The following is a 114,154-nucleotide window of genomic DNA, read 5'->3' as shown; positions in this document are numbered from 1 at the left end:
CTCGTCCGAACGTTCGGACAAGTCGACCAATTCAGGGCTGAAACCATTGCTCAACAGGCTGAAGGGGCGTTCCGGCGAGGGCGAGCGCAGCAGGTTGACGGCCACCTGTATGCCCGGCCCGCTGCTGCACAGCTCGCTCAGGCTCGCCAGGCTGAGGTGGCTTAGCCAATCGCAATGCTCGGCGTCGTCGTAATTCGCGTACCAGAGACTATCACCGTGCACGGCCAGGAAGGTTTCGCTGTCTTGCAGCAGGCTGTCGCGCCGTTCGGCCAGCCAGCGGTGATGCGGCGCGGCTTCGTCGTTCATCCAGCTTTGCATGGCGTCCAGGCGTACCCGCTCGGCCACCTGTGCGCCGCTTCTGCTGTCGCTCATGTTGCGCGCTTTGTCGGCGGTGTAGCCCATCACCACTGAGCGGATTTCATTGTGCAGGTGCGGCGGTATGAAGCGGCGAGTCGGCAGCAGCACCTGTTGCTCGTCGTAGTGCACCTGGCGCAGCAATTCATCGGCCTGAGCGTGGCTGTATTGCCGGCCACGTTCGTGGTTGATGCGGGTTTCCTCGTCGAGCAACGGCTTGAGGTCGCTGTGCGCCTTGAGCAACTGGTCGCCTTCTTCGGGCGTCAGTTGTAGCTCTTCGCCGGGCCTGTAGCGGTAGTTGATGAGGTTGCTCAGCTCCGCGCCGTCCTCGTTGATCAGGCTGTTGATGAAACCGGCAATCATGCCCTTGTTGCCGTTCTGCTGGTTCCATTGCTCATGACGGGTACTGATCAATCCCTGCTCATTGTTGAGATCGCGCAGGGCGCCCAGATCGTCATCCAGGCATGCCAGCACGGCGTGCAATGCGCCGGCCTGGCTGCGCGCCAGATCGAGCCACGCCTCACAGGCAAAGGCATCCCAGGCCACTGTGCTCCACTCACCCGGCTTGTGCTCGGCGGCATCGGGATGCCTCTCGGCTGCCGCGCTGCACTTGTTCTGCTGGGCTTTGAGCCGTAACCAGGCGTCGGCTGCCGCCGCATTTTGCTCTGCGGTGTCGAAGGTGGCGTAGACCTGATCGAGCCTTTGTTGCTGCTGCTCACCATTTTCGACATGCTCGGCGGCCAGTGCCTTGTCGTAACTTTCCGGCAGCAACTCGGCGATCAACTGTGAGGCTTCACTCAGCGGCGGGCAGTGCTCTGCCGTGAGTTCGCGGGCGACGCCTGGCAAATCGAGCTGACGCATATGCCGGCGGCGAACGCTCGGGGTTTTCAACTCGTCACAATGCTGTACCGACAAGGGCCGCTCGGTGTGCATCATCCAGGCACTCCGGGCCTTGTTCAGCTTGAGGCCCGTCAGCATGCCCTGGGTGAGTTCGCTGTGCCCGGCCTCGAGGGGTTGTTCCAGCAAGCGGCCATCCTCCGCCACGGCGAAGCGTTGCAAGGGTCCATCAGCCTGCCACAGATACAAGTAACCAGACCGCAAGCGGCGCAGCGCCATCGGGTGGCTGAACGTCTGGCGAATCGGCTGCACCGAGATGTGCTCGGCCTTCTCCTCACTCAAGGCATAACGTACCGGTACCACGAACACTTCCGCCTGCCTGGCCGGGCAGGCGCTTGCCGGGCTGCCCAGGTCTTCCGCAGGGAAATCCTGCTTGGCGGCCTTATTGGCAGACGCCAGGTTGACGGCCTGGTTTTGGTTCGAAGTGGTCATGCGGTGACTTCCTTGTCGGTCAGCAGTTGCCGTTGCAGTTCCAGAGTCATGCGCTCCAGGCGTTGTTCGGGGCGCAAGCTAGGCGTATCTAGTATCTGGCGATAGGTCAGGTGTGATGGAGCATGGGGGAATTCCGTTCCCAGTACGGCACACAGATTGGCCCATTGCACCACCTGATCGGCCCTGCTGTAACCGTGGGCGTTGGCACTGTTTCGGCAGTTAAGTACCCAGGCCTGGCGAGCGCTAGCATCCTGACCGGCCAGACAGTAGGGAAAGTAATGGTCGACGTGGGCAAGCAATTGCTCGTCAAAGGCTTCCAGATGAGCACGATTCAGTCGCTCAACGGTATCGCTACTCAGGTGGAGCCAGGGAGTGTCCTCATAACGAGCGGCTGGTGATGCGTTCTGGCGCTGCAGTCGGATCGGCTCGTCCTCCACTTGTTGAGATGCAACGCGAATACGCTGGATCGGCCCCATCAGGTAGTCGCGCTCTTCACTGGGCAGTTCGACCAGCCAATGGCGCATCACTCTTGGGTCGTAGTAGCGCAGTAAAACCGTCACGCCTTGCACGCTGACATGGGCCAGGCTGCGTAGATGCTCGACCAAATCTTGGGTGTGCGCAGTGCTTTCCAGCCAGATACCAGCCGCTGCCTGCCAGTGTTCGACAAAATGCGCCTCCAATCGGCTGTCTGGCTGAAGCTGAACCAGAACCGGTCCGGCATCGGCCAGGGCTTCGTAAAGAGTGCCCTGGTAGAGGTGGTGGAGGTTTGGGCTGTCTTCCAACTGGTAGAGCTGCGCCAGCAGATTGTCGATCTGCGCTCCGTCGAGCAGCAGGTATTGCCGGAGCTGCTCGCTCATTGTTTCTGCTCCATCTGCTGGCAAATGGCGCAGAAGGGCTGCGCCTGGCTGGCTGCACGTTGCAGCGCCTGCTTCTGGGCCTGGATCAGCAAATTACCGGCCTTGTCGGCGTCCGCTGGCTTCACTATTCCCGGCAGGATGGGTTTGGCGCCAGAACCGCTACCCGGCCCACCCCCGGAGTTCATCTTGATCGTCGCGCCGCTGATGGTCACGCCGCTGGGGTCGAGTTTGACGAAGCTGCCGCCGGCGGCGGCGGTGAGTTCCATGCCGGCGTCGATCACCACCTTGCTGCCGGCGTTGTAGTGAATCTCGCTGCCCGCTTCGATGAACTGGCCGGTGCCGATCTTGTTGTGCTGGGTGGTGGCGACGGTGAGGTGGTCGTTGGCGCGCACTTCGATCTTGCGGTCGAGGTCGGTGGTGCGGTGTTCCTCGGCCTGCATTTCCGCGTAGCTGTTGGCTTCGACGGTGTCGTGGCGTTCGTTGCCGATGCGGATCTTCTGGTCGTGCTCGACGTTCTCGTCCCAGTCGCGCTCGGCGTGGATGTAGATCTGCTCGGCGCCCTTGCGGTCTTCGATGCGGAATTCGTTGTAGCCGCCGCCACCTGGGCTGCTCAGGGTCTTGAACAGGCTGCGGGTCTTGTTCGCGGGCAGCTCGTAGGGCACCACATGCTCGGCGTGGTAGAGGCAACCGGTGACCAGGGGTTGGTCGGGGTCGCCCTCCAGGAAGGTCACCAGCACTTCCATGCCCACCCGCGGGATGGCCACGCCGCCGTAGGCATCGCCGGCCCAGTTGGAGGCCACACGCAGCCAGCAACTGGTGGTGTCATTGCCGATGCCGTCGCGGTCCCAGTGGAACTGCACTTTCACCCGGCCGTACTGGTCGCAGTGGATCTCTTCGCCGGCTGGGCCGGTGACGACGGCGGTCTGGCTGCCCAGGACCTTGGGCTTGGGATGTTCGAGCAGTGGGCGATAGGGAATGTCCCAGGGCGTGGCGACGAAGCGGTTGCGGTAGCCCTGCTGGAAGCCGTCACCCGGCTGGGTGTGGCTGGTGACCGACTCTTCCAGCACCTGCGGTTGCTTGCCTTCGTGGATGACTTCGCACAGCAGCCAGAGGTCGTTCCACTGTTCACGCGGGTGGCCGGCCAGCGCCAGGAAGTGGCCGCTGGCCAGGTAGGCGTCGCTCTTGCCCTCGGCGAGCTCGTAGTCGCTGCGCAGGCGCTCCAGGCTGCGCTTGGCCAGGTGCTTGCCGCGGGTGCGATCGGTGAAGCGTCCGGGATAGTCGTAGACCTCCAGCGCCGGGGTGAACTCGCTGCTGTAGTCCGCCTCCATCTGCAGTTTGGGCTGCTCGAAGTCGTAGTCGCGCCAGGTGGCCTGAGTGCTGCGTGTTTCCATGCGCACGCCGAAGACGCTGACCACTTCGTTGTCGGCGGAGAGGCCGCTGTCCTGCTGGTAGTTCAGCGGATCGAGCTTGGGGAAGACGCTGGCGTCATCGCCAAACACCAGCACATGGCCGTCCTCGCTGTGCTGGAAGTGGAAGCTGATCCCTTCTTCCTCGCACAGGCGCTGGATGAAACGCAGGTCGCTCTCGTCGTACTGGGTGCAGTAGATGCGCTCGGGGTAGACGTAGGGGCCGAACTGCATGCGGTAGTCGGTGCCGTCCAGCAGGCCGTGTTCTTCAAGTACGGCGGCGATGATCTGCGGGGCGGTCAGGTGCTGGAAGATGCGCTGGTCGAAGCTGTGGCCCAGGTAGGCCAGGCTGGGGCGCAGGTCGATGTGGTAGCGCGTCAGGCGCTTGCCGGAGTCGCCCTGGGTGATGCCATGAATGATGCCGTGGACACCCTTGTCGCTCGGGCCGAAGGCCAGGTAGGCGGTCTGGTTGATCAGCTCGTTGAGGTCGAGGTCGGCACGCGGGCTGACCAGCTCGATATCGAAGCGGTAGGGCTTGTTGAGCATTTCCCGGCCAGTGAACGAGAGCACTTGCAGGTCGCTTTCGACGGCGGGAATGGTGAGGGTGATATGCGCCTGGTTGGCATCCAGCATGGCGGTTTCCTTCCTTAGATCCGGGCAGGGCATAGGGTGCCCAGCTCAGGTGGCAGGATCAATACTGGCCGGGCGATAGCATGACCTGGGTCACGCTAGGCGATACGCCCTTGTGCGGACTGCACGGGCTAGCCGGCCGGATCGGGCAGGTCGGCAATTTTCCTCGCGGGCACGCACGCAAGACAGCGACCGTTCGACGCCTCTAGCCTTGGGCCATCGATTGATGACGGAGGCGAGGATGAATTCCTGGCGCAACATCAGCCTGTGGATGGATCAGCTCGACGACCCCCTGCAGGCGCGAGCCGCCTTGCAGGCGGACCTGCAGGCGGACGTGGCGATCATCGGCGCGGGCTATACCGGGCTGTGGACGGCCTACTACCTCAAGCGCCAGGCGCCACAGCTGCGCGTGGTGATCCTGGAGGCCGAGACCGCAGGCTTCGGCGCCTCCGGGCGCAACGGTGGCTGGCTGATGGGCAATCTGCTCGGCGAGGATCGCATGCTGGCCGCCTTGCCCGCGGCCGAACGCAAGGCCTCGTTCGACCTGCTGCACGGCATTCCCGATGAGGTGGCGGCAGTGGTCGGGCGCGAGGACATCGACTGCGACCTGCGCAAGGGCGGGGTGCTCTATTGCGCCGCGCGTTACCCGGAGCAGGAGGTGCGCTTGCGCGAGTATCTCGCCGAACTGCGCGCCCTGGGCCTGGGGGAGGAGGACTATCGCTGGCTGGCACCGAGCGAACTGGGCGAGCAGTTGCGTATGGCCAATGCCTACGGTGCGCTGTATAGCCCGCACTGCGCGACCATTCAGCCCGCCAGGCTGGTGCGCGGGCTGGCCCGCTGCGTCGAGGGCATGGGTGTCGAGCTGTATGAACGCAGCCCGGTGATCGACTGGCAGCCCGGTGTGGTGCGCACTGCCCAGGGTCGCGTCACGGCCGACTGGGTGGTGCCGGCCATCGAGGGCTATGCCGCGACCCTGCCGCCGCTGGGCAATCACCAGCTGCCGGTGCAGAGCCTGATCGTCGCCACCGAGCCCTTGCCTGCGGATGTATGGGCGGGAATCGGCCTGGAACGTGGCCAGGCGTTCAGCGAGTTCAGCCGGCAGGTCACCTACGGCCAGCGCAGCCTGGATGATCGGCTGATCTTCGGCGCGCGTGGCGGCTATCGCTTCGGCGGGCGCCTGCGCAGCGACTTCAGCCTGACCCGGGACGAACTGGACCTGCGTCGCTACCTGATGGGGGAAATCTTCCCGCAACTGCGTAACGTGCGCTTCACCCACTCATGGGGCGGCAACCTCGGCATGGCGCGACGCTTCCAGCCGCACATGTTGCGCGATGCGCGCAACCGGATCGCCCTGGCCGGCGGTTACGGTGGCGAGGGCGTGGGGGCCACCAACCTGGCCGGGCGAACCCTGGCCGACCTGATTCTCGGACATGACAGCGAACTGCTGCGACAGCCCTGGGTGCTGGCCGACAGCCCGGTTTCCCGTCTGCGCCGCTGGGAGCCCGAGCCATGCCGCTGGCTCGGTTACAACGCGATCATCCGCAGCTTCGTCCACGAGGACGAGGTGCTCGCCAACCCGCGCAGCCCGGCCTGGCGACGACGCCTGGCGCAAGCCGTGGCGGGGCGCATGGAAAGCCTGATGAGCTGAGCGAGTGCCTGGCTCTCACCGAACTTCAACCTGGAGCTCATATGAACATCACCCATTTCCGCAATACCCCGGACATCGTCCTGGATGAGTCCAACCCGGTGGCCGTGCCGCTGAGCGAGCCGGTGGCGGTGGCCTCGACCACCAGCGTCGAACGCAGCGATGGCGTCGAGACCGGCGTCTGGGAGTGCACGCCGGGGCGTTGGCGCCGGCAGATCGTGCAGCAGGAGTTCTGCCACTTCATCGCCGGGCGCTGCACCTTCACCCCGGATGGCGGCGAACCGATCGAGATCGCAGCAGGTGACGCACTGATGTTGCCGGCCAACACCCTGGGCATCTGGGACATACAAGAAACGCTGCGCAAGACCTATGTGCTGATCTTCTGATCCGGCGCTTTTTTCAGTGACTGCCTAGAACAACAACTCACGAGGTAACCCATGCTGAAGAAACTCCTACCGTGCCTGTTGCTGGCCGGTACCGCCCACGCCGCCGACAGCGTGCGCATCTACAACTGGACCGACTACATCGCCCCGGACACGCTCAAGCAGTTCGAGCAGAGCAGCGGCCTGGCGACGCACTACGATGTCTACGACAGCAACGAGACGCTGGACGCCAAGCTGATGGCCGGGCGTTCAGGCTATGACGTGGTGTTTCCCTCCAACCACTTCATGGCCCGGCAGATTCAGGGCGGTGCGCTGAAGCAGCTGGACCGCAGCAAGCTGTCCAACTGGAGCAACCTCAACCCGGTGCTGATGAAGGCGCTGGAGGTGAACGACCCCGGTAACACGCATGGTTTCCCCTATCTGTGGGGCAGCACCGGCATCGGCTACAACGTCGACAAGGTGCGTGAGGTGCTGGGCGACGATGCGGCGATGGACAGCTGGGACGTGTTGTTCGACCCGAGCAAGCTGGCCAGGCTCAGCCAGTGTGGCGTGGCGATTCTGGACAACGGTCCGGAGATGCTGCCCATCGCCCTGCATCACCTGGGCTTGCCCCATCACAGCAAGAACCCTGACGACTACAAGCGTGCCGAGGCACTGCTGATGGAGATGCGCAAGAACGTGCGTTATTTCCACTCGTCCAAGTACGTCGGCGACCTGGCCAATGGCGAGATCTGCATGGCCGTGGGTTTCTCCGGCGACATCATGCAGGCCGGCGCGCGAGCGGCCGAGGCAGGCAACGGGGTGAAGATCCGCTATGAGATCCCCAAGGAGGGCGCGCCGATCTGGTTCGACATGGTGGCGATGCCAGTCGACGCCAGCAACGAGGAGGGCGCCTACGCCTTCATGAACTACCTGCTACAGCCGGAAGTGATGGCGGCCATCAGCAACCACGTGAAGTATGCCAATGGCAACGCCAAGGCCGATGCGCTGGTCGAGCCCGCCCTGAAAGCCGACCCGACCGTGTACCCGCCAGAGTCGGTGATGGACAAGCTGTACACGCTGGAGGCCATGCCGCTGAAGATCGACCGGGTGCGCACGCGCATCTGGAGCAAGGTCAAGAGCGGCGTCTGATCACCCCCAACCCTGGATAGCACAAACGCCGCGAGCCTCTGCAGGCTCGCGGCGTTTTCCTGTGCTTCGCTGGCAGCCAGGCGCTGCCTGCCCAGACATCAGACCTTGAAGCGCCCCAGCAGGCTGTCCTGCTGGCCAACCTGTTCCACCATCGAGGCGCACTGACGCACCTGTTGCTCGGCGCCGCCAGCCAGCTCATGACTGATGTCGCGGATGTTGGTGGTGTTGCGGTTGATTTCCTCGGTGGTCGCGCTCTGTTCCTCGGCCGCCGTGGCGATCTGCAGGTTCATGTCGTTGATGCGGGTGATCGCCTCGCGGATGCGGCCGAGCATGTCGTTGGCCGCGCCGGCTTCTTCGGCGGTCTTGCTGGCCGTATCACGGCTCTGCTGCATGCGGCTTTCCGCCTGGCGTACGCCGCCCTGCAGCTGGTCGATCATCTGGCGGATTTCCTGGGTCGCCTGCTGCGTGCGCGAAGCCAGCGAACGAACCTCGTCGGCGACCACGGCGAAGCCGCGACCGGACTCGCCGGCACGCGCGGCCTCGATGGCGGCGTTGAGGGCCAGCAGGTTGGTCTGCTCGGCGATGCTGGTGATCACCTGCAGGATCGACTCGATGTTGTGGCTGAGCTTGGCCAGCTCGTTGATCGCGTGGCTGGTCTGGTCCATCTCGTCGGCCAGGTGGCGAATCGCCGAACTCGACTGCGAGACTACGCGCACGCCGCTTTCGGTCTCCTCGTTGGCCGCGACGGCCGCCTGGGCTGCTGCCTGGGCGTTGCGTGCCACCTCCTCGGCGGTGGAGGCCATCTCCTGCATGGCGGTGGCCAGCTGATCGAGTTCCTGCAGCTGCTCCTGCAGGCGGCGGGCGGCCTGTTCCGACTCCTGCGATGTCAGCGCGGTGCTTTCGCGCACCTGGTGCGAGCTGCCCATCACGTCGCCGATCAACGTCTGCAGGGTTTGCAGGAAGCGGTTGAACTCCAGCGACAGCTCGCCGATCTCGTCATTGCTGGTGATCGCCAGACGCCGGGTCAGGTCGCCTTCGCCGCTGTTGATCTCGCGCAGCGAGGTGCTGAGCAGGCCGAGCGGCTTGAGCAGGCTGTTCATCAGCAGGCCGAGCACCACCAGGCTGATGGCCACGCCTACCACGGTGCCACCCACGGCCAGCCAGGTCAGGCGATCGGCCTCGGCCATCACCACGCTCTCGTCGAGCACCACGCCGATGTACCAGTCCATGCCACGCAGGTTGGGCAGGGGGGTGAAGGACACCAGCAGGCTCTTGCCGTCGGCATCGACCTCGTGCAGTTCCTTGCCCAGGGCCGGGCTCTGGCCATCGAACAGCTCGCTGTAGGCCTTGCCGTTGTAGCTGGCGTCCGGGTGGGAAATGATGTTGCCCGAGCGGCTGAGCAGGAAGGCGTAGCCGGCGCCGTTGAAGTCCAGGGTGTTGACCGCGTCGGCGACCGACTGCAGGCGGATGTCGCCGCCGAATACGCCGAGGAACTTGCCTGCGTCGCTGATCCGGGCGACGGCGGAGATGAGAATTTCGTTGGTGGTGGAGTCGACGTAGGGTTCGGTCAGCACGGCCTGGCTGCCGGCCTTGCCGGTGGCGTACCACGGGCGTTTGCGGCCATCCCAGTCGGCGCTGGGCTTCCACTCGTCACTGTTCTTGATCGGCTTGCCGTCCGCTTCCAGTGCGCCGAACACCAGAATGAACTCGTTCTTCAGCAGCGGGGCATCGAATACCCGCTGGTTTTCTTCCGGGCTGTAGCTGCTGTCGATGGTCTGTGCCATCAGGTCGATCAGGCGCAACTTGGCGTTGAGCCAGTTCTCGATCTGCCTGGCGAGCGCGTTGCTCGACTCGGTGATACTGGATTCGACCTGACTGCGCAGGGTGTCGCGCACCTGGCTGACCTGGGACAGCGACAGCAGGCTGGTAGTAAGGAACAGCACGGTAGCGGCGGCGATACCGACCTTGTGGGCAATCTTCATGAATGGGCTCCTGAGCGCCAAAACGACGGGGCTGCATCCATGCAATGCGGCTTGTGGCAAACCTATTACAGTGCCGGTATTTCACCGACAGGACGTGTGGTCTCTCTGTAGAGGGGCTATCGGCTGGCGGATGCCATTCTTGAGCGTCAGGCGCGACTTCTGTGCAGGCGACTGGTGTTGACCACGTCCACCGCGCGGGCACGCAGCTGGCCACAGCCGCCGTCGACATCCTGGCCGGCCGAGTTGCGCACCTTGGTCAGCACGCCCCGGCTGTGCAGGTAGCGGACGATCTCGACGATACGCTCGCCATCGGGGCGCTGGTACTCGTCGGCTTCCAGGCTGTTGTACGGGATCAGGTTGAGCACCGCGAACTTGCCCTTGAACAGACGCAGGATGTTGTCCAGCTCCGCCTGGCTGTCGTTGATGCCCCTGAGCAGCGTCCACTGGTACTGGATCGGATAATCGATGGTGCGGGCGTAGGCCTCGCCCAGCTCCATCAGCCGTTCGGGGTCGATGCGTGGCGCTCTCGGCAGCAGGCGCTGACGCAGCTCGGCATCGGTGGTGTGCAGCGACAGCGCCAGGGCAGGGCGCACGCGTTGCTGCGGCAGGCGCTCGAACACACGCGGGTCACCGACGGTGGAGAACACCAGGTTGCGGTGGCCGATTCCTCCTTCGGTGCCGAGCAGGTCGATGGCTTCGAGCACGTTGTCGAGGTTGTGCGCGGGCTCGCCCATGCCCATGAACACGACTTTCTTCACGGCGCGGCGGCGCCGGCCCAGCACCACCTGGGCGACCATTTCGGCACTGCTGAGCTGACGCAGCAGGCCGCTCTTGCCGGTCATGCAGAAGGTGCAACCCACGGCGCAGCCCACCTGGCTGGAGATGCACAGGCCGTCACGCGGCAGCAGCACACTCTCGACCATCTGCCGGTCGGCCAGCTCCACCAGCAGGCGTGACGAACCGTCGGCCCCGGGGTGCTCGGTGCTGACCCTGGCCAGTTGCTCGAGGCTGGCGGCGATTGCCGGCAAGCCTTCGCGTACCGTCAGCGGCAGGAAGTTCTCGGTCTTCTGGTGCTTGGTCCCGGCATCCAGCGGCTTGCCCTGCAGCCAGGCACGGGTGATGCGCCCGATATGCTGGGGTTTGGCGCCAAGGTCGGCGAGACGGCGAGAAAGTTCGGTGAGCTGCATGGGGCGCGCATGCTACCACCGCCGCGCGCCCATGCGTAGGGCGTTTCAGCGCGCCGCGAGGAACTGGCCGTAGCCCCGCGCGTGGCCCAGCTCGATGGCGATGCGTTCGTCGTCCACGGCCAGGCGGCCATTGATCAGCACATGGCTGACGCAGCCGGGATTGCGGCAGACCATGCGCGGGATGCCGAAGCCCTGCATCTCGTCCCAGTTCTCCTGCTCCAGGTTCTGCCGCAGTCCCTCGGGGTCGAGCAGCACCAGGTCGGCGCGGTCACCCAGGCGTATGTAGCCGGCGTCGATACCGAGCCAGTCGGCTTGTTCGCCGGTCAGGCGATGGACCGCCTGTTCCAGGCTCATCACCGGCTGGCTCTCGTCATGGCTGTCCTTGACCAGTTTGAGAAAACGCAGCGGCAGGTTGTAGAAGGCCATGTTGCGGATGTGCGCCCCGGCGTCGGAGAAGGTGATCAGGGTGTTGGGGCTGCGCACCATCTCGCGCAGCTTGTCGCGGCGGTGATTGCCGATCACGGTGAACCAGCGCAGCTGGCGGCCGTGCTGCACCACCATGTCGAGAAACAGGTCGACGACATGCAGGCCACGTTCGCGGGCCACGTCGGCGAAGTTCCTGCCCACCAACGAGGTATCCGGGCAGCCGAGGATCACCGCGTCGCCGAAGTCGCGCTGCCAGACCCGTGGCGACAGCTTGTCGGCGTAGTATTTGCGGAAGGTGCGGCGGTACTGCTCGTCCTGCAGCAGCTTGTTGCGCTCCAGCTGGTCCTTGACGTCCAGGGCCATCTCGCCCGCGCCGAATTCCTCGAACAGCACGATATCCATGCCGTCGGCGTAGATGGCGAAGGGCGTGGGCAGCAGTTGCCAGCGGAAGTCGCCGCCCAGGCGATTGGTCAGCCAGGCGGAAACACGGGCAAGCAGCGCCAGGCTGCGGTTGCCCTTGAGGTCGAGCAGGGAAATCAGCGTGGTCTTCAGCGGCTTGCGCAACAGGCCGATGGCCTCGCTGATGTACTGGGTGATCTGCAACGGGTTGGCGGCGTTGGGCGCGCCCTGGTGCACCCGGCCGCGCTGGCGCAGCAGGCGGTTCAGGCGGCGTATCTCGCGCCAGCGTGCATAGGTGCTGGGCAGGCTTTTCGACCATTCGCGGTCGCCATCGATCTTGTCCCATTTCAGGCACATGGTGGACAGGCCGAGAAAGCCGCAATCCAGCGCCTCTTCGAGTACGGCTTCCATGCGCTGCTGTTCCGCTGCGCTGGGCACGACCTGGCGGTCGGTGGCGCGGTGCAGGCCCATCACCGCCACGCGCAGGTCGCTGTGGCCAAGGAAACTGATCAGGTTTGGCCCCAGGGGGTGCTGGTCGATGAACTCGCGCCACTGCCGTGGGCCGCTCCAGGTCTTGCGTGTCTGCAGGATCGGCAGCACCTTCTCGCGCGGTACGGTTTCCACGCGGGTGAAAATGTCGGATGCATCCTCGGCCTGGCTGCAGACCATGCTCAGCGAGCAGCTGCCGACCAGTACCGTGGTCACCCCGTGACGCACCGACTCCGACAGACCGGGGGCGACGATCAGCTCGGCATCGTAATGGGTGTGGGTGTCGAGGAAGCCGGGGGTGATCCACTTGCCACGGGCATCGATGACGCGCTCGGCCAGGTGCTCGTCCAGCGGCTCGGCGCTGATCAGGGCGACGCGGCCATCTTTGATGGCCAGGCTGCGAATGGAAGAGGGGGCTGCGCTACCGTCGAAGTAGCGGCCGCTTTGCACAATCAGGTCGTACTGAGCCACGGATCACCTCGGATTTTTTGTTGTTGTGGGGTGAGACTAAGCCGCTGGCGAGCGTGCGACTTGTCATGACACGACAAACACCGCATCTTCGTCGGGCAAGCCCTTCACGGAGTGGCCATGAGCATTCGCTACGAGGTACGCAGCGCCGCACTGACCGGGTTGCCGGCCGAGGTGACGGCACTGGGCGGCAACCTGGATGACCTGCTGGCGACGGTTGGGCTGAACCGCACGGCGCTGGCCGACGGTGATCGGCTGATCCGTATCGAGCAGGTGATCCGCCTGCTCTGCGAAGCGGCGCGGCAGCTCGCCTGCCCTGATCTCGGCCTGCGCGTGGCTGGCCACCAGGGGTTGCAGATGCTCGGGCCGCTCGGTCGCCTGCTGGCGCGTGAGGCCGACCTGCACGGCGCCTTTTCTGCTGCGCAGCGCTACCTGGCGTTGCACAACAAGGCCGAGCACTGGCGCCTGTCGGCCGTCGGCGACCAGGTTGAGGTGCGCCGTATCGAACATTTCTTCGCCGAGGAGGGCGGTCAGCAGTACCGGGAAATGGCCATCGCCGCCTGTGCCCGCATGGTGCGTGCCATGGGCGGGGCCAACCTGCATCCGTTGCGGATCGCATTCAGCCACAGTCCCGTCGCGTCGCTCGCCTGTTACCGGCGGCACCTGGGCTGCGAGGTGCTGTTCGATCAGGAGCACGACTGCCTGATCTACGCCGCCAGCGTGCTGCAGCGTCCGGTGCTGGCCATGGCCAGGCGCGATGAGCAGCATCTCGACGACTACCTGCGTACGCTGCTCGACGGCCTGCAGGACAGCCTCGAGCTGCAGGTGCGCAGCCTGATCACGCAAACCCTCGGCATGCGTCAGCATTCGCTCGGCCACATCGCGCAGCTGTTATGCCTGCATCCACGCACTTTGCAGCGCCGGCTGCAGGCGGAGGGGTTGCACTTCAAGCAGCTGGTGCACCGGGTGAAGATGGATACCGCGAGCTGGCACGTACAGGCATCGAACATGCCCCTGACCCTGCTCGCCGACGTACTCGGCTATGCCGATCTGGCCGCCTTCTCCAAGGCCTTTCGCAACGAGTTCGGGCAGTCGCCGTCGGCGTGGCGACAGCTGCATGGCAACCTGCCGGACAGATAGCCTCGCTCAGCGCGACGCGGCCGCGACCACCTCGAAGCGCAGCACGCCGATCATCTGCCCGGCCTCGGTGACGACCCGCACCTGCCAGCGACCTTCGGGCGCGTCGGGGAAGTTGAGCTTGTGCGTCCAGGCACGATAGCCCTCCTTGCGACCACCGTGGATATCCAGGGCGATGCGCTCGACTTCTCGGCCGTCGTGCTGCCAGACGTGATAGATGCGCTCGTTCAGTCCGCGAGGCGCGTTGATCGAGGTGTAGGCATAGATGCCGTTGGCGCGCAGCTGCTCGGCGGTGATGCGTTGCAGGCTCTCGCCCGGGGTGCGCTGCGTACCGTCGAAACGGTCGCTGATCGCCACTTCGGTCAGCCACAGGGTGGCAGGCGGCACCCACACCCGCGCCATCCAGCCCGCGCCGGCCATCACCAGCGGCAGTGCGGCCAGCAGGACGATGCGCCGCCAGCCGGCGAAACCGATCAGCCCCGGCAGGCTGGGCAGTGCCAGCACCGTGGCGACCAGCAGGGCGATGCGGTAGCTCTCCGGTGTGCTGAGGTGAAAGATGATCGGCAGCGCCGTGAGCATGACCGCGAACAGCGCCAGGCTGTGCAACATCAGCAGCAGCCAGCGCCGTGGCGCCAGCCAGCGGTAATAGATGGGGTCGGTGATCGAGGCCAGTGCCGCGACGCCGAGCAGGCCGCTGAACAGCAGTTGCCCGCTGTTCCAGGTGGTGGTGATGAAGAAGAACGGCAGGACGAAGAACAGGCTTTCCTGGTGGATCATCTGCGTCGCATAGCGCAGCAGCGGCAGGGGCAGCTCGAAGCCGAAACGCCGGGCGATGCGCTCACGCAGCAGGCTCTCCATCATCAGCCACAGCCAGCTGACCAGCAGTACTACACCGAGGACCTTGGCCAGATGGGCCTGGCGGTCGACCAGCACGAAACTGGCCAGGCCGGAGCAGAAGCCGAACAGGGCGACGAGGCCGGGATAACGCTGGATCCAGGCAATCAGCGTGGGCACGCGATCGAGTAGGGCTTTCATGGGAGCGACGCGCTATTGTGATGGGCGGGCATCCTAGGTAGTGCGGGCCCCGGGCGCAAGCGAATCGTCGGCGCTGCTGGCGATCAGGCGCGGCTTGCGGCACTATTGCGCCCCCGTTTCACCACCGAGTCCGATCACGATGAAATTCATCCATCAACGCGAGCAACTGGAAGAGGGCGATCTGGTGGTCATCCAGTGTTCGCAACCCTGCAACATCCGCCTGATGAACGACGCCAACTTCCGCGCCTTCAAGAACCGTGGCCGGCACAGCTATCACGGCGGCGCCTTCATCAAGTTTCCGGCGAAGATCAGCGTGCCTTCCAGCGGCTTCTGGAACATCACCATCGACACCGTCAGCCGCAAGGCCGTCAGCGTGACGCGCAAGCCGCAGCTCGAATACAGCATCACCATCAAGCGCCAGCGCCGCGCCGGCATCTAGTTGCCGCCCCGAGAGGCGCTGCGCAGTACCGGCAAGGCACCCGGCGGCTGCGCCGCTCGGGTACCCGCTAAACCCGCGCCGTTGCCTCAGTCGTCGTAGCCGAGGTTGGGCATCAGCCAGCGTTCGCTGACGCCGATGTCCTGCCCCTTGCGCTTGCTGTACTGCTCGATCTGATCCTTGTCCACCTTGCCGACGGCGAAGTACTGCGCCTCGGGATGCGCGAAGTACCAGCCGGATACCGCCGCCGCCGGGAACATGGCGTAGTGCTCGGTGAGGAACACGCCGCTGCGACCGGCCTTGTGGTAGTCGGCCTCGGGGTCGAGCAGCTTGAACAGCGTGGCTTTCTCGGTGTGATCCGGGCACGCAGGGTAGCCGGGCGCCGGACGAATGCCGTTGTACTGCTCGCGAATCAGCGCTTCGTTGTCCAGTTGCTCGCCTGCGGCGTAGCCCCAGTACTCCTTGCGCACACGTTCGTGCAGCCACTCGGCGCAGGCTTCGGCCAGACGGTCGGCCAGCGCCTTGACCATGATCGAGTTGTAGTCGTCGCCCTTGGCCTCGTAGGCCTTGGCCACTTCCTCGGCGCCGATGCCGGCGGTGGTGATGAAGCCGCCGACATAATCGGTCTTGCCGCTTTCCTTCGGCGCGACGAAGTCGGCGAGGGACAGGTTCGGCTTGCCGTCCGGCTTGATGGTCTGCTGGCGCAGGTGATGCAGGGTAGCCAGTTTCTCGCCGCTGTCGCCGTAGACCTCGATGTCGTCGTGGGCGACCTGGTTGGCCGGCCAGAAACCGAACACGGCGCGTGCCTTGATCAGTTTCTCGTCGATCAGCTTCTTCAGCAGCGCCTGGGCGTCGTTGAACAGGCTGGTGGCCGCTTCGCCGACGACCTCGTCGGTGAGAATGCGCGGGTACTTGCCGGCCAGGTCCCAGGAGATGAAGAACGGCGTCCAGTCGATGTACTCGACCAGGGTCGCCAGATCGATGTCGTCCAGCACGCGGGCACCGGTGAAGCCTGGCTTCGGTGCTACGTAGCTGGCCCAGTCGAAGGCCGGCTTGTTGGCGATGGCGTCGGCATAGCCCAGGCGCTCGGTGCGTGAGGCGCGGGCCGAGGTGCGCTCACGCACCACCACGTATTCGTCGCGGGTCTTCTGCACGAAGTCGCTCTTCAGCTCCTTCGACAGCAGCTGGGTCGCCACGCCCACGGCACGCGAGGCGTCGGTGACATAGACCACGGCATCGTTGCTGTACTGCGGGTCGATCTTCACCGCAGTGTGGGCCTTGGAGGTGGTGGCGCCGCCGATCATCAGCGGCAGGTTGAAGCCCTGGCGCTGCATCTCCTTGGCCACGTGCACCATCTCGTCCAGCGACGGGGTGATCAGGCCGGAGAGGCCGATGATGTCGCATTTCTCATCCCTGGCGGTCTGCAGGATCTTCTCCGCCGGCACCATCACGCCGAGGTCGACGATGTCGTAGCCGTTGCAGCCGAGTACCACGCCGACGATGTTCTTGCCGATGTCGTGCACGTCGCCCTTGACCGTGGCCATGAGGATCTTGCCCTTGGCCTCCGGCTTGTCGCCTTTTTCCGCTTCGATGAAGGGGATCAGGTGCGCCACCGCCTGCTTCATCACGCGGGCGGACTTGACCACCTGCGGCAGGAACATCTTGCCCGAGCCGAACAGGTCGCCGACCACGTTCATGCCGCTCATCAGCGGACCTTCGATGACTTCGATGGGGCGCGCGCACTGCTGGCGGCATTCCTCGGTGTCCTCGACGATGAAGGCCGTGATGCCCTTGACCAGTGCGTGCTCCAGGCGCTTGCCGACCGGCAGCGAGCGCCATTCCTCGTTCTCCACTTCCTTGGCCGCGCCGTCGCCCTTGAACTTGTCGGCGATGGCCAGCAGCGCCTCGGTGGCGCCGTCGTTGCGGTTGAGCACCACGTCCTCGACCGCGTCACGCAGCTCTTTCGGAATCTCGTCGTAGATTTCCAGCTGGCCGGCGTTGACGATGCCCATGGTCAGGCCGTTCTGGATCGCGTAGTAGAGGAACACCGAGTGGATCGCTTCGCGCACCGGGTTGTTGCCGCGGAAGGAGAACGACACGTTGGACACACCGCCGGAGCTGAGCGCGTAGGGCAGTTCGTCACGGATATAGGCACAGGCCTCGATGAAGTCCACCGCGTAGTTGTTGTGCTCCTCGATGCCGGTGGCGACGGCGAAGATGTTCGGGTCGAAGATGATGTCTTCCGGCGGGAAGCCCACTTCATTGACCAGGATGTCGTAGCTGCGCTGGCAGATTTCCTTCTTGCGCGCAGCGGTATCGGCCTGGCCGACCTCGTCGAAGGCCATGACCACTACGGCGGCGCCGTAGCGCTTGCACAGTCGGGCGTGGTGCTTGAACGCCTCGACACCTTCCTTCATGGAGATGGAGTTGACGATGCCCTTGCCCTGGATGCACTTGAGGCCCGCTTCGATCACTTCCCACTTGGAGGAGTCGATCATGATCGGTACGCGCGAGATGTCCGGCTCACCGGCGATCAGGTTGAGGAAACGGACCATGGCCGCCTGGGAATCGAGCATCCCTTCGTCCATGTTGATGTCGATCACCTGGGCGCCGGCTTCCACCTGCTGCAGGGCGACTTCCAGGGCTTCGGTGTAGTTCTCCTCGCGGATCAGCCGGGCGAACTTGGCCGAACCGGTGATGTTGGTACGCTCGCCGACGTTGACGAACAGCGAGCTGCGATCGATGGTGAAGGGCTCCAGGCCGGACAGGCGGCAGGCCTTGGGAATCTCCGGGATGACGCGCGGGGCATGCTTGGCCACCGCCTCGGCGATCGCCTTGATGTGCGGCGGGGTGGTACCGCAGCAGCCGCCGATGATGTTGAGCAGGCCGCTGGCGGCGAACTCTTCGACCACCGCTGCCATCTGCTCCGGGGTCTCGTCGTACTCACCGAAGGCATTGGGCAGGCCGGCGTTGGGGTGAGCGGAAACCTGGGTGTCGGCCTTGGCGGCCAGTTCGGCCAGGTACGGCCGTAGCTCCTTGGCGCCGAGGGCGCAGTTCAGGCCGACGGAGATCGGCTTGGCGTGGCGCACCGAGTTCCAGAAGGCTTCAGTGGTCTGCCCGGACAGGGTCCGGCCTGACGCGTCGGTGATGGTGCCGGAGATCATGATCGGCAATTCGACGCCATCTTCCTCGAACACCTGCTGCACGGCGAAGATCGCCGCCTTGGCGTTCAGGGTGTCGAAGATGGTCTCGATCAGGATCAGGTCGGCGCCGCCCTCGATCAGGCCGCGCGTGGCTTCGGTGTAGTTGTCCACCAGCTCGTCGAAGGTGACGTTGCGGTAGCCGGGGTCATTGACGTCCGGGGAGATCGAACAGGTGCGGCTGGTCGGGCCGAGCACGCCGGCCACGAAGCGCGGGCGATCCGGCGTTTCCAGGGTCTTGGCATCGCAGACCTCGCGGGCCACGCGGGCGCCGGCCACGTTCAGCTCGTAGACCAGCGACTCCATGCCGTAGTCGGCCTGCGACACCTGGGTGGCGTTGAAGGTGTTGGTTTCCAGGATGTCGGCGCCGGCATCCAGGTAGGCCTTCTCGATCTCGGCGATGACCTTCGGCTGGGTCAGCAGCAGCAGGTCGTTGTTGCCCTTGACGTCGCTCGGCCAGTCGGCGAAGCGCTCGCCACGGTAATCGGCTTCTTCCAGCTTGTAGCTCTGGATCATGGTGCCCATGCCACCATCGAGGATCAGGATGCGCTCCTTCAGTGCTTGCTGGAGGGCTTGTAGGCGGGCGCTGCGATCGGACATGGGTAGCTACCTGAGCAAAGCGGAAACAAAGGTGCGCGATGATAGCAAAGCTGCAGGGTTCTGGAGCGCCGGCGCCATGTCCATGAATTTCATTCATGTTGCCGGTGGCGAGCTGTCGTTAGAATCGCGTCACCGCCATCAAGGATGTTGTCATGCTCAAGCCCGCTGTTCTGTTGTTCCTGTCACTGGCAGCCGGCCTGGCCCGCGCTGAGCCGATCTCCTACAGCGATGACGTCGAGCCGATCCTCACCCACAAATGCGTGGCCTGCCATACCTGCTACGACGCCCCCTGCCAGCTCAACCTCGGCAGTGGCGAGGGCATCCTGCGCGGTGCCAGCAAGCAACTGGTGTACGACGGCACGCGTACCAAGGCGCAGGCGACCACGCGGCTGTACCTGGATGCCCAGGGCGAGGAAGCCTGGCGCAAGCGTGACTTCCACTCGGTGCTCGATGCGCAGAATGGTCAGGCAGCGCTGATCAAGCGCATGCTCGAACTCGGTCGCAGCCAGCCGCTGGAGCCCAATGCCAAGCTGCCTGACAACCTGGATATCGCCATCACGCGCAGCAACACCTGCCCGACACCGGGCGAGTTCGCGGACTACGCACAGAAGAATCCTCACGGCGGTATGCCATTCGCGGTGACCGGGCTGGAAGACGCCGAGTACGCGACGCTGGAACAGTGGCTGGAGCAGGGCGCGCAGGTTTCCGAACGGGCCGTGCAGCCCAGCGCCGAAGAGCTGCGTCAGGTCGAGACCTGGGAGGCGTTCCTGAACGCACCGGGCGCCCGGCAGAACCTGGTCTCGCGCTGGCTGTACGAGCACCTGTTCCTGGCCCATCTGCACTTTGACGGCAGCGAGCCGGGGCATTTCTTCCAGATGGTGCGCTCGCGAACGCCCAGCGGCCAGGCCATCGACCCGATCGCCACGCGGCGCCCCAATGACGATCCCGGTACCGAGTTCTACTACCGCCTGTGGCCGATCCAGGGTGTGATCGTGCACAAGACCCACATCACCTATCCGCTGGGCGAGGAAAAGCTGGCGCGGGTCAAGGCGCTGTTCTTCGCCGACGACTGGACGCTCGACGCAGTGCCCGGCTATGGCGCGCAGCGGCGTGCCAACCCCTTCGAGACCTTCGCCGCGATTCCGGCACGGGCGCGCTATCAGTTCATGCTGGATAACGCCGAGTATTTCGTGCGCACCTTCATCCGTGGCCCGGTGTGCCGCGGGCAGATCGCCACCGACGTGATTCGCGACAACTTCTGGGCGCTGTTCCAGGACCCCGAGCATGATCTCTATGTCACCGATGCCGATTACCGGCGCGAGGCCACGCCACTGCTGGCGATGCCGGGCCAGTTCGACGACATCGGCGATCTGCTCGGGCTGTGGCGCAACTACCGCGACAAGCGCAACGAGTACGAAGACCTGCGCCAGGACGCCTACGCCGATGCGCCGCCAGCGGACTGGGCGCACATCTGGAGCGGCAATGACAATGCGCTGCTGTCGATCTTCCGTCAGCATGACAGCGCTTCGGTGCGCAAAGGCCTGCTCGGAGAAGTTCCACAGACCCTCTGGTGGATGGACTACCCGCTGCTGGAACGCACCTATTACCAGCTGGTGGTCAATTTCGATGTGTTCGGCAACGTCTCGCACCAGGCGCAGACGCGCCTGTACTTCGACCTGATTCGCAATGGCGCCGAGGTGAACTTCCTGCGCCTGCTGCCGGCGGATTCACGCGAGGGTTACCTGGACGACTGGTACCAGAACAGCGGCAAGCTGAAGATGCTGCTGGACTACACCACCGTCGATCACCGCAGCCCGAGTGCGCTGAACCTGGCCGGGCGGGACCCCAAGCAGCAGTTCGCCGAACAGCTGCTGGCGCGTTACGCCACGCTCAATGCGCGGCCCGACCCGATCAATCGCTGCAAGGGCGCGCGCTGCTACCGCGAAGGCCTGTCGAAAGACCTGCAGCACGTCGAGCAGACGCTGGCGCGCCTGACCAGTCGCCCGGCGGGTGGCTTGAAGGTCATCGACCAGTTGCCCGAGGCGACGATGCTGCGCGTGGAACTCGACGATGGCTCGCGCGAGATCTACAGCGTGCTGCGCAATCGCGCGCACAGCAACGTGGCCTTCATGCTGGGCGAGGAGCTGCGTTACCAGCCGCGCCTGGACACCCTGACCATCTACCCGGAGGTGCTGAGCAGCTACCCGAACTTCCTGTTCAGGCTGCCAGCCAGCGAGGTCGATGAGTTCGTCAGGCAGATGGAGAGTGTGACCGACCAGGCATCGTTCGAGCGCATCGTCGAGCGCTGGGGCATACGCCGCAGTCACCCCGAGTTCTGGCGCTACTTCCATGACCTGAGCGAGCACATCCGTGCAACCCAGCCCCTGGAGGCGGGGGTGCTCGACATGAATCGCTACGAGAACCTCTGACGCCCTGCCGACCTCTCGCCGCTCGCTGGGATGCGGGCGGGCGAGGGGGCAGTCTTTATCCTGAGTAAATTAGTAGGACTATATTCAGGGCGTCAGTTGGCGTACACTTCGCTCCATGACCGTGAGGAGTTGCCATGAGCACTATTACCATTACCGATGCCGCGCATGACTACCTGGCCGAGTTGCTGAGCAAGCAGGACACTCCGGGTATCGGCATTCGTATCTTCATCACCCAGCCGGGTACGCCTTACGCGGAAACCTGCATTGCCTACTGCAAGCCGGGTGAGCAGAAACCGGAAGACAACGCCGTTGGCCTGGCCAGTTTCACCGCCTGGATCGATGGCGTCAGTGAGCCGTTCCTGGAAGACGCGGTGGTGGATTATGCCACTGACCGCATGGGCGGCCAGCTGACCATCAAGGCGCCGAACGCCAAGGTGCCGATGGTCAATGAGGACAGCCCGCTCAACGAGCGCATCAACTACTACCTGCAGACCGAGATCAACCCAGGGCTGGCCAGCCATGGCGGTCAGGTAAGCCTGGTCGACGTGGTCGACGAAGGCATTGCGGTGCTGCAGTTCGGTGGTGGTTGCCAGGGCTGTGGTCAGGCCGACTACACCCTCAAGGAAGGCATCGAGAAAACCTTGCTGGAACGCATTCCCGAACTCAAGGGCGTGCGCGACGTGACCGACCACAGCAATCGGGAGAACGCGTACTACTGAGTCCGCGTCAGGCGTGGCGAAGGGGCGACCAGGGTCGCCCCTTCGTCGTTTCAGGCCTTGTGAACGCGCTGGGTGGAAGCGGGGAAGCGCTCGAGCTTCTCGGCGGGACGAATCGGCCGCCTGACCAGCTCGCCGCCGCAGTTGGGGCAGCGCAGCGCCAGCGCCTGCTCGGCGCACGCGCGGCAGAAGGTGCATTCGAAGGAGCAGATCAGGGCGTCGACACTGGCGGCGGGTAGATCGCAGTCGCAGCGTTCGCAGTTGGGGCGCAGCTCAAGCATGGCGATGGACTCGGCAGAGGATCGATTCTGCCAGTCTGCAATCGTCGGTGGCTGCGCGCAAGATGGTCAATCCAGGCAGGGGCGCCAGGGCGCCCCGAGCGCGGACGACTTACTCCGGCATGCTCCACGGCGCCAGGTCGAAGCCCTGGCTGCGCAGCTCGTCACGAGAGCGCTGCAGGGCATCTTCCAGCTGCTGCGGGTCGCTGTAGGTCGCGCTGGAAAGCTGGCGGCCAAGCAGGCGAGTGCTGGTGCGGTCGATGACGCTGATGCTGACGACGCCGGTGCCATCCTGCGGAGCCCAGGCCACGCACTGGAACGGGCGGAAGGCACGATCGGCAATCAGCAGGGCTTCGTTGAAACGCAGCGGTGTGTTCATGGGGTCGGTTTCTCCGAGTTGATCCCAACAGTTAATTGCGGCCAGTCCATTATCGACTTGGCCTTTCGTTACTGTTGATGAACTCAGCGCACCCATAAGTCACAGGTTGGTGAAAAAAGTTTTTATTGCCTGCGCGGCGTGTCCTGGCGAGAACTTTGTGCGTCTCGCCATTACAACTTTCTACTGCGAAAGTTCCGTGCCCGTTTCTTCTTCATCGACCTGAGGCGCACTGTTTTCGGGGCCTGCAGCGGCCGGCGCAGCGTTGCGTTGATGGCGATAGGCGCTCACCGCTTCATATACCGACTTGCGCAAACGGTTGATGCCGCCAATAGGGCGGTGCGCTGCAAGTGCATGCCAGGGGTTGAAGGACAAATTGTCGCAGAAGAGATTCTGTTCGCGGCTGTCGAAGTCCTGAGGCGGGACGGTAATACGGGCCACACTTTCAAACGGCGACAGTTTTTCATCCCATTCGACGGAGGGGTCCTCGATGGGCATGTAGTACTGCGCATCCTGTTTTTGCACCTGCAGTTCGAAACAGGCAGGCGCGCGGTCCAGTGACAGTTGCTGGTACAGCGCGTTGCGCAGGAAGTTGGGCAGTGCGGTGTTCTGTCCCGGCAACTGATAGGGCGGGCAGTTCTGCGGCGCAGGCACTACACGGTACTTGATGTTCAGGTCGCCAAGCTTAAACGGCGCGATCGAGTTGTAGGTGGTATCAACCGGGCTCTCCGGCGCCGGTGAGAGCGTCTTCAGGGCGATGACCAGATGGCGCACTTCCCAGGTGCGAGGATCCCAGCTGGGGAAGAAGGCCTGTACTTTCTGGCCGTCGGCCTGGGCCGCGAAGTTGCTGCGGTATTCGGCCACGTCGCGAACGAAGAAAGCGGGGTGGTTGAACATCACGAAGTCCTGCTCGCCGGCATGCTGCGGGCTCTTCATGAGTTTCTCGCCGGGCACGTCGAGCAGCTTGATCGCCATGCCGCGCGCATCGCGGGCGCGGTCGAACTGCGGGTAGGCATTGCCATTGGACAGGCGCATCCAGGCCTGCCAGACATGCCCGGGCTCGCTGAACACGCCCTGGCGCAGCGACGCGTCCAGGTCTGCCAGGACCTGCACGTCCGCCCTGACGCAACCGTGAGCCTTGGCATGGGCGTCGCGCAGCACGCGGGTATTGTCACGGTGCTGCTCGACGATGCGCACGGCATCCTCGATGATCAGGCGGGTCAGCGCCGCCTCGTCCGCAGGGATCTGCTCCTGCGTCGACACCGGGCCGGAGAACTTCCAGGCGTAGTAGAGCTCACCGACTCCCCAGCCAACGAGGCCGATCAGCGCGACGGTGAGCAACAGTTTACCCAGCAGACGACCCAGCCAGAGCCAGAGACCTTTCAACATCGTTGCAATCCTTGTTCTAGAACGTATCGGTTGAAATCAGCCTTCGCAGCTTGGGCCCGGTGTCCAGGGGCGCACGGCGACATCGCTGAGCTGGTTTTCCAGCGCGCTGTTGCCGAGCACCTTGAGGTACTCGATCAGCGCGAGACGCTCGTCCGGCGACAGGGCGCGGCCAATCACACCTTCCTGGCGGCAGCCATCGCGGAACTCGTGGCCGCCATTGCCATTGCCGGTTACCCGGGTGTCGAGCAGGAAACCGCCGGTGAAGGCCTCGCTGCGATAGCCCACGCGTACCGGGTCGAATTCGAAGTTACCGACCCAAAACTGGCTTTGCCGCTCGTAGACCGGTGAGAGCAACTCGAACAGGTTGGGCACCGAGCCATTGTGCAGGAACGGCGGGGTCGCCCAGATGCCATCGAGTGGCCGGGCCTTGTAGCCGCGTTTTTCCTGCACGCCGATGGCCAGACCATAGCCATCCATGTCGTAGCGCTGGCGCGGGCCGATACCGGCATCCTGGTAGGCGCGGTTCTCCACGTAGGCGGTGATGTAGGCCAGGCCCTTGGCGCTGGAGATGCTCTTGAAGTCGACGTCTTCCAGGCTGGCGCCGAACAGCTTGACGTCCAGGCGCGACAGCTCGGCCTTGGTCCAGCCCAGGCGACTGATGTCGAAGCGGTGATCGGCGATGTTGTCGGCGGTGGTCGGGTCGGTGCCGACGATGCTGGTCGGGACGATGCGCATCCGCCATTCGGGATCACGCGAGGGCGCCAGGCGCTGGTCGCGTGGCTTGGGATCGGGAGCATGGCAATAGGCGCAGTTTTCCAGATACAGCGCCTTGCCACGGCTGGCCAGCGGCAGGTCCACCTTGCCGAATACTGCCTCCGGCCACTTCGGCGGCTGCAGCTGTTTCAGCGTTTCCTCCAGGGTGTGGAGGTCATGCACGCGCACGCTGGAGGCATAACGATCGGCCTCGGCAACGCCCTTGCCGTGCTCGTCGAGCAGGTCCAGGCTGGCGCCGACGCCAAGGGCCTCTCCGACATTGCGCGCCATGGGCTGCATGGCCGAGCCGTTCCATTGCACCCAGTCGAACTTCCAGATGTCCCAGAGTTGCGGGTAGCTCACGGGGGCGTTGGCGACGCGATAGTTGGCTTCATCCAGCACGTCGCCGAACACGGTATTGGCGATGCGGCCGAACGCGTCGGTGCGCCCAAAGCCTTCTTCGGTCGGATACAGGCCGCGATGCCAGTCGTTCATCGCCGTGGCCAGCAGGCGGTCGAGCACCTGCTTGAAATCCTCCCGCAGCTGATCCCGGCCCTGCGGATACTGCTCGCCCAGCACTTGCTGGGCGAAGCGGCGAAACTTCAGCGGGTTGTAGTAGGTGAAGGCCATGCTCATGCCCAGTGCCTGGCCGAAGCCGCCACCACGCAGCGTGGGTACGGTGGACGCCAGGGAGTGCAGGGCGGCGCCGCCATCGATGCGCACTGCCTGGCCCTTGTAGCGCAGCTCGCCGGTATGGCAGGCCGCGCAGCTGATATCGAGGAAGCGCTCGCCGCTCTCCTCGTCCTGATGACGGGTGAAGCCGACGGGCAGGTTGCCGGGGTTGAGGTCGCTGGCCTGCTGGTTCGGATCGGTCAGGAAGCCAAAACGGGCGAGGTAGTCGAGGCGGGCGAACTTCTCCTTGCCGAAGGGCATCTCCAGCGCTGTAAACCAGTCGTAGCGCAGGCCCTTAACCGTGGTGCCCTGGGGGGTGTAGTAGTAGGTCTGGCGCTGCTCGTCGTTCCACTGCTGCAGATAGTGCAGTTCCTTCGGCGGATCGAAGCTCGGCAAGTTGGGGTTGGCCACGTAGTACAGCGCGACCGCCAGCCCGATCAGCGCCAGCAACACAATGAGCTTCAGGGTATGACGGAGCAGACGCATCCAGGACTTCCTTGTGGCGTTCTTATTGATCGGCTTGTTATGCCAATACTGCAGGCCATTGGCAAGTTGCCATCGTGGCAATTATGAAAACTCTGCAATAACCAGCGGGAACAACCCATATAGAGAAATGATCCATGGAGCGTCAAAGTTCTTGCTAGCGTTACAGTTGTGAGCGCCAAATCGTTGTTTTTTATGGGATTACAAAATAATGGCGCCAAGGATGGAGTATGTTGGAGGCTGTTTCCGGCACATCCCGGCAATTACTGGTGCTTGAGCCGATCGGTGCATGCGAAGCACTGCTTCCGCTGTTGCAGGATGCTGGTTGGTCGTTGCGCCGCTGCACAGCGGAAACGCTCGTCACCGCGACTAGCCATGTGCTGCTGCTCGATCTGCATGAACAGCCGTTACCCAGCTTGCTCGCCCACCTGCGGCGAACGGGGCTCTGCTGCGTGGCGCTCGCGGCGAGCCAGGCGGCAGCTTCCAGCGAGCTGGATGAACTGGCCCATGAATGGCTGTTCGCGGTGCTGTCGTTGCCGGTGGACGTGCCAGGCCTGCTCGAGACCCTGCAGCAGGCCCAGGCAGGCGCTCGCTTGCTGCGCTCGAAAAGCAAGAAACCACGGCAGTTCCTGGGCAACAGCGGCCAGGCCCGTAGCCTGCGCAAGCAGCTGGATGAACAGGGCAGGAGAGACGGGCCGCTGCTGATTCGAGGTCCGCGTGGCAGTGGCAAGCACCTTCTGGCGCAACTGCTGCATGAGCGCACCGCCTCTGCGCAGCGGCGGATGCTGCAGGTCGATGTCACGCAGTTGCCTGGAGGGCTGTTCGATCAGGACGGACACTCAGCGATTTTGGCTGCGGCAGCCAGCACGACGATTCTGCTCGAAGGCATCACGACTCTTTCGAGCGCTGACCAGCAGTACCTGCTGCACCACCTGCAGGGCCACCCCGGCCTGCGTTTGCTGGTCATCAGTGGCGATGAACTGGAGGTGGCGCTGCAGGCGAAGCACTTTCGCGAGGACCTCTATCGGCTGCTGAGCGCCCGGCAACTGCATACGCCGGCCCTGAGCGAACATCCCGGCGATCTGCTGATGCTCGCAGAGCACTTCGCCAGGCGTCACGGCGTGGCTATCGGGCGCCACCATCGGCGTTTCAGCGAGGAGGCGATCGAAGCCATGATGGCGCATGCCTGGCCGGGTAACGTGCGCGAACTGCGCAACCGCCTGCTGCGCGCCCTGGTCCTGTCACAAGGGCGCCAGATACTCGCCTCGGACCTTGGCTTGGAGGCACCGCAGGCAACGGATGATGACCCGGTGACCCTGGAGGACTACATCCTGCGCGCCGAGCGTCAGGCGTTGAACGACGTGCTGGGACGCTACACCCACAACATGAGCCAGGCAGCCCGCACGCTCGGGGTTTCCCGGCCAACCTTCTATCGGTTGCTGCACAAACATCGACTGCGCTGAAGGGGCGTTACTGTTTCGCCGGGGAAACACTGCTAAGGTGCACGGCAAACGTATCGCGGGAGATCTTCATGCATCCGTTCGACGCCGAAAAGCCGCCGCAACTGGCCGTCCTGCTGGGCTATGCCGGGCTGCTGCCCTTCGTCAGCGGCGCCGCCGGGATCTGGGTGATTCCTCTGGGCTGGCGGCCTTACGTACTGGACGCGCTGCTGGATTTCGCTGCGGTGATCCTGGCCTTCATGGGCGCGATCCACTGGGGCCTGGCGATGCGAGCCGAGGAGACCGACGAGAACGCCAAGCTGCAACTGGGCCTGTCGGTGGTTCCACCGCTGCTCGGCTGGGCGGCATTGGCCAGCGGCCTGCCCATCGCGCTGACGCTGCCGATCTTCCTGTTGGCGTTCATCGGGCTGTACCTGGCCGACATGCATGCGGTACGCGTCGGCCTCGCACCGCAGTGGTATCCCGCATTGCGCACCCCCCTGACCCTGGTGGTGTGCACCAGCCTGCTACTGGCCTGGGCCAGCGTGCTGATTCGCTGACCCAAGTAGTGTCGCCACCTGGGTCATTGCGGCTTCGCGGCGTTCGGCCCAGTCGCCGGACAGGGCGACGTAGTGCTGCCCGTTGTCCAGCAGCCAGTCGTGGCAGGCGCGGTGGAATGCCTGACGCTCGGCCAGCAATGGCTGGCAGCGTTGCCCGTCTTCGATCCAGGGCACGCCTGCGGGGTCGAGCAGCAGGTGCAGGTCGTAGTGACGGGCCAGCAGCTCCGTTTCCAGCCAGCTCGGGCAATCAGCGAACAGACAGCGACTCCAGAGCAGGTTGCTCAGCAGGTGCGTGTCGAGAATCAGCAGTGCAGGTCGCGCGGCACGCGCAGCATCTTCCCAGGCCAGCTGGCCACGGGCGATATCGCCGATGTCGGCATAGCAGGTGTCGCGTTGATGCAGGTCGATGAAATGACGCACGTACTCGCCCACCACCACGCCGCCGAAGCGCGCCTGAATTTCCGCCGCCAGCCAGCTCTTGCCGCTGGACTCCGGCCCGGTCAGCACCAGGACCTTCATGGCGCGCAGCGCAGCGCGGGGTCACGCCGCCAGCTCAGCCAGCCGCTGATGGCCAGCGCGGTGAAGGCAGCGTAGAGCCCGGCAGTGAGGTACAGCTGGCTATGGACGAAGAACGCGACGTAGCAGAGGTCGACGACCACCCAGAGGGTCCAGCATTGCAGGCGCTTCTGGGCCATCCACAGCTGGGCGACCAGGCTGAATGATGTCAGCGCGGCGTCGAGCCAGGGGGCGCTAGCATCCGTGTAATTGGCCATGAGATAGCCGAGCAGCCAGGCACCGAGCGCCCCCATCGACAGGCCTGTCGCCAGGCTGGCGAGGCTCAGTCGACTGACCTTGCGCCCGTCGTGCCGGTCTCCGCCGCGTGTCCACTGCCACCAGCCGTAGAGCTGCGAACCTGCGAACAGCAGCTGCAGAAGCAGGTTGGAATACAGCCGCCAGTCATAGAACAGCCACGCGTACAGCAGCACCATCAGCAGGCCGATGGGCCAGCACCAGGGGTTCTGCCTGACCGTCAGCCATACCGCGACGATGCCGAGCCCGGCAGCAATGAGTTCGAGCCAGGACATCCGGCATCCTCGGAACGATGAAAGGGCAGCGATTGTACTGGTCTGGCCGGCCTCAGCACACCAGGCTGTCGGCCTGCCGATAGAGCGTCAGCAGTTTGCGGGTGATGGTCTGCTGGATGTCGTCGCGCTCGAAGCTCGACAGGCGCTCCAGACGCGCCAGTTGCAGGCGATGCAGGTGAATGTAGGGCATCTGCTGGTCGAACTCGCGCAAGTCGCCCTTCATCAATACCGGCAGGAACAGGTCACCCACCTTCTTCTGGTTGCTGATGATCTGTGCCAGCGCCGGTTTGAAGGCCATGGTCTTAGGCGCCGGGCCACCGTCGACTATCTGCGTGCTGAGCAGCAGCCCCGGCTTGCCGAGGACCTTGCCGGGCAGCACGCAGAGCCCGGTCTTGCGGATGGCGTGGCTGTCGATGCCATGCAGGGTGTCATGAAAGGCGTAGGGGTTGGGCAGCACCACCATCTTGCGCCCGAGGTCGGTGGGGAAGTGCAGGCTGTAGTTGGTATACAGCTGCCCCACCGATTCGGAGTACACGCACAGGCGATTCTCGAACAGCTTGATGAAGCGCTCGGCCAGCTCGCGCCGGGCCATGCTGTCCAGGTCCCAGATCAGGTCCTGGTTCTGTGGCCGACTGAAGTCGACCTCCTGATGTTGCATGTTGCTCATGAACGTCTCATACGCGGAACTGCCCCAGCAGGCGATTGAGCTGGTCAGCCAGTTGTTTCAGGTGCTGGCTGGCAGCACTCGACTGTTCGGCGGCCTCGGCCGTGTTGTGGGCCAGTGCCGCCGTCTGGGTGACGTTCTGGTTGATGTCTTCAACCACATGCGATTGTTGCAAGGTGGCGCTGGCGATGGAAGCGTTGAGCCCGGCCAGATTGCGCAGCGACTGCGCAATCTGGGCAAGGCTTTCGCCGGCCTGGCTGGCCTGTTCCACGGTCAGCTGAGAGGCACGGCTGCTGTCGTTGATCACCTTGACGGCAGCTTCCGAGTTGCCCTGCAGGCGCTCGATCATGCCCTGGATCTCGGCGGTGGACTGCTGGGTGCGCTGCGCGAGCAGACGGACTTCGTCCGCGACCACGGCGAAGCCACGCCCCTGCTCGCCGGCACGGGCCGCCTCGATGGCGGCATTGAGGGCGAGCAGGTTGGTCTGCTCGGCAATCGAGCGGATCACTTCCAGGACGCTGCCGATCTGCGTGCTTTCGCTGGCCAGCGACTGGATCACCTCGACGGCCTTGTCGATGGTGCCGGACAGCTGGTCGATCTGGCGCAGGCTGGCGTCGATGTTCTGCTGGCCCTGGCCGGCCTGGTCCTCGGCGTTCTGCATCTCGCTGGAGGCATGCTCGGCGTTCTTCGCCACGTCCTGCACGCCGTAGGTCACCTGGTTCACGGCGGTTGCCACCAGTTCCATCTGCTGCGCCTGCTGCTGGCTATGGCGCTGCGCCTCGCTGGAAATGTCGCCAAGCGAGGCAGCGGCGCGGTCCAGCGAACCCGCCGAATCGAGCATCTGCCGGATGACCTGGCGCAGCTTTTCGGTGAAGGCGTTGAAATAGGTGGCCAGCGCGGTCAGTTCGTCGCGTCCGTGGCTGTCGAGGTTACGCGTCAGGTCGCCTTCGCCGCTGGCGATGCTGGCCATCGCGTCCACGGCGGCCTGCAGTGGCTGGACGATGCTGCGGGTGATGAGCACGACCAGCACCACCAGCAGCACGGCGATCAGCAGGCCGATGCTCATCGCGCTCAGCGCCTGGGTCCTGAACTCGGCCTGCACGTCGTCGACGTAGACGCCGGAGCCGATGATCCAGCCCCAGGGTTCGAACAGCTCGACGTAGGAAATCTTCGGCACCGGGTCGCTGGCGCCCGGCTTGGGCCAGCGGTAGTCGACCTGGCCGGCCCCCTTGCTGCGGCTGATGGCGACCATTTCGTTAAACAGTTCCTTGCCATCCGGGTCCTTGAACGCGGAGAGGTTCTGGCCTTCGAGCTTGGGGTTGGTCGGGTGCATGATCATGACCGGGGTCTGGTCATTGATCCAGAAGTACTCCTGGCCGTCGTATCGCAGGCCGCGCACGACTTCCATGGCCTGCTTCTGCGCGTCCTCGCGACTCAGGGTGCCGGCGCTCTCCAGGCCATGGAAGTACTTGAGGATGCCGGCGGCGCTCTGTACCACGTGCTGGGTCTTTTCCGACTTGCCGAGATACAGATCGGTATGGATCTGTCGCAGCATGTAGGCGCCCTGCAGGATCAGCGTCAGGATGGCCAGCACCAGGATCAGCCATAGACGCCGGCTGATGGGAAGACTACGTAAGCTGTTCATGGACGTATTCCTGATTGTTGTAATTGTCGGGATCAGGGCCACCTCGATGGAGGGCAAGGCAATACTGTCACATCAAGGCATTATTCACTCTAGTTGTCTGATAGCATTTCGGCCGCCCGGCGCCAAACCTGAGTGCTGGCCGGGCCAAGCCGTGTCAGGGAACCTTCGCGATCGATTTGTGTCCCAGGGCCGGGGCCGTGCTCCACGTTTTAGTCTTACGCATAAGGCACCTGCCGCGTTTTGGGGGAATCAATGGATATCTGGATAGCCTTTCAGGCCCTGCTGCTGGGCGTTGTCGAGGGGCTGACCGAATTTTTGCCCATCTCCAGCACGGGGCACCTGATCGTGGTCGGTGACCTGCTGGGTTTCAACGGCGAAAAGGCCACCGCGTTCAAGATCATCATCCAGCTGGGCGCCATTCTGGCGGTGATGTGGGAGTTTCGCGCGAAGGTCATCGGCGTCCTCGTCGGCTTGCCCAGCGATCCGAAAGCCAGGCGTTTCAGCTTCAACCTGTTTCTCGCATTCATTCCGGCGGTGATCTTCGGGCTGGCCTTCGCGGACCTGATCGAACACTGGCTGTTCAACCCCATCACCGTGGCCACGGCGCTCATCCTCGGTGGCATCGTCATGCTCTGGGCCGAGCGCCGGGAACACCCGATTCAGGCGGAGTCGGTGGACGACATGACCTGGCAGCTCGCGCTCAAGGTCGGATTTGCGCAGTGCCTGGCGCTGATCCCGGGGACCTCCCGTTCCGGGGCCACGATCATCGGGGGCCTGGTCTGCGGCCTGTCGCGCAAGGCCGCGACCGAGTTTTCCTTCTTCCTGGCCATGCCGACCATGGTGGCGGCCACGGTCTACTCCCTGGTCAAGTACCGCGACATCCTGCAAACGAGTGACCTGCCGATCTTCGCCATTGGCTTCGTCAGTACCTTCATCGTCGCCATGATCACCGTGCGTGCGCTGCTCAGGTTCATCACCAACCACAGCTATGCGGTGTTCGCCTGGTACCGGATCGCCTTTGGCCTGCTCATTCTCGCGACCTGGCAACTGCACCTGATCGACTGGAGCACGGCGCAGCTGTGAGCGGTACCGAGCGCAGGGGGCGACTGAGAAGCTGGAACGACGACAAGGGCTTCGGTTTCATCCAGCCCGAGAGCGGCGGGGCGGACGTCTTCGCCCATATATCGGCGATGCGCGGTGACCGTCGTCCGCAGAGCGGTGACCAGGTGCTGTATGTCGAGGGGCGAGACGAGCGCGGGCGCCTACGCGCCGAACATCTGCGCCTGGCTGGGGAGCTGAGCCTCGATCGCCAGGCGATCCGGCGCAAACCTAAGAAACCCGATGCGAAAGGATCAGCGCCGCGTACGGCGCGCAAGAGCACGGGGTCGGGCCCCATCCGCCATCTTCCCGCCAAGGCCACGGTCTTCCTTCTGCTCTGTGCCTTGCCCCTGATCGCCGCGCTGAGGCTCTTCGACCAGGGCCTGTGGTGGCTGTTGCCGCTCTACCTGTCAGCCAGCCTGCTGAGTGTCCTGCAGTATTGGCTGGACAAGCGCAGCGCACAGGACGGCAGCCGGCGCATCGCCGAGAAGACCCTGCATCTGGTCGAGCTGCTGGGCGGCTGGCCTGGGGCGCTGATCGCCCAGCAACTGCTGCGCCACAAGACGCGCAAAGTCTCCTATCAGATAGTGTTCTGGATGATCGTCGCTGCGCATCAGGTGCTCTGGATCGACCTGCTCTGGCTCGACGGCACTCATATTGCCCGCTATGTCCCGTTACTCGTCCAGTAACAAACCGGGTTGCAGCCGCTTGGGTAGCCGGCGTACCACCAGCTGATGCGAGCGCGTGAGCAGCTGGGTCAGCTCCTGACCGGCAAGCGGCAATTGCCTGGCGCTCATGCTGATCCAGTGAGCACGGGCCAGGTACGGGGCAGGGCGGATGCCCGGCCGGTCGACGTAACCGAGGAACAGGTCGCTGTCGACCTTGAACGCCAGGTCTTCGCCGAGAAAGTCGAGAATGGCGAACATCTTGTTGCCGGCAACGGAGAACACCCGGTTGCTGCCCCACTTGAAGTCCTCGCGGGCACCGGGCAGGTTCAGGCAGAAGGTGGCGATCTGTTCGGGTGTCATAGGGTCTTCCGTGAATGCGGGACGGTTTACGAGCAAGGCTTCAAGGAGCGCTCATGGGCCTGAGTCATGATTCGCCAGGTCTGTGCATCGGCAGGAATCAGGTGCTCGATGCGCAGCGCCGCGACGGTGATATCGAGCGGCATGCCGAACGTGGTGAAGGTGGACAGGAAGCTCAGCTCTCCCTCCGCTGAGGCGATGCGTGTCATCACCAGAGGCGCAGACTCATCCGCCATCGGCGGCGGACAGGCTGGCGCTGGCAGCTCGGCCAGCAGGCGTGCCAGGTCCGGGTTGGCCAGTGCCTCGCGGGACGCACGTTGCCAGGCTACGGTGCGAATTTCCTCGGCGTTGAGCAACTGGTCGCCCAGCCCGCCGGGTTGCAGCAGCGTGACCAGCAGATTCAGGCCCTCGAGGGCATTCACCGGCAACTCCAGCAGCCCGTACAGTGCCACCGTACTGGCGTTGGCCGCCAGTACCTGCCATTGGCTGTCCAGGGCGATGGCGGGCGCCGGGTTGTTGGCATGCAATACGTGACCGATCGCATCACGAACAGCTGCCAGTGACGGCGATGCGAGTGGAGCGCAGCCATAGCGGGGCGCATAGCCAGCTGCGAGGAAGACACTGTTACAGTGCTCCAGCGGTGCCTCCAGCGCCATCAGCAGTGCGTGCAAGGTCGATGGGCTCGGTCTGGCGCGTCCGGTTTCGATGTAGCTCAGGTGCCGCTGGGAGATGCCGGTGATCAGCGCCAGGTCGAGTTGACTCAGGCTGGCCTGACGGCGCAACTGGCGCAGCTGTGCTCCAGCCGCGGAAGCAGAGGGTGATGTAAGTGGCTGTGGGGCATTCATGGCGAGACTCTGGCACCGCCTGTCATGCCTTGTCTATGACCTGACAGGTCATTGAGTGAAGTGCGAACAGGTCGCTAGGTTGTTCCTGGTCAGTCATCGATCAGGAACCGCGCATGAACAGACCTCACCTGGCTCTGGCAGCCTTGCTGTTGTTTTCCTCTTACACCGCCTGGACGATGGCCATCGCCGACCAGTCCTTGCTCGCTTTCGGCCTGGAGCTTCTATCTCGCCCTGACACGGCTCAAGTGGTCATCGATCTCTATTTGCTGGGGGCGATGGCCGGTACCTGGATCTACCGGGATGCACGGGCGAGAGGGTATTCGTGGGTATCGATGCTGCCGTATCTGGCGCTGACGATGGTGTTTCTCTCCATCGGTCCACTGCTGTACATCGTGACGGTCGGGTATCGGGGGCAACGGAGAAAAGCGCTGAAGGCACGAGCGTCCGATAGCGCTCCGTTGTGATGGATGCAGGGCGGCCGACTTGTCTTGTAGACTCCAGAACCCTTCGGCTCATCCGTGAGCGGGTATGCGCGTCCCGGTCGATACCGCCCCATGAACATTCATCACCACGCTCGGCTGTTTTCCTGGCTGCTCTTGAGCCTGTTATTGCATGCGCTGCCAACCTGGGCCGGGGCGCGTGTCGTGGATGCCGTCGAGATGGCGCAGGAGCCGTTGTCGCTCACGGCGCAGGTTGGCGTGCTGCAAGACCCTTCGCGGGCCTTGACGGTGCAGGCGGTTAGCACCGCCGAAATGGCGCGGCAGTTCCAGCACGGCCTGGCCAGTGGTGCATCCTTCGCGCTGGGGTTTACCCGCTCGGCCTACTGGTTTCGTCTCGATATCGGCAATAGCGGCGATGAGGCCGTGCAGCGACTGCTGGTGGTCAGCAATCCGCGCATTTCCCTGGTGGATGCCTATGTACCGGACGGGCAGGGTGGCTATGCCGTCTGGCGCACCGGGGCCGATCGTCCGCAGACCAGCAAGGCCTATGACAACCGCAACTTCGTCTTCCCGCTGCAACTGGCGGCGCATTCGCAGCAGGCGGTCTATCTGCGGGTCGAGTCGAGCATCGGCTTGCTGGTGCCGTTGCAGCTCTGGTCGGTCGAGGCATTCCACGCTCACGAGCGCAACGACTACATGGCGCGCAGCGGCTACGTGGGCATCGCGGCGGCGATGATCCTGTTCAACCTCATGCTGTTCATCGCGCTGCGGGAGCGGATCTACCTGCTCTACGTCTGCTTCGTGCTCGGTACGGTGGGCTGCGTGACCATCAAGAACGGCATGGCGCCGGACTGGCTGCTGTTCGGCCTGCCGCTCAACTCCAACGTGGCCTATTACGCCAGTGCGTCCCTGGCCCTGAGTGCGCTGATGCTGTTCATGCGGCGCATGTTGCAGACCGAGGTGACGCTGCCCAGGGGCGACCGCCTGTTGCGCGGCATGATCCTGTTCTTTCTGGCCAGTCCCGTCGTGTTCGCCCTGGCGCTGCCCCAGGTGTCGCGCTATGCCATCCTGCTGTTCCTGCTCGCCGCCGTGGTGATGATCGGCGTGGGAGTGGCCTGTGCGTTGCAGCGTCAGCGCAGCGCCTATTTCTTTCTGGCCGCCTTCGGCCTGCTGATTCTCGGTGGTGCGAGTACCACTCTGCGTGCCCTTGGCGTGTTGCCGACCAATGTGTTCACCGAGGATGGCCTGCAGCTCGGTTCATCGCTGGAGATGTTGCTGCTGGCATTCGCCCTGGCCGATCGCATCAACGTGATGCGTCAGGAGAAGCTCCAGGCCCAGGCGCAGCTGTTGCAGGCGCAGAACCAGCTGGTGGAGAGCCTGCAGCGCTCCGAGCGCGAGCTGGAGCGACGTGTCGCCCAGCGTACCGAGGAGCTGCAGGTACTCAATCAGCGCCTGGAAACCCTGAGCATGACCGATGCCCTGACCGGCATCGCCAACCGTCGCCAGTTCGACGAGCTGCTGGCGCTGGAGTGCAAGCGTGCCGCGCGCCATGCAGCGCCTCTGGGCCTGGCAATCATGGACGTGGACTGGTTCAAACCCTACAACGACCGCTACGGCCACCCGGCAGGCGATGCCTGCCTGCGGCAGATCGCCCAGGCGCTCGCCACGGCCCTGGGCAGGCCCACCGATGTCATCGCCCGCTACGGTGGCGAGGAATTCGTCCTGCTTGCACCGATGAGCGATCTGGATGGCACCAGCGCGATTGCGCAGCGCCTGCTCGAAGCCGTCAGGTCATTGCAGCTGGCGCATGCCGACTCACCCTTCGGCGAGGTCACGCTCAGCATCGGGGTCGCCGCGCTGCTCGCAGGCGAGCAACAGGCGCAGGCGCTCATGCAGCGCGCGGATGCGGCGCTCTACCGGGCCAAGCAGTCGGGGCGCAACCGCGTCGAGGGATAAAAAAAGCCCCAGGGCATCATCCCTGGGGCTGAGGAGGATCGGCAGGGCAGCCGATCCGGGGGAGAGCGGGTTCAGGCCTGGGGTTGCCAGCCGCCACCGAGCGCCTTGTAGATCGCGACGATGCCGCTGTACAGCTCGACCTCGGCCGAAGCCTGGGCGTCTTCGGCAGCCAGGCGTTCACGCTCGGCATCCAGTAACACCAGGAAGTCCACCGTACCTTCGCGGTAACGGATCGCCGCCTGCTCGGCGGCTGCACGGCTGGCTTCCGCCTGACGCACCAACGAGATCAGGCGCTGCTGACGCTTGGCGTAGTCACTGAAGGCGTTCTCCGATTCTTCCAGCGCCAGCAGCACCTGTTGCTCGTACTGCGACAGCGCGCCGTCCGCTTCGGCCTCGGCGCCGCGCAGGCGGGCACGCACGCTGCCAAGGTCGAACGCCGCCCAGGTGATGCTGGGCGCCACGCCCCAGGCGCGTGCTGCAGATGCACCGAGTTGCGAGCCACGGCCAGCGGTGAAGCCGAGGAAGCCCGACAGGCTGACCCGTGGGAACAGGTCCGCAGTGGCCACGCCGACCTCTGCGGTAGCCGCCGCCAACTGGCGCTCGGCCGCACGGATGTCCGGGCGTCGACGCAGCAGATCGGCCGGGTTGCCAATCGGCAGGGCCTTGGCGATCACCGGCAGGGGTTTCGCCGTCAGGTCGATCTCCAGCTGCTCCGGCCGCTGGCCGAGCAGGGTGGCGATACGGTTCTGCGCACGCACCTGCTGGGCCTGCAACTGCGGCAGGCTGGCCTCGGTCGCGGCCAGTCGTGCATCGGCGCGCAGCACGTCCAGTTCGTTGCCGACGCCGGCGTCGCGCAGCTGCTCGGTGATGGCGCGCGAGTCCTGCTGGTTCTTCAGGTTCTTGCGGGCGATGCTCTCGCGCAGCTGCGCGCCGCGCAGCGTGCCGTAGGCATCGACCAGTTCGGCGATCAGGCTGACCTGCAACTGGTAGTAGTCGGCCTCGGCCAGCTCGATACGCGCTTCACTGGCTTCCAGCTGACGCTGGATACGTCCGAACAGGTCCACTTCCCAAGCCATGTCCAGGCCCAGGTCGTAGCGTTCCTGACGGATACGGTCTTCACTGGTCGGTGGCTGCTGCGCCTTGCCGAACTCACCGCTGGCGCGGCTGGTGACCGTCGGGAAACGGTCATTGGCCACATCGTCGCGGATCGCCCTGGCTGCGCGCAGGCGGCTGAAGGCCACGCGCAGCTCGCGGTTGTCCTGCAGCGAACGCTGCACCAGCTGATTCAGCGTCGGGTCGTCGAACTGCTGCCACCAGGTCGCTTCGAAGCGCGAACGGTCGTAGTCGGCGCTCTCCAGCGCGTCGATGCGCGCCGGGTCGGTAGCGGGTGCCCGGTAGTCCGGGCCTACGGCACAGGCCGACAGCGCCAGGGTCAGGAGGGCGGGGGCAAAGGCTTTCATGCATGCGACTCCTGCAGGCGAACGGCTTTCTTGGCTTCGCGCTTTTCCACGAACCCACGGATCAGGACATAGAACACCGGAGTGAGCAGCAGACCGAAGAAGGTCACGCCGATCATGCCGGAGAACACGGCCACACCCATGGCATGGCGCATCTCGGCACCGGCACCGCTCGACAGCACCAGCGGTACCACACCCATGATGAAGGCGATGGAGGTCATCAGGATCGGGCGCAGACGCAGGCGGCAGGCTTCCAGCACGGCGGCGATGCGATCGAGGCCTTCTTCCTGTTTCTCCTTGGCGAACTCGACGATCAGAATCGCGTTCTTGCACGCCAGGCCCACCAGTACGATCAAGCCGATCTGGGTGAAGATGTTGTTGTCGATGCCCGCGATGATCACCCCGGTGATGGCGGCGAACAGCACGGTCGGCACGATCAGGATCACCGCCAGCGGCAGGCTCCAGCTTTCGTACTGGGCAGCCAGCACGAGGAAGGCCAGCAGCACGCAGAGCGGGAAGATGAAGATCGCCGTATTGCCCGCGAGGATCTGCTGATAGGTCAGGTCCGTCCATTCGAAGGTCATGCCGATGGGCAGTTCTTCGTTGAGCAGCTTGGCGATCGCCGCTTCGGCCTGACCCGAGCTGTAGCCCGGCGCCGCAGCACCGTTGATCTCAGCGGTGAGGAAGCCGTTGTAGTGCATCACGCGGTCGGGACCGGCACTGTCGTCAACCTTGACGAAGGTCGACAGCGGCACCATTTCCCCACGGTTGTTGCGCACCTTGAGCTGGCCGATCTGCTCCGGCTCCAGGCGGAACTGCTGGTCGGCCTGGACGTTGACCTGATAGGTCCGACCGAAGCGGTTGAAGTCGTTGGCATACAGCGAGCCCAGGTACACCTGCAGGGTGTCGAAGATATCGCTGATGGCGACGCCGTGGGTCTTGGCCTTCTCGCGGTCGATGGCAGCATCCACCTGCGGCACGTTGACCTGGTAGCTGGTGAACACCGACATGGGGTTCAGCTCGGGCAACTGGCGCGCCTTGTTGAGGATGTTCTGGGTCTGCAGGTACAGCTCTTCGTAGCCCAGGTTGCCGCGATCCTGGATCTGCAGGCGGAAGCCACCGATTGTGCCTAGCCCCTGTACCGGCGGCGGCGGGAAGATCGCGATGTAGGCGTCCTGGATATCGGCGAACTGGGCGTTGAGCTCGGCCGCGATGGCGTTTGCGCTCATCGACGGGTCCTTGCGCTCATCGAATGGCTTGAGCGGGGTGAACACGATGCCGCTGTTCGGGCTGTTGGTGAAGCCGTTGATCGACAACCCCGGGAACGCCACGGTGTTCTCGATGCCCGGATGCTTGGCCGCGATCTCGGACATGCGCTTGATCACTGCCTCGGTGCGGTCCAGCGTGGCCGCGTCAGGCAACTGGGCGAACGCCACCAGGTACTGCTTGTCCTGCTGCGGCACGAAACCGGTCGGGGTGCTGGAGAAACCCATGTAGCCGAGTACCAGCAGGCCACCATAGACCAGCAGGGCGATGCTGCTGCCACGCAGTACGCGCCGCACGGTGCCGACATAACGGTTGCTGGCGCGGTCGAACAGGCGGTTGAACGGGCCGAACAGCCAGCCACCGAAGAGCTTGTCGAGGATGCGCGAGAAGCGGTCTTTCGGCGCGTGGTGATCCTTCAGCAGAATGGCGGCGAGGGCCGGCGACAGCGTCAGCGAGTTGACGGCCGAGATCACGGTGGAAATGGCGATGGTCAGCGCGAACTGCTGGTAGAACTGCCCGGTGAGACCGGAGATGAACGCGGTCGGAATGAACACCGCGCACAGCACCAGGGCCGTGGCGACGATCGGGCCGGTCACTTCCTTCATCGCCTGGCGCGTGGCCTCGACGGGCGACTTGCCCAGGGCGATGTTGCGTTCGACGTTCTCCACCACAACGATGGCGTCGTCCACCACGATGCCGATGGCCAGCACCAGGCCGAACAGCGACAGGGCGTTGAGCGAGAAACCGAACAGGTGCATCACCGCGAAGGTGCCGATCAGCGAGACCGGCACGGCGGCCAGCGGGATGATCGAGGCGCGCCAGGTCTGCAGGAACAGGATGACCACCAGTACCACCAGCACGATGGCCTCGAGCAGGGTGTGCACCACCGCTTCGATGGAGCCACGGACGAAGATGGTCGGGTCATAGACGATCTCGTAGTCCATGCCCTGCGGGAAGCTCTGCTTCAGCTCGGCCATGCGCTCACGCACCGCATCGGAGATGGCGATGGCGTTGGAGCCAGGACGCTGGAACACCGGGATGGCCACGGCCGGCTGGTTGTTCAGCAGCGAGCGCAGGGCGTACTGGTTGGAGCCGAGTTCGACGCGGGCGATGTCACGCAGACGGGTGATCTCACCGTTCTCTCCGACACGGATGATGATGTCTTCGAACTCTTCCTCGGTGACCAGACGGCCTTGCGTGTTGATCGACAGCTGGAAACTGTTGCCGGCGTCCGATGGCGGCGCGCCCAGCGCACCGGCAGCGACCTGACGGTTCTGCTCGCGGATCGCGGTGACCACGTCGGTGGCGGTCAGGCCGCGCGAGGCGACCTTGTTCGGGTCGAGCCAGACACGCAGCGAGTAGTTGCCCATGCCGAACAGCTGCACGTCACCCACACCGTCCAGGCGTGCCAGTTCGTCCTTGACGTTGAGCGCGGCGTAGTTGGACAGGTAGAGCATGTCGTAGCGCTGATCCGGCGAGGTCAGGTGCACCACCATGGTCAGGTCAGGCGAGGCCTTGTCCACGGTCACGCCGAGACGCTGTACCTCGGTGGGCAGCGTCGGCATGGTGCGGGTGACTCGGTTCTGCACCTGCACCTGGGCGTTGTCCAGGTCGGTACCCAGGGCGAAGGTGACGGTGAGGGTCAGCTTGCCGTCGTTGGTCGATTGCGACGACATGTAGAGCATGCCCTCGACACCGACGATGGCCTGCTCCAGTGGCGAGGCCACGGTTTCGCCGATCACCTTGGGGTTGGCGCCGGGGAAGTTGGCGCGAACCACGACGGTGGGCGGCACCACTTCCGGGTATTCGCTGATCGGTAGCTGGAACAGCGAGATGGCACCGCCGATCAGGATCAGCAGTGACAGCACGGCGGCGAAGATCGGCCGCTGAATGAAGAATTGCGAGAAATTCATGGATCTTTCCTCAAGTCACGCTGGCGTGATCAGCCGCGCGGAGAGTGAGCATCGATTTTTTCGGCGGCGACACGCGGAGCCTGGCTGCCATCGACAGCCTGGCGCATGCGAGCCAGTTGCTCGAGCGTGCCTTCATCGGCCATCGACACCGGCTGCGGGTCGACGGTGGCGCCCGGCATGGCACGTTGCAGGCCGTTGACGACGATCTTCTCGCCCTTGCTCAGACCGCTGCGCACGATACGCAGGCCTTCCAGCTTCGGCCCCAGCTCGATGGCGCGATAGGCCACGGCATTGTCGGCGCCCAGCACCAGGACATACTTCTTGCCCAGGTCGGTGCCGACGGCCTCGTCCTTGATCAGTGTCGCTGCATAGGGCTTGCTGCCGACCAGCTTCAGACGCGCATACAGGCCGGGGGTGAAGCGGCCATCCTCGTTGTCGAAGACGGCGCGGCCACGGATGGTGCCGGTGCGCGGGTTGACCTGGTTGTCGAGGAAGTCCAGCTGGCCCAGGTGCGGGTGGTCGGCTTCATCGGACAGGCCGAGGTAGACCGGGCTGGCGCCACGGGCATCGGAACCGGATTCACGAGCCAGTTCCACATACTTGAGGAAGGCGCGCTCGTCCGCATCGAAGTAGGCGTAGACCTTGTCAGTGGACACCACCGAGGTCAGCAGGCTTTCGCCTGCACCAACCAGGTTGCCTTCGGTGATCTCGGCGCGGCTGACGCGACCGTCGATGGGCGAAGTGATGCGGGTGAAACCGAGGTTGAGGCGAGCGTTCTCCAGTTCGGCGGCGATGGCGGCGACCTCGGCCTTGGCTTCGGTCGCGGCGCTGGCGCGGGCATCGGCCAGTTCAGCGGAGATGGCGTTGCTCTGGCGCAGGCGCTCGCCACGGCGGGCCTCGCTGGCTGCGCGTGCCTGGTTGGCGCGTGCCTGTTGCAATTGGGCCTCGAGGCGTTTGACTTCGGCCTGGAACGGGCGCGGGTCGATCTGGAACAACAGATCGCCTTTCTTCACCAGCGAACCTTCGTCGAAGGCCACGCGATCAATGTAGCCCGAAACGCGCGGGCGAATCTCGACCGACTGCGGTGCCTCCAGGCGGCCGGTGAACTCATCCCACTCGTTGATCGGTTGTTCGATGACTTCGGCGACGCTGACCTTGGGGGCCGGCATCTGCGCCTGAGTCTGAGGCGCCTGATCGCAGCCGCTCAGGGCGATGACGCTGGCGAGCGCCAGGGGGAATATCCAGATGTTCTTGTGATGCTGTTCCATAGATGACTCCGCCAGTCGGATTTGTGGATGGGCGGAGTCTGCGGCGAGTCAGAGGGTGCTACGAATCGAACACCATGAAGTTGAATATCATCAGGAATGATGAAAGACAGAGTTATATCAATTTGGAACCATGGCAGTGCGCGAAAGTTCCTGCCGGCACCTGCATGGTGCGTTTTCAGAGGCTGTCGGGGTCACCGCAGAACATCTGGATGCGCGAACGCAGCCAGCGTTCTGCCGGGTCGTTGTCCTGCGCGCCGCGCCAGGCCATGTGCAGCTCGAATGTCTGCGCCGGCAGCGGCAGGTCCTCGGCGCGCAGCCCGCCGGCTGCGGTCAGGGCCGCGGCGGTGTAGTCCGGCACGCTGGCGACGATGTCGGTTTCCGCCAGCAGGGTGGCCAGGCCGTTGAACTGCGGCACGGCCAGTACCACGTGGCGTTCGCGCCCGACCTTGGCCAGCTCGTCATCGATGAAACCGGTGAGGTCTCCGGCGAAGGACACCAGGGCATGCGGGCGCGCGCAGTAGTCATCGAGGCTCAGCGCGCCGGGCACGGTGTCTGCACGCAACAGCTTGGCCTTGCTGCGCCGCAGGACCTTGCGCTTGGCGTTGGCCGGCAACTCCTCGGTGTAGGCCACGCCCACGGAGATCTCCCCGGAGGCCAGCAGCCCCGGCATCATCAGGTAGTTGGTACGGCGAATCACCAGCACCACGCCTGGTGCCTCGGCGCGCAGGCGGCGGAGCAGGGCGGGGAGCAGGGCGAACTCGACGTCATCGGAGAGGCCGATGCGAAACACCGCCTTGCTGGTAGCCGGATCGAAGTCGGCAGCGCGGCTGACTGCGGTGGAGATGGAGTCCAGCGCGGGCGAGAGCAGGGCGAAGATTTCCTGTGCCCGTGGCGTCGGCTCCATGCTGCGCCCGGTGCGTACGAACAGCGGGTCATCGAACAGCGTGCGCAAGCGTGCCAGCGCCGCGCTGATGGCTGGCTGGCCGAGAAACAGCTTCTCAGCAGCCCGGGTCACACTGCGTTCGTGCATCAGCGTCTCGAAGACGATCAGCAAGTTCAGATCGAGGCGACGCAGGTCGTTGCGGTTCATCCAGGTACCATCCGAGGGGACACGGGCCTTGTCAGCACCGCGTTGCAAATGAGAGCCTTGCCAGCACAAATAGTACGGGCAGTGCGCAGCGGATTGAAAGTCGCTGAATCACTGACAGGCATGAAGACTATCGATAGAGTCTGATAGTGTCGCCGTCGCACAGCGGATAGAGTCCACAATCATTGAAGTGTTAATCCGCGATCAAGCTCGAGGTAAGCGATGTCCCGCATGATCCGTTTTCATAAGTTCGGCGATGCCGATGTGCTCCAGTACGAAGAGGTTCCGACGCCTGTGCCCGGCCCTGGTGAGGTGCTGGTGCGCGTTCAGGCGGTCGGCCTGGGCTGGAAAGACGTATTGTGGCGTCAGAACCTGGCGGCCGAGCAGGCCAAGCTTCCGGCCGGCACCGGCTTCGAACTGGCCGGCACCATCGCCGCCCTGGGCGAAGGCGTCAGCGATTTCGAGATCGGCACCGCCGTCGCCGGCTTCCCGGCCAGCACGCCGAACCGCTATCCGACCTGGGGCGATCTGGTGCTGGTGCCCAGCCATGCCCTGACCCGCTATCCCGAGGTGCTCAGTCCGCTGGAAGCCAGCGTGCACTACACCAGCCTGTTGTTCGGCTACCTGGCGCTGGTCGACCTGGCGCACCTGAAGCCGGGGCAGCATGTGCTGATCACCGAAGCCAGCCACTGCATGGCGCCGCAGACCGTGCAGTTGGCCAAGGCGCTGGGTGCGAAGGTGATCGTTTCCACCAGCTCGGCGGATGATCGCGAGTTCCTGCGTGGTCTCGGTGCCGACAAGGTGATCGCGACCGAGGAGCAGGACCTGGTGCTCGAAGTCGAACGCTACACCGAGGGCAAGGGCGTCGAGGTGATTCTCGACCAGTGCGCCGGGCCGCAGATGAAGCTGCTGGGTGACATCGCCGCGCCGCGTGGCAAGTTGATCCTGTACGGCATCAACGGCGGCAACGATACCGCGTTCCCGGCCTGCGCCGCCTTCAAGAAGCACCTGCAGTTCTTCCGCCACTGCGTGCTGGACTTCACCGGCTGCCCGGAACTGGGCATCGAGCCCAACAACGAGGCGGTGCAGCGCGCGCTCACCCACATCAACCAGATGACGGCCGACCGCCTGCTGACGCCGGTGATCGACAAGGTGTTCGACTTCGAGGACTTCGTCGAGGCGCATCGCTACATGGAAACCTGCCCCAACCGCGGGCGAGTCGCCTTGAAACTGGCTGCGGATTAAAGTCCGCAGCCAGCTGGTCGCTATACCCGGTAGGCCTACCGTTCGTTCAAGGATCGTTTCATGAGTCTCATCACCGGCGACGCGCTGTCTCTGCTGTTGTTTCGTTTGCATAGCGGCCGACTGCTGGGAATCAACCTGCTCAAGGTCAACGAGATCATTCCCTGTCCGCCGCTGACCAAGCTGCCCAACCGTGGGCCGAACGTGCGCGGCATCGCCACGTTGCGTGGCTCCGCGCTGACAGTCATCGACCTGTCGCGTGCCACGGGCGAGGCCGGGGCCGCCGACGAGGACGACGGCTGCCTGATCGTCACCGAGCTGAGCCGCTCGCGCCAGGGGCTGCACGTGAAGAGCGTCGAGCGCATCGTGCAGTGCTCCACGCGCGACGTGCGCCCGCCACCCGCAGGCTCAGGCAACCGGGCCTTCATCACCGGGGTGACCCAGATCGACGGCGCCATCGTGCAGATTCTCGATATCGAGAAGGTGTTGCACGACATCACGCCTGCCCTGGAAGAGGCGCCGGTCGGGCAATTGCTCGATGGCCAGGACGGACAGATCCTGCAGGGACGACGTGTGCTGCTGGTCGACGATTCGCAGGTCGCGCTGCAGCAGACGCTCAACGTCCTGCGCCAGCTGGGCCTGGACTGCACGGCGGTACGCAGTGCCCAGGCGGCGCTGCAGCAACTGCATGAATATCGCCAGGCGGGCATGCCCTTCGAGCTGCTGGTGTCCGACATCGAGATGCCCGAGATGGACGGCTACAGCCTGGTGAGGGAAATCCGCCGCAGCGCCGACATCGCCGATACCTACGTGTTGCTGCACACCTCACTGGACAGCACCATGAATACCGAAAAGGCCCGCTCGGTCGGTGCCAACGCGATGCTGACCAAGTTCTCCTCGGTCGACCTCACCCGGGCACTGCTGGACGCCTTCCGGCAGATCAGCGACTCGCACTGACTCTCGTTGCCACCTTGCCGCCCAGCGGCAAGGTCTTGCCTCCCATTGCCGCTGCTGGAAACGAACAAGCCCTGTGTTTTCAGTGGTTTGCGTCATTCTTTCATGTTGGCACGCGCCTTGATTCCAAGCCCCTGGCAACTGCAACTCAGTCAAGGAGCGAGGCATGAGTATCATTGGAGGCGTTGGCAACTACAGCGGCGTGTCGCTGAGCGGTTTCCGCGGCAAGCAGAACGAGCAGCAGGATGAGCAAGTGCTCGTTACACGCGAGGTCGGGAAAACCGTGCGCACGGCGAATGCCGAGTCGGAGCGCGAATTCCAGGCCAGACAAGCCACGGAAGAGGGGTTTGCCCGCCTGCGGGTAGCCCTGCAGAACAGCGCCGATGAGCAGACCGAAACCAGCGTCGGCTCGGGACAGGTGGAGAAGAAGGAGGAAGACGACGGCAAGGCCGCGCTCGAGGCGTTCAAGGCCTACATGGCAATGACGCCGGCGGAAAAGATGCGCGACCGCATACTCAAGGAAATGGGCCTGACCGAGGAAGATATCGAGTCCATGCCGCCTGAGCAGCAGAAGGCCGTGGAGGAGACGATTGCCCAGCGCATGCAGGAACGCGCCGAGATTCAGGCTGCTTCGGACGAGGATAGCCACTCGTACGGGCTGGTCTGAGGGCAGTCAGTCCTCGCGCTGAACGATGAGATCGGTCAGTCGCCGGACATAGGGTGCAGCCAGCAGTACCACCGGGATCATGCTCAGCCAGGTCAGTAACCAGGTCGTGCTCCAGCTGAGCATGAACGGACCCAGTGCCATCCCCTTGGGGTTGGCGATCAACGCCGCGATGGCGCTGGTGATGGCGGATTGCAGCAGCCCGAATACCTGCGGCCGGTACTGGCGATTGATGCGTGGCACGCGAACTCTCCTGCAGTCAAAGACCCGCGACAAGGCACTTCGACCCGGATTCGCCAGAGGGTGGCGGTGTGGCAGGGCCTTGCCCGTATGACCAGGCGACTGTCGCCAGGGGCTGCAGTCAGGTCTGGTCTCGAGCATATACCGCTTGGGGGGGCGTGATGTCAGGTGGTTGCGCTGTCGAGCGACACGCTTCGCCGTGGCCGTGCGCAACTCGCAACGGCGCAGCCCCGGACGCACAGGGCGTCCGGGGCTGGCAGCGGGTCAGGCAACGACGGGGATCAGCGGGTCGGCCGCCGCCAGCGCGACGTCGCGCTTGGCCTCCGGCGGGTAGATCCACTTGGTGTTGATCTCGGTCTTGATGGCCTTGCCTTCCTGGCCGGTCAGCAGCACCTTGCGCTCCCAGCCTTCGGTGAAGACCGCTCCCCAGACGCCGAGGTCGAGGCAGGTCACGTACTTGGGCTGACTGTAGGGGATCGCTTCGACACCCAGCAGATCGGCCGCCGCGTTGTTCCCCGAAGAGCGCCCCAGGGCGATGGCGTGCTGGCAGGTCATCAGCGCATGATTGCCCTGCTCATCCACGGCGGCATAGGCCGTATCGCCGGTGGCATAGATGCTGTCCTGGCCCAGTACCTTCAGGTTGCGGTCGACATGCAGGCGTCCGAAGGCGTCGCGCTCGCCATCGATCTGCTGTGTCAGCGGCGAGGCTTTCACCCCCACGGTCCAGACCACGGTGCTGGCCTCGATGCGCTCGCCATCGTCGAGTTGCACGCCCTGTTCGTCGACCATCGATACCGGGCTGCCGAGCTTCCAGGTGACCCCCAGCGCATCGCTGGCTTCGGCGATCACCGAGGCGATCTGCTTGCCCATCGCGCTCCCCACCTGCTTGCCCATATCGACGACGATCACCCGCACATCCGCCTCGTCGCCGAGGATGGCGCGCAAGCGCGCCGGCATTTCTGTTGCCGTTTCGATACCGGTGAAGCCGCCTCCGACCACTACCACGGTGTTTCGCGCCTGGCTGGCCGGCTTGTCACGCAGGCTCTGCAGATGAGCCTCGAGCTTTTGCGCCGACTCGAAGCTGTCGACATCGAAGGCGAAGCGGTCGATGCCGGCCAGAGGAGGGCGGGCGACCTGGCTGCCCGAGGCCAGGATCAGCCGGTCGTAGCTCAGTTCGGCCTGGGCGCCGCCCGTTTCGCGGTAGATGACGCGCTTGCCGGCGGCATCGATGCGCGTCGCACAGCCTTGCACGAAATTCACGCCGACCGCATCGAACAGTGGGCCGAGCGGGGCTACGGTGGTAGCCAGGTCGGTTTCGTAGAAGCGCGGACGCACGCGGAGTTCGGCTTGCGGGGCGAGGAGGGTGACGCTCACATCCAGACGCTGGTGCTGGTCCAGCAGGCGAATGGCGCTCAGCGCGCTCCACATGCCGGCAAAACCGGCGCCGATGATCAGGATTCGTTGTTTCATGTCGTTGTTCCCGTAGCGAAGAAGAAAGGTGCTGGCTGACTACGGGATGAATTGTGCGGTTGCATTGGATCAGTGTATTGATCCAATCTTTGCAAGACTTACTGATCCACTTCGGAGTGCACATGGCCGCCGACAAAACACCGCCAGAGGTGGTCTTTCTGCCGCTGGGAACGCCGGAAGAGGGTGTCAGCCTGCAGAGCTGGCTGTATGAGTCGCTGCGCGCCGCGATTCTCCTCGGGCGTCTTCCCGCAGGCAGCAAACTGCCCAGCACGCGCGCCATGGCCGAGTACTACAAGCTGGCCCGTGGCACGGTACAGGCGGCCTATCAGCAGCTGCTTTCCGAGGGCTACCTGCAAGCTCGAACCGGCAGCGGGACACGCGTCAGCAAGGTATTGCCGGACCCGACGCTGAACGCGGGATACGTCCGGCGCAAGGTGGTGGCCGAGGTGAAGGAAAGCCGCAGCGCCCCCGATACGCCCTGGTTGAATCGCCTGGCGGAGATCGATCCGATCTTCTCCCGACGCACGCTGCCCAGTGGGTTGCGTCCTTTCTTTCCTCATCGCGGCGACATCAAGGCCTTTCCCATCGACCTGTGGCGCAAACTGCATACCCAGCAGTTGCGCAGCTCGCGCCTGTCCATGTTGCTGGACTCCGATCCGGCGGGCTTGCCCGCGTTGCGCGAGGCGGTCGCTGGCTACCTGGCCATTGCCCGTGGGGTGCAGGTGTCAGCGTCGCGCATTCTCCTGCTCAGCACCGTGCAGCAAGGGTTGGACCTGTGCCTGCGGCTGCTGGCGCCGGGCGAATCGCAGGTGTGGATGGAAGACCCGGGATACCCGGGCGCACGCCAGCTGATGGAGGTATCTGGTGTGAGGCGTGTGGACGTGCCGGTGGATCAGGCCGGTCTCAGGGTCGACGAAGGCGTGCGCCTGGCGCGTGATGCGCGGCTGGCGTACGTCACGCCTTCGCGCCAGGCGCCTCTGGGTGGCGAGCTGTCGCCCGCGCGGCGTCTGGCCCTGCTGCAATGGGCGCAGGAGCAGGGCAGTCATATCTTCGAGGATGACTATGACAGCGAGTACCGCTTCATCGCCAAACCCATCCCGGCACTGCGCTCCATGCCGGGCGCCGAGCACTCGGTGATCATGGCCGGCACGTTCAGCAAGCTGCTGTTTCCTGCGATCCGCCTGGCCTACCTGGTGCTGCCCGAGCATCTGGTCGAACCGTTCACCCGCGCTTCGGCGCTGTTGTCACGGCATGCCAACGGCCTGGCGCAGGCGGTGCTGGCCGATTTCATTCACGAAGGGCATTTCGACCGCCATGTGCGGCGCATGCGCAAGATCTACGCTTCCCGGGCTGATGCCTTTGCCGAAGCCGCGCACAGGCATTGGCGCGGATTGATCGATGTGCCGGAGATTCGCGCGGGGATGGACATCGCCTGCCGTTTGCACGTCGAGGATGAACAGCTGGCGTTCGAGTGTTTGCAGGAGGCCGGCATCGGCTCGATACCGCTGTCGCGCTACTGGGTCGCCAATACGCAGGCACCCGGCCTGATGATGGGGTTCGCCGCCTACGACGAAGCGGCGATCGAGGATTCGGCCAAGGCTCTCGTACAGGCCTTGCGGGCATGAAGGGCTGCCCCGACCAGGGTCGGGGCAGGGGGCATCACAGGATGCTCAGCGGGTACTCGACGAAAGCACGAATCTCGTTGAGGTCCGGACCGACATCGGTGCTCGAACGATAGATCGAGTTGCGCAGGCGTAGGTGCAGATCCTTGGCCGCGCCACTCTGGACGGTGTAGCTGACCTGGTTGAAAATTTCGCGCTCGGTACCCTCGTTGTCGTTACCGGTGTCGATGTTGTCGCCACGGACGTAGGCGAACTTGTAGCGCAGGCCCGGCACGCCGTACTCGGCGAAGTCCAGCTCGTAGCTGGCCTGCCAGGAACGCTCGTCCTTCAGGTTGAAGTCCGAGTAGTAGGAGTTGGCCAGGTAGATGCTGCTGCCGCCATCACCGTAGTCGTAGGCGAAGCCGGCGTCGCCGCTGTTGCGCTGATGCGCGAGGATGAACGCGTGGGCGCCGACGCTGTACTTGGCGGCCAGGCTCCAGATGGTGTTGCGGTCGCCTTCGCCATCGCCGCCAAGGTCCAGCGCTGCGCTGGAGCCGGTGTCGTACTTGGTGCGGTAGATATTGAAGTCGAAGTTCAGCGCCTGATCGGCCGCCAGTGCCAGGTTGTAATTGACGTTGGCGTAGTAGCGCTTGTACATGTCCTCGAGGTCGGCGTGGTAGACCGCCAGGCTCAGGTCATCGCTGACGGCGTAGCTGCCGCCGAGTACATCGATGCTCTTCAGGCGGTTGGGGTCGCGCGCCGAGTCGCCCATCGGGCTGTCGGCGGTGAAGCGCCCGGCATTCAGCTCCAGGCCTTCGATCTCGTTGCTGGTCACCAGCGTACCGGTGAAGGACTGCGGCAGCAGGCGGCTGTCGTCATGCGCCAGAACGGGCAGGGAAGGGAACTGGTTGCCGTACTTGATCACGGTATTGGAGACGCGCAGTTTCACTGCACCGCCGGCCTGGGAAAGCTCATCGACCGGACGACCGTCGCCATCGGTGTCGAAGAAGGCGCGGTAGTTGCGTCCACGACCGCTGTCGAGCTTGATGCCCAGCAGGCCGAAAGCGTCGACGCCGAAGCCGACCGTGCCCTGGGTGAAGCCGGACTCGAAGGTGGTGATGAAACCCTGGCCCCAGGTCTTGGCATCGTTGGTGCGGTCTTTGTAGTCGCGGTTGAAATAGGCGTTGCGCAGCAACAGGTTGAGGCTGGCATCCTCGACGAAACCGTTGGCTTCGGACTGGCTGCTGGCGTGCGCCAACTGGCCACCAAGCGCGAGGCTGCAGGCCAGCGCGAGACCGTGTTTTCTGTACATGAGTGCTCCCGGTGTTTGTGTGCTGTTCTAAACGTGCCCCACATCGAGGTAAGGCCCGGCCCAGAGGGCGCGCTTAGAGTTATCACCATGCTGCCGGCGGCACTATTTGAGCTGATTGATGATCACTATCGATGACTTCGATGGGGTGTTTGCGGACGCACCCGGTAGGCTTCGTCCCGATGAAGATTCCTGGGCAGCGACAGTTGACTCCGTGACAAGGTCGTTGCTCTGGCTCCACTTCATCTCCTTTGGTTAAGACGACTTGTGACCGCCTGGGTCTTCCAGTGCGGTCTTTTTTTGTCCGGGAGACAGGGACCAGGCCACCGCCAGCTTCAGCAACCGGCGATGGCCAAGGCCGCGAATGACTACTCGCGTTACGGTCGCTTAGCGAACAGCGCGGTATTCGCTGCCAGAACCTCATCGGCGCACTGTGCGTCCAGGTGACCACCCGGAGCACCTGCCACACCGATGGCCCCGATGACGGTGTCGCCGGCCTTGACCGGAACCCCGCCACCCAGCAACAGGAAACCCGGAATATCGGTGAGGTTGGCTGCGCCAGGGTTCTTCTGCGCGTTCTCCATGATTGCCAGCGTAGGGGCCTTGGCCGACGCCGAGGTGAAGGCCTTGGCCCTGCTGGCCTCGATCGTGTGTGGGCCGGCGTTGTCCGCGCGGGCAAAGGCCTTCAGCAGGCCGGCACGATCCACCACCGAAGCGCTGACGTTGTAGCCTTTGGCGGAGCAGGCCGCGACGGTCGCACTGGCGAGCTTCTGCGCGTCGGCCGTCGACAGATTGCCTTCATTGAGAACCGCGCCGTTGGCGACGTTGACGAGGGCGAACGAGCAGAGCAGGGCAGCTAGGGATGAACGAGTCATGGGACTTTCCTTTCAGTCAGTTCAGGAGTCGCCAGTCTGGTCGCATGCCCCTCGCCGCGGTATTCGCCCGACTACTCGTCGTTCTCCGTAGCGCTACGGAGATGGTTCATCCAGCAGGCTGGCGTACTGGCGGATCAGCTGTGCCAGCGAGTCGGCTTCGAGCTTGTCGAAGACGTTGGCCCGGTAGGTTTCCACGGTTCGCGGCGAGAGCTCCAGCTCCCGCGCGATCTCCTTGTTGCTCATGCCTGTGACGATGCGCACCAGCACGTCATGCTCGCGCCCGGACAAGCGCGCCAGGCGCTCGCTGGCCGCCAGGGTGACGGCCTGACGCTCCCGGCTGGCGATATGCAGACGTACAGCGGCTTGCACCGCATCCAGGAACACGTCGTCATCCACGGGCTTCTGCAGGAACTCCATGGCGCCGCCCTTGAAGGCACGGCGACACAGATCGACGTTGCCATGCCCGGTCAGCATCACCACCGGCAGATCGGAGCATTCGGCGAGCCGTTCCAGTAGCTCCAGCCCACCCATGCCCGGCATGCGAATGTCCAGCACGACGCAGCCGATCGACTGCGCCGACAGCGTGGCGAGAAATGCCTGCGGATCGCCATGGCTCTCGCTGCGCAAGCCGACGCTGCGCAGCAGCAGGGCCAGAGCATCACGCACGGCGTCATCATCGTCGACCAGGTAAACCAGAGGGGAATGGGAGAGGGCGTTCATGCATCGGCTCCGGCAAGCGGCAGGCGCAGGGTGAAGCAGGCGCCACCCGTGTCCAGGTTGCGCGCGCTGAGGCGGCCGTCCATAGCGCCGGCCAGCGTCTCGCACAATGTCAGGCCCAGCCCCATGCCGTGCTGGCGTGACGTATAGAACGGCTCGAACAGGCGTGGTAACGCTTCGTCTGTGATGCCCGGACCATCGTCGCTGACATGGAACACATATGCATTGTCCTCGACGCCGCCACTGACCAGGATGTTGCGGGTGCCACTCATGTCAGCTGCGTTCTGCACCAGGTTGTGCACTATCTGCTCGAGCGCGACCCGATCGCCCAGCGGGCATTCGCCCGGGCTGGCATTGGACCAGCTCAGGCGAATGCCCTGGCGGGCCAGCTCCTCGGCGCGTAGAAACAGTAGCGAGGCCATCAGCTGTTCGGCATCCACCGGTGCACGCGTCGACGGCGAGCTGGACTGCACCAGATCGCGCAATCGGCTGATGATGTCCGCCGCACGGCGTGCCTGGGCAGCGCTGGCAAGCAGCGCCTGGCGTACGGCAGGGCGCTCGTCCTCGTCGTCGAGCAGGCGCTCGGCTGCACGCACCTGGGCGAGAATCGCCGTCAGTGGCTGGTTCAGCTCATGGGCGATGCCTGCGGCCATTTCTCCCAGCGAACCCAGACGGGCCATCTGCGCCAGACGGGCTTGCTCCTGCTGTCGCCGAGCCTCGGCGCGCGTGCGCTGCCAGGCCGTGCCGGCAACGGCCAGCAGAGCGCTGGCGAACGCCCATGTCAGCCATGCCGGCCAGGGCCAGTCAGCTGGCGTCAGGGTCCGCCAGCTGTGCAAGGCAAAGGGCTGGCTGACGGCTCCCAGCGGTTTGCGCAGGTCGAACGTCCAACCCACGGAAGGGTCCCCGGGCTGACGGGCCAACAGCGTGAGCGGCCCGTTGCCCAGGTCCAGGGTCAAAACGCCCAATGATGGCGGGAATTCATCGGCGGAGAGCAATTGCCGTGCATCCAGCAACAGGCTCCAGCCTGACGGCGCGACCAGCCAGTAGCGCGACTGTTCCTGAGGCAAGGTGACAGGCCGCTGCAGTTGGCGCGCTCGTTCGAGCATCATCGCCAGGTCAGCAGGCGCTGCCTGAGTTGCCATCCAGGTGCCGTTGCGAAACAGCCCGAGACCCTGCAACTGCGGCATGCTTGGTTGCAGGCTGGGCAACAGGCGTTCGGGCGCCGGCGGATTCGCCAACGCCGCCAGCGTTGCCAGGACGGCCTCATGCTGCACGGTCTTCTGACTGAGCATGCGCTGGGCGATGCTGGTGTCCTGGAAGAAGCGTTCGTAGTTGGCAACGCCGTCCTGCCAGCCAATCCAGGCTGCACCGGGGCAGAACAGGATCAGCCAGAGCACGGGAACGCTGAATCTGGGCGATGATTTCATGCGTCTCATCATGCCTGTCGCATTGGCCGTTCACCATCCGTAGTGCTGCGGAGGCTTCAGGTCGGTAGAGGTGCCTGTTCTCATGTGTTGGTTGCATGCGTGCGCAGAGTGTTTTGTCTGGCGCCCCTGAGTGGTCTCTCCAACCCAATACTTCGCATAATGTATATTATGTTAAATTACATATATCGATGACCACCTCCCGGCTTGCCACATCGTCCAGCTGGAAAACTCCAACCTGCCTAATCGTTGCTCGTCGACGCCCAACCGTCTTCCAAATCTATCCGAGTCTTTCAGCGCTGCTTTGCGCCGGCCCAGAGCGCTGTCGTGCTTTACTCGAAGGTCACTTGAGAACGCCGAGCAGCTTCCATAGGCGCCGGGATTCGGCATCGGCGCTGATCAACTCATCCAGTAGTTCACCGAGCGGCTGGTTGCCCCACTCCACTGCCCTGCGGATGACATAAGGCACCGGGCTGTGCGGTTCGGTCTTGGCCAGATAATCGGCAATCTGTGCCAGTTGCCGATAGGCCTGCTCACGACTGCTTGGCACACCCGCGACAGGCGACGCTGGGACAGTCGGTTCAGTAGTCGGCTCGTCCATGACGGCATCGCTCTCAGGATTGGATGAAGGAGACTCGGCTGGCGGGATGAATTCCTCGAGCTGCGCACGCAGCTCGATCAATGTCTGGCGTAATGAACCGACGCTGGGCGCTAACTCGGCCAGCCATTCATCGCTCCAGTGGTCCAGACGCTCAAGGGCGGCAAGAGCGGCCTGCAGTTCGGCGTCAGCGGTTTGGAAGTCCGTTACCGGGGTTTGTCTGAGCTTTTCCTGCAGCTTGCGATACTCCAGCCGCGCAGCTTCGGCGGCGATCTTGTCCTGCTTGCTGTCGCTCATCTGCACCTGGCGCTGCTGTAGCTGCAGCCAGTCGTGCAGGGTGACGCCGACATCCAGGCCAAAGAGCGCAACCTGGGTCTGCACGGTGTCGCTGTACTGGCGGATCATCCACTCCAGGGGGAAGACCCGCCAGGAACGATCACCCTCCTCTGGCTGCGGATGCAGCGTATCGGGATAGCGTTCGCACAACTCGCACAGCAGCTCCAGGGCTGCAGCCAACCCAGCCAGTGCATGGCGTCTGATCCAGGCTTCGCCTAGCCACACGGCGATCATCAGATCCTTGCTGCGTTCACGCAGCAGGTCACCGGCCAACTGCTCCAATGCCGCCCAGTCGCCACGCTTGAGTTCACTTTGCCAGACGCCGGTGGGCAGGCTCGCGTCGTCCTCGCGGCGCAGTTCCCGCAGGCGATCCCAGGCGCCCTCGTAACGCAGGCTCGGTCCGCAGACCGCATCACCTGGAAGGGGCTGGAGATAAGGTTCGATGGACAAATGGCTCATAGCGGTGGTGCCTCATCGTACGAGGCCTGCAGCTGAAAACTGGCAAACGGCGATGCGGGTGCAACCACCGGCAGCGGCTGGATCGACAAAGGCAGCTTGCTTCCCTGGCTGAGCAGCGACAGGCGCATGAACATTTGCGCCTGCGGGCTGGCATCCAGCATGCCGCGTACCGGCACCTGCAGGGTCAGGGGGAAGTCCGTGTAGTCCGTATTCGGCAGATGCTGCGGCACCACATGCACGCGCATCATGCGCAGCAGCGCCCACGGCCCACGGTATTCCCAGCCAGCCTCCAGGCCGCTGACGGCCATGCTCGCCTGCAGCGGGTCGATCACCGGTCGCTGGTTGCTGTCACGCGCCCAGCGCAGCACGAGCTGCAGCGGATCGCCGACATTCCAGCGCAGGCGCTGGCCAGTCTCGCCAGGATGCGCGATCTGATGGCCCGCGCCGTTGAGTGTCCAGGCGATCACCTGGTCGGCGCCCTCCTCGTCTTCTCGATCCGTCCGCCAACGTACCTCCAGCTCGACCCCGATTACACCTGACTGATCGCGAATGAACAGCGGCCCGAGCCAGCTTCTGGCCTGTTTCATCCGTGCCAGGAAGTCCTCTGCGGCCAGTCGGTTACCCGCCGGCGCCAGTGCCAGCCCTTTCTCGGCCGCCTCCAGATGGGTGTCGATCAGTTCCAGCAGGTGCTTGACGCGGGCCGGGTCGGCATCGCTGCTATCGAGGTTGTAGGAGAACGGAAAACGGCCGGCCAGATACTGATTGAAGTAGCTCGCCAGCGCGCTCCAGGCTTGTGCCGCGCCCTGTGTCTGCAACTCGTTGCAGCGCTGCCGGGCCTGCTCCGATATACCCTGGGTATAACGCGCCAGATCGCCATCGCCTGGCGGCAGGCTCGCGGTCGAGAGCACCTGGCGGCAATTGCCGATGTCCATTTCTACCAGGTCCCGGCTCACCAGCTGCTCGAACAACGCGGGAGCACTTGTCGGGTTCTGCGCCTTGTACTTCTTCATGTCATCGTTTATCGAACCCAGGCGGGATACCTTCTCCTGCAGCGGAAGTGGCAGATCATTCTGTGCTCTCAGCCACGTCAGCTCGGGCAATACCTTGTCGGTACTGGTGCTGATATCGATAAACTGTCGGGCCAGAGAGGCTTTCAGATCCTGAATGTCGGTGGCCCGGAACAGCTTCAGCCCCAGGTTGGGTTTGCCGTCCCACTCGGCAATCGGATAACGCAGGGTGAACAGCGGCAAGGTGTCGATATCCGCCAGTACCTCGGCGACGTCCGCCATGGCGCGCAAGGTCAACTGCGATTGCAGGGTACTGGCCAGATCGGCGCGGCCCAGCCCCTTGAGTGCCTGGATCACTTGCATGGCCTGTTCGACGGAGACATTGAACTGGTTCTGCGTAGCGTCGTCGCTGTAGGAACCGCCCGACGAGGTCAACGCCGACCACATGGCCAGCGCAGCGGCCTGCTCGGCGGCCTTGAGCATGCCCGCACGATAATCCGGCGCTATCTGAGCCAGCTCCTGCGCCACGAAGTCCTGGTAACTCTGCTGGTAGACCAGCGCCTGAGCTATCTGCTGCTCGCTCACATCGCCAAGGGCCCGGGTGTCGAGGCTGCCATCCGGGCGGCGCATCGCGCTCACGGCGAAGTCGCGCTGGAGCAGGTCATCGATGCTTCTGGCCAGCTTGCTGATGTTCTTCTGCAAGACCAGCGTTCCACCCGCCTGGCGCTGCAAAAGGTTGTTGCGGCTCGCGGACTCTTCGATCCACTGGCTGTGGAAGGTCTTGCGCAACTGTTCGGCCTCCTGCGTGACGGAGGCTTCGATGGTCGGCCCCAGCAGACGGCTCTGCTTCACGTCGTTCATCAGGTCACGAAAGCCAGGCACGAGCTCTTCCCCGCTGCCATGGCTCCAGGCGGAGTTGGTGAGGACGATGAGGTCGTCCAGATGGCCGATCAGTGCGTTGATTTCCTCGAGTTTCTTCAGCGAGGTATCGCGGCCATATTCCAGATCGCTCAGGTGCCTCTTGAGATAGCCGGCGGGCGTGACGAAATTGCCGGCCAGGAAGTATTGCTCCAGCCAGAACTTCATCAAGCCCTGGAAATGCGCGGAAAGCTGCTTGCCGTTGGGTTCCAGATCCACGGGGCGCAGGCCTGGTGCGGACAGATGGCGCAGGGTCCGGTCGTAGAATGCACGTCTGGACAGGCTGGAGGGGTCGAGGCTGAGCCCCAGCGCGTCGTTGCCCAGCTGGGCAAGCGATTCGGTGACGCCTTCCTGGCCGGTCAGCGCGTTGTTGAGCAGGTTATTGTGCCGTTCGAGGCTGACCACGCCCTCCGCCAGGGTGCGTGCCTTGACGTAGTTCGGCCATTGATCCGGCTGGGCGCTCTGCACGTCCGGGCGGCGCTGTTCATTGCGGATCACCAGCAAGCTTTGCAGTTGGTAGTCCTGCAGTTGTTGCAACGGCACCAGGGCTTCGCGGCGCGCCATGCCGCGCAACAGTTGATCCATCTGCTGATCCAGGGACGTGCCCCAGGACGAGGGATAGATCAGCGATGAAAAATGCCAGCGCGGCGCCTGCTGCAGCAGCTCCCAGAACGCCTGCACATTGAGCCGTGCCTGCTCCTGACGACGTTCCGGCGCGCGCAGACTGACGTGTCCGGCATGGGTTTCCTGCAGCAGGCTGCTCAGTACGCGGGCATCCTCCTGTCGCTCCTGCCACACCCATAGCATGCCCAGCAGCCAGCACAGCGCGAATACGACGGCAATGCCGCCGACGGTCATCTGCCAGCGTTGGCGCAGACGCAGTATGCGCGGTAACGCCTGCGCCAGGCCCTGTTCCGCGATCAGCCGCTGCCGCCAGAGCGCTTGGGTGAAGACGCCTTGTGCCGCTGGCACCTCTCCGGGGTAGAGCTGCGTCGACTCGGCGAGCGCTTGCGCCGCGCCGAGGTAGAGGCCACGGAATCTGGGCGCCTCTCCCTGCGTATTGCCCTGAAAGACCGGCTCCAGCAGGGTACGGAGATTGCCCTTCAATTCCAGCAACAGGTCCGGCAGACGGTACAGGTCCTCGGCCAGCTCGCCCTTCAAGGCGCCGACCTCGATGATCGCGGCCTGCATGTTCTGCACCACGGCTTCCAGCGCATCATCGAGCCAGTAGCTCTGCCAGCCGGCATCCAGCCCATAGGGCGATGACCAGCCCAGCAGACGCTCGCGTCCCTCTTCGGGGAGTGCGGCGACCAGCTCCTGAAAGCCTGGCATTTCCTCGAAACCGCTGATCAGGACATAGACCGGCACGCTCAGTCCCAGGCGTTGCAGCAGTTCCGCAAAGCGCCGGCGCAGCACGATCACATCGGCAGCACCTTGCGCACCGTCCTGCAACTGATTGAGGGGAATGTTCCAGATCACGCCATCCAGTGGGCGCTGGCCACGCAGCCTGAGTAACATGCTGAGCAGGCGCCGCCAGACGAAGGTGGACGCATTGCCGCCATCGCTGGGCAGGAAGATGCTCTGAGGTACCACCAGCAAGGCACCGTCCTGATCCGCCCACCAGCGCCCGAACCACGCCGGGCGGCCTGCAGGCGTGAGTTGCCAATCGAGGCAAAGCTGGCTGCCCTCGCGCGGATCACCGAGCAGCATCAGCCAGGGCACCTGATAGCGCGACTCGATTCCCTGTTCGTGCTCCATCTTGCGCACTGCGGCATAGAAGCTGCGGATCGCCATGCCCGATTGCGTCCGCAGCCACCAGAACAGTGCGGCCAATGCCAGCAGCAGCAGGAGCACGCCTAGCAGACTGAGGATGATCGCCAGCGTACTCATTGCGCCTCATCCAGGCTGACCAGATGCAGCAGTGGCGTCAGTTCCGACTGGATGTCACGCCACATCCAGTGTCCGGCCAGGCTCAGCAACAGCAGCAATCCGCAGATCGCCAGGCTCAGGCGCACGCCGTCGGGCAGCGCACGGCGCAACGGCAGGCGCAAGGGGGACGCCCGGGTCGGCCGGGCCAGGCTGGATATCACCTCTGTTGCCGCAGGTTCGCGCTGCCAGGCGAAGGTGAACAGCGCATGGCGCCAGCGTGTGTGCAGCGCACGTCCACGATCACTGCGCAAACCGCCATAGAAACCCAGGATCAGGCATTGCAGATAGACGTTGGCCAGATCACGCGAAGCCGGCGCACGTTCCTTGAGCAGCTTGTGAATGGCGCGGGGCAGGCGCTCGCCCGCGGTACGCGAGCCATACAAGCGTGCTTCCAGGGGGCGTGGCTGCCAAGCCGTACGCCCTGGCCATTCATCGAACAGCAGGCGTTCGTCGACCAGGGCCACGAACGCATACACCATCGCCTTGACCTGGCTCGAGGACGATGCCCCCACGCTGGCGAATGCCGCGCGCCACAGACGGCGGACAACCAGAATCGTGGCTTCCGCCATGCGCTCGACCTGCTCATTGCCCGCATTGCTGAGCCCGGCAATGCCCTCCCAGGTTTCCCGCCATTCGATCCACGCCTCACGAAATGCCAGACTCAGGGGGGCTTCACCGAATTCGGGTGGGTACAGCGCAACGCTCCTTTCCGACATCTAGACTTCCTTGGCTTGGCTGGCGGATCTCAGGGGGTATCGGCGGTGAACAGCAGAACCTGCCAGGGGCTTGCCGCCGCTCTCTGCGAGGTCGTGGCCAGACATAGCGACTGTTCGGGATCGAACCAGTCACCGGCTGCCTGGATCAGGAAGAGATGGGTCTCCTCACCCACTCCATAGGCCGTTCGCTCATTGCGACTCATCGGCTGGTGCGGCAGGCCACTCATGCGCTGCTGGCGGAGCGTGGCAACATGCTGCTGCGACGCGATCACGGCCTGGGCCAGCCAGGCCTGTGCGGCCTGCTGCCCTGTACCGGCGGGCATGCGCAGCCCAACGATCAGGCGTTGTCGACGCGTCTGGTTATCCGGCAAGTCGATGGCAAAGCCCTGTTCGGACTGCTCGAAAACCAGGCAGCGGTAACCGACGCGGATACTGTCCAGGCTCCGATGAAGCCATGCGATGACCTCGTCGAAGCCGTGCTTGAGATCGAGAAAATCAAGCGGCGCGAACGCCGGCACGCCATTGAGCGGGTCGAGCGCACACCAGGCGCCCGCCAAGCCGGCCAACAGACCATGCAGGTGCGCCGGCGTCGCCACTCGTCCATTCAGGGCCACTTCGACCTCGGGGAGCCGGGACCACAGAGCCGTCAGCTGGCGCCTGAGCTCCTGCACGTCATCGCGATTGCCCGCCTGCTCGGCCTGGCGTAAGCGCCCGGCCAGGAACATACACTTCTCTCGCCCTCGCGCGCACAATGCCGCGACCATCTGCCCCAACTGCGATTCCGGCAGGATCAGCGACATCGGCGGCACGTAGGCCTGCCTGACGAAACCGCCCCCCTCCCTGGCGATACGCAACAGCGGCAGGCAGACCGAATCGGCCCTCTCGCTGTCGGTCACCAGGCGCAGATTGGGGCGCCAGATCAGCACCGGCTCGGGATGCTCGCCACTGGCCAGGTCGGGCACCGCGTCTCCGCAGAGGGATCGCAGACGCCCGTTGAGTGGCAACACCTGCCCGCTGCGGCCAAGCGGATTGACTGCCAGGTAGAGGGTCACGCAGGCATTGGCCGAAGCCGCCACGGCAGGCCCCACATCGAGCTCGAGCACCCTGTCACCAGCTGGCTGCACGCTGACGGGCAGACCATCGGGCAGGATCGCCTCGAGCGACTGGATACGGACCAGACCGGTACTGAGCGCCGCCGGGTCCACTTCCAGTTCGCTCACCCCCCAGAACCAGGGGTTTGCAGCATTGGCGCACAACGCCGTGACGACTTCTGCGCGCAGTCCCTGCAACTGGAAATGCTGAGGCAATAGCTGCATGCCCTCGTGCCAGCAGACTGCATCCGGCAACACCCTCATAGCACTCCCCTTCGACATCCGCTGTTTGGCATGCGCACGTGCAACGCTGGGCTAACGGTCTTGACCGGTCAGCAGGCGCATTTCCCTGCTGTCGAAACGCAGCCACACCCGGCCTGATTCGTTCAGGCGCAAACGATGCACGCCAGGGGTGTTATAGCCGGCGAACACCAAAAGTCCAGCGGCCCCATCACCGGCGAAGGGGAAGTCGCGCACATCGCGAAATTGCCCCGGCACGAGTTCCAGCCCCCACACCGAAAACAGATTCCGGTAGTCGCGCTCGTACTGCCCCCGCTCGGCGAACCATTGCCTGGCGGGAATCTCGGAAAGCAGCTTGAGCAGATCCGGGTCATGCACGGCGACGAAGTCAACGGCAATCGGCGTGTCGTCATTGGCCTGCTCCGCCACATCCAGCGTCAGGCTGTCCAACTGGATTCTTTCGCCGCGAAAGGAACAGCCGCACAGGGCCATCAGGAGGCTCAGCAACACGGCAAAGCGATAGGAGGTCGCACGTCCCTGCGTCATGAGAATTTCACCTTGAACTTCACGTTTGCAAATTTATAGACCTGATCTAGCGTCTATGAAAGTTCGTCTTCGTGGCGAATGAGGATGGATCGCCAAGGATGGGCTCGCTGTTCAGCCAACCCGTCATCGTCGTGATCCAGCAACGGAGTGCGAGCACGGGTTCGTCCGCTGCAATGCGCTCCCGGTATCACCCCGGAGCCCAACCGACATGGCTGAAAGCACTCAACACAAGTTGGATCGAATCCGCCCTCCCCGCGTCCAGATCACCTATGACGTCGAGATTGGCAACGCCATCGAGAAAAAGGAATTGCCCCTGGTGGTCGGCATCCTCGCCGATCTTTCCGGCAAGCCGGACACCCCCCTGCCCAAGCTGATCGACCGTCGGTTCACCGAGATCGACCGCGACAACTTCAACGAAGTGCTCGCTTCCATCGAGCCGCGCAGCACCCTGCAGGTGGAGAACACCATCAGCGGCGACGGCAGCAAGATCAACGTCGAGCTGCGTTTTCGTCATTTCGACGACTTCGATCCGGTCAACATCGTCAAGCAGATCACCCCGCTGCGTCGTCTCTACGAAGCACGCCAACGCTTGCGTGACCTGCTCACCAAACTCGATGGCAACGACGACCTCGACAAGTTGCTGCAGGACGTGGTGAGCAACACCGAAGGGCTACAGGAAATCAAGTCCTCGCGGCCTGAAGACGAAGCCCCGGCGGCCGACGCCGCTGCCGATGGTGAAGCACCGGCCGACCCGGCCTGACCGACCCTCGACTTTCCGGAGACAACGCAATGGCAACAGAAGCCGGTGCATCCAGCGAGAGCACGACCGAGACCTTGACCCTGCTCGACCGCATCATCGCCGAGGGCCGCATGGCTCACGACGAGAGCCAGCAGGACTACGCCCGCGACATGCTCGCGGAGTTCGCTACCCAAGTCCTCGATGAAGGTATGTCCATCGACAAGGACACGGTGGCCATGATCAACGACCGCATCAGCCAGATCGACAAGCTGATCAGCGACCAGCTCAACGAGGTGCTGCACCACCCCGACCTGCAGAAGCTGGAAGCCTCCTGGCGTGGCCTGCACATGCTGGTGGATCAGACCGAAACCAGCACCCGCCTGAAGCTGCGCCTGCTAAACGTCACGCAGAAAGAGCTGCAGAACGATCTTGAAAAAGCGGTCGAATTCGACCAGAGCGCGCTCTTCAAGAAGATCTACGAAGAAGAATACGGCACGTTCGGCGGGCACCCCTTCAGCCTGCTGGTCGGCGACTACGCCTTCGGCCGCCACCCGCAGGACGTGGCCCTGCTGGAGAAACTCTCCAACGTCGCCGCCGCGGCTCATGCGCCCTTCATCGCGGCTGCCAATCCCAAGCTGTTCGACATGAACAGCTTCACCGAGCTGGCTGTCCCGCGCGATCTCAGCAAGATCTTCGAGAGCCTGGAGCTGATCAAGTGGCGCAGCTTCCGCGAGAGCGAAGACTCGCGCTACGTCTCCCTGGTGCTGCCGAACTTCCTCCTGCGCCTGCCCTACGGCCCGGACACCAAGCCGGTGGAAGGCATTGGCTATGTCGAAGACGTCAACGGCACCGATCACTCCAAGTACCTCTGGGGCAACGCGGCCTGGCTGATGGCCGTACGCATCACCACGGCCTTCGCCAAGTACGGCTGGTGCGCGGCGATCAGGGGAGCCGAAGGGGGTGGCGCGGTGGAGGACCTGCCGGCTCATACGTTCCGCACCCTGTCCGGCGATCTGTCGCTGAAATGCCCGACCGAAGTGGCGATCACCGACCGCCGCGAGAAGGAACTCAACGACCTCGGGTTCATCACCCTGTGCCACAAGAAGAACACCGACATGGCCGTGTTCTTCGGCGGTCAGACCACCAACAAGGCCAAGGTCTACAACACCAACGAAGCCAATGCCAACGCGCGCATCTCGGCCATGCTGCCGTACGTGCTGGCGGCCTCGCGCTTCGCCCACTACCTCAAGGTGATCATGCGCGACAAGGTGGGCAGCTTCATGACCCGCGACAACGTGCAGACCTACCTCAACAACTGGATCGCGGACTACGTGCTGATCAACGACAACGCGCCTCAGGAAATCAAGGCTCAGTACCCGCTGCGCGAAGCACGCGTGGACGTCTCGGAAGTCGCCGGCAAGCCGGGCGTCTACCGCGCCACGGTATTCCTGCGCCCGCACTTCCAGTTGGAGGAGCTGACCGCCTCGATTCGCCTGGTAGCCAGCCTGCCGCCACCAGCCGCAGCTTGATTCGGACGCCCCGCTGGCACACCCGGCGGGGACGCGCTCCACGCATGATCCACCCCGTTCCCAGACCCAGGAGTTATCCGCAATGGATGCCATCATTCTCGACCTCGGCGACGACATCAAAGGCGACAGTCTGCTCGAGGGATACACCGACAAGATCGAACTGATGTCCTACAGCCACAACGTGGCGATGCAGGTCACCAACGACGTCAGCAACTCGGAACGTACCTCCGGCAAACCGCATATCGGCGAGTTCACCGTCACCAAATTCGTCGACACCTCCACGCCTTCGCTCAACGAATACTGCTGCGCCGGCAAGCCCATCACCAAGGCCACCATCACCATCGGCCGCAACGCCTCAGAAAGCGACGGCAAGCTGCTCTCCTTCATCGTCTACACCCTCGACAACGTCGTGCTTTCCAACGTCAGCGTCAGCGGCGGAGCCGGCGGCAAACCGGTGGAAACCCTGTCGATGAACTTCACCAAGATCAAGTGGGAACTCACCGCACAGAAGGACGATGGCACCAAGGAGGGCACCGCCGCCTCCACCTGGGATCTGGCGGCCAACAAGCTCGTCAAGTAAGCAGGCCGAGGCGTGCGTGCGCCCCTGTTCGAGCGTCTGTCCGCCGAGGCGGACGAGGCGCCGGCCTTCGACCGCGAGGCATTGGCCGAATCCGTTCGCCAGGAGTTGATGCGCTTGCTCAATACCCGGCGCCCGCAGCGCGTTGCAGGGCAACCACTGACGCTGCTCGATTACGGCATTGCCGATTGGGCAGGCCTGCAAGCCTTGCGCGCCGACGATCGCCGTCTGCTGTTGCGCGAGGTGCGTGCCGCCGTGCAGCACTTCGAGCCACGCTTGCAACTCAGCGACATCGACGTCGAGCCCTCACCTGGACAGCCTCAGCGATTGAGCATCCGGCTTGCCGGGCGTCTGCGTGAGGGGCAACACACCTGGCCGGCTACATTTCTGCTCGCGTCCGGCGACGAGGGGATAGAGGTACGCCATGAGTGACTCGATCGACGCTGAACTGCTCGATTATTACCAGCGCGAGCTGACGTGGTTGCGCCATGCCGGCGCTGGCTTCGCCCAGCGCCATCCCAAGGTGGCCCGGCGCCTGGAACTGGCGCCCGGAGAATGTCCTGATCCGCACGTCGAGCGCTTGCTGGAGGGGTTCGCCCTGTTGACCGCTCGCCTGCACCGCCGCCTCGATGATGACTACGCCGAATTCAGCGACGCCCTGCTCGAACAGCTCTACCCTTTGGCCCTGCGTCCCCTGCCCTCCTGCGCCATCGTGCAGTTCGAGCCCGATCCGACCCAGGGCAATCTTGCCGAGGGTTACAGCCTGCCACGCGATACCCCCCTGTTCGTCACCACGCGCGATCAGGCCAGCGTGCACTGGCGCACCAGTGCACAGGTCGAGCTCTGGCCGCTGCGCATCAGTGAAGCCACGCTGCTCGATGGCGATGCGGCGGTGGCGTTCAGCGGCCACCCGCTGGCCCGCTCGGCCTTGCGCCTGAGCCTGGAATGCCTCGGCGAGTTCGACTGGGCGCAATTGCCGGTGCGCAGCCTGCGCGTGCACCTGGCAGCGTCCCCGATGACCAACGCCATCCTCTACGACCTGCTCGCGGCCCACTGTCTCGGGCTATGGAGTGGCACACCCGGCAAGCCACTGTGCCGCGTATCCGGCACTGCCACACCCGTGGGCTTCGCCGACGACCAGGCCTTGCTGCCTGATGAAGATGGGCAGCACCCTGGCTTGCGTTTGCTCGCCGAATACTTCGCCTTCCCCGACAAGTTCGCCTTCTTCGATCTGCCAGTGCTGCCACCGGCAGAAGGCGGCCAGGCGTGCCAACTGGTGATCGCTTTCGACCATGCCCCGGCAGGCCGCCCTCACCTGCAAGCCAGTGAACTGCGCCTGGGCTGCACCCCGGCCATCAACCTGTTCCCGCGCACCTCCGAGCCCTTGCGCCCGGATGGCACTCGCAGCGAATACCGTCTGGTGGCCGACGCTCACCGCGAAAAAAGCGTGGAGATCCACAGCATTCGCAGCATGCGTGCCGCGACGCCCAGGGGCGTGCGCCGGGTGCCGGCCTATTACGGGCATAACCATGGCGGTGAAGGCTTCTACTGGTACGCTCGCCGGGTGCAGGGTCTGAACCCCGCGCAGCCTGGCAGTGATCTGCTGCTGAGCCTGGTGGACACGGCCTTCGACCCGCTGCAGGACGCCCCCGAATACAGCCTCACCGCCGAACTGCTATGCACCAGTCGGCACCTGGCCGAAAACCTGCCTGCCGGCACCCGCCTGGGATTCGAACGTCCCGGCCCCGTCGCGCAGGCCAGCCTGCTGAACACACCCACTGTGCAAAGCCTGCCACGGCTGTCCGGCCCGTCGCGTTGGCGCCTGGTTTCACAACTGAGCCTCAACCACCTCTCGCTGGTCGAGGGCCCCGAAGCCCTCGATGCACTGCGCGAGCTGTTGCATCTGCACAATCTGCGCGACGAAGCCGGGCCCCGGCGCCAGGTGGAAGGCCTGCTGGAGTTGACCTGCGAGCGCGTGGTGGCGCGGGTCGGTGACGATGCCTGGCGCGGCTGGCGCAATGGCCTGGAGGTACGCATCCGCCTGGATGCGGAGCATTTCGCCGGCAGCAGCGCCGTCCTGTTTTCCGCCGTGCTGGCGCAATTTCTGTCCCTCTACGCCACGCCCAATCGCTTCGTGCGTACGGTGCTGGTGGATCACGACAAGGAGGTACGGACATGGCAGCCCCAGGCCGGCAAGCCCCTGAACCTCTGAGCAAACGCCTGCGCGAGGTCCCACAGGATTTCGAGTTTCTCCAGGCCCTGCTGCTGCTGGAACGCGAGCAACCCGACGCCACGCCTCTCGGCCAAGGCAGCAGCCCCGAGCAGGAAGCGGTGCGCTTGCGCGGGCCATTGACGCCCACCTTCGCCCCCAGTCAGGTCGCGCGTCTGCAGGACGTACCCGGCCAACCGCCGATCCTGAGCACCGCCGTCTTTGGCCTCGGCGGCCCCGACGGCCCACTGCCTTATGCCTATCAGGAGTGGCTGCAACAGCGGGCGCGCCTCAAGGATCATGCTCCCGCGGACTTTCTCGACCTGTTCCACAACCGCCTGCTCGCACAGCTCTACCGGGTGCTCGGCCGCCACCGTCTGGCGCTGGGTTTTCAGCACCCGCAACAGGCACCTGCACAACGACTGCTACTGGCTCTCAGCGGCCTGTTGCCACGCAGCTTGCAAAATCGCATGGCACTGCCAGATGCCGCCATAACCGCCCGCGCCGCCTCATTCAACGGCCCGCGCCGGTCTCTGGCTGGTTTCGCCGTATTGGTGCGTCAGCAGTTCGGCGTGGCCGTGGACTACGACGCCTACCAGGGGGCCTGGCGCAAGATTCCCTCGGCCAGCCGCAGCCGCCTGCAACGCGGTGGGCGCAACCTCGGCCTGGGGCGCGATGCAATCGCCGGAACCTGGGTGTGGGACGAGCACGCCGGCATTCGCCTCACCCTAGGGCCGCTCACAGCCGAGCAGGCACCGGCCTATCTGCCTGGCGGGGAACGCCATGTCCGTCTCGCGGATATGGCCAGCCTCTATCTCGGCCCGGATACCGAATGCCACCTGCGCCTGCTGGTACGCCCTGGCAATCCCTTGCGCCTGGACCGGCAACAACCGCCGCGCCTGCGCTGGAGTAGCAACCTGCAGTGCGCCGGGGCGACCACCCTGCAGCGTATCGACACCCGCCTGCGGCACAAGGAGACGGCCTGATGGAACTCGCCGCGCTGATCGGCCGCCTCAATGCAGACAGCCGCCGTGCCCTGGAACGCGCCGCTCAGCGTTGCCTGCAGCGCACGCATCATTACGTGGAAATCGAGCACCTGCTGCTGGAACTACTGGACATAGAAGGCGGCGATCTCGCCTGGTTGCTACCGCGCTTCGGCCTGGAGCGCGACAGCGTGGCCACCGAGATCAATCGCGCCCTGGAGCTGTTCAAGGCCGGCAGTACACGCACCCCCGCCCTCTCCGGCCAGACCATCGGCCTGCTCGAAGATGCGGTGGTTCAGGCCAGCGTGACGGGGCAGCAGAGCATCCGCTCGGGTCTGCTGCTGCTTGCGCTGCTCGATCGCGACGAGCGCCGCAGCCTGCTGCTCAACAGCGCCGCCTCGCTGCTGCGCATCCCGCGTGAAGCCCTGCGCGCCAATCTGTTGGAGTGGACGCAGGCGTCCCGCGAGCACAGCGGCGGCGGCCCTGCAGGCAAAGCCCGCCCCGCCCCGGAAAACGCTCAGGACAGCGTGCTCGACCAGTACACCCAGGACCTCACTGCCGACGCCTGCGCCGGGCGCATCGACCCCATCGTCGGGCGTGACGGCGAGATCCGCCAGAGCATCGACATCCTCCTGCGCCGTCGGCAGAACAACCCGATCCTGGTCGGCGCCCCCGGTGTCGGCAAGACCGCCGTGGTCGAAGGCCTGGCCCTGCGCATCGCTGCCGGCGACGTGCCGCCGCCCTTACAGAACGTCATCCTGCGCGTGCTTGATCTCGGCCTGCTGCAGGCCGGTGCCGGGGTCAAGGGCGAGTTCGAGCAGCGCCTCAAGGGCGTGATCGACGCCGTGCGCGGCAGCGAACAGCCGATCATCCTGTTCATCGACGAGGCCCACACCCTGATCGGCGCAGGTGGCAGCGAGGGTGGCAGCGATGCCGCCAACCTGCTCAAGCCGGCCCTGGCGCGGGGTGAGCTGCGCACCCTGGCCGCCACCACCTGGCTGGAATACAAGAAGTACTTCGAGAAGGACCCGGCCCTGGCCCGCCGCTTCCAGCTGGTGCAAGTGGAGGAACCCGACGAGGCCACCGCCGTGGAGATGCTGCGCGGCGTCGCTGCCAAACTGGAGCAACATCACGGTGTGCAGGTGCTCGACAGCGCCATCCAGGACGCGGTCAAGCTCTCCCACCGCTACATCTCCGGTCGCCAGCTGCCGGACAAGGCCATCAGCGTGCTCGACACCGCCTGCGCCCGGGTCTCCCTCGGCCAGCACGACGTGCCGCCACCGCTGGAAAGCCTGCGCCATCGTGAGGTGGCGGTGAGCGAAGAACTGCAACGCCTGCGCCGCGAGCAGGCCACCGGCCTCGATCACCGCGAACGCATCACCAGCCTGGAGCAGGAGTCCGCCAGCAACCAGGCTGCCATCCGCGAGCTGGACACCCGCTGGGGCGAAGAACGCGAAGCCGTGCGCGAACTGCTGGACGCCCGCCGCGAACTGCTGGCTCTGAGCGAAAGTGTCGATGCCAGCCAAGCCGATGAAACCCTGGACGAGCGCATCGACCACCTCGCCGCCGAACTCACCCGCCTGGAAGCCGGCCTCGACGCCATCCGCCAGGACGACCCGCTGGTGCCCGAACAGGTGGATTCGCGCACCGTGGCCGCCGTGATCGCCGGCTGGACCGGCATCCCCATCGGCAAGATGCTCGCCGACGAAGCCTATGCCGTGCGAACCCTCGGCCAACGCCTGGGCCAGCGGGTCATGGGCCAGGACAGCGCCCTGGGCACCATCGCCCAGCGCATCCAGGCCTACCGCGCCGGCCTCACCGACCCGGCCAAGCCGGTGGGTGTGTTCCTGCTAGTCGGCCCCACCGGCGTCGGCAAGACCGAGACCGCCTATGCCCTGGCCGACGCCCTCTACGGCGGCGAACGCAACCTCATCAGCATCAACCTCTCCGAGTACCAGGAGGCCCACACCGTCAGCCAGCTCAAGGGCGCCCCGCCCGGCTACGTCGGCTACGGCACCGGTGGCGTGCTCACCGAAGCGGTGCGCCGCCGCCCCTACTCCGTGGTGCTGTTGGACGAGATCGAAAAGGCCCATCCCGACGTGCTGGAAGCCTTCTACAACGTCTTCGACAAAGGCGTGATGGAAGATGGCACCGGCCTGGTGGTGGACTTCAAGAACACTGTGATGCTCGCCACCAGCAACGTCGGCGCCGAACTGGTGCTGGACACCCCTACGCACCAGCTCGGCAGCGACGCCTTCAACGAACGCCTGCGCAAGGTGCTGCTACAGGCCTTCCGCCCCGCCTTCCTCGCCCGCATGACCGTGGTGCCCTACCGCCCGCTGCTTGAGGCCACGCTGGAAGGCATCGTCCTGGCCAAGCTGGAGAAACTGCGCGAGCGCTACAAGGCCGCCACCGGCAAACAGTTCGACTTCGACCCCGCCATCGTCAAGGCCGTACTCGCCAAGTGCAGCGCGGTAGGTGCACGGGATATCGAGAATGTGTTGATGGCACAGGTGACGGGGAAGTTGGCGGAGTGGGTGTTGGAGTGATGAGTTCATAGTTATTACATACCACAACTAAGAGATAAAATGAAAATCAAACTACAATGGAATCCCGTAATAATTAATGAATTCCGGACAGGCTTCGATGATGAAGATGAAATAAGCATTACCCAAGGCGGATTACGCATTAGCGATGCAAAGATTTTACTGACAGATATCGCTCCGTCAGATCAGGTGGCAAACTTGCGTTTTGGCTTCATTCAAAATGCAATGCCTTCTTATATCCAATGGTACTATCAAGGAAATACTAGAAGAACAGTAAAGGCAATGCTGAGTCAGCGCTTGGACGGCCCTCCAAACTCACTTTTTTTCTCTGGCTGCAAAAAGATTGCAAACCCCAATGTAACGCAGGCGTCGATTACGCTTCCAGTTTTCGAAGACTACCCATGCACCACCGGGCTGACTAGTTTTAGCTCGTTATCTGGCACGCGTCATCTCAGGCTGTGGGCTGTGATAGTTAACGCCGTCACGCGTAGCACCGAATTGGTAGGTCAATGTGACTGGTGTATCACCTACGATGTTGTACCTCAAGATAATGAAGATGAGCCTGCCCGCGTAGGGCCAGAGGCTCGTGTTGAGTACATGTTAAAAACGAGAGCGGAGCTACTGCACTCTACTCCATGGGTCGTTTACTCTGGACCACGGGCAAATGACGAGATTGCTCAGAATATCACCAATCAAAAGCTAGAAGGAAACAACTGGGTGATCGATGATGAACCCGAGCCCGAACAAGATAGCGATGATGAAATCGAGATAATACATGATGATATGTCTGGCTTCATTCCTCCTTTCACGCCGAACATGTAATCCTAAAGCGCGATGCATGAAGGAAAAAGAAAGGAAAAAGAAAGGAAAAAAGGGGCGGATTTATTTTGGAGAAGCGGGAGCGCCAATGAATAAATCCGCCCCCTTTTTGCGGTCCCCTTTTTGCGAACATCCGTAGCACGCCGATGAATTATCGACTTGCTCTTCAGCTCGGCGCCGGAACTTTGAAAACAAAAGAGCGGTAAACCTTTGATCATCCAGCCATCGGCATCTAGGGGAATAAGAAATGACTGTGGGTTACCTGATCATTCATGGCACCAGCCAGGACTCCGCCTCGAAAAAAGAAACGACCGTTCAGTTAGAGGATCATCTGCGGCAATCCGGTGAGATCGTCTTCGGCATTGGTGGGCCCGGCAGTTCCGAGCAGGCTATCAAGTTGACCGACAAGCACAATATCTATGCCCTGGAAAGCTACACCCCTATCCATGAAATGGGCCTGCCACTCGACTACGCGATGAAGCTGGCTTCCGGCGTCACGCATGGCTCGGGCATGTCGGATATTGTCGAAGAGGCGGTGGACGCCATCAACCAGATGGTCAGCCTGGGCGTCACCACCATCAGGATCATTTCATTCAGTCGTGGTGCGGTTGCCGCCACCATGACCCTGAATGAGCTGGACCGCCTGGGCCACAGGATCCTGCACACGGTGAAGTTCGAAGTGACGCTGCTCGACCCGGTACCCGGCCCGATCCTGGTGCCCAAAACCTTGAAGATTCCGCGCTGGGTGAACAAGGTTTTCCTGCAGGTTTCCGAGCATGAGTCGCGGTTTGGCTTCCGCCATCTCAACCTGATCCGCGAGAGCAGCTCCACCCAGTTGCTGGCCGATCTTTCCATCGGCGTGCACGGGCATGTCGGTGGGAGCCAGGAAGGCCCGTTACCCAGACTCATTAAAGACAACTTCGTCAATTACATGGACATCCCCTATCCACGTCTGGCTCCCGATGAATATCTGGGACTGTTCCTCGACTTGCTGGAAGATGACGAGATTGCCGCCCCCCCCAGGTTTCTGCGCTCGCTACCCAGCGGGCAAGGCATGATCAGCCGCAACTTCGAATCGCTGCCGCCTGAGCCGCGAGCCCTGACCATGCCTTCCAGCCTCATTACACAGCAAGCCAAGCTGTACAGCCCGAGCATACGTAAGACCCTGGAGTTCAGTAGTTTTCAAAGCGGCTACGGATTCGATCGGCATGGGGATCGGTTCAACAACATCCTGCAGCGCCATAGCTACTGGGGGCGCACACCGATCATCAGCAGGCCCTCGTCCATTGTCGCCCCGACTGGAGTGGTCACGCACCCGCCGCAGTTTCGAAGCACGATCACCCGTGTTCCAAACGTTGGCGGCAAGGCTAAAGCCGTGATCGCGCTGATGGGTATCGGTGCTGCCGCCGGCTCGTACATAGCAAACAAGAAAGGCTTCGGCGGCCCGCCTCAGAGTGGCTCAGGCCAGTAGTTCGATGACGAATATCGAAACAACCGAAAAGGGGACAGCTTTATTTATCAGCGCGGCCATGTCCCAGCCTACTAGAGGTTCTTGATGCCCCGCCCCACCGACACCAATACCAGCCTCTCCCTCAGCGCCTCGGCCCTGACGGATATTTACCCCCAGACGCTTTCCGGGGAGGAGACGTTGAACGCCCTGGGCAGTCTGACGCTCCACGGCGACAGTGCCACCGCGCTGACGTTGAGCAGTGCCGTGGCCACGCATCTCACCGCCACCCTGCACAACGACGCCAACCAGCGCCCCCTCGATGCCCTGGTCGCGGAGATCCGCCAGCTCCCCGCCGATGCCACGGCCGACCGCTATCAGGTGGTGCTGCGTCCCTGGCTCTGGTGGCTGACGCTGGCCAGCAACAACCGAGTGTTCCAGAACCTCGCCACCAGCGACATCGTCACCACCATCTTCAAAGCCCATGGCTTTACCGACTTCAAGCTGTCGCTCTCCGGCAGCTATGAGCCGCGCGAGTATTGCGTGCAGTACGGCGAAACGGATTTCGCCTTCGTTTCACGGCTGCTGGAGGAGGAAGGCATCTTCTGGTTCTTCACCCACGAGGCCGGCAAGCACACGCTGGTGCTGGGCGACAGCAGCGATGCCTTCGTGCAGATACCCAATGGGCCGAAGGTGCCCTATCTGGGCCAGGGCATCGGCGCGCGCGAGCTGCATGGCATCCGCGCGGCGCAGTACAGCGTGCAGGCGGTGAGCGGGGTGTACAGCGCCACGGACTACGCCTTCACCACCCCCACCACCTCGCTGTACAGCAATGCCGAAGCGGTGGCCGGGCCACTGTCGATGTACGAGCACCCAGGTGGCTATATCGCCAAGGCGCGGGGCGATGCGCTGACCAAGCAGCGCATCGATGGGCTGCGCAGCCAGGAAAGGCGCCTGATCGGCGAGAGCGACTGCCGCTGGCTGGTGCCCGGCCACTGGTTCACCCTCACCGGGCATGACGACAGCAGCCTCAATATCGATTGGGTGGTGACCGCCGTCACCCATGACGCCAGCCACGAGCACTACCGCAACCGTTTCGAGGCCATCCCCAAGGCCACCGCCTACCGCCCGCCGCGGCTCACGCCCAAGCCGCGCATGCACACCCAGACTGCGCAGGTGGTGGGCAAGGCCGGCGAGGAGATCTGGACCGACCAGTACGGCCGTATCAAGATCCAGTTCCCCTGGGACCGCGACGGCAAGAATGACGAAACCGCGTCCTGCTGGGTGCGCGTGGTGCTGCCCTGGAGCGGCAAGGGCTTCGGCATGCAGTTCATCCCGCGCATCGGCCAGGAGGTGATCGTCACCTTCATCGACGGCGACCCGGATCGCCCGCTGGTCACCGGCTGCGTCTACAACGGCGACAACACCCTGCCCTACGCCCTGCCGGACAACCAGACCCAGTCCGGTATCAAGACCAACTCCTCCAAGGGCGGTGGCGGCTTCAACGAGCTGCGCTTCGAGGACAAGAAAGACGCCGAGGAAGTCTTCCTCCAGGCGCAGAAGGACATGACCGTCAACGTGCTCAACGACAGCACCGCCACCATCGGCCATGACGAAACCCTCACGGTGCAGAACGCCCGCACCCGCACGGTGAAGGAAGGCGACGAGAGCATCACCCTGGAGAAGGGCAAGCGCACGGTGACCATCCAGACCGGCAGCGACAGCCTCGACGTGAAGGACAGCCGCACCGTCAGCGTTGGCGCCAACCAGACCCACAGCACCGGCGGCAACTACAGCCACAAGGTGAGCGGCGACTACGAGCTGACCGTGGACGGCAACCTCACCATCAAGGTGACCGGCACCCTTACCTTGCAGAGCAGCGGCGACTTCACCGCCAAGAGCGACAAGAACCTCACCACCCAGGCCGGCATGGCCCTTACCGACAAGGCCGGCACCTCGCTCACCAACCAGGCGGGCACCTCCCTGGACAACAAGGCCGGCACCACCCTGACCAACGACGCCGGCGTCAGCCTCACCAACAAGGCCGCCGCGGAACAGACCGTGGATGGCGGCGGCATGCTGACCATCAAGGGCGGCATGGTGAAGGTCAACTGAGGCGCTCATGGCCAACGGCAACCTCGATCTCACCCGTGGCGACAGCCGCCTGCAGGGCAAGCTGCAGGACGGCGCCCTCGATGGCCCGGTATCCATCCAGGAAGCCGGCCGCCCGCAGGCCCGGCTTGGCTATGCCAACGGCGTACTGCACGGTCCCAGCGTCCTCTACCACCCCAACGGCCAGGTATCGGCACACCTGCCCTACACCGCCGGGCGCCTGCATGGTGTGGCTCAGTACTTCGCCGCCGAAGGCTGGCTGCAGCGCAAGGTCGCCTACCGTCAGGGCTTGATGCATGGCGAAGCCAGCAGCTACTACCCGGACGGCAGCCTGGCCGAGCTGGAGCTGTATCGCGATGGCGTGCGTGACGGCCTCTATCAACGCTTCCATAGCAACGGCCAGGTGTCACACCGCAGCCGCTACCTCAACGGCAAGCCACTGGAAGATGGCCAGGGCTTCGCCGAAGACGGCCGCCCACTGGACGCCGAGGGCAAACCCATCTCACGGCTGCGCTGGTGGTGGAGAAGGTGGAACGAATCGGCCGAGGCCTAGCAGACTATTGAAAAGCGCAGGCGCGGCAGCCAGAGCAATACCGATGGCGGCCCCACAAGCTCACGAGCTGCAAACGAGCATTTTGAGTCTGTTCTCAACGCTGCAATGGCATCGCAGGTCGTTTTTACAACGGCCTGTCAGGGAATCAGCATCTGCACCTGGCCCGGCACTACTACCTTGATCACCCCCGCCCAGGTGCACATCAACGTGCAGTTGGAATCCAGTGAAGGCATATTGCCCAGCAGCATGGTCGGTGCACCGGGAATCCAGGGCGAGGCCGTGGCGGGTATGCAAGGCATGGGCGTCAACACCCCCAGTGCCGCGGCAGTGGCGGCCGCCACCGTCGGGTTGGCCATGCTCATGCACATGCCGAAGGGCATGATATTCACCAGCGGGATGTAATCCATGATATTCGCCGCCGGCATGCCCCCTGTCAGCGTGCGGTTCGTCGGCAATACGTTCAATGCGCTCGGCGCGGCGCCAAAACTGCATTGCAACGTCGCACCACTGCATACCTGCGGACAACCCATCACGTTCTCCAAGCCGGTCCCTGATGGAGGGGAAGCTTAGTAGAAAGTCGTTGAGTGGTACTTTCGGCGAGCGACACTTCATGGCACGAGCGGAAGGCTCATCACGGCCTCGAGCCCTTCAGCGGAATTGCGCAACTTCAACTCACCGTTGAACCTGGCAACGATCGCCTCGACAATCGCCAGGCCAAGCCCCGTTCCACCTGCGCGACCCTGATGCCAGAAGCGCCGTGTCACATCATTCAGTTGCAGCTCAGGAATTCCCCCGCCTTTGTCCTGCACGCAGAAAAGAACCATCGAACCTTCGACAGAGACTGAAAGCCCGACCTCGGTGCCGGGTGCGGTATGCCGGAGCGCATTGTCGATGAGATTGCGCAGCGCAGCCGTTGCAAGCGCTGACGGCACCGCCAGTGGATAGCGGTCTGCATCCTGGTGGAGCTTGATCTTCACGATATTGCTCCGTTCGGAGTCCTCCAGCGCCTGCATGATGATTTCGGACGGGAACGCCTGAACGCCATCGTCGAACGACAAGCGCCCCTCCACTCTGGCAAGCAGGAGAAGCTGTTCCAGAATGCAGTGCAAGCGGTCGGCGCCTTTTTCAGCCTTGCCGAGCGCGACTCGGGAGACGTCCCCATCCGTTAACCGTGCGACCTGGATATGGGTCTTTATGGCCGTGAGCGGGCTACGCAGTTCATGCGCGGCATCTCCGGTGAATCGGCGCTCTCTCTCTATCGCGCGTGAGAGTCGAAGCAGCAATTCATTCTGCGATGCAGCAAGCGGACGCAGCTCCACGGGAAGCTCGTCGACGTTGAGTGGATCCAGGTGTTCTGCATTCCTTGAAAGGAGCGCTCTGGACATCCTTGCGAGGGGGCCCAGCCCCTTACCCACGCAGATCCAGAGAACGACAAGGCCGCCAATCAGCGCAACGAGAACAGGCACTGCTGCAGCCTCCAGAATGGCGTACTTCAGGCGTGCGCGTTGTTCGATTCGATCTGCCGTGCTGATTCTCACGCCATCGGCCTCCAGCGTGAAGGTTCGCCACTCGACGCCATCTGCAACCTGGGTGTGATATCCCTCGCCCATGCGCCCTATTCGCTCGCTTGGCGAGTTGTGACTCCTCACGAGAATCTCGCCTTTCAGGGACGACACCTGGCAGGCCATACCTGCCATCAGGTTGACATCCTCGTCAGGCAAAATGCCCGACGACCTCATTCCATCGTCCACAGCTGACAGTGATGACGCGCCAAGCATGCTCACGACTAGCTTTGCAGAGGCGGCCAGTCGTTCATCCAGCGTTCTGTCGATGTTCTTCTGCAAGTCGCTGAACATCCACGCCGCTGACACCAGCCAGAGAACGAGAAAACTGCCCCCGAGGCGGTACATCAAGCCACGCCGAATACTCACGACTCGCGCTCCCCAAGATGGCCGAGTCGGTAGCCGATGCCCCGTACCGTCTGAACAATGCTCGCGCCCAGTTTCTTGCGCAGGTTGTGAATATGGACATTGAGTGCATTGCTCTCCACGTCAACGGAAAAGCCATATACCGCATCCTTGAGTGCGTCGACGCTGACGATCCCTTTGGTATTCAGAAGCGCACAAAGCACCGCCTGCTCTTTCTTCGACAGGTCGACGGGATCGCCACTCACGAGAAACTCGCGGGTGGACGGATTGACTGAAAGTTCGCCATGCTGGATCACGTTGCTACTGCGCCCCAGAAAACGTCGATGCAGGGTGTGCAACCGGGCCACCAACTCACGGAGGTCGAAGGGTTTGAGCAAATAGTCATCCGCGCCCGACTGCAAGCCAGCGACCCGATCGTTGATCGAGTCTCTTGCCGTCAACACCAGTACCGGTATGTGGAAGTTGCGACTTCTCAACCGCCGCAACAGCATGAGTCCGTCCTGGTCAGGCAACCCCAGGTCCAGAATCAACAGATCGAACTCTGCAGCCGCTAATGCAGACTCGGTAGCGGATGCGGTGGTGACATGACTGACAGTGAAACCTTGAACGGACAAGCCGGCAGACACGCCTTCGGCGATAAGACTGTCGTCTTCGGTTAACAGTATGCGCATGATCCCTCCCCCCGTTGTCACGGCGAAGCATACATTGCCAACATTAAGATCGAATTAAGATTTCGAGCGTTATCTCGCCGCTTATTGTCAATGTCTTAATCGTGGATTAACTCGCTGGCGCGATGATGATTCCACCCTGAATCAACATGGACATTACCAATGAAACTCCTCTTCCTCGCTGCAATATCGGCACTGTTGTCTGCCTGTGCGACCCAGATACCGTCGGCCAATGACTCCACGGCAATCATCACGTTTCAGAACAGCGCCGGTGATCTTCTGATGGCAAACAAAGTCAATGGGGTCAGCGTCGACAATGGGCGCTACTTCAGTGTTTCACCGGGAAACAACAAGCTGGAGGTATTGATTACATCGGGAACGGGGCAAGAAAGCAGTTACGCTATGTTCGCAACTCTCGAGTATTCTGATTTTGCTGCGGACAATACATACGAAATGAGGATAATGGACAAAGGCTTTCAAAAGAGCCTGCAACTGATCGACCGTACCGGTTCGCTATTGAGTGAACGCGCGCTGTAAGAAATAGCGGCATCGTTTTAGACATTGACCGCCATAAGGCGGTCAATGTGTCTCTTGCATTCATACCCGGCAAAAACGCTGCGTAATACTGCCACGCAGCGACGCGTCAAGAACCGCTCAAGTCGGCAATACACCGCGCTGACGTGACAGCGTCAGCGCCAGGTCTTCGATCATGTCTTCCTGTCCACCGACAGTGCCACGCTTGCCCAGCTCGACCAGCAGCTCACGGGCCTGGATGCCGTACTTCTGCTCGGCGCGCTTGGCGAACAGCAGGAAGGAGCTGTAGACACCCGCATAACCCAGTGTCAGCGCATCGCGGTCGACACGGATCGGCTGGTCCATCATCGGCACCACCAGGTCCTCGGCCACGTCCATGATCCGGTACAGGTCGATGCCGCTGTTGACGCCCATGCGCTCGAGTACCGCAACGAAAACTTCCAGCGGTGTGTTGCCGGCGCCAGCACCGAGCCCGGCCACCGACCCATCGATGCGCCCTGCCCCGGCTTCGATGGCGGCCAGTGAGTTGGCAATGGCCATGCCCATGTTGTGGTGGCCGTGAAAACCGATCTCCACGTCGGCATCCAGGCCCGCACGCAGCACCGAGATCTTCTCCGTCACTTCATCCGGCAGCATGTAGCCGGCCGAGTCGGTGCAGTAGATGCAGTTGGCACCGTAACCCTGCATCAGCCTGGCCTGCTCGAGCAGTTTTTCCGCGCTGAGCATGTGCGCCATCATCAGGAAACCGACGGTATCCAGGCCCATGCTGGCGGCCATGCCAATATGCTGCTCGGACACATCAGCCTCGGTACAGTGGGTGGCGACGCGGATGGTGGAAACGCCACAGCCGTGCGCCATCTTCAGGTGGTCGACGGTGCCGATACCCGGCAGCAACAGCGCCGAAACCCTGGCTTGCCTGAGCTTGGGAATCACCGCGTCGAAATACTGCTCGTCACTGTGTGCCGGGAAACCGTAGTTCAGCGAGCTGCCGCCCAGGCCGTCGCCGTGAGTGATTTCGATCAGCGGCACGCCCGCAGCATCCAGGCCGGTGGCCACCGCCACCATCTGTTCCAGGCTGATCTGGTGGCGCTTGGCATGCATGCCGTCACGCAGGCTCATGTCGTGCAGGCGCACGCTCTTACCTTGCAGGTTCATGTCGTTTCTCCACTCAGCGGGCTGGCAATTGCAGGGCGCCCCTATGGGCTTCTTCAGCGAACATCTCGGCGGTGCGCAGGCCTGCAGCTGTCATGATGTCCAGGTTGCCGGCGGACCTCGGCAGGAAGTCGCCGAGCCCTTCCACCTCGACGAAGATCGACACCTTGCGGCCGTCGAACACCGGCCCGTTGATCAGCTTGTAGCCAGGCACGTAGCGTTGCACTTCCCTGACCATGTGCAGCACCGAGGAACGTATCTCGGCCTGGTTCGGCTCGGACTCCGTCAGGCAGTGGATGGTGTCGCGCATCATCAGCGGCGGCTCGGCCGGGTTGATGACGATGATCGCCTTGCCGCGTTGTGCTCCGCCGATCTTCTCCACCGCGCCAGCCGTGGTGCGGGTGAACTCGTCGATGTTCTGCCGGGTGCCAGGGCCAACCGAACGCGATGAAACCGTCGCGACGATTTCACCGTACGTCACCGTTTGTACGCGTGAGACCGCCGCAACCATGGGGATGGTGGCCTGGCCGCCGCAGGTGACCATGTTGACGTTCATCGCCAGACTCTCGGCGTGTTGCTTGAGGTTGACCGGGGGCACGCAATAAGGGCCGATGGCCGCCGGGGTGAGGTCGATCATGATCACCCCGAGCTCATTGAGTTTGCGGCTGTTCTCCGCGTGCACGTAGGCCGAGGTGGCGTCGAAGGCGATGCGGATGTCGTCGTCCAGGACGTGTGGCAGCAGGCCATCGACACCTTCGGCAGTGGTCTTGATGCCGAATTCGGCGGCGCGCTTGAGGCCCTCCGAAGTGGGATCGACGCCGACCATCCATACCGGTTCGATCCATTCCGAGCGACGCATCTTGATCAGCAAGTCCGTGCCGATGTTGCCGGGGCCGATGATGGCCGCCCTGAGTTTCTTGCTCATGGGAGCTCCTATGCGCAGAAGGACACCTGGGCACTGCCCAGGCCATCGATGGTCAGTTCGAAACGGTCGCCGACATGCGCCGGCTCCAGTGGAACCAGGGACCCGGAGAGAATGATTTCGCCGGCCTTGAAGGGAATGCCGAAGCCACCCAGGGTGTTGGCCAGCCAGGCCACCGCTGTCAGCGGGTTGCCCTGCACCGCCGAACCCAGACCCTCGCTGATCAAGCTACCGTTCTTGAACACGCGCATGCGCAGATTGGGCAGATCCAACTGGCGTGGGTCGACCTGCTCGGTACCGAGCACGAATACGCCGCAGGAGGCGTTGTCGGCGACCGTATCCTGGATGCGGATGTTCCAGTTCTGGATACGCGAGTCGACGATTTCGAAGCAGGCCATCACGCATTCGGTGGCCTCCAGCACATCCTGCTCGGTGACACCTGGGCCAATCAGGTCGCGCTTGAGCTTGAAGGCGATCTCGCCTTCGGCGCGCGGCTGGATCAGGCGGCTATCGCGCAGGGAAATCACCTCGCCGTTGGCGAACCACATGTCCTGCGTGAGAAAACCGAAATCGGGCTGGTGCACGCCGAGCATTTGCTGCACCACATCTGAGGTGACACCGATCTTCTTGCCAACGATGGCCTGGCCGTCGGCGACACGTCGTTCCACGAGGCGTCGCGAGATATGGTAGGCGTCCTCGATGGAAATGGCCGGCCAGCGCCTGGTCAGCGGCGTCAGGGTGTATCCCTCGCGACGCGCGTGATAGAGCGCCTCGGCGTGCAGGTCGCGCAGTTGCTCGTTCATGTGCGGCCCTCCGCAATGAAGGCCAGGCATTCGCGGTTGAACAACTCGGCGTATTCGACCATGGCCCAGTGCCCGCACTCGCTGAGCAGCACGAAGCGGATACGACTGCAGGCATGCATCAGGGTCTGTACGCCGGCCACCGGGCAGAACTTGTCGTTCATGCCCCAGAAGCCGAGGATCGGGCACTGCAGCTCACCCAGGCGTGCGCTCATGTTCGGTACCTGCATGGTCGACAGCACGCACAGCGGCTGCTGATTGACCACGGCCACACGCTCTTCGACCGTTTCGGCACTGAGCAGGCTGGCGTCGAACAGCTGCAGGCCGAGCAGTTTGCGCATGCCGTCGGCGTCCTTCAGCTGGCCGGCGGCAAAGGCCGCCCCCATCTTCTGGATGCCTTCCATCTGCAGGTAGTACTGTTCCTTTTCCATCAGCCCACCGGGGGCCATCAACACCAGTCGACTGACGCGCTGCGGTTCGTCCAGGGCCAGCTTGAGGGCGATGGCACCGCCCAGGGAGTTGCCGACCAGCACGCAGCGCTCGATGTCGAGCTGGTCGAGCAGGCCGCTCAGGGCGGCAACGAAGAAATCCAGGGTGTATTGAGTCTCGGGCTTGTCCGAAGCACCGTACCCGGGCAGGTCGGGCACGATCACGCGGTGGCCGGCTGCGGCGAGCTGTGGGTAGTTCTGCTTGAAGTTGCTATGCCCGCTGGCACCCGGCCCGCTGCCGTGGATGAATACCACCGGCTGCCCTGCTCCCTGGTCCAGGTAATGCAGGCGCAGGCCATCCTGCAGAGTGATGTACTGTCCATTCGACGCGACCATCGGCGACTTCCTCGGCTCGTGGTAGTGCCGGGATTATTTCGATGCTGCGGCGCAGCAACATCGTCCGAGAGGACTACTCGGCATGAGTCGAGTGTGGTTGCCTCCTGCCCCTCACCCTCATCGGAAAAACGCATCGTCCGCTCGGACGTAGTCCGCCTGCTTACGCTCCCCTAGTCTCGCCAGCAAGCAATTGTCTGACGACGCGACGTTGAAGGGGCGCAATGAACATCCGCAGCCTGGACCCGATGGGGGCGAAGCATGCCTGTAGGCGCGCTTCCTCGACGTCGCGCACAGCGTCATAAGTTGAAGGAGCCCTTCATGTCCACCCATGCCAGTCATACCATTCACCTCAACCTCTCGCTGGAAAGCGCCTGGAAGTTCCTCAGCGATCTCAGCCTGGCGCCCTACTACGTACCCGGATTGACCGGTTGCTGGTTCCACCCTGGCCCGCAGAGTGGTCGCGGCGCCAGTCGCCGGGTGCAACGCCGCTATGGTCAATGGCTGGATGAAACGGTAGTCGACTGGCAGGAGGGTTCGGGTTTCGTCCTGCATCTGCACAAGGCCAACCGGGGAGCGCCCTTCCCCTTTCGCGAGGCCCGCTTCAGCTATGCCCTGGAAGCGCACGGCAGCGGCAGCCGCATGACCTTGTGCCTGGACTATCGCCTGCGTGGCGGCCGTCTTGTGGAGCGCCTGCTGGCCAATACCTTCGACAGGACGGTGCGGCAGATCGGCGAAAATCTCACGGTCTACTACGAGACGGGCGAGACACAGAATCGAGACTTCATTGACTGAACGCGGAGGAGCTGGCCGGCGAATGCTGTGCTGTACCGCCGTTGGCTCATCGCTCTGGAACGCGTTCAGCGAAGCTCCAGATTGTCCACGCCCCAATACGCCTTCATCGACTGGAAACGGCCGTCCTCGTTGAACTCCATCACGTCGATCACCATGATGGTGCAGGGCTGACCACCCCACTCCAGCTCGATACGAAACGGCATCGCTGCACAGTTGCCAGCCACCCGCACCGGCCCGGTGAGACGTGCATGGACTTTGTTGCGGCCCAGTCCCTTGTGGTAGAAGCGTTCGATCGCTGTGCGTCCGATCAGGGGCGGCGTACCCACCGGGTCCTCGACGCGCGCATCGTCGGCATAGAGCGCAAGGATGCCTTCGACGTCGCCAGCATCCACCAGTTCGACATAACGTTGCATCGCCGTCCGCATTGCTTCGGTCGTGGTCGTCATTTCCGCTCACCTACGATCAGGCGACAGCCCCCGGACCGTCGCCGATAGACATGATCACCGTCAGCCAGAAAATGGCTGCGGCGCCTCACGCTGAATGCTCGCCCGCGAGCCTGTGATGGACCCGAGGGCCCACCGCCATGCCCAGCTCAGTGGTCCTGCTGTTGCCTGCTGCGGAAATACGGAATGACTTTCTCGCCAATGTTCTTCAGCGTTTCCAGCTGCGCCCAGTTCGGTACCGTGCCCATCTGGCAAATGAACAGGATCTCGTCGGCCCCCGCATCGATCAGGCGCTGCACGTAACCGATGCAGTCCTCGGCCGTGCCATAGGCGTGGTTCGGGTTGAGCATGCTCATGGCCGGATCGGAGAAATCGACCGTGACGGTCTCCGAGGCGAAGTTGGATTTGATGATGTCCTGGCCGCTGCCGTCGTGTACGACGTCTTCCGTCCATTGCGCCGGGTCCGGACGGGCGCCGCCGCCATACCAGTAGCCGAGCGACTCCATGAAGTAGCGCTGCCCGCGGATGCCGATCTTGCGCGCCGTCGCGTTGTCGTCGAGAACGATGGCCGGGCACAGTGCGGCGATATGGCGATTGGGGCGAAAGCCCACCTGGTCCTTCTCTTCCCGCTGGTCCCAGGCCTCGTGATACACGGCGACCTTCTTGGCGATCTCCTCGGGGCCGCCGAAACCCAGCACCAGCGCTCCCATGCCCCGGCCACCCGCACGCTTCAGGCTCTCGGTATTGGTGCAGGCCAGGTACATCAGTGGGTGCGGATCCTGATAGGGCTTGGGATGAATCGGCCGCCTGGGTATCTGCACGAAGTCACCGTGATGCTCGATTTCGTCGCGCACGAACATCTTCGGAATCAGGTACATCGCCTCGTCGATCTGTGGCTGCAGGCTGGCCAGGTCGTAGCCGAAGGTGCCCGCCTCCTGCTCTGTCCCCCCCTTGCCCACGCCGAAGTGCACGCGGCCCTTGGACAGCAGGTCGAGGGTGGCGATGCGCTCGGCGACCTTCACCGGGTGATTCATGGCCGGAGGCAGGCACACCACACCGTGACCGATGCCGATACGCTCGGTCTTGCCTGCGACGAACGCCAGCACGGTTTCAGGGGCGGACATGTGCGAGTAGTTGGTCAGCGCGGTGTGCTCCACGCACCAGAAGGTATCGAAACCGAGCTTGTCAGCCAGCACGGCATGCTCGACGGTTTCGTCGAATATGCGGCGATCACCTTCGCGGCTGGCGTCAACCGTCTGGGCCTCATAGATCAGGGAGAATTTCATGGCGGTTCCTTGTACTTGTAGGTCTCAGGGAGCTGTCGGCGACCGCTTCGCGTGCCGTGTGCGCATGGTCGGAGATCACCCGCGCAGCTGAATCCCACAAACGGACTATTGGCGCCCATCGCTGCCGCCGGAGAGAGAAAAAGGAGCACATAGCCGCCATGTGCCTGGCGACGGAGCGTGGCCCCCGCGAGAGGCGCCAGCAGGCTGCAAGGCGACACCTAGTCCCCTCGGACGATGCTGCCGCTGAGGCCCTGGGCAAGAATCGATCGCACTGCCAAGTACCCGGAGGCCCGTGCGATGAACGACACCCCACTGAAGGACGACATGCTCCAGGCCATGCGCCGCCTGGCCAAGTCAGTGACCATCATCACCACCAGCAACGGCCAGCAGCGCTTCGCGATGTCGGCCACTGCAGTGGATTCGCTGTCCACCGAGCCGCCATCGCTGCTGATTTGCGTAAACAAGACCGCCTCGCTGCACGCGGTCCTGGATGCCGGCGCGGACTTCTGCGTGAACATCCTTGGCCTGCAGCAGGAGGAGCTGTCGCACCTGTGCAGTGGCCCGATCAAGGGTGAGGCCCGCTTTCAGCGCGGCAACTGGCGGCAGGACGAGGACGGCATCCCGTACCTGGCCGACGCCCAGTCGGCGATTCTCTGCCAGCAGGACGGCAAGTTCAGCTATGGCACTCACAGCATCTTCATCGGGCGTATCCGCCAGATTCGCAACAGCGAGGAGATCACCCCGCTGGTCTACCTGAACGGCGCCTATACCACGACCGCAGCAACGCCGCTGGCGGCGGCCAGCTGAAGCACGGTATGGAGAATGTCCAGGCTTCGTCGGCACTGCGCGTGAGCAGTGCCGCCCAAATCGACTGGAGCGAACGCTGTGGGCTGCTGGTGGTCGGTTTTGGTGCGGCAGGCGCCAGCGCGGCCATCGAGGCAGCCGAGCGCGGCCTGCGGGTTCTGGCCCTCGACCGCTACGCAGGGGGCGGCGCCAGCGCACTGAGTGGCGGTGTGGTGTACGCCGGGGGTGGTACGCCCTACCAGCAGCAAGCGGGCTATCAGGACAGTCCCGAGGCGATGTTCGCCTACCTGCGCCAGGAAGTCGGCAACGCGGTGAGCGAGGCGACCCTGCGCGACTTCTGTCAGCACAGCTGCGAACAGTTGGCCTGGCTGGAACGCCAGGGCGTAGCCTTCGAGGCCAGCGTGCCACCACACAAGACCTCCTACCCCAGCGACCAGTACTACCTCTATTACTCGGGCAACGAAACCGTGGCCGACTATGCTCGCCATGCCTCACCAGCACCGCGCGGGCATCGGGCCAAGGGCAGGGGCATGTCTGGCGTCGTGCTCTATGCCGCGCTGGCAGCCAGCGCACAGCGCGCCGGTGTACGCCTGTACAGCCAGTGCCAGGCACGCCGCCTGATACTGGATGCGAACGACCGGGTCATTGGTGTCGAGGCCTGGCAGCTTGCCGCCGGCAGCGCGGCGGCGCATCGCCACGCGCGGCTGTCTCGCTGGGCCCAGGCCCTGCACATGTATGCCCCGGCGTTGGCCGAACGCTTGCGCACGCGGGCGAGGAAGATCGAACAGGCACACGCCGAACGCCGTCTGATCCGTGCGGAACGCGGGGTCCTGCTCAGTGCGGGTGGTTTCGTGCTCAATCGCGAGATGGTCCAGCGACACGCACCCGCCTACCTGGCCGGGTTGCCGCTGGGCAGCGCAGGCTGCGACGGCGGTGGCATCTGCCTGGGGCTTAGCGCTGGTGGCTCGACCGCGCGCATGGACAGGATCAGCGCCTGGCGTTTCATCAATCCGCCGCAGGCCTGGGCGCGGGGCCTGGTCGTCAACGCGTTTGGCCAGCGCTGCTGCAACGAAGAGGTGTATGGCGCCAAGCTCGGGCATGCCATGGTCGAGGAGCACGGCGGACGCGCCTTTCTCATCCTCAACCGCGACCTTGTCTGTAAAGCCCTACGCCAGGTTGGCCCAGGGCGTGTCTGGCAGTTCCAGCGCCTGCCAGTGCTGCTCAACCTGCTGTGCAACAGCAAGCGTGCCGGCACGCTCGAACGCCTGGCGGCGCGCTGTGGCCTCCCCGAGCGCGAACTCAGGGCCAGCCTGGAGGCTTACAACGCCGCTGCCCGGGGTGAATGTGTCGATGCGTTCGGCAAGTCGCCAGCCATGCTCTCTGACCTGAGCAAAGGCCCATGGTACGCACTGGATCTTTCCTTCGCCTGCCGTCTGTTCCCCTGCCCAACCATCAGCCTGGGTGGCTTGCGGGTATGCGAGACCAGTGGCCATGTCCTGGACGACAACGGGGTGGCCATTGCCGGCCTGTATAGCGCCGGCCGCAATGCGGTTGGCGTCGCCTCCAATCTTTATGTCTCCGGCCTCTCGTTGGCCGACTGCATCTATTCCGGGCGTCGCGCCGCCGTACACATGGCGACCACGACTACCCGTCCAGCGCAGCAAACCAAAAGGAGAACAACATGAGTCGAGTCCAAGGCAAAGTCTGCCTGATCACGGGTGCCGCCAGCGGGGTGGGTCGTGAAGATGCCCTGCTGCTGGCCAGCCAGGGTGCCAGGGTGGTGCTCACCGACCTCAATGAGGAGGCCGGGCGCTCGGTTGCCGCCGAGATCGGCGACAACGCGCTGTTCGTGCGCCAGGACATCGCCAGCGAGGCCGACTGGCAGCACGTCATCAAGTGCACCCTGGAGCGCTTCGGGCGCCTCGACGTATTGGTCAACAATGCCGCCATCCTCCTGCTGGGCAACATCGAGGAGACCAGCCTGGAACAATGGCAGCGGGTGCAGAAGATCAACAGCGATGGCTACTTCCTCGGCTGCAAGTACGCGATCTCCGCAATGAAGGAGACCGGGGGTGGTTCCATCGTCAACATGTCCTCGGTCGCGGCGCTGGGTGCCCTGCCCATGTTCTGTGCCTACTCGGCGTCGAAGGGCGCAGTGGCGGCGATGACCCGTGCCATTGCCCTGCACTGCAAGCAGCAGGGCTATCGCATCCGCGTCAACAGCGTGCATCCGGACGGGATCAATACACCGATGACCCAGGCTCTCACGGGTGGCCAGCCGATTCCTCAGGATGTGTTGGACGCAGACCCGATGAACCGCATGGCCGCGCCGCGCGATATCGCCAACGTGGTGCTGTTCCTCGCCAGCGACGAATCGCGCTTCATCAACGGCGCCGAGATCCGTGTCGACAACGGGCAACTGATCAGCGGCCTGTAACGGACGCCAGGACGACCCGCCTGCACTGGCCCGAGCCACTGCAGGCAGTCCTCAGCAACGCAACCGCCGGTTGCCTGCTCAGTTGCCGGACGGCGGCTCGATCTTCATCGCCGCACGGTGCAACCATCGCGGCCGGCCAAGCAATCTGTATCTCAAATCCGTCCGGCGAGGCCAGGTCGTGCTTTCTGAAGACCCGGCCAACCTGCGCGACACCCTGTTGCAGCCGCTGCCGCAGTGTCCGGGTGTGAACCTCCGTCATTCACGTGCTGAAGCGCGTTGCCAACCCTGTGATGGCTGCCGGCAGCGGCCGTAGGCCGCGCATTCAGGTTAGTCTGCTTGGACGATGTTGCCGTCACCGCGCGATTTCATAGTGGCACCTGGCTGTATCCCCTTCACCCGAGATGCTGGTCGGGGTCAACCGACCGCCAACGAGGACAAGATGATAAAAATAACAAACGCCTTGCGACCACTACATCTATCCATCCATGTGGCCACCCTGGCACTGGCGGGTCAGGCTCATGCCCTGACGTTCCAGCCCAGCGAAGACCTGAGTATTGATCTGGACACCACCCTGTCCTACAGCCTGGCCTGGCGTGTCGAGGACCGCGACGACAAACTGCTGGCGGATGCCAACGGTAATGACGGCAACAACGCCTTCGACAAAGGCAGCCTGATCAACAACCGGATCAGCTTTGTCACCGACGCCAACTTCAACTGGCGCCAGGACTACGGCGTGTTCCTGCGAGCGACGGGCTTCTACGACAACGTCTACGACCAGAGCAACGACAACGGCACGGGCACCTCCAACTGTTTCGCGGGTGGCCGCTGCTCCCGCCCGAACCGTTTCTCCGACGATACCGTCGACCAGCATCGTGAAGATCTGCGCATGCTCGATGCCTACGTCTACGGCAACTGGCGCGTCGCCGGCCACAACCTCAACCTGCGCGTCGGCGATCAGGTCGTGAGCTGGGGCGAGAGCATGTTCTACCCAGGAATTTCCGGTGCTCAGAGCCCGGTCGATGCGACCAAGGCCACCACCCCCGGGGTGGAGGTCAAGGAGATTCTCCTGCCGGTAGGCCAGGTGTTCGGCCAGATCAGCCTGACCGATTCGCTCAGCCTGCAGGCGTACTACCAGTACAAGTGGGAAAAGACCGAACTGTTCGGCGTCGGCAGCTACTTCTCCACTACCGACTACATCGACGAAGGCGGATTCAACGACGCCACGGGCTTCCTCACTCGCCTCGACGACGAGGAGCCGAGCGACAGCGGTCAGTACGGCGTGGCGTTGACCTATACCGCCGAGTCGCTGAACAACACCGAGTTCGGCCTTTACTACGTGCGCTTCCACGACAAGCAACCATCGCTGGACTTCCGTCCCTCGCTCAGCGGCCACTACCAGATGCGCTACTTCGACGACATCGACCTGTACGGCGTGAGCTTCGCCACCAATATCGGCGACGCCAGCATTGCGGGAGAGATCAGCTATCGCGATGGCCAGGCGGTGATGGTCGACGATCTGTTCTCCACGCCGGTAAGGGGCAAGACGCTGCAGAGCCAGCTGTCGACCGTGTATGTGTTCGGGCCGACCCGCTTCGCCGACAACCTCACCCTGGCAGGTGAAGTGGTGCATATCCATGTGCTGGATAACGACACCTCGGAACCGATCGAACTGTTTCCGGGCTTCATCCTGCCCGGCTCCAGCTCCGACAGCCTGGCCCTGGACCGAGACGCCTGGGGTTATACCGTGCAGGTGACGCTCGACTACAACAACGTCTTCAACGGCTGGGACATGTCCGTGCCGATCATCTTCAGCAGCGCCGCCGATGGCGACAGCGCAATCACCGGCGCTATCAACAGTGGTGCCCACGACAACCGTTTCAGTATCGGCTCCTCCTGGCGCTACCTCGACAACTTCACCGTAGAAGCGCGCTACAACGCCTATCTGGGCAACCCCAACAACACCGGCCTGGCCGACCGCGACAACGTCGCCCTGAACTTCAAGTACCGCTTCTGAGCCGGACGGAGGAGAACCCCATGAATACCCCAAGCATGATCAACGCGGCCCTGACCGCTACCCTACTGTGCAGCTGTCTGAGCGTCCAGGCCAAGGTCAGCGAGGCCGAAGCCGCACGCCTCGGCCAGGATCTCACCCCTACCGGTGCGGAGAAGGCCGGCAATGCCGACGGCAGCATCCCGGCCTGGACCGGAAAGTGGCTGGGAGTCCCGCCGCACGTGAAATTTGCCGGACCAGGTACCCCCTACCCCGATCCCTACGCGGGTGAGAAACCACTGTTCGTCATTACCTCGGCCAACATGGCGCGGTACGCCGAGCACCTCAGTGACGGCCAGAAGGCCCTGTTCCAGCGTTATCCGCAAAGCTTCCGCATGCCGATTTACCCTAGCCACCGCGACTTTCGCACTGACTCCCTCCTAGAGAAGCTCATCAAGACAAATGCGTTGAACGCCGAAGTGGCAGACAACGGCAACGAAACCGTCAATGCCTGGGGAGCATCACCGTTTCCCATCCCTCAGAGCGGCGTCGAATTGCTGTTCAACCACACCATGCGCGGTGGCGCCTCCACCGAGGAAGCCAACTACCTTCAGGTAGTGCGTTATTCCGACGGTAACCGCGTTACGGACAAGCTCACCTACAAGATCCAGTCAATATGGTCAGACCCCAACTACTCGCTGGAAAATGCCAATGGCGCATTCGTCAATTTCTTTACGGAAAGCCTGGCTCCGGTGCGCAAGAAAGGTGAGATCATCGTCGGCCACGAGTTCATCGACAGCTACAGTCAACAGCGTCAGGCCTGGCAATACACGCCCGGCCAGCGCCGCGTACGTCGGGCACCTACGGTCGGCTACGACACTCCGAACGGGGCTGGCGGTTTTCGCACTTTCGACGAGGATCGTCTGTTCAACGGCTCGCCGGATCGCTACGAATGGAAGATAGTCGGCAAGCGAGAGCTGTTCATCCCCTACCATAACTACCGCATCGACGCACCCGAGGTGACTATCGATCAGATTCTCTCCGTCAACGGTCATGTCGATCCCGACCTCATGCGCTACGAGAAGCACCGCGTCTGGGTGCTGGAGGGTACCCTCAAGGCCGGGGCACGGCATATCTATGCCAAGCGCGTGATGTACCTCGACGAGGATAGCTGGGCCGCCATCATGGCCGACAACTACGATGGCCGCGGCCTGCTCTGGCGCACCAACATGCAGGCCACAATCTACGCCTACGATATCCAGCGGCTTCATGCACGTCTGGGCATCTATCATGATCTGATTGCGGGCTCTTACCTGGTTGATCGCCTGCTCGATGAGCAGAAGCCAGCCTTGCTCAACGTTAGCCAGTTCCCCGCAGAAGAATTTACCCCCTCCTACCTGCGCAAGCTGGGTACCCGCTGAGACACCTCCTCATACCGTGCTGACAGGGCATGGTTTGTCCTTCAAAGGCCTGGCCGCAGTGCGTCCGGGCCTTGCTCGTCAGAACGGCTCGTACCACTCGGGCGCCCCTTCAATCGCTCGGTAAGGCCTTGCCATCTCTCCTGGATGGTTTCTCTCAGCCATCGGATGCGGTCGACCTCGACGCCCTGCCCATACACATCTCCCTGACCTGCTGGTATTCCACAGCGACCAGCATCGCCACTCAAGGTCGTGGGGCACATGCAGCCGATCACAGGGTGGAACAGAGCGCTGTAGCGGCCCTTCGACGAGACCTCGGTCGCCTTCGCCAGCTGGATGATCGACAAACGCCTACCCAGGCATCGCCATGCGCGAGTCGCCCACAGAGAACGGACATCACGGAAACAGGTGCAATGCGGCATGTGCTCGGTCTGCCGGTCAGCAACGGGGTCAACAGCAACGATTCGATGCGGGAAAGAACGCAATGAAATCAGCGCAGCGCCACGCCTCTACTGGGCTCGACGTGGTGACACCCCCATCGTCCTCTACCGATGCTCGATGCCGACAATCCGTACGCACCGCTGCCCATGGAGCGGTACGGCCTGGCGCCCCACTCGCTGAGCCAGGGACTGCGCAGGAAGCGATACGACCGCATCGGTTGGCTTGGGTTGCGTCAGGCGGGCGCCTGGACTAGCAAGTGAACGGTACGAACTCGACCACTTCCAGCTCGAAGCCTGAAACGGCCTTGTAGGGCACCTCAGTGCTCATCAATTGCATGCGCCGCACACCGACATCGCGGAGGATCTGCGCGCCTATGCCCAGGGTGCGCTGCGGAAACTGCGGCGCACGTGCCTGGCCGGCGCCGTACAGCCGCAACTGTTCGAGAGTGGCCTCGGGACTCTCGTGCTGGGCCAACAGCACCAGCACGCCGGTGCCAACGGCGGCGATATGGGCCAGCGAGCGCTCGAGGTTCCATTGCAGTGGCGTGCCCTCGCTGTCACAGCCAAGGGCATCTCGCAATGTCTCGATTGCTTGCACCCTGACCAGGGTCGGTCGCTCGCGGTCGATCTCACCACGCACGAGTGCCAGGTGCAGTTGCCCCTGGTACGTATCCTGGAAGCTCATCACGCGGAACTCGCCGTGCCGGGTAGTCAGTGAGTACTGTCCGCTGCGGCGGATCGTCCCCTCATGGAGAATTCGGTAATGGATCAGTTCGGCGATGCTGCAGATCGGCAGCCGATGGCGTTGGGCAAAGGTCTGTAGCTCGTCGCCACGGGCCAGCTCGCCGTTTTCGTCGAGGATAGCGACCAGCGTCGCGGCTGGCTGAAAACCAGCCAGCCGCGCAAGGTCGCACGCCGCTTCGGCATGGCCGGCGCGCTGCATCACCCCGCCGGACAGCGCCTGTACGGGGAACACATGCCCAGGCTGGACGATATCGGCTGCGACGCTGCCCGGGTCAACCGCTACCTGGATAGAGTGCGCGCGGTCGGCGACCGAGATACCAGTGGTCACACCTTCACGCGCTTCGATCGAGCAGGTAAAACCTACGCCATGCGTGGCCCGCGAATGGGGCACCATCAGGCTCAGCCCCAGACGCTTGCAATGCGCCTCGCTCAGCCCCAGGCAGATCAGCCCACGGGCATGCATGGCCATGAAGTTGACTGCTTCAGCGTCGGTGCGTTCGGCGGCCATCAACAGAGAGCCTTCGCTATCCTGCTCGTCATCGGTGATGACCACCATACCGCCGCTGCGCAGCATCTTCAGCAGGTGCTGCACACTGTCGAACCGCATCGGCGGGTGCCTCAGCTCAGGGCCTGACGCAGTTCTGCAGCAAACTCCTCCAGCTCGGCAGCTGCGCGGTCCGAGAGGGGGGCCATGCTGGCGAATCCATGGATCATGCCCTCGCAGCATTTACTGCGTATCTTTACCCCGGCCTCGCTCAATCGCACGGCAAAGGCTTCTTCTTCATCGCGCAGAAGATCGTACTCTGCAATCCACAACGTGGTTGGCGGCAGCCGATGCAGGTCCTCGGCCAACAACGGAGAAGCCAGCGGATCGGTTGCCTGTGCGGGTGTCTGCAGGTAGTGCTGCCAGAACCAGACCAGGTGCTCACCTGAAAGGAAGTAGCCCTCGGGCAGATCCGGGCCAGAAGCGTTGACCCAGTGGCCATCAGTCGCCGGATACAGCAGGCCTATGGCGGCAATCTGCGGGTGGCCGGCGGCAGCGGCCTGGCGTGCGACTGCAATGGACATGTTCCCGCCAGCACTGTCGCCAGCCAACGCGAGGCGCGAAGCATCCACGCCCAGCTCAGTGGCGCGCTTACACAGATCGCAGGTGGCGTGATAGCAGTCCAGTGGAGCGGCCGGGAACTTGTTCTCCGGAGCCAACCGGTAGGCTACCGAGACCACTACCGCCCCCGTCAGCAGGGCGAGGCTGCGGCACAGATAGTCATGGGTGTCCAGGCTGCCGATAACGAAGCCACCGCCATGGAAGTACACCAGCAGCGGCAGACCATCCTCTGCCTTCGGTCGATACAGCCGCGCATCCAGCGGACCGGCCGCACCCGCCACGTGCATATCGCGCACCTCGGGCAGCTCGGGAGCGGGGAATGGCGGTATCAAACAGTTGGCGGCCTCGCGATAGGAGACCACATCGGTTAGTGCAGGCAGGCTGCTGAACTGAGAAAGAATGGCTTCAATCTGGGGATCAAGGGGCATCGTATTACTCCTGTGCTTTCTGCAAGACCGGATTGGTCTCGTCGAGAATGCTTTGCAGGCGTCGCTGCAGAGCGGGCTTGAAGAACTTGTGTGGAAAGATCCAGAAGCGCTGCTCGTCGATGGCAGCGAATACCTGTTGCGCCAGCTGCAAGGGCCTCATGCCTTTGCGGACACGGCTACCCAGCAGCGTGTCGAGCTGTGCATCCGCATCACCGATGCGACTGTTGGATTCCATGATCGAGCTGGCTACCGGCCCCGGGCAGAGCACCGAAACGATGATCGGCGCATCGAGCATCGCCAGCTCGTAATGCAGGGTCTCGGAGATCGCGACCACCGCCTGCTTGGTGACGTTGTAAGGCCCCAGCAGTGGGCTGTTGATCAGGCCCGCCAGAGACGCGGTATTGATCACATGGGCCGGGCGCTTCTGCTGCAGCAGCAGCGGCATGAAGCTGCGAATACCGTTGAGCACACCATTCAGATTGACGTCGAGCATGCGCTGCCACATGGCCGCATCGACCTCCCAGCACAGCCCGGTCTGCATGATCCCGGCATTGTTGAACAGCAGGTCGACGCCGCCGAAACGCTGTACGGCGAGATCGCGCAGAGTCTCCAGGTGCTGCGGCTGGCTGACGTCTGTCAGTTGCCAGGCGACTTCAGCCCCGCGCTCACTCAGCATCTCGGCTACGGTGGCCAGACAGGCCGCATCTATATCTCCCAGAACCAGCCTGAGGCCCTGGCTGGCTGCGTATTCGGCCAGCCCGCGGCCGATGCCGCTGGCAGCCCCGGTGATGACGGCTACGCGAGCGCCAGTGTCGCTCATCCGGACCTCCACTCCTTGCTCTCATGGTGTCAGTAGAGCCGGGGCGGCGACCGCAGGCATCGTCCATTCAGACGATGCCTTGCGCAATTCAGGCCGCAGAATCCAGAGCGTGCACAACCTTCCCATGCGCAGCGTGCCCATGCACGCCAACGGAGAACACAAGATGCCTGCACTGCACCGAATCGAAGTGAAACAGCTCCCCGAGCGTTACGCCCGTGGCTGGCACTGCCTGGGCCTGGCCAACGACTACCGCGACGGCCGGGCGCATCGTATCGATGCCTTTGGTACCCGCCTGGTCGCATTCCAGGGTGAGGACGGCCAGCTGCATATCCTCGACGGGTATTGCCCGCATATGGGGGCGGATCTCAGCGAAGGTTGCGTCGAGGGTAACTCGCTACGTTGCCCCTTCCACGAATGGCGCTGGGGTGCCGACGGCGTATGCGACGACATCCCGTACGCCAAGCGCATCCCACCACGGGCCAGGATCAAGGCCTGGCCCGTTCTGGAGCAGAACCACCTGCTGTTCGTCTGGCACGACCCGGAGGGCAATCCCCCACGTGCCGAGCAAGCCATCCCACGTATCGATGCCTGTTACGACGAAGCCTGGGCAAGCTGGGCCATCGCCGAGATGACCATCGCGACCAATTGCCGCGAGCTGGTGGACAACGTGGCAGACATGGCGCACTTCGGCAGCGTGCATGGCGCGCCACTGCACTACTTCAGCAACACCTTCGAGGGGCATGTCGCCGAGCAGAGCATGCGCGGCACCAGCGCGCGCCTGTCCGGCGATGCCGAACTGGTCACGGTGGCCACCTACTATGGCCCTGCCTACCAGATCACCAACATGACCGGTTCGATGGCCGGGCAGGCCATCCATTCGATCCTGCTCAACTGCCATGTGCCGATCGACCAGCACAGCTTCACCCTGCGCTACGGTGTGCTGGTGAAGAAAATCTCCGGCCTCAGCGAGGAGCAGAACCGCGCCATGGCAATGGCCTACGTCGAGCAGGCGCGCGCCGCCTTCTACGAGGATGTGGCGATCTGGCAGAGCAAGACCCGAGTCGACAATCCGCTGCTGTGTGACGGCGACGGCCCGGTCTACCAGCTACGCAAGTGGTACGAGCAGTTCTATGTCGATGCCGCCGAAGTCCCGCGCGAGAACGCCGAACGCCATGAATATGTGGTGAAAGGCTGAAGACGGCGCCCGTTGCGCACGGGTTGCTCGAGAAGCTCCGAAAGCTCGGCTGCGCGAGACGGCCAGGCTTCTCGGAGCTTCTGGCCCCCTCCCTCGTACTCGCAACCTTGTTACGGGCCGAGCGCTGGAGCACCGCTGCATTCGCGCGCCGCAAGCGGCAAGTGCCTGCGCGGATCTAGTTCACTCGGACGAGGACGGTATTTTCGACACACCCTAAGGTGAAGGCACAACAACAACCGCGCCGACCTGCCCCGCAGGTGAAGCGCTCAGCCTGAGGTGCGCCATGAAGACCTCCACCTGCTGCACGCTGCTCGCCGTTACCGTGATTGTCGGCCTGGCCGGCACATTGATCATGTCGCGTCCACAACCCCAGATGACCCTGCTCGTCTGTCCTGCGCCCCAGGGCGGATGCTACCTGCCACCGCCAAGCATCGGGCGCCTGATCCCATGACTGGCAGCGCGCCGAGCAGCACGACGCGCTTTCGTCCGAGGGAGACGCAACCGCTCACTTAGGCCGATACGGCTTTCAGGCGCGCGTTCGACGCACTCACCGGGTGTGTCCTGTGGCGGTTCTCGAAGCAGAAGTTGGTCGCCTGCACATAGCCCTCTGCCGAACCGCAGTCGAAACGCTGGCCCTTGAACTTGTATGCCAGCACGCAGCCTTGTTGCGCCTGCTTCATCAAGGCGTCGGTGATCTGGATCTCGCCGCTCTTGCCGGGCTCGGTCTGCTCGATCAGCGAGAAGATATCCGGCGTCAGGATGTAGCGCCCGATGATCGCCAGGTTCGACGGCGCGTCTTCCGGCCGAGGCTTCTCCACCATGCGCTCGATGCGGAAGATATCGTCACGCAGCGCCTCGCCGGCGATCACACCGTAGCGCGACACGTCCTCCATCGGCACTTCCTGGATGGCCACGATCGAGCAGCGGAACTGTTCGTAGAGCTTGACCATCTGGGTCAGTACGCCGTCGCCTTCCAGGTTCAGGCACAGGTCATCGGCCAGTACCACGGCGAACGCTTCGTCACCGATCAGCGGGCGGCCAGTGAGGATGGCATGCCCCAGGCCTTTCATCTCTACCTGGCGGGTGTAGGAAAAAGTGCATTCATCGATCAGCTGGCGAACACCGCTCAAGGACTTTTCCTTGCCGGTGTTGGAGATTTCGTGTTCCAGCTCGTAGCTGATGTCGAAGTGATCTTCCAGCGCGCGCTTGCCACGGCCCGTGACGATGGCGATTTCCGACAGGCCGGCCTCGAGCGCTTCTTCGACGCCGTACTGGATCAGCGGCGTGTCGACCACCGGCAGCATTTCCTTGGGCATCGACTTGGTCGCGGGAAGAAAGCGTGTGCCGTAGCCGGCCGCGGGAAACAGACATTTCTTGATCATGGATTCCATACCAAATTAACAGACTAGGTACAGAACCTGACCAGCCTGGCAGCCGATCGGTTCAAGAAATTTCATCAGCGCCTGCGAAGGTGGCGTCGGTTTCAGCCGTTGTCGGGATAGCGACTGACTTCGATCAGGTTGCTGTCCGGATCGCGGAAATACACCGACTCGATAGGCCCGACGGCGCCCGTGCGCGCAACGGGGCCCTCCTCCACGGACACCCCCTGCCCGGCCAGGTGTTCCAGCACCTGCGCCATCGACCACTGGGTGATCAGGCAAAGGTCGATGGCACCCGGCGTCGGCCTGGCCGCCTTGGGCTCGAACTCGCGCCCTGCCTGGTGCAGGTTGAATTTCTGCCGGCCGAAGACCAGTGCGCTGCGCCCGGCGCCGAAACGCTCGTGGCGCATGCCCAGGACGCGCTCGTAGAAGTCGACGGTGACGTCGATATCCGCCACCGTCAGTACCAGGTGATCCAGTCGTTCGATCATGCTCAATGCCTGTCCAGTAGATGAAAACGCGGCAACCCGAGGTGCCAGTGAATTGCAGCCAGACGCGAGGCCAGCACGACCAACATCGCTGCGGCCGTGTCCACCCAGTGCGGCGTACCCAGCATGCGCAGGGCGATGAAGGTCAGCGCGCCGGCGATGCAGGCGGTCGCGTAGATTTCCTTCTGGAAAATCAGCGGAATCTCGTTGCACAGGACGTCACGAATGACGCCTCCGACCACCCCGGTCATCACGCCCATGATCACCGCCGTGCTGATTGGCGTGCCGTGCTGCAACGCCAGCTCGGTACCGTACACGGTAAACACGGCGAGGCCGAAGGCGTCGGCGATCAGCAGGCCCTTCTCGTGAATCGGTCGCGTCATGCGTACCCAGGCGACCGTACCCAGGGCCGCCAGCGATGCGACCAGGATGTAGGTGTCGTCACGAATCCAGCTGACCGGATGGTTGTCCAGGATCAGGTCACGCAAGGTGCCACCGCCCAGTGCGGTGACGATGGCCATCACCAGCACGCCGAACAGGTCCATGGACTTGCGCCCGGCCATCAGCGCGCCGGTGATGGCAAATACCGCTACACCGAACAGGTCGGCGATGTAGAAAAGTCGCTCCATGCTGCGCTCAGCGGCTGACCGGCGTGCGCAGGGTGACGAACTCCTCGGCCGAGCTCGGGTGCACCCCGATGGTCTCGTCGAAGATCTGCTTGGTCGCACCGGCCTTCAACGCGATGGCCAGCCCCTGGACGATCTCGCCCGCCTCCGGGCCGACCATGTGGCAGCCGAGCACGCGATCGCTGTCGGCGTCGACCACCAGTTTCATCAGCGTGCGCTCCGGGTTGTCGGTCAGGGTCAGCTTCATCGGCCGGAAGCGGCTCTCGAAGATCTTCACCTTGTGCCCGTCCTCGATGGCCTGTTCCTCGCTGAGCCCGACGGTGCCGATATTCGGCAGGCTGAACACGGCAGTCGGAATCATGCGGTAATCCAGCGGGCGGTATTCCTCGGGCTTGAACAGGCGACGGGCCACCGCCATGCCCTCGGCCAGCGCCACGGGGGTCAGCTGGACGCGACCGATGACGTCGCCGAGGGCGAGGATCGAGGGCGTGGATGTCTGGAACTGCTCGTCCACGGCGATGTAGCCACGCTCGTCCAGCTTCACCTCGACATTCTCCAGGCCGAGGTTGTCCAGCATCGGCCGGCGACCAGTGGCGTAGAACACACAGTCGGTGTCCAGTACGCGACCATCCTTGAGCGTCGCCGCCAGGCTGCCATCGGCCTTGCGTTCGATGCTGGCGATATCGGCGTTGAACTGCAGGTCCAGCCCCTTCTTGCTCAGCTCCTCTTTCAGGTGCTCACGTACTGCACCGTCGAAGCCGCGCAGGAACAGGTCACCGCGATACAGCAGCGAGGTCTGTGCGCCGAGGCCGTGGAAGATGGAGGCGAACTCGACCGCGATATAACCACCGCCCACCACCAGCACACGCTTGGGCAGCGTTTTCAGGAAGAAGGCTTCGTTGGAACTGATGGCGTGCTCGCGGCCGGGAATGTCCGGAATCTTCGGCCAGCCACCGGTGGCAATGAGAATGCGCTCGGCGCTGTGGCGCTCGCCGTCGACTTCGACGGTGTGGGCGTCGATGATGCGCGCATGGCCCTCGAACAGGCTGACCCCGCTGTTGACCAGCAGGTTGCGGTAAATCCCGTTGAGGCGCTCGATCTCGCGGTTCTTGTTGGCGATCAGCGTTGCCCAGTCGAAGTTCGCGGCGCCCAGCGACCAGCCGAAGCCCTCGGCCTGCTCGAAGTCCTCGGCGAAGTGCGCGCCGAAGACCAGCAACTTCTTCGGCACGCAGCCGACGTTCACGCAGGTGCCGCCCAGGTAGCGGCTTTCGGCAACGGCCACGCGCGCCCCGAAGCCAGCGGCGAAACGCGCCGCACGTACACCGCCGGACCCGGCACCGATAACGAAGAGATCGAAGTCGTAACTCATTGCGGCCTCCTTGAACAGGTCGCCAGCATACCCGAAAGCCAGCGGCTAAGCTGAGTCCAGGAGGTTTACGCCATGCGCCCTGCCCTGACCCACATCGCCCTCCATGTACCGGACCTGGACGCCTGCATCGATTTCTATCGCCGCTACTGCGGTATGCAGGTGATCCACCAGCGTCCGGGCAAGGGCACGCGCATCGTCTGGATGGCCGAGCCCGGCAAGGAACACCAGTTCATCTTCGTCATCATGCCCGGTGGCCAGGACAGGCATCTGGCCGCAGACGACTACAGCCACTTCGGTTTCGCGCTGGAAAGCCGCGCCGACGTCGAGCGCATTGCCGCCATGGCCGCCGCCGACGGCTGCCTGATCTGGCCGCCGCGCGACGAGCCCTATCCGGTCGGCTACTACTGTGGCCTGCGCGATCCCGCAGGCAACTACGTGGAGTTCAGCTACGGCCAGCCTCTGGGGCCGGGTTCGGAGCAGATGCCGATCCCCTGAAAAGCACGACGCCACCCGAAGGTGGCGTCGTGGCGATCAGCCTGCGTATCAGAACGCCTTGCCGGTCTTGTACAGATTCTCGAAGCAGAAGTTGGTCGCCTCGATGTAGCCCTCGGCACTGCCGCAATCGAAACGCTGGCCCTTGAACTTGTAGGCCATCACGCAGCCCTGCTGGGCCTGGCGCATCAGTGCATCGGTAATCTGGATTTCACCGCCCTTGCCAGGCGGGGTGCTGCGAATCAGGTCGAAGATATCCGGCGTGAGGATGTAGCGGCCGATGATCGCCAGGTTCGACGGCGCGTCTTCCGGCTTGGGCTTCTCCACCATGTTGCTGACGCGGTAGATGTCGTCACGGATCATCTCGCCGTCGATCACACCGTACTTGTAGGTTTCGTCACGCGGGACTTCCTGGATCGCGACGATGGAGCAGCGGAACTGGTTGTACAGCTTGACCATCTGCGCCAGCACGCTGTCGCCTTCCAGGTTCAGGCACAGGTCGTCGGCCAGGACCACGGCGAAGGGCTCGTCGCCGATCAGCGGCTGGCCGCACAGAATGGCGTGCCCCAGGCCTTTCATCTCGACCTGGCGGGTGTAGGAAAAGCTGCACTCATCGATCAGGCGGCGAATGCCGACCAGGTATTTTTCCTTGTCGGTGCCCTTGATCTGGTGCTCGAGCTCGTAGCTGACGTCGAAATGGTCTTCCAGAGCGCGCTTGCCGCGACCGGTAACGATGGAGATCTGGCTGAGGCCAGCCTCGAGTGCCTCTTCGACCCCATATTGAATCAGTGGCTTGTTCACCACCGGCAACATTTCTTTCGGCATGGCCTTGGTGGCGGGCAGAAAGCGGGTACCGTAACCGGCGGCGGGGAACAGGCATTTCTTGATCATGGGACTCCCTGATGGAGGATGAATGGCGCACCCAGTCTATCAAGCCGCGCTGGCCTTACAACTGCCGACTGCGGGCCGACCAATGCCGCGGTACAAAAATCCCTGCTCGGCCAGCTGAGCCGCGTCGTAGATGTTGCGCCCATCGAACAGCACCGGCATGCGCATCGCCCCGCGTATGCGTGGAAAGTCCGGCTGACGGAACTGCTTCCACTCGGTCACCAGCACCAGCGCGTCGGCGCCCTGGGTCGCCGCATAGGGCGAATCGCTCAGCAGCAACTGCCCCGATTCGACCGCGGCAGCGTAGCGCGCAGCCACGCCGGCAGTGGCTACCGGGTCGCAGGCCTGAACCCGCGCACCCGCCGTGAGCAACGCCTCCAGCAGTACCAGGCTCGGCGCTTCGCGCAGGTCGTCGGTGCCAGGCTTGAACGCCAGGCCCCAGAGCGCGATGACCCGCCCCTGGAAATGACCGTTGAAGTGCTCGCGCAAGGCCTGGAACAACAGGGTCTTCTGCAGCGCATTGCGCGCTTCGACCGCGCGCAGGATGCCCGGCTCGATGCCTTCATGCTCGGCGGTGCGGATCAGCGCCTTCACGTCCTTGGGAAAGCACGAACCGCCGTAACCGCAGCCGGCGTAGATGAAGTGCGTGCCGATGCGTCGGTCGCTGCCGATACCACGGCGGACCTCCTCGACGTCCACGCCCAGGCGCGCACAGATGCCGGCCATCTCGTTGATGAAGGAGATCTTGGTGGCGAGAAAGGCATTGGCCGCGTACTTGCTGAACTCGGCGGCACGCACGCCCATGCAGAACAGGCGGTCGTGGTTGCGCAGGAACGGCGCGTACAGCCGGCGCAACAGCTCGCGGCCACGCTCGTCGTCACAGCCCACGATGACCCGGTCCGGGCGCATGAAGTCCTCGACGGCAGAGCCCTCCTTGAGGAACTCGGGATTGCTTGCCACCACCACGCGTGCACGCAGCCCACGCCGCACCAGCCCCGCGTTGACACGCTGCTCCACCCGGCCAGCGGTGCCGACCGGCACGGTGGACTTGTCCACGACCAGGCAGTTGTGATCGAGCTGTTCCCCCAGTTCGTCGGCAACCGCCAGCACATGCGTCAGGTCCGCCGAGCCATCCTCGCCGCTCGGCGTGCCCACGGCGATGAACACCACCTCGGCCCGCCGGATCCCGGCGCGCAGCTGGGAGGTGAAGCTGAGCTGGCCGCTGGCGAGCTGCGCCTTGAGCATCGCCTCAAGCCCCGGTTCGTAGATCGGCACCTCACCTCGGGAGAGCATCGCGACCCGCTGCGGATCACGCTCGACGCAGATCACCCGGTTGCCCATCTCGGCAAAGCAGGTCGCCGTCACCAAGCCCACGTAGCCTGCTCCAATCACGCCTATCTGCATCGCAGCATCCTCCAGAGGTTTGCTGCAATTGCAACCAATCGCGGTGGCAGCGATGTGACGGAGCGGAGAAGGAAAGATGACAATGGCCGCACTCGGGCAACGCTCTCAAGCGTGATGCCTGACGGTCACGGGGCTTGGCGCAGGTCAGACGCCTACGACGGGTTCCGGGATGAAGCCTTCGTCCCGTAGTGCCTTGACGACGCCACGGATCAGGTAATTGTTGGAGAAACCGATCGTGTACTGCCTGGAGCCCTCGGCGACCGGGCGAAGCATGCCCTGGTCGACCAGCTTCTTCAGCTGGTAGGTCCGCTGATTGGCGGTCAATCCAGGCAGCGCGGGCGCAAGGTCCGCAGACTTCACCACGCCTTTCCTGATGGCAAGCTTGAGCACGCCCTCCTCGGTCGCCGTGATCAGGCTGCGATTGCGCGCGATATCCACGGCGGGATTGAGGATATGCCGGGTCAGGTACTCGAAATCCGTCAGGCGATCCACCTTGTCCAGCTCTTCGCGCACACCCTCCAGAACATAGATACACCAGTTTTCCAGGCCCTCCGCTGTGCCACTGTCCGCGCCGGAAAGCATGGCGTAGTAACGCTCACGGTCATTGCAGAAGACCGCCGTAGGATTCAGTAACCGGCCACCGACGTTCACGTTGAAACCGTACTTGATCAGCAACGCGTAGGTCAGAAGCCTCACCACGCGCCCGTTGCCGTTACCGAACGGGTGGATCCAGCCAAAGCGGTGATGAGCCAGCGCCACCTTCATCAGGTCGTACTTGGATGGATCAGGCCGGTTCACGAAATCGACCAGTTCACTCATGTAACCGGGGACGGAAACCGCATCCGGTGGAACATGGGGCGACTGGGAAATACGGACGCCCCCCGACCGATAGGCTCCGGGTGTGCGGTCACCCTCTCTTTCCAGATCGTCGACAGCAAGCTGATGCAGCTCGCGGATGAAATGCTCGGACAGCGCATCTCCGGGGCTCATCGAGCTCTCGATGTACTCCATCGCCCGTTCGATGTTCGCGACCTCCCGCAACTGGTCGCTTTCCTGCTGCCGCCCCTCGACCTTGCTTTCGACGTAATCCGCCAGTGTCGTGTGGTTACCCTCGATCCGAGCCGAGCCCAGGCTCTCCAGCATATGGAAGATGCCTTTCAACTGGTAGAACACCGGCAACGGCGTACTGCCCTGTAGCTGCAAGCGCCGCAGGTGCTCGAGCTCGTTGAGCACATCCACCAGAGGCGAAGCAAAGGAAGGGTTCAGAAGCTGGAGTTCATGATGAGCAAATGGCGACATACGCAGGATTATCTCAAAAAACAATCTCGACTATCTTGAAAAAATACCATGAAAGCCTTGATTACAGAGGGCTCCATAACTAATCACTCATGAAACTATCTTGAATCAGTGGCCATATCAAATGAAAAGTGACCCTGCGCGGAACTGGAAAGGCAGCCAGTGCGGCATCTGACACGAACCTGCCGAGCCTCGTGCCGTGCAGCACCTGAGCAGGCATGGAACGTCACCTGTCTGTGATGGCGCAAGGACTGTGAGACCGCTGGTGCGTGAGCGCGGAGGCCAGGTCAAAGCCATGGAGATTCGAGAGGCTGGCGCGTCACTCGCTATCCTGAGCGAGGCACAAGATAGCTGTGTGGATAGTCGGCTGCCCGCCTCTGCGGCGATGGCGGGAGAAGAGACTCCAGGAGAGCCTTGGGGATCGCCAGAGATCGTGTTTCGCTAGATGGTGCCCGAAGCCGGACTCGAACCGGCACGCCATTACTGGCGAGAGATTTTAAGTCTCCTGCGTCTACCGATTTCGCCATTCGGGCGGTAGCGCTGTGCGAAGGGCTGGACTATATACAGCCCTCCACGTCCTCGCAAGGCACGCAAAAGGTGCCATGGAGAATGAAAAAGGCCTCGTAAATCGTTGATCTACGAGGCCTTTGGATTGGAGGCTGAGGTCGGAATCGAACCGGCGTTCACGGATTTGCAATCCGGTGCATAACCACTCTGCAACTCAGCCTTAAATCAAACGAGCCGCCTTGGCGACTCGTGTAAAACTGGAGCGGGAAACGAGACTCGAACTCGCGACCCCGACCTTGGCAAGGTCGTGCTCTACCAACTGAGCTATTCCCGCTTGTCTTGTCGACGGGCGCCATTCTATAGAATCGAATCACGACGTCAACCCTTTGATTCAAAAAAACTTATTTCTTTTCCGAGGTGGTGCTGAGGTGCGGCCAGGCGGCCAACAGATACTGCAGCATCGACCACAGAGTCAGCACGGCAGCAATGACCAGCAGCACGTAACCGACGATGACCCAGAAGGTGAACTGTGGCGGGTTACCGAGCAGGATGACCAACGCCAGCATCTGCGCCGCCGTCTTCCACTTGCCCAGGTTGGACACCGCCACCTGGGCACGGGCGCCCAGCTCGGCCATCCATTCACGCAAGGCGGAGACCACGATCTCGCGGCCGATGATGATCGCCGCAGCGAGCGTCAGCCAGAGATTGGAGTGCTCGGCCGCAAGCAGCACCAGCGCGACAGCCACCATCAGCTTGTCCGCGACCGGATCGAGGAAGGCACCGAATGGCGTGCCCTGCTCCCAGCGCCGTGCCAGGTAGCCATCGAGCCAGTCGGTCGCTGCGGCAATCGCGAAAACGCCGCTGGCGGCCCAGTAGCTCCAGGAGAACGGCAAATAGAACAGCAGGATGAAAACCGGGATCAGCGCGACCCGGAGCACGGTAAGCAAGTTGGGGATGTTCATCGGCACAACTAGGCTGCGAGGTGAGCGAGCATTCTACTCGCTGTGCAGGGTCGCATAAATCAACTCAGCGAGCTTTTTACTGATTCCGGGTGCTTTGGCGATTTCTTCGGCGCTGGCACGCGAGAGCTCCTGCAGACCGCCGAAATGATTGAGCAACTCACGCCGCCGCTTGGGCCCGATACCCGCAACCTCCTCGAGGGTGGAGGTACGCCGGGCCTTGCCGCGGCGCGCACGATGCCCGGTGATGGCAAAGCGGTGGGATTCGTCGCGGATCTGCTGGATCAGGTGCAACGCCGGCGAATTGCCGGGCAAGGTGAACTCATGTGCCGCGTCGTTCAGATACAGCACTTCGAGGCCTGGCTTGCGCGTGGTGCCCTTGGCCACGCCCAGCAGGATCAGGTCGGGCACGGCCAGTTCCTGCAACACCTCGCGGGCCATGGCCAGCTGGCCCTTGCCGCCGTCCACCAGCAGCACGTCGGGCAGCTTGCCTTCGCCATCCTTGATCTTGCTGAAGCGCCGGGTCAGCGCCTGGTGCATCGCCGCGTAGTCGTCGCCTGCGGTGACGCCTTCGATATTGAAACGCCGATAGTCGGACTTCAGCGGGCCCTCGGGGCCGAACACCACACAGGAGGCGACCGTCGCCTCACCGCTGGAGTGGCTGATGTCGAAGCACTCCATGCGCTGCGGCGGCTCATCCATCTCCAGCACCGTCGCCAGGGCCTCGAAACGCTCGGTCATGTGCTCGCGATTGGCCAGGCGTGCAGCCAGCGCCTGCTCGGCATTGGTAACGGCCAGCTGCTGCCAGCGTGCCCGGGTCGCCCGCACCCGGTGACTGATCGTCAGGCTGCGTCCCCGCAGCGACTCTATCGCCTCGACGAGCGTGGCGAAATCCTCATGCTGCACGTTGACGATCAGCTCGCTCGGCAGGTCGCGTTCCGCATTGCCCAGGTAGTACTGGGCGAGGAAGGCCATCAGCACATCGCCCCCCTCCTCCTCGATGGCTACCTGAGGGAAGAAGTTCTTGCTGCCCAGCACCCGGCCACCGCGAACGCTGATCAGGTGCACGCATGCGCCGCCCGGATTGAGCATGACCGCGACCACGTCGACATCCCCGGTGCCGCCCTCCATGCTCTGCTGATCCTGCACGCGCCGGAGCATGGCGATCTGGTCACGCAGTTCGGCCGCGCGCTCGAACTCCAGGGCCATGGAGGCTTTTTCCATGCTGACGGACAACTCCTCGCTCAGGGCATTGCTGCGCCCATCGAGAAACATCACCGAGTGGCGCACGTCCTCTGCATATTCCTCAGGGCTTACCAGGCCCACGCAGGGCCCCTTGCAGCGCTTGATCTGGTACTGCAGGCAGGGCCGCGTGCGGTTCTTGTAGTAGCTGTCCTCGCATTGGCGGACGAGAAAGGTCTTCTGCAGCAGGCTGAGACTTTCACGGATGGCCAGCGCACTGGGATAGGGGCCGAAGTAGCGCCCCTTGGCCTTCTTCGCACCGCGATGGATCCCCAGCCGCGGGAAGTCGCCATCGGACAGGAATACGTAGGGATAGGACTTATCGTCGCGCAGCAGGATGTTGTAGGGCGGCCGCCATTCCTTGATCAGCGTCTGCTCGAGCAGCAGCGCCTCGGTTTCGTTGGCGGTGATGGTGGTTTCGATCTGCGCGATGCGCGCGACCAGCGCGGCGGTCTTCGGTGCCTGGCCGGTCTTGCGAAAGTAGCTGGCGAGGCGTTTCTTGAGATTCTTCGCCTTGCCCACGTACAACAGGCGCGCCTCGCCATCGAACATGCGATAGACGCCAGGGCGACCGCTACAGGTCGCGAGGAAGGCACTCGAATCGAACGGAGCGGACATCGGCTAGTTGGCGGCGTCGACCATGCCGTGGCGCACCGCCAGCAGTGCCAACTCGACATCGCTGGTGATGGAGAGCTTCTCGAAGATGCGATACCGGTAGGTATTGACGGTCTTCGGCGACAGGCAGAGCTTGTCCGAGATGTTCTGCACCTTGTGGCAATTGGCGATCATCAGGGCGATCTGGATTTCGCGCTCGGACAACAGGTCGAACGGCGAGCCATTGCTCTGCGGCTGGAAGGACTTCAGCGCCATTTGCTGGGCGATCTGCGGGTCGATGTAGCGCTGCCCGGCGAACACCAGACGGATGGCCTGAACCATCTCGTCGAGCGCTGCACCCTTGGTCAGGTAGCCGGCGGCGCCAGCCTGCAGCAGGCGGGTCGGGAACGGATCGTCTTCGCAGACGGTGACGGCGACCACCTTGATATCGGGGTGGCTGCGCATCAGTTTGCGTGTGGCTTCCAGGCCGCCGATGCCAGGCATCTTGACGTCCATCAGCACCACGTCCGGCTTGAGTTCACGAACCTTGAGCAAGGCTTCCTCACCGGTGCAGGCCTCACCGACGACCTGCAAGCCGTCGATGTCAGCAAGCATGCGCGTGATACCCGTGCGAACCAGATCGTGATCGTCGACCACCAGCACCTTAATCAATCGCCACCTCGTTGCACCTTGTCAGCCACCGTGCAGCGACGGTGAGGTTGAACTTGCCGGCCACCTTAGCAAAAAAGCCAGGGACTGACCTAGCTTGACGTACGGGAGTCAAAAAGCAAGCGTCAGACTAAGATCGGGAATTGCTCAGGGCAATACAGGGAAATGGCGGAAGCGGTGAGATTCGAACTCACGGATAGTTGCCCATCGACGGTTTTCAAGACCGTTGCCTTAAACCACTCGGCCACGCTTCCAGATTCTTTCTACGGAGGGTTCGAGACCGCTGTCTCGAAGCTCCGCCTCAGTGCGGGCGGCAATCTTACCGGAACGCAACACACTGTCAAACTCTCTGTCTTGGCACAGGGATCGGCTCTGCTATGATCCGGGCATTCGAGTAACGGAATCCTTGTGCCACAGGAGCGTCGCCATGCAAGAGCAAGACTACGTCATCAATCATTCGCAGGCTGAGCAACAGGAAGTCAGCAAGGTGTTGCGCAACACCTACGGCCTGCTGGCCATCACCCTGGCGTTCAGTGGCCTGGTGGCGTTCTTCAGCCAGCGCGCCAACCTGCCCTACCCGAGCTTCTTCGTGGTGCTGATCGGCTTCTACGGCCTGTTCTTCCTCACCTACAAGCTGCGTGATTCCGCCTGGGGCCTGGTTTCCACCCTCGCCCTGACCGGCTTCATGGGCTACACCCTCGGCCCGATCCTCAACCGCTACCTGGGCATGGCCAACGGCGCGGAACTGATCAGTTCGGCGTTCTCCATGACTGCCCTGGTGTTCTGCGGCCTGTCCGCCTACGTGCTGACCACCCGCAAGGACATGAGCTTCCTCAGCGGCTTCATCACCGCTGGCGTGTTCGTCCTGCTCGGCGCCATGGTGGCCGGCTTCTTCTTCCAGATCAGCGGCCTGCAGCTGGCGATCAGCGCCGGTTTCGTGCTGTTCTCTTCGGCCTGCATCCTGTACCAGACCAGCGCCATCATCCACGGTGGCGAGCGTAACTACATCATGGCCACCATCAGCCTGTACGTATCGATCTACAACCTGTTCGTCAGCCTGCTGCAGATCTTCGGCATCATGGGCGGCGACGACTGATAGGCTTTCGTCCCCCTTCAAGCCCGCTTCGGCGGGCTTTTCTTTTTTATCCACTCGACTTTGTGCGCCGCAGGCCCCTGGCCTTATCATTGCGACTGTTTTTCGCTTCGCCGGACGCCCCATGAAGTTTGCCATCGCCCTGTTCGCCGCTCCTCACCTGCCTGCCTCACGGCGCGCGCTGCGCTTTGCCCAGGCTGCGCTGGCTGGCAGCCATGAAATCGTCCGCCTGTTCTTCTATCAGGACGGCGTACACAGCGCCGCCAGCAATGTCGTCACCCCGCAGGATGAGCTGGACCTGCCCGGGGAATGGCGTGAGTTCGTCACCGGCAACGGCCTGGACGCTGTGGTGTGCATCGCCGCAGCACTGCGCCGTGGTGTGCTCAACGACGAGGAAGCGCAGCGCTATTCGCGCCCTGCGGCCAACCTGGAGGCACCGTGGGAGCTGTCCGGACTCGGCCAGTTGCATGAAGCCGCACAACAGGCCGATCGACTGATCTGTTTCGGAGGCCAGTGAATGAGCAAGTCGCTGCTGATCATCAGCCGCCAGGCGCCTTGGAGCGGCCCAAGTGCCCGTGAGGCGCTGGACATCGCCCTGGCCGGCGGCGCGTTCGACCTGCCGATTGGCATGCTGTTTCTCGACGATGGCGTGTTTCAGCTGAGCCAGGGCCAGCAACCCGGCGCGCTGCAACAGAAAGACCTCGGCGCCAACCTGCAGGCGCTGCCGATGTTTGGCGTAGAGGACCTGTACGCCAGCGAGCGCAGCCTCGCTGAACGCGGCCTCGCCGGCAACGAACTGAATCTGGCGGTGCAGCGGCTCGACGACAGCGCGCTGACCGCCCTCCTCGACCGTTACGACCAGGTGATCACAGTCTGATGGCCACCCTGCACATTCTTTCTCATTCGCCATTCGCCGACAGCCGCCTGGCCAGTTGCCTGCGCCTGCTCGGCGCCCAGGACGCCCTGCTGCTCTGTGGCGATGCGGTCTACGCCTTGCAGCCCGCAACCGCCAACCTGCAGGCGCTGCAGTTGATGCCCGCCAGCGTCGCGCTCTACGCCCTGGACGAAGACCTCGCCGCGCGCCACCTGCAAGCCCCCGAACGCGTACAGGCCGTGGACTATCCGGGATTCGTCGAACTCTGCACCCGCTACGCCAAGGTCAACAGCTGGCTATGAACACGCTGAACGTCGCTGGACAGCATATCGCCCTGGACAAGGACGGCTACCTGGCCGACCTGCAGGATTGGTCGGGCCCGGTCGCCGAGGCCCTGGCGGAGGCCGAGGAGCTGCAACTGAGTGCCGAGCACTGGGAAATCCTCCAGCTGCTGCGCGCCTTCTACAACGAATTCCAACTGTCGCCGGCCAATCGCCCGCTGATAAAGTACGTGGCCCTGAAGCTGGGCCCGGAGAAAGGCAACAGCCTGCACCTCAATCGCCTGTTCAAGGGCAAGCCTGCCAAGCTGGCGGCCAAGCTGGCCGGCCTGCCCAAACCGACCAATTGCCTATGAACCTGATCACTCCCGCCGAACACCCTTTCGCCCAGTTCGTGCGCATCCTCGGCAAGGGCAAGCGTGGCGCTCGCGGTCTGACCCGCGAGGAAGCACGCGAGGCCATGGGCCTGCTGCTCGATGGCAAGGTCGAGGACACCCAGCTTGGCGCCTTCCTGATGCTGTTGCGGCACAAGGAAGAAAGCGCCGAGGAACTCGCCGGCTTCACCGAGGCGATTCGTCCGCGACTGGCTGCCCCGGCTATCCAGGTCGATCTGGACTGGCCCAGCTACGCCGGCAAGAAACGCCACCTGCCCTGGTATCTGCTGGCAGCCAAGGCCCTGGCGAACAGCGGCGTGCGCATCTTCATGCACGGCGGCGGCGCCCACACCGCCGGACGCCTGTATACCGAGCAGCTCCTAGCCCTCCTGGAGATACCCCGCTGCCGTGACTGGCCGTCGGTGCAGCACGCGCTGGACCAGCAACACCTGGCCTACAGCTACCTGGGCGACTGGATGCCAGCGCTGCAGCGCATGATTGACCTGCGCAACACGCTCGGCCTGCGCTCGCCGATCCACTCCCTGGCCCGCGTGATCAACCCGCTCGGCGCGCGCTGCGGCCTGCAAAGCATCTTCCATCCCGGCTACCAGGCCGTGCATCGCGAAGCCAGTCGCCTGCTGGGGGATTGCGCCATCGTGATCAAGGGCGAAGGGGGCGAGATCGAGGCCAACCCGGATTCGGCCTGTCACCTCTATGGCACCGCCAATGGCGAGAACTGGGATGAGGAATGGCCAGCGCTCTCGGCGCAGCGCCACGTCAAGCCGGACAGCCTCGACCCGGCACGGCTGAAGGCCTTCTGGCACGGCGAGCAGGAGGATGCCTATGGCTATCTGGCGGTCATCGCCACCATGGCCACCGCGCTGCGCGGCCTTGGTCTGGCGCGCGAGGACGCCTTCGCCCAGGCGAAGATGCGCTGGGACGCTCGCCTTCAATCAATCTCTTCGATGGATTGAGCCAGCTTTTTCAACGCTTCAATCGAGCCGCTGACGATAGACTCCAGTTTCATTCAAAACGGAGGCAGGCGTCATGGGCTTGTTGATCGATGGGCGCTGGCACGACCAGTGGTATGACACCGGCAGCGGCGGACGCTTCCAGCGCGAAAGCGCGCAGCGGCGCAACTGGGTGACCGCCGACGGCGGCGCGGGGCCAAGTGGCGATGCCGGTTTCAAGGCCGAGGCCGACCGCTACCACCTGTACGTTTCGCTGGCCTGCCCCTGGGCGCACCGCACCCTGATCCTGCGCAAGCTCAAAGGGCTCGAATCGCTGATCGATGTGTCGGTGGTCAGCTGGCTGATGCGCGAACAGGGCTGGACCTTCGATCGCGACTTCGGCTCCAGCGGCGATCACCTCGACAACCTCACCTACATGCATCAGCGCTACACGGCGGACGACCGTCATTACAGTGGGCGCGTCACCGTGCCGGTGCTGTGGGACAAGCAAACCGGCGGCATCGTCAGCAACGAGTCGTCGGAAATCATCCGCATGTTCAACGACGCATTCGACGGTCTGACCGGCAACGGCCTGGATTTCTACCCCGAGCCACTGCGCGAGCGCATCGATCAGCTCAACGAGCGCATCTACCCGGCGGTGAACAACGGCGTCTATCGCGCAGGCTTCGCCACTACCCAGGAGGCCTACGAAGAGGCCTTCGACGAGCTGTTCGACATGCTCGATGAGCTTGAAACACTGCTAGACGAGCAACGCTATCTGGCCGGGCACTACCTGAGCGAAGCCGACATCCGCCTGTTCACCACGCTGATCCGCTTCGACGCCGTCTACCACGGCCACTTCAAGTGCAACCTGAAGCGCATCGAAGACTACCCGAACCTGTCCAACTGGCTGCGCGAGCTCTACCAGTGGCCCGGCGTCAGCGAGACGGTGGACTTCACCCATATCAAGTCGCACTACTACGCCAGCCACGCCACCATCAACCCGACGGGCGTGGTGCCCAAGGGGCCGCAGCAGGACTTCATGCGCACGCACGATCGTCAGCGCCTGCCGGGCAAGGGCGTGTGGCAAAAAAACGAGCGCTAGGTGTGATCTCTCAGTAGGTTGTTCATCCGGGGCATTCCCGGAATTCTGGAAGTGCGACCAACACAGCCTTCCAGGAGCCCCGGATGAACCTGCATAAACATGCCCGTCTTACCCCGCGAGGTCGAGCCCTTCTCGTGCAGCGCATGCTCAACGGCCTACGAGTCGAAGATGCGGCACAAGCCGCTGGCGTCAGTGTACGTACAGCCTACAAGTGGCTCAGACGCTTTCGTGAAGAGGGTGAGATCGGCCTGATGGATCGTTCATCACGTCCGCACTCATGCCCCCATGCCACGGCAATCGCTCTGGTCGAGCAACTGATCGAGCTACGTCGCTCTCGCAAGACTTACCGGCAGATCGCCCAGATACTCGGCCTGGCCGTCAGTACCGTGGCCCGCCGCCTCAAGCAGGCCGGCTTTCATCGGCTGGCTGAGCTGGAACCCGCGCCTGTGGTGGTGCGTTATGAATACGCCAATCCTGGCGATCTCCTGCACCTGGACATCAAGAAGCTTGGCCGCTTCTGGAAACCCGGACATCGAGTCACTGGCGACCGTCAGCAGTGCTCCGACGGCGCCGGCTGGGAGTTCATGCACGTGGCTATCGACGATGCGTCCCGACTGGCGTTCACCAGCCTGCATCCGGATGAGCGTGGCAGCAGCGCCTGCCGGGCCTTGCTGCAAGCACTGCGCTACTACCGCGGGCTGAACATTTGCTTTCGGCGCGTCATGACAGACAACGGCGCCTGCTATCGGTCCCGGGCGTTTCAACGGTTGTGTGCTCGGCTCGGGCTGAAACACATCCGTACCAAGCCCTATACGCCACGCACCAACGGCAAGGCCGAGCGCTTCATCCAAACGAGCCTGCGTGAATGGGCCTATGCCCGTAGCTACGACACTTCACAGCAGCGAGCAGCGCACCTGCTGCCCTGGCTGCATCACTACAACTGGCACCGACTGCACGCCAGCCTCGGATACCTGCCCCCAATCAGCAGAGCGCCGCTTCCACTGAACAACGTGCTGGGTTTACACAGCTAGGCCGCAGGGTGGATGAGG

99 protein-coding genes, 4 tRNA genes and 4 pseudogenes (1 of these 107 running past the window's edge) are annotated in these 114,154 nt (G+C 63.5%); 46 read left to right on the top strand and 61 right to left on the bottom strand.

Annotated features, from left to right (window positions below):
- The 3 genes in view from FIV02_RS12150 to FIV02_RS12140 are tightly spaced (each overlapping or abutting the next) and all read right to left on the bottom strand, a layout consistent with a single transcriptional unit that may run on beyond the window.
- On the bottom strand, positions 1–1,683 hold the 5' portion of the coding sequence (locus FIV02_RS12150; RefSeq protein WP_152488747.1) for a toxin VasX. It extends 1,572 nt beyond the left edge of the window; only the first 1,683 of its 3,255 coding nucleotides appear in the window; its start codon is at positions 1,681–1,683; its stop codon lies off the left edge, out of view.
- A complete protein-coding gene (locus FIV02_RS12145) occupies positions 1,680–2,540 on the bottom strand; it encodes a DUF4123 domain-containing protein (RefSeq protein ID WP_152488746.1) in 861 nt (286 codons plus the stop codon). The genes FIV02_RS12150 and FIV02_RS12145 overlap by 4 nt, the downstream gene beginning before the upstream one ends.
- Positions 2,537–4,579 (bottom strand): type VI secretion system tip protein VgrG, encoded by a 2,043-nt coding sequence (locus FIV02_RS12140; protein ID WP_152488745.1) that lies wholly within the window; start codon positions 4,577–4,579, stop codon positions 2,537–2,539. The genes FIV02_RS12145 and FIV02_RS12140 overlap by 4 nt, the downstream gene beginning before the upstream one ends.
- 238 nt (positions 4,580–4,817) lie before the next feature.
- On the opposite strand from FIV02_RS12140, the gene FIV02_RS12135 reads away from it, so the two are divergent.
- The 3 genes from FIV02_RS12135 to FIV02_RS12125 are packed head-to-tail and all read left to right on the top strand — an operon-like array spanning position 4,818 to position 7,735.
- Positions 4,818–6,224 (top strand): FAD-binding oxidoreductase, encoded by a 1,407-nt coding sequence (locus FIV02_RS12135; protein WP_152488744.1) that lies wholly within the window; start codon positions 4,818–4,820, stop codon positions 6,222–6,224.
- Between the two features lie 41 nt (positions 6,225–6,265).
- Positions 6,266–6,607, top strand: coding sequence for a cupin domain-containing protein (locus tag FIV02_RS12130; protein ID WP_152488743.1), 342 nt, complete (start codon positions 6,266–6,268; stop codon positions 6,605–6,607).
- A gap of 51 nt (positions 6,608–6,658) precedes the next feature.
- Positions 6,659–7,735: a polyamine ABC transporter substrate-binding protein gene (locus tag FIV02_RS12125; protein ID WP_152488742.1), complete on the top strand. Its 1,077-nt coding sequence runs from the start codon at positions 6,659–6,661 to the stop codon at positions 7,733–7,735.
- Between the two features lie 98 nt (positions 7,736–7,833).
- Here the strand turns inward: FIV02_RS12125 and FIV02_RS25285 are convergent, their stop codons facing one another.
- The 4 genes and pseudogenes from FIV02_RS25285 to FIV02_RS12110 all read right to left on the bottom strand — a co-directional run bounded on the left by FIV02_RS25285 (position 7,834) and on the right by FIV02_RS12110 (position 12,689).
- Positions 7,834–8,538, bottom strand: a complete 705-nt coding sequence (locus FIV02_RS25285; RefSeq protein WP_371923281.1) for a methyl-accepting chemotaxis protein — start codon at positions 8,536–8,538, stop codon at positions 7,834–7,836.
- 201 nt (positions 8,539–8,739) lie between these two features.
- A pseudogene (locus FIV02_RS25280) lies at positions 8,740–9,717 on the bottom strand (cache domain-containing protein); the annotation flags it as partial.
- A gap of 146 nt (positions 9,718–9,863) precedes the next feature.
- Positions 9,864–10,904, bottom strand: a complete 1,041-nt coding sequence (locus tag FIV02_RS12115; RefSeq protein ID WP_037047532.1) for an RNA methyltransferase — start codon at positions 10,902–10,904, stop codon at positions 9,864–9,866.
- Between the two features lie 45 nt (positions 10,905–10,949).
- Positions 10,950–12,689, bottom strand: a complete 1,740-nt coding sequence (locus FIV02_RS12110) for an amidohydrolase family protein (protein WP_152488741.1) — start codon at positions 12,687–12,689, stop codon at positions 10,950–10,952.
- A 117-nt stretch (positions 12,690–12,806) separates the two neighbouring features.
- On the opposite strand from FIV02_RS12110, the gene FIV02_RS12105 reads away from it, so the two are divergent.
- Positions 12,807–13,826, top strand: coding sequence for an AraC family transcriptional regulator (locus tag FIV02_RS12105; RefSeq protein WP_152488740.1), 1,020 nt, complete (start codon positions 12,807–12,809; stop codon positions 13,824–13,826).
- Between the two features lie 6 nt (positions 13,827–13,832).
- Here FIV02_RS12105 and FIV02_RS12100 read toward each other — a convergent pair whose 3' ends face one another.
- Positions 13,833–14,858, bottom strand: a complete 1,026-nt coding sequence (locus FIV02_RS12100) for a DUF5924 family protein (protein WP_152488739.1) — start codon at positions 14,856–14,858, stop codon at positions 13,833–13,835.
- 139 nt (positions 14,859–14,997) lie between these two features.
- Between FIV02_RS12100 and FIV02_RS12095 the strand changes: the two genes are divergently transcribed.
- A complete protein-coding gene (locus FIV02_RS12095) occupies positions 14,998–15,297 on the top strand; it encodes a DUF1883 domain-containing protein (protein ID WP_152488738.1) in 300 nt (99 codons plus the stop codon).
- 86 nt (positions 15,298–15,383) lie between these two features.
- Here the strand turns inward: FIV02_RS12095 and metH are convergent, their stop codons facing one another.
- Entirely contained in the window at positions 15,384–19,094 is a 3,711-nt protein-coding gene (gene metH / locus FIV02_RS12090) for a methionine synthase (protein WP_152488737.1), read from the bottom strand.
- A gap of 152 nt (positions 19,095–19,246) precedes the next feature.
- Here metH and FIV02_RS12085 point away from each other — a divergent pair, with 152 nt between their 5' ends.
- Complete coding sequence (locus FIV02_RS12085; RefSeq protein ID WP_152488736.1) at positions 19,247–21,523, top strand: fatty acid cis/trans isomerase; 2,277 nt, start codon at positions 19,247–19,249, stop codon at positions 21,521–21,523.
- A 134-nt stretch (positions 21,524–21,657) separates the two neighbouring features.
- Positions 21,658–22,242, top strand: a complete 585-nt coding sequence (gene nfuA / locus FIV02_RS12080; protein WP_037047521.1) for a Fe-S biogenesis protein NfuA — start codon at positions 21,658–21,660, stop codon at positions 22,240–22,242.
- A 50-nt stretch (positions 22,243–22,292) separates the two neighbouring features.
- Here nfuA and FIV02_RS12075 read toward each other — a convergent pair whose 3' ends face one another.
- The 4 genes from FIV02_RS12075 to FIV02_RS12060 all read right to left on the bottom strand — a co-directional run bounded on the left by FIV02_RS12075 (position 22,293) and on the right by FIV02_RS12060 (position 26,193).
- The gene (locus tag FIV02_RS12075; RefSeq protein WP_152488735.1) at positions 22,293–22,520 is read right to left on the bottom strand and encodes a DUF1272 domain-containing protein; all 228 of its coding nucleotides are present in this window, start codon (positions 22,518–22,520) and stop codon (positions 22,293–22,295) included.
- Between the two features lie 109 nt (positions 22,521–22,629).
- On the bottom strand, positions 22,630–22,896 hold the full coding sequence (locus FIV02_RS12070; protein WP_037047516.1) for a hypothetical protein: 267 nt from the start codon (positions 22,894–22,896) through the stop codon (positions 22,630–22,632).
- Positions 22,897–23,076: 180 nt separating this feature from the next.
- Positions 23,077–24,282, bottom strand: a complete 1,206-nt coding sequence (locus tag FIV02_RS12065) for a catalase family protein (protein WP_152488734.1) — start codon at positions 24,280–24,282, stop codon at positions 23,077–23,079.
- Between the two features lie 36 nt (positions 24,283–24,318).
- Positions 24,319–26,193 carry a di-heme-cytochrome C peroxidase gene (locus FIV02_RS12060; RefSeq protein WP_152488733.1) on the bottom strand — a complete coding sequence of 625 codons (1,875 nt, stop codon included), beginning with the start codon at positions 26,191–26,193 and terminating at the stop codon, positions 24,319–24,321.
- Positions 26,194–26,522: 329 nt separating this feature from the next.
- Here FIV02_RS12060 and FIV02_RS12055 point away from each other — a divergent pair, with 329 nt between their 5' ends.
- Together FIV02_RS12055 and FIV02_RS12050 are read left to right on the top strand one after the other, a co-directional pair.
- Positions 26,523–27,653, top strand: coding sequence for a sigma-54 dependent transcriptional regulator (locus FIV02_RS12055; protein ID WP_256663119.1), 1,131 nt, complete (start codon positions 26,523–26,525; stop codon positions 27,651–27,653).
- A gap of 68 nt (positions 27,654–27,721) precedes the next feature.
- Positions 27,722–28,189, top strand: a complete 468-nt coding sequence (locus tag FIV02_RS12050; protein ID WP_047591030.1) for a DUF3429 domain-containing protein — start codon at positions 27,722–27,724, stop codon at positions 28,187–28,189.
- On the opposite strand, the gene FIV02_RS12045 is transcribed toward FIV02_RS12050, so the two are convergent.
- The 5 genes and pseudogenes from FIV02_RS12045 to FIV02_RS25270 all read right to left on the bottom strand — a co-directional run.
- Positions 28,157–28,708, bottom strand: coding sequence for an AAA family ATPase (locus FIV02_RS12045; RefSeq protein ID WP_152488731.1), 552 nt, complete (start codon positions 28,706–28,708; stop codon positions 28,157–28,159). The two genes, FIV02_RS12050 and FIV02_RS12045, sit on opposite strands and share 33 nt — an antisense overlap.
- On the bottom strand, positions 28,705–29,274 hold the full coding sequence (gene pnuC, locus FIV02_RS12040) for a nicotinamide riboside transporter PnuC (protein WP_152488730.1): 570 nt from the start codon (positions 29,272–29,274) through the stop codon (positions 28,705–28,707). The genes FIV02_RS12045 and pnuC overlap by 4 nt, the downstream gene beginning before the upstream one ends.
- A gap of 52 nt (positions 29,275–29,326) precedes the next feature.
- Positions 29,327–29,941 carry a hypothetical protein gene (locus tag FIV02_RS12035; protein WP_047591021.1) on the bottom strand — a complete coding sequence of 205 codons (615 nt, stop codon included), beginning with the start codon at positions 29,939–29,941 and terminating at the stop codon, positions 29,327–29,329.
- A gap of 7 nt (positions 29,942–29,948) precedes the next feature.
- Positions 29,949–30,716 (bottom strand): annotated as a pseudogene (locus FIV02_RS25275) (methyl-accepting chemotaxis protein); the annotation flags it as partial.
- A gap of 135 nt (positions 30,717–30,851) precedes the next feature.
- Positions 30,852–31,493: pseudogene (locus FIV02_RS25270) on the bottom strand (cache domain-containing protein); the annotation flags it as partial.
- A gap of 342 nt (positions 31,494–31,835) precedes the next feature.
- On the opposite strand from FIV02_RS25270, the gene FIV02_RS12025 reads away from it, so the two are divergent.
- Positions 31,836–32,666, top strand: a complete 831-nt coding sequence (locus FIV02_RS12025) for an undecaprenyl-diphosphate phosphatase (protein WP_047591014.1) — start codon at positions 31,836–31,838, stop codon at positions 32,664–32,666.
- A complete protein-coding gene (locus FIV02_RS12020; protein ID WP_152488728.1) occupies positions 32,663–33,370 on the top strand; it encodes a DUF1294 domain-containing protein in 708 nt (235 codons plus the stop codon). Before FIV02_RS12025 ends, FIV02_RS12020 begins: the two co-directional genes overlap by 4 nt.
- On the opposite strand, the gene FIV02_RS12015 is transcribed toward FIV02_RS12020, so the two are convergent.
- On the bottom strand, positions 33,356–33,709 hold the full coding sequence (locus FIV02_RS12015) for an MmcQ/YjbR family DNA-binding protein (protein ID WP_134675831.1): 354 nt from the start codon (positions 33,707–33,709) through the stop codon (positions 33,356–33,358). The two genes, FIV02_RS12020 and FIV02_RS12015, sit on opposite strands and share 15 nt — an antisense overlap.
- A 26-nt stretch (positions 33,710–33,735) precedes the next feature.
- Complete coding sequence (locus tag FIV02_RS12010) at positions 33,736–34,551, bottom strand: helix-turn-helix domain-containing protein (protein WP_152488727.1); 816 nt, start codon at positions 34,549–34,551, stop codon at positions 33,736–33,738.
- Positions 34,552–34,664: 113 nt separating this feature from the next.
- Between FIV02_RS12010 and FIV02_RS12005 the strand changes: the two genes are divergently transcribed.
- Both FIV02_RS12005 and FIV02_RS12000 read left to right on the top strand, forming a co-directional pair.
- Positions 34,665–35,015, top strand: coding sequence for a DUF2834 domain-containing protein (locus FIV02_RS12005; RefSeq protein ID WP_152488726.1), 351 nt, complete (start codon positions 34,665–34,667; stop codon positions 35,013–35,015).
- A gap of 90 nt (positions 35,016–35,105) precedes the next feature.
- Positions 35,106–36,947, top strand: a complete 1,842-nt coding sequence (locus FIV02_RS12000; protein ID WP_152488725.1) for a diguanylate cyclase — start codon at positions 35,106–35,108, stop codon at positions 36,945–36,947.
- 71 nt (positions 36,948–37,018) lie between these two features.
- On the opposite strand, the gene FIV02_RS11995 is transcribed toward FIV02_RS12000, so the two are convergent.
- The 4 genes and pseudogenes from FIV02_RS11995 to FIV02_RS11980 all read right to left on the bottom strand — a co-directional run.
- The gene (locus FIV02_RS11995; protein WP_152488724.1) at positions 37,019–38,407 is read right to left on the bottom strand and encodes an efflux transporter outer membrane subunit; all 1,389 of its coding nucleotides are present in this window, start codon (positions 38,405–38,407) and stop codon (positions 37,019–37,021) included.
- Positions 38,404–41,583 (bottom strand): efflux RND transporter permease subunit, encoded by a 3,180-nt coding sequence (locus FIV02_RS11990; protein ID WP_037047484.1) that lies wholly within the window; start codon positions 41,581–41,583, stop codon positions 38,404–38,406. Before FIV02_RS11990 ends, FIV02_RS11995 begins: the two co-directional genes overlap by 4 nt.
- A 29-nt stretch (positions 41,584–41,612) precedes the next feature.
- The gene (gene mexE / locus FIV02_RS11985; RefSeq protein ID WP_037047482.1) at positions 41,613–42,851 is read right to left on the bottom strand and encodes a multidrug efflux RND transporter periplasmic adaptor subunit MexE; all 1,239 of its coding nucleotides are present in this window, start codon (positions 42,849–42,851) and stop codon (positions 41,613–41,615) included.
- 175 nt (positions 42,852–43,026) lie between these two features.
- A pseudogene (locus FIV02_RS11980) lies at positions 43,027–43,939 on the bottom strand (LysR substrate-binding domain-containing protein); the annotation flags it as partial.
- A gap of 221 nt (positions 43,940–44,160) precedes the next feature.
- Here FIV02_RS11980 and FIV02_RS11975 point away from each other — a divergent pair.
- The 3 genes from FIV02_RS11975 to FIV02_RS11965 all read left to right on the top strand — a co-directional run bounded on the left by FIV02_RS11975 (position 44,161) and on the right by FIV02_RS11965 (position 46,801).
- The gene (locus FIV02_RS11975) at positions 44,161–45,183 is read left to right on the top strand and encodes a zinc-dependent alcohol dehydrogenase family protein (RefSeq protein ID WP_152488723.1); all 1,023 of its coding nucleotides are present in this window, start codon (positions 44,161–44,163) and stop codon (positions 45,181–45,183) included.
- 60 nt (positions 45,184–45,243) lie between these two features.
- Positions 45,244–46,137, top strand: coding sequence for a chemotaxis protein CheV (locus FIV02_RS11970; protein ID WP_037047478.1), 894 nt, complete (start codon positions 45,244–45,246; stop codon positions 46,135–46,137).
- A 163-nt stretch (positions 46,138–46,300) separates the two neighbouring features.
- Complete coding sequence (locus tag FIV02_RS11965; RefSeq protein ID WP_152488722.1) at positions 46,301–46,801, top strand: hypothetical protein; 501 nt, start codon at positions 46,301–46,303, stop codon at positions 46,799–46,801.
- A gap of 6 nt (positions 46,802–46,807) precedes the next feature.
- Here FIV02_RS11965 and FIV02_RS24970 read toward each other — a convergent pair whose 3' ends face one another.
- Together FIV02_RS24970 and FIV02_RS11955 are read right to left on the bottom strand one after the other, a co-directional pair.
- Positions 46,808–47,041 (bottom strand): DUF2798 domain-containing protein, encoded by a 234-nt coding sequence (locus tag FIV02_RS24970; protein ID WP_037047473.1) that lies wholly within the window; start codon positions 47,039–47,041, stop codon positions 46,808–46,810.
- A 261-nt stretch (positions 47,042–47,302) separates the two neighbouring features.
- Positions 47,303–48,508 carry an NAD(P)/FAD-dependent oxidoreductase gene (locus tag FIV02_RS11955; protein ID WP_152488721.1) on the bottom strand — a complete coding sequence of 402 codons (1,206 nt, stop codon included), beginning with the start codon at positions 48,506–48,508 and terminating at the stop codon, positions 47,303–47,305.
- A gap of 122 nt (positions 48,509–48,630) precedes the next feature.
- Between FIV02_RS11955 and FIV02_RS11950 the strand changes: the two genes are divergently transcribed.
- Positions 48,631–50,133 (top strand): PLP-dependent aminotransferase family protein, encoded by a 1,503-nt coding sequence (locus FIV02_RS11950; RefSeq protein ID WP_152488720.1) that lies wholly within the window; start codon positions 48,631–48,633, stop codon positions 50,131–50,133.
- A gap of 34 nt (positions 50,134–50,167) precedes the next feature.
- Here the strand turns inward: FIV02_RS11950 and FIV02_RS11945 are convergent, their stop codons facing one another.
- The 9 genes from FIV02_RS11945 to FIV02_RS11905 form a co-directional block, all read right to left on the bottom strand.
- Positions 50,168–51,421, bottom strand: coding sequence for an OprD family porin (locus FIV02_RS11945; RefSeq protein WP_047592052.1), 1,254 nt, complete (start codon positions 51,419–51,421; stop codon positions 50,168–50,170).
- Positions 51,422–51,795: 374 nt separating this feature from the next.
- Complete coding sequence (locus FIV02_RS11940) at positions 51,796–52,293, bottom strand: heme-binding protein (RefSeq protein WP_152488719.1); 498 nt, start codon at positions 52,291–52,293, stop codon at positions 51,796–51,798.
- A 93-nt stretch (positions 52,294–52,386) separates the two neighbouring features.
- Positions 52,387–53,013: a response regulator transcription factor gene (locus tag FIV02_RS11935; protein WP_152488718.1), complete on the bottom strand. Its 627-nt coding sequence runs from the start codon at positions 53,011–53,013 to the stop codon at positions 52,387–52,389.
- Positions 53,010–54,437 (bottom strand): sensor histidine kinase, encoded by a 1,428-nt coding sequence (locus FIV02_RS11930; protein WP_152488717.1) that lies wholly within the window; start codon positions 54,435–54,437, stop codon positions 53,010–53,012. Before FIV02_RS11930 ends, FIV02_RS11935 begins: the two co-directional genes overlap by 4 nt.
- Before the next feature lie 340 nt (positions 54,438–54,777).
- Positions 54,778–55,827 (bottom strand): type VI secretion system protein TssA, encoded by a 1,050-nt coding sequence (gene tssA / locus FIV02_RS11925; RefSeq protein ID WP_152488716.1) that lies wholly within the window; start codon positions 55,825–55,827, stop codon positions 54,778–54,780.
- Entirely contained in the window at positions 55,824–59,642 is a 3,819-nt protein-coding gene (locus FIV02_RS11920) for a type VI secretion protein IcmF/TssM N-terminal domain-containing protein (RefSeq protein WP_152488715.1), read from the bottom strand. The genes tssA and FIV02_RS11920 overlap by 4 nt, the downstream gene beginning before the upstream one ends.
- Positions 59,639–60,397: a DotU family type IV/VI secretion system protein gene (locus FIV02_RS11915; RefSeq protein ID WP_152488714.1), complete on the bottom strand. Its 759-nt coding sequence runs from the start codon at positions 60,395–60,397 to the stop codon at positions 59,639–59,641. Before FIV02_RS11915 ends, FIV02_RS11920 begins: the two co-directional genes overlap by 4 nt.
- 29 nt (positions 60,398–60,426) lie before the next feature.
- Positions 60,427–61,752 (bottom strand): type VI secretion system baseplate subunit TssK, encoded by a 1,326-nt coding sequence (tssK, locus tag FIV02_RS11910; RefSeq protein ID WP_152488713.1) that lies wholly within the window; start codon positions 61,750–61,752, stop codon positions 60,427–60,429.
- A gap of 51 nt (positions 61,753–61,803) precedes the next feature.
- The gene (locus FIV02_RS11905; protein WP_134675841.1) at positions 61,804–62,274 is read right to left on the bottom strand and encodes a type VI secretion protein; all 471 of its coding nucleotides are present in this window, start codon (positions 62,272–62,274) and stop codon (positions 61,804–61,806) included.
- Between the two features lie 208 nt (positions 62,275–62,482).
- On the opposite strand from FIV02_RS11905, the gene tssB reads away from it, so the two are divergent.
- From tssB to FIV02_RS11850, 11 genes are all read left to right on the top strand, one after another.
- On the top strand, positions 62,483–63,034 hold the full coding sequence (gene tssB, locus FIV02_RS11900) for a type VI secretion system contractile sheath small subunit (RefSeq protein ID WP_152488712.1): 552 nt from the start codon (positions 62,483–62,485) through the stop codon (positions 63,032–63,034).
- Positions 63,035–63,063: 29 nt separating this feature from the next.
- On the top strand, positions 63,064–64,542 hold the full coding sequence (gene tssC, locus FIV02_RS11895; RefSeq protein ID WP_037056768.1) for a type VI secretion system contractile sheath large subunit: 1,479 nt from the start codon (positions 63,064–63,066) through the stop codon (positions 64,540–64,542).
- Positions 64,543–64,624: 82 nt separating this feature from the next.
- Positions 64,625–65,122, top strand: a complete 498-nt coding sequence (locus FIV02_RS11890; protein ID WP_037056770.1) for an Hcp family type VI secretion system effector — start codon at positions 64,625–64,627, stop codon at positions 65,120–65,122.
- Between the two features lie 12 nt (positions 65,123–65,134).
- Entirely contained in the window at positions 65,135–65,551 is a 417-nt protein-coding gene (tssE, locus tag FIV02_RS11885) for a type VI secretion system baseplate subunit TssE (protein ID WP_150609603.1), read from the top strand.
- Positions 65,544–67,331, top strand: coding sequence for a type VI secretion system baseplate subunit TssF (tssF, locus tag FIV02_RS11880; RefSeq protein WP_152488711.1), 1,788 nt, complete (start codon positions 65,544–65,546; stop codon positions 67,329–67,331). Before tssE ends, tssF begins: the two co-directional genes overlap by 8 nt.
- Positions 67,295–68,314 carry a type VI secretion system baseplate subunit TssG gene (tssG, locus tag FIV02_RS11875; protein ID WP_152488710.1) on the top strand — a complete coding sequence of 340 codons (1,020 nt, stop codon included), beginning with the start codon at positions 67,295–67,297 and terminating at the stop codon, positions 68,312–68,314. The genes tssF and tssG overlap by 37 nt, the downstream gene beginning before the upstream one ends.
- A complete protein-coding gene (gene tssH, locus FIV02_RS11870; RefSeq protein ID WP_152488709.1) occupies positions 68,314–70,860 on the top strand; it encodes a type VI secretion system ATPase TssH in 2,547 nt (848 codons plus the stop codon). Before tssG ends, tssH begins: the two co-directional genes overlap by 1 nt.
- A gap of 39 nt (positions 70,861–70,899) precedes the next feature.
- Positions 70,900–71,679, top strand: coding sequence for a hypothetical protein (locus FIV02_RS11865; RefSeq protein WP_152488708.1), 780 nt, complete (start codon positions 70,900–70,902; stop codon positions 71,677–71,679).
- A 244-nt stretch (positions 71,680–71,923) separates the two neighbouring features.
- Positions 71,924–73,147: a hypothetical protein gene (locus FIV02_RS11860; RefSeq protein ID WP_152488707.1), complete on the top strand. Its 1,224-nt coding sequence runs from the start codon at positions 71,924–71,926 to the stop codon at positions 73,145–73,147.
- Between the two features lie 84 nt (positions 73,148–73,231).
- On the top strand, positions 73,232–75,238 hold the full coding sequence (gene tssI, locus FIV02_RS11855; protein ID WP_152488706.1) for a type VI secretion system tip protein VgrG: 2,007 nt from the start codon (positions 73,232–73,234) through the stop codon (positions 75,236–75,238).
- 7 nt (positions 75,239–75,245) lie between these two features.
- Positions 75,246–75,788 (top strand): toxin-antitoxin system YwqK family antitoxin, encoded by a 543-nt coding sequence (locus tag FIV02_RS11850; protein WP_152488705.1) that lies wholly within the window; start codon positions 75,246–75,248, stop codon positions 75,786–75,788.
- Positions 75,789–75,925: 137 nt separating this feature from the next.
- On the opposite strand, the gene FIV02_RS11845 is transcribed toward FIV02_RS11850, so the two are convergent.
- The 3 genes from FIV02_RS11845 to FIV02_RS11835 all read right to left on the bottom strand — a co-directional run bounded on the left by FIV02_RS11845 (position 75,926) and on the right by FIV02_RS11835 (position 78,387).
- Positions 75,926–76,318 (bottom strand): DUF4280 domain-containing protein, encoded by a 393-nt coding sequence (locus FIV02_RS11845; protein WP_081876531.1) that lies wholly within the window; start codon positions 76,316–76,318, stop codon positions 75,926–75,928.
- Between the two features lie 78 nt (positions 76,319–76,396).
- Positions 76,397–77,719 (bottom strand): ATP-binding protein, encoded by a 1,323-nt coding sequence (locus FIV02_RS11840; RefSeq protein WP_172979148.1) that lies wholly within the window; start codon positions 77,717–77,719, stop codon positions 76,397–76,399.
- Positions 77,716–78,387 carry a response regulator gene (locus FIV02_RS11835; protein ID WP_152488704.1) on the bottom strand — a complete coding sequence of 224 codons (672 nt, stop codon included), beginning with the start codon at positions 78,385–78,387 and terminating at the stop codon, positions 77,716–77,718. The genes FIV02_RS11840 and FIV02_RS11835 overlap by 4 nt, the downstream gene beginning before the upstream one ends.
- Before the next feature lie 159 nt (positions 78,388–78,546).
- Between FIV02_RS11835 and FIV02_RS11830 the strand changes: the two genes are divergently transcribed.
- Positions 78,547–78,921, top strand: a complete 375-nt coding sequence (locus FIV02_RS11830) for a hypothetical protein (protein ID WP_134675851.1) — start codon at positions 78,547–78,549, stop codon at positions 78,919–78,921.
- Between the two features lie 117 nt (positions 78,922–79,038).
- On the opposite strand, the gene dmpG is transcribed toward FIV02_RS11830, so the two are convergent.
- From dmpG to FIV02_RS11810, 4 genes are read right to left on the bottom strand one after another with little or no spacing between them, the layout of a single operon-like run.
- Positions 79,039–80,073: a 4-hydroxy-2-oxovalerate aldolase gene (gene dmpG, locus FIV02_RS11825; protein WP_152488703.1), complete on the bottom strand. Its 1,035-nt coding sequence runs from the start codon at positions 80,071–80,073 to the stop codon at positions 79,039–79,041.
- Between the two features lie 13 nt (positions 80,074–80,086).
- Entirely contained in the window at positions 80,087–80,995 is a 909-nt protein-coding gene (locus FIV02_RS11820; RefSeq protein WP_152488702.1) for an acetaldehyde dehydrogenase (acetylating), read from the bottom strand.
- An 8-nt stretch (positions 80,996–81,003) separates the two neighbouring features.
- A complete protein-coding gene (locus FIV02_RS11815; RefSeq protein ID WP_152488701.1) occupies positions 81,004–81,795 on the bottom strand; it encodes a fumarylacetoacetate hydrolase family protein in 792 nt (263 codons plus the stop codon).
- On the bottom strand, positions 81,792–82,616 hold the full coding sequence (locus tag FIV02_RS11810; protein WP_152488700.1) for an alpha/beta fold hydrolase: 825 nt from the start codon (positions 82,614–82,616) through the stop codon (positions 81,792–81,794). Before FIV02_RS11810 ends, FIV02_RS11815 begins: the two co-directional genes overlap by 4 nt.
- Positions 82,617–82,934: 318 nt before the next feature.
- On the opposite strand from FIV02_RS11810, the gene FIV02_RS11805 reads away from it, so the two are divergent.
- Positions 82,935–83,408, top strand: a complete 474-nt coding sequence (locus FIV02_RS11805; protein ID WP_152488699.1) for an SRPBCC family protein — start codon at positions 82,935–82,937, stop codon at positions 83,406–83,408.
- Positions 83,409–83,473: 65 nt separating this feature from the next.
- Here FIV02_RS11805 and FIV02_RS11800 read toward each other — a convergent pair whose 3' ends face one another.
- Both FIV02_RS11800 and FIV02_RS11795 read right to left on the bottom strand, forming a co-directional pair.
- Positions 83,474–83,854, bottom strand: coding sequence for a steroid Delta-isomerase (locus tag FIV02_RS11800; RefSeq protein WP_152488698.1), 381 nt, complete (start codon positions 83,852–83,854; stop codon positions 83,474–83,476).
- 146 nt (positions 83,855–84,000) lie between these two features.
- Entirely contained in the window at positions 84,001–85,137 is a 1,137-nt protein-coding gene (locus FIV02_RS11795; RefSeq protein ID WP_152488697.1) for an LLM class flavin-dependent oxidoreductase, read from the bottom strand.
- A gap of 297 nt (positions 85,138–85,434) precedes the next feature.
- Between FIV02_RS11795 and FIV02_RS11790 the strand changes: the two genes are divergently transcribed.
- The 5 genes from FIV02_RS11790 to FIV02_RS11770 all read left to right on the top strand — a co-directional run bounded on the left by FIV02_RS11790 (position 85,435) and on the right by FIV02_RS11770 (position 91,789).
- Positions 85,435–85,944, top strand: coding sequence for a flavin reductase family protein (locus FIV02_RS11790; RefSeq protein ID WP_152488696.1), 510 nt, complete (start codon positions 85,435–85,437; stop codon positions 85,942–85,944).
- An 8-nt stretch (positions 85,945–85,952) separates the two neighbouring features.
- Positions 85,953–87,626: an FAD-binding protein gene (locus FIV02_RS11785; RefSeq protein ID WP_152488695.1), complete on the top strand. Its 1,674-nt coding sequence runs from the start codon at positions 85,953–85,955 to the stop codon at positions 87,624–87,626.
- Positions 87,623–88,378: a glucose 1-dehydrogenase gene (locus FIV02_RS11780; protein ID WP_152488694.1), complete on the top strand. Its 756-nt coding sequence runs from the start codon at positions 87,623–87,625 to the stop codon at positions 88,376–88,378. Before FIV02_RS11785 ends, FIV02_RS11780 begins: the two co-directional genes overlap by 4 nt.
- Positions 88,379–88,838: 460 nt before the next feature.
- Entirely contained in the window at positions 88,839–90,392 is a 1,554-nt protein-coding gene (locus FIV02_RS11775; protein ID WP_256663118.1) for a DUF1302 domain-containing protein, read from the top strand.
- A gap of 20 nt (positions 90,393–90,412) precedes the next feature.
- Positions 90,413–91,789: a DUF1329 domain-containing protein gene (locus FIV02_RS11770; protein ID WP_152488692.1), complete on the top strand. Its 1,377-nt coding sequence runs from the start codon at positions 90,413–90,415 to the stop codon at positions 91,787–91,789.
- A gap of 687 nt (positions 91,790–92,476) precedes the next feature.
- On the opposite strand, the gene FIV02_RS11765 is transcribed toward FIV02_RS11770, so the two are convergent.
- The 3 genes from FIV02_RS11765 to FIV02_RS11755 are packed head-to-tail and all read right to left on the bottom strand — an operon-like array spanning position 92,477 to position 95,323.
- A complete protein-coding gene (locus FIV02_RS11765; protein WP_152488691.1) occupies positions 92,477–93,577 on the bottom strand; it encodes a 3,4-dihydroxy-2-butanone-4-phosphate synthase in 1,101 nt (366 codons plus the stop codon).
- 11 nt (positions 93,578–93,588) lie between these two features.
- The gene (locus tag FIV02_RS11760) at positions 93,589–94,503 is read right to left on the bottom strand and encodes an alpha/beta hydrolase (protein WP_152488690.1); all 915 of its coding nucleotides are present in this window, start codon (positions 94,501–94,503) and stop codon (positions 93,589–93,591) included.
- A gap of 4 nt (positions 94,504–94,507) precedes the next feature.
- Entirely contained in the window at positions 94,508–95,323 is an 816-nt protein-coding gene (locus FIV02_RS11755; protein ID WP_152488689.1) for an SDR family NAD(P)-dependent oxidoreductase, read from the bottom strand.
- A gap of 163 nt (positions 95,324–95,486) precedes the next feature.
- On the opposite strand from FIV02_RS11755, the gene FIV02_RS11750 reads away from it, so the two are divergent.
- Together FIV02_RS11750 and FIV02_RS24815 are read left to right on the top strand one after the other, a co-directional pair.
- Positions 95,487–96,518, top strand: a complete 1,032-nt coding sequence (locus FIV02_RS11750; RefSeq protein ID WP_152488688.1) for a Rieske 2Fe-2S domain-containing protein — start codon at positions 95,487–95,489, stop codon at positions 96,516–96,518.
- Positions 96,519–96,801: 283 nt separating this feature from the next.
- Complete coding sequence (locus tag FIV02_RS24815) at positions 96,802–96,969, top strand: hypothetical protein (RefSeq protein WP_156049331.1); 168 nt, start codon at positions 96,802–96,804, stop codon at positions 96,967–96,969.
- Positions 96,970–97,027: 58 nt separating this feature from the next.
- Here the strand turns inward: FIV02_RS24815 and galU (FIV02_RS11745) are convergent, their stop codons facing one another.
- From galU (FIV02_RS11745) to gorA, 4 genes are all read right to left on the bottom strand, one after another.
- A complete protein-coding gene (gene galU, locus FIV02_RS11745; RefSeq protein WP_152488687.1) occupies positions 97,028–97,900 on the bottom strand; it encodes a UTP--glucose-1-phosphate uridylyltransferase GalU in 873 nt (290 codons plus the stop codon).
- 101 nt (positions 97,901–98,001) lie between these two features.
- A complete protein-coding gene (locus FIV02_RS11740) occupies positions 98,002–98,388 on the bottom strand; it encodes a VOC family protein (RefSeq protein ID WP_037056652.1) in 387 nt (128 codons plus the stop codon).
- Between the two features lie 2 nt (positions 98,389–98,390).
- On the bottom strand, positions 98,391–99,014 hold the full coding sequence (locus FIV02_RS11735; RefSeq protein WP_037056654.1) for a trimeric intracellular cation channel family protein: 624 nt from the start codon (positions 99,012–99,014) through the stop codon (positions 98,391–98,393).
- 7 nt (positions 99,015–99,021) lie between these two features.
- On the bottom strand, positions 99,022–100,380 hold the full coding sequence (gene gorA, locus FIV02_RS11730; protein WP_152488686.1) for a glutathione-disulfide reductase: 1,359 nt from the start codon (positions 100,378–100,380) through the stop codon (positions 99,022–99,024).
- Positions 100,381–100,452: 72 nt separating this feature from the next.
- Here gorA and FIV02_RS11725 point away from each other — a divergent pair, with 72 nt between their 5' ends.
- Complete coding sequence (locus tag FIV02_RS11725) at positions 100,453–100,875, top strand: VOC family protein (protein ID WP_047592934.1); 423 nt, start codon at positions 100,453–100,455, stop codon at positions 100,873–100,875.
- Positions 100,876–100,923: 48 nt separating this feature from the next.
- On the opposite strand, the gene galU (FIV02_RS11720) is transcribed toward FIV02_RS11725, so the two are convergent.
- The 10 genes from galU (FIV02_RS11720) to FIV02_RS11675 form a co-directional block, all read right to left on the bottom strand.
- A complete protein-coding gene (gene galU, locus FIV02_RS11720) occupies positions 100,924–101,763 on the bottom strand; it encodes a UTP--glucose-1-phosphate uridylyltransferase GalU (RefSeq protein ID WP_037056659.1) in 840 nt (279 codons plus the stop codon).
- A 39-nt stretch (positions 101,764–101,802) separates the two neighbouring features.
- On the bottom strand, positions 101,803–103,164 hold the full coding sequence (locus FIV02_RS11715; protein WP_152488685.1) for a UDP-glucose/GDP-mannose dehydrogenase family protein: 1,362 nt from the start codon (positions 103,162–103,164) through the stop codon (positions 101,803–101,805).
- A gap of 144 nt (positions 103,165–103,308) precedes the next feature.
- On the bottom strand, positions 103,309–104,463 hold the full coding sequence (locus FIV02_RS11710; RefSeq protein ID WP_152488684.1) for a Fic family protein: 1,155 nt from the start codon (positions 104,461–104,463) through the stop codon (positions 103,309–103,311).
- Positions 104,464–104,906: 443 nt separating this feature from the next.
- Positions 104,907–104,993, bottom strand: a tRNA-Leu gene (locus tag FIV02_RS11705).
- 120 nt (positions 104,994–105,113) lie between these two features.
- A tRNA-Cys gene (locus tag FIV02_RS11700) sits at positions 105,114–105,187 on the bottom strand.
- A 38-nt stretch (positions 105,188–105,225) separates the two neighbouring features.
- A tRNA-Gly gene (locus FIV02_RS11695) sits at positions 105,226–105,301 on the bottom strand.
- Positions 105,302–105,368: 67 nt separating this feature from the next.
- Positions 105,369–105,929, bottom strand: coding sequence for a CDP-diacylglycerol--glycerol-3-phosphate 3-phosphatidyltransferase (gene pgsA / locus FIV02_RS11690; RefSeq protein WP_037056661.1), 561 nt, complete (start codon positions 105,927–105,929; stop codon positions 105,369–105,371).
- 33 nt (positions 105,930–105,962) lie between these two features.
- On the bottom strand, positions 105,963–107,786 hold the full coding sequence (gene uvrC, locus FIV02_RS11685) for an excinuclease ABC subunit UvrC (protein WP_037056667.1): 1,824 nt from the start codon (positions 107,784–107,786) through the stop codon (positions 105,963–105,965).
- Between the two features lie 3 nt (positions 107,787–107,789).
- Positions 107,790–108,434 (bottom strand): UvrY/SirA/GacA family response regulator transcription factor, encoded by a 645-nt coding sequence (gene uvrY / locus FIV02_RS11680; RefSeq protein WP_037056669.1) that lies wholly within the window; start codon positions 108,432–108,434, stop codon positions 107,790–107,792.
- A 163-nt stretch (positions 108,435–108,597) separates the two neighbouring features.
- Positions 108,598–108,685: transfer RNA gene (locus FIV02_RS11675), tRNA-Ser, on the bottom strand.
- 173 nt (positions 108,686–108,858) lie between these two features.
- Between FIV02_RS11675 and FIV02_RS11670 the strand changes: the two genes are divergently transcribed.
- The 8 genes from FIV02_RS11670 to FIV02_RS11635 all read left to right on the top strand — a co-directional run bounded on the left by FIV02_RS11670 (position 108,859) and on the right by FIV02_RS11635 (position 114,136).
- A complete protein-coding gene (locus FIV02_RS11670; RefSeq protein WP_037056676.1) occupies positions 108,859–109,527 on the top strand; it encodes a Bax inhibitor-1/YccA family protein in 669 nt (222 codons plus the stop codon).
- A gap of 121 nt (positions 109,528–109,648) precedes the next feature.
- Positions 109,649–110,041, top strand: a complete 393-nt coding sequence (gene tusD / locus FIV02_RS11665; protein ID WP_152488683.1) for a sulfurtransferase complex subunit TusD — start codon at positions 109,649–109,651, stop codon at positions 110,039–110,041.
- Positions 110,042–110,401: a sulfurtransferase complex subunit TusC gene (gene tusC / locus FIV02_RS11660; protein ID WP_152488682.1), complete on the top strand. Its 360-nt coding sequence runs from the start codon at positions 110,042–110,044 to the stop codon at positions 110,399–110,401.
- Complete coding sequence (gene tusB, locus FIV02_RS11655) at positions 110,401–110,700, top strand: sulfurtransferase complex subunit TusB (protein WP_152488681.1); 300 nt, start codon at positions 110,401–110,403, stop codon at positions 110,698–110,700. Before tusC ends, tusB begins: the two co-directional genes overlap by 1 nt.
- On the top strand, positions 110,697–111,032 hold the full coding sequence (locus tag FIV02_RS11650; protein ID WP_152488680.1) for a TusE/DsrC/DsvC family sulfur relay protein: 336 nt from the start codon (positions 110,697–110,699) through the stop codon (positions 111,030–111,032). The genes tusB and FIV02_RS11650 overlap by 4 nt, the downstream gene beginning before the upstream one ends.
- Positions 111,029–112,024 (top strand): glycosyl transferase family protein, encoded by a 996-nt coding sequence (locus FIV02_RS11645; RefSeq protein ID WP_152488679.1) that lies wholly within the window; start codon positions 111,029–111,031, stop codon positions 112,022–112,024. The genes FIV02_RS11650 and FIV02_RS11645 overlap by 4 nt, the downstream gene beginning before the upstream one ends.
- 73 nt (positions 112,025–112,097) lie before the next feature.
- A complete protein-coding gene (locus tag FIV02_RS11640; RefSeq protein ID WP_152488678.1) occupies positions 112,098–113,105 on the top strand; it encodes a glutathione S-transferase family protein in 1,008 nt (335 codons plus the stop codon).
- Between the two features lie 83 nt (positions 113,106–113,188).
- Complete coding sequence (locus FIV02_RS11635; protein WP_152487592.1) at positions 113,189–114,136, top strand: IS481 family transposase; 948 nt, start codon at positions 113,189–113,191, stop codon at positions 114,134–114,136.
- Positions 114,137–114,154 lie beyond the last annotated feature (18 nt).

The sequence above is a fragment of the Pseudomonas sp. THAF187a genome (assembly GCF_009363395.1).
GTDB lineage: Bacteria > Pseudomonadota > Gammaproteobacteria > Pseudomonadales > Pseudomonadaceae > Aquipseudomonas > Aquipseudomonas khazarica.
This window is presented reverse-complemented; position numbering and strand designations above follow the sequence as displayed.

Excerpts from the sequence above, each read along its gene's own strand:
- FIV02_RS12105 (WP_152488740.1), top strand. The coding sequence starts at position 12,807 with ATGAGCATTCGCTACGAGGTACGCAGCGCCGCACTGACCGGGTTGCCG.
- dmpG (WP_152488703.1), bottom strand. The coding sequence starts at position 80,073 with ATGAACCTGCAAGGTAAGAGCGTGCGCCTGCACGACATGAGCCTGCGT.
- nfuA (WP_037047521.1), top strand. The coding sequence starts at position 21,658 with ATGAGCACTATTACCATTACCGATGCCGCGCATGACTACCTGGCCGAG.
- FIV02_RS11755 (WP_152488689.1), bottom strand. The coding sequence starts at position 95,323 with ATGAGCGACACTGGCGCTCGCGTAGCCGTCATCACCGGGGCTGCCAGC.
- pnuC (WP_152488730.1), bottom strand. The coding sequence starts at position 29,274 with ATGTCCTGGCTCGAACTCATTGCTGCCGGGCTCGGCATCGTCGCGGTA.
- FIV02_RS11830 (WP_134675851.1), top strand. The coding sequence starts at position 78,547 with ATGAAACTCCTCTTCCTCGCTGCAATATCGGCACTGTTGTCTGCCTGT.
- FIV02_RS11780 (WP_152488694.1), top strand. The coding sequence starts at position 87,623 with ATGAGTCGAGTCCAAGGCAAAGTCTGCCTGATCACGGGTGCCGCCAGC.
- FIV02_RS11640 (WP_152488678.1), top strand. The coding sequence starts at position 112,098 with ATGGGCTTGTTGATCGATGGGCGCTGGCACGACCAGTGGTATGACACC.
- tssI (WP_152488706.1), top strand. The coding sequence starts at position 73,232 with ATGCCCCGCCCCACCGACACCAATACCAGCCTCTCCCTCAGCGCCTCG.
- FIV02_RS11965 (WP_152488722.1), top strand. The coding sequence starts at position 46,301 with ATGAGTATCATTGGAGGCGTTGGCAACTACAGCGGCGTGTCGCTGAGC.
- FIV02_RS11930 (WP_152488717.1), bottom strand. The coding sequence starts at position 54,437 with ATGAAATCATCGCCCAGATTCAGCGTTCCCGTGCTCTGGCTGATCCTG.
- tssH (WP_152488709.1), top strand. The coding sequence starts at position 68,314 with ATGGAACTCGCCGCGCTGATCGGCCGCCTCAATGCAGACAGCCGCCGT.
- FIV02_RS12045 (WP_152488731.1), bottom strand. The coding sequence starts at position 28,708 with ATGAAGGTCCTGGTGCTGACCGGGCCGGAGTCCAGCGGCAAGAGCTGG.
- FIV02_RS11865 (WP_152488708.1), top strand. The coding sequence starts at position 70,900 with ATGAAAATCAAACTACAATGGAATCCCGTAATAATTAATGAATTCCGG.
- FIV02_RS24815 (WP_156049331.1), top strand. The coding sequence starts at position 96,802 with ATGAAGACCTCCACCTGCTGCACGCTGCTCGCCGTTACCGTGATTGTC.
- FIV02_RS11940 (WP_152488719.1), bottom strand. The coding sequence starts at position 52,293 with ATGACTCGTTCATCCCTAGCTGCCCTGCTCTGCTCGTTCGCCCTCGTC.
- FIV02_RS11915 (WP_152488714.1), bottom strand. The coding sequence starts at position 60,397 with ATGTCGGAAAGGAGCGTTGCGCTGTACCCACCCGAATTCGGTGAAGCC.
- FIV02_RS11795 (WP_152488697.1), bottom strand. The coding sequence starts at position 85,137 with ATGAAATTCTCCCTGATCTATGAGGCCCAGACGGTTGACGCCAGCCGC.
- metH (WP_152488737.1), bottom strand. The coding sequence starts at position 19,094 with ATGTCCGATCGCAGCGCCCGCCTACAAGCCCTCCAGCAAGCACTGAAG.
- FIV02_RS12130 (WP_152488743.1), top strand. The coding sequence starts at position 6,266 with ATGAACATCACCCATTTCCGCAATACCCCGGACATCGTCCTGGATGAG.
- tssB (WP_152488712.1), top strand. The coding sequence starts at position 62,483 with ATGGCTGAAAGCACTCAACACAAGTTGGATCGAATCCGCCCTCCCCGC.
- FIV02_RS25285 (WP_371923281.1), bottom strand. The coding sequence starts at position 8,538 with ATGGCCTCCACCGCCGAGGAGGTGGCACGCAACGCCCAGGCAGCAGCC.
- FIV02_RS11970 (WP_037047478.1), top strand. The coding sequence starts at position 45,244 with ATGAGTCTCATCACCGGCGACGCGCTGTCTCTGCTGTTGTTTCGTTTG.
- FIV02_RS11810 (WP_152488700.1), bottom strand. The coding sequence starts at position 82,616 with ATGGTCGCGTCGAATGGACAGTACATCACTCTGCAGGATGGCCTGCGC.
- FIV02_RS11890 (WP_037056770.1), top strand. The coding sequence starts at position 64,625 with ATGGATGCCATCATTCTCGACCTCGGCGACGACATCAAAGGCGACAGT.
- FIV02_RS11845 (WP_081876531.1), bottom strand. The coding sequence starts at position 76,318 with ATGGGTTGTCCGCAGGTATGCAGTGGTGCGACGTTGCAATGCAGTTTT.
- FIV02_RS12000 (WP_152488725.1), top strand. The coding sequence starts at position 35,106 with ATGAACATTCATCACCACGCTCGGCTGTTTTCCTGGCTGCTCTTGAGC.
- FIV02_RS12085 (WP_152488736.1), top strand. The coding sequence starts at position 19,247 with ATGCTCAAGCCCGCTGTTCTGTTGTTCCTGTCACTGGCAGCCGGCCTG.
- FIV02_RS11635 (WP_152487592.1), top strand. The coding sequence starts at position 113,189 with ATGAACCTGCATAAACATGCCCGTCTTACCCCGCGAGGTCGAGCCCTT.
- FIV02_RS11670 (WP_037056676.1), top strand. The coding sequence starts at position 108,859 with ATGCAAGAGCAAGACTACGTCATCAATCATTCGCAGGCTGAGCAACAG.
- FIV02_RS11650 (WP_152488680.1), top strand. The coding sequence starts at position 110,697 with ATGAACACGCTGAACGTCGCTGGACAGCATATCGCCCTGGACAAGGAC.
- FIV02_RS12075 (WP_152488735.1), bottom strand. The coding sequence starts at position 22,520 with ATGCTTGAGCTGCGCCCCAACTGCGAACGCTGCGACTGCGATCTACCC.
- FIV02_RS11975 (WP_152488723.1), top strand. The coding sequence starts at position 44,161 with ATGTCCCGCATGATCCGTTTTCATAAGTTCGGCGATGCCGATGTGCTC.
- FIV02_RS11765 (WP_152488691.1), bottom strand. The coding sequence starts at position 93,577 with ATGCGGTTCGACAGTGTGCAGCACCTGCTGAAGATGCTGCGCAGCGGC.
- FIV02_RS11920 (WP_152488715.1), bottom strand. The coding sequence starts at position 59,642 with ATGAGTACGCTGGCGATCATCCTCAGTCTGCTAGGCGTGCTCCTGCTG.
- tusB (WP_152488681.1), top strand. The coding sequence starts at position 110,401 with ATGGCCACCCTGCACATTCTTTCTCATTCGCCATTCGCCGACAGCCGC.
- FIV02_RS11800 (WP_152488698.1), bottom strand. The coding sequence starts at position 83,854 with ATGACGACCACGACCGAAGCAATGCGGACGGCGATGCAACGTTATGTC.
- galU (WP_152488687.1), bottom strand. The coding sequence starts at position 97,900 with ATGATCAAGAAATGTCTGTTTCCCGCGGCCGGCTACGGCACACGCTTT.
- FIV02_RS11955 (WP_152488721.1), bottom strand. The coding sequence starts at position 48,508 with ATGAAACAACGAATCCTGATCATCGGCGCCGGTTTTGCCGGCATGTGG.
- FIV02_RS12015 (WP_134675831.1), bottom strand. The coding sequence starts at position 33,709 with ATGACACCCGAACAGATCGCCACCTTCTGCCTGAACCTGCCCGGTGCC.
- FIV02_RS12115 (WP_037047532.1), bottom strand. The coding sequence starts at position 10,904 with ATGCAGCTCACCGAACTTTCTCGCCGTCTCGCCGACCTTGGCGCCAAA.
- FIV02_RS12140 (WP_152488745.1), bottom strand. The coding sequence starts at position 4,579 with ATGCTGGATGCCAACCAGGCGCATATCACCCTCACCATTCCCGCCGTC.
- gorA (WP_152488686.1), bottom strand. The coding sequence starts at position 100,380 with ATGAGTTACGACTTCGATCTCTTCGTTATCGGTGCCGGGTCCGGCGGT.
- FIV02_RS11935 (WP_152488718.1), bottom strand. The coding sequence starts at position 53,013 with ATGAACGCCCTCTCCCATTCCCCTCTGGTTTACCTGGTCGACGATGAT.
- uvrC (WP_037056667.1), bottom strand. The coding sequence starts at position 107,786 with ATGTCCGCTCCGTTCGATTCGAGTGCCTTCCTCGCGACCTGTAGCGGT.
- pgsA (WP_037056661.1), bottom strand. The coding sequence starts at position 105,929 with ATGAACATCCCCAACTTGCTTACCGTGCTCCGGGTCGCGCTGATCCCG.
- FIV02_RS11735 (WP_037056654.1), bottom strand. The coding sequence starts at position 99,014 with ATGGAGCGACTTTTCTACATCGCCGACCTGTTCGGTGTAGCGGTATTT.
- tssK (WP_152488713.1), bottom strand. The coding sequence starts at position 61,752 with ATGAGGGTGTTGCCGGATGCAGTCTGCTGGCACGAGGGCATGCAGCTA.
- FIV02_RS11710 (WP_152488684.1), bottom strand. The coding sequence starts at position 104,463 with ATGTCGCCATTTGCTCATCATGAACTCCAGCTTCTGAACCCTTCCTTT.
- FIV02_RS11860 (WP_152488707.1), top strand. The coding sequence starts at position 71,924 with ATGACTGTGGGTTACCTGATCATTCATGGCACCAGCCAGGACTCCGCC.
- mexE (WP_037047482.1), bottom strand. The coding sequence starts at position 42,851 with ATGGAACAGCATCACAAGAACATCTGGATATTCCCCCTGGCGCTCGCC.
- FIV02_RS11950 (WP_152488720.1), top strand. The coding sequence starts at position 48,631 with ATGGCCGCCGACAAAACACCGCCAGAGGTGGTCTTTCTGCCGCTGGGA.
- FIV02_RS11805 (WP_152488699.1), top strand. The coding sequence starts at position 82,935 with ATGTCCACCCATGCCAGTCATACCATTCACCTCAACCTCTCGCTGGAA.
- FIV02_RS11945 (WP_047592052.1), bottom strand. The coding sequence starts at position 51,421 with ATGTACAGAAAACACGGTCTCGCGCTGGCCTGCAGCCTCGCGCTTGGT.
- FIV02_RS11905 (WP_134675841.1), bottom strand. The coding sequence starts at position 62,274 with ATGACGCAGGGACGTGCGACCTCCTATCGCTTTGCCGTGTTGCTGAGC.
- FIV02_RS11760 (WP_152488690.1), bottom strand. The coding sequence starts at position 94,503 with ATGCCCCTTGATCCCCAGATTGAAGCCATTCTTTCTCAGTTCAGCAGC.
- tusD (WP_152488683.1), top strand. The coding sequence starts at position 109,649 with ATGAAGTTTGCCATCGCCCTGTTCGCCGCTCCTCACCTGCCTGCCTCA.
- FIV02_RS12135 (WP_152488744.1), top strand. The coding sequence starts at position 4,818 with ATGAATTCCTGGCGCAACATCAGCCTGTGGATGGATCAGCTCGACGAC.
- FIV02_RS12065 (WP_152488734.1), bottom strand. The coding sequence starts at position 24,282 with ATGTTGAAAGGTCTCTGGCTCTGGCTGGGTCGTCTGCTGGGTAAACTG.
- FIV02_RS12060 (WP_152488733.1), bottom strand. The coding sequence starts at position 26,193 with ATGCGTCTGCTCCGTCATACCCTGAAGCTCATTGTGTTGCTGGCGCTG.
- FIV02_RS11715 (WP_152488685.1), bottom strand. The coding sequence starts at position 103,164 with ATGCAGATAGGCGTGATTGGAGCAGGCTACGTGGGCTTGGTGACGGCG.
- FIV02_RS12050 (WP_047591030.1), top strand. The coding sequence starts at position 27,722 with ATGCATCCGTTCGACGCCGAAAAGCCGCCGCAACTGGCCGTCCTGCTG.
- FIV02_RS11990 (WP_037047484.1), bottom strand. The coding sequence starts at position 41,583 with ATGAATTTCTCGCAATTCTTCATTCAGCGGCCGATCTTCGCCGCCGTG.
- FIV02_RS12010 (WP_152488727.1), bottom strand. The coding sequence starts at position 34,551 with ATGAATGCCCCACAGCCACTTACATCACCCTCTGCTTCCGCGGCTGGA.
- FIV02_RS11815 (WP_152488701.1), bottom strand. The coding sequence starts at position 81,795 with ATGAACGAGCAACTGCGCGACCTGCACGCCGAGGCGCTCTATCACGCG.
- FIV02_RS11835 (WP_152488704.1), bottom strand. The coding sequence starts at position 78,387 with ATGCGCATACTGTTAACCGAAGACGACAGTCTTATCGCCGAAGGCGTG.
- FIV02_RS11790 (WP_152488696.1), top strand. The coding sequence starts at position 85,435 with ATGAACGACACCCCACTGAAGGACGACATGCTCCAGGCCATGCGCCGC.
- tusC (WP_152488682.1), top strand. The coding sequence starts at position 110,042 with ATGAGCAAGTCGCTGCTGATCATCAGCCGCCAGGCGCCTTGGAGCGGC.
- FIV02_RS12145 (WP_152488746.1), bottom strand. The coding sequence starts at position 2,540 with ATGAGCGAGCAGCTCCGGCAATACCTGCTGCTCGACGGAGCGCAGATC.
- FIV02_RS12095 (WP_152488738.1), top strand. The coding sequence starts at position 14,998 with ATGAAATTCATCCATCAACGCGAGCAACTGGAAGAGGGCGATCTGGTG.
- FIV02_RS12035 (WP_047591021.1), bottom strand. The coding sequence starts at position 29,941 with ATGAGCAACATGCAACATCAGGAGGTCGACTTCAGTCGGCCACAGAAC.
- FIV02_RS11725 (WP_047592934.1), top strand. The coding sequence starts at position 100,453 with ATGCGCCCTGCCCTGACCCACATCGCCCTCCATGTACCGGACCTGGAC.
- FIV02_RS12005 (WP_152488726.1), top strand. The coding sequence starts at position 34,665 with ATGAACAGACCTCACCTGGCTCTGGCAGCCTTGCTGTTGTTTTCCTCT.
- galU (WP_037056659.1), bottom strand. The coding sequence starts at position 101,763 with ATGATCAAGAAATGCCTGTTCCCCGCCGCCGGTTACGGTACCCGCTTT.
- tssA (WP_152488716.1), bottom strand. The coding sequence starts at position 55,827 with ATGAGCCATTTGTCCATCGAACCTTATCTCCAGCCCCTTCCAGGTGAT.
- FIV02_RS11645 (WP_152488679.1), top strand. The coding sequence starts at position 111,029 with ATGAACCTGATCACTCCCGCCGAACACCCTTTCGCCCAGTTCGTGCGC.
- FIV02_RS12070 (WP_037047516.1), bottom strand. The coding sequence starts at position 22,896 with ATGAACACACCGCTGCGTTTCAACGAAGCCCTGCTGATTGCCGATCGT.
- FIV02_RS12100 (WP_152488739.1), bottom strand. The coding sequence starts at position 14,858 with ATGAAAGCCCTACTCGATCGCGTGCCCACGCTGATTGCCTGGATCCAG.
- FIV02_RS11850 (WP_152488705.1), top strand. The coding sequence starts at position 75,246 with ATGGCCAACGGCAACCTCGATCTCACCCGTGGCGACAGCCGCCTGCAG.
- tssC (WP_037056768.1), top strand. The coding sequence starts at position 63,064 with ATGGCAACAGAAGCCGGTGCATCCAGCGAGAGCACGACCGAGACCTTG.
- FIV02_RS11995 (WP_152488724.1), bottom strand. The coding sequence starts at position 38,407 with ATGAAAGCCTTTGCCCCCGCCCTCCTGACCCTGGCGCTGTCGGCCTGT.
- FIV02_RS11740 (WP_037056652.1), bottom strand. The coding sequence starts at position 98,388 with ATGATCGAACGACTGGATCACCTGGTACTGACGGTGGCGGATATCGAC.
- FIV02_RS12125 (WP_152488742.1), top strand. The coding sequence starts at position 6,659 with ATGCTGAAGAAACTCCTACCGTGCCTGTTGCTGGCCGGTACCGCCCAC.
- FIV02_RS11820 (WP_152488702.1), bottom strand. The coding sequence starts at position 80,995 with ATGAGCAAGAAACTCAGGGCGGCCATCATCGGCCCCGGCAACATCGGC.
- FIV02_RS12025 (WP_047591014.1), top strand. The coding sequence starts at position 31,836 with ATGGATATCTGGATAGCCTTTCAGGCCCTGCTGCTGGGCGTTGTCGAG.
- tssF (WP_152488711.1), top strand. The coding sequence starts at position 65,544 with ATGAGTGACTCGATCGACGCTGAACTGCTCGATTATTACCAGCGCGAG.
- tssG (WP_152488710.1), top strand. The coding sequence starts at position 67,295 with ATGGCAGCCCCAGGCCGGCAAGCCCCTGAACCTCTGAGCAAACGCCTG.
- FIV02_RS11770 (WP_152488692.1), top strand. The coding sequence starts at position 90,413 with ATGAATACCCCAAGCATGATCAACGCGGCCCTGACCGCTACCCTACTG.
- FIV02_RS11785 (WP_152488695.1), top strand. The coding sequence starts at position 85,953 with ATGGAGAATGTCCAGGCTTCGTCGGCACTGCGCGTGAGCAGTGCCGCC.
- FIV02_RS11750 (WP_152488688.1), top strand. The coding sequence starts at position 95,487 with ATGCCTGCACTGCACCGAATCGAAGTGAAACAGCTCCCCGAGCGTTAC.